The 111,716-nt window shown below is 69.6% G+C and carries 101 protein-coding genes, 1 tRNA gene and 1 other RNA gene (2 of these 103 running past the window's edge); 52 read left to right on the top strand and 51 right to left on the bottom strand.

Annotation, left to right across the window (positions count from 1 at the left end; genetic code table 11):
* Positions 1-843: the 3' portion of a GNAT family N-acetyltransferase gene (locus ACFHNC_RS11180; RefSeq protein ID WP_437169297.1), read on the top strand. Its footprint begins 147 nt before the window's first position; the window shows 843 of its 990 coding nt (coding positions 148-990); its start codon lies off the left edge, out of view; it ends in the stop codon at positions 841-843.
* Complete coding sequence (locus tag ACFHNC_RS11175; protein WP_437169296.1) at positions 843-1,358, top strand: DinB family protein; 516 nt, start codon at positions 843-845, stop codon at positions 1,356-1,358. The genes ACFHNC_RS11180 and ACFHNC_RS11175 overlap by 1 nt, the downstream gene beginning before the upstream one ends.
* Before the next feature lie 3 nt (positions 1,359-1,361).
* On the opposite strand, the gene ACFHNC_RS11170 is transcribed toward ACFHNC_RS11175, so the two are convergent.
* Positions 1,362-2,240, bottom strand: coding sequence for an alpha/beta fold hydrolase (locus tag ACFHNC_RS11170; RefSeq protein WP_437169295.1), 879 nt, complete (start codon positions 2,238-2,240; stop codon positions 1,362-1,364).
* A 73-nt stretch (positions 2,241-2,313) separates the two neighbouring features.
* Here ACFHNC_RS11170 and ACFHNC_RS11165 point away from each other — a divergent pair, with 73 nt between their 5' ends.
* Both ACFHNC_RS11165 and ACFHNC_RS11160 read left to right on the top strand, forming a co-directional pair.
* Positions 2,314-3,219 carry an NAD(P)-dependent oxidoreductase gene (locus tag ACFHNC_RS11165; protein WP_437169294.1) on the top strand — a complete coding sequence of 302 codons (906 nt, stop codon included), beginning with the start codon at positions 2,314-2,316 and terminating at the stop codon, positions 3,217-3,219.
* Positions 3,220-3,223: 4 nt separating this feature from the next.
* Complete coding sequence (locus ACFHNC_RS11160) at positions 3,224-4,012, top strand: N-acyl homoserine lactonase family protein (protein WP_437169293.1); 789 nt, start codon at positions 3,224-3,226, stop codon at positions 4,010-4,012.
* Here ACFHNC_RS11160 and ACFHNC_RS11155 read toward each other — a convergent pair.
* The 22 genes from ACFHNC_RS11155 to rnpB form a co-directional block, all read right to left on the bottom strand.
* Complete coding sequence (locus ACFHNC_RS11155; protein ID WP_437169292.1) at positions 4,003-4,332, bottom strand: hypothetical protein; 330 nt, start codon at positions 4,330-4,332, stop codon at positions 4,003-4,005. The genes ACFHNC_RS11160 and ACFHNC_RS11155 overlap by 10 nt on opposite strands.
* A 40-nt stretch (positions 4,333-4,372) precedes the next feature.
* Positions 4,373-6,529: an NAD-dependent DNA ligase LigA gene (ligA, locus tag ACFHNC_RS11150; protein ID WP_437169291.1), complete on the bottom strand. Its 2,157-nt coding sequence runs from the start codon at positions 6,527-6,529 to the stop codon at positions 4,373-4,375.
* Positions 6,526-8,205, bottom strand: coding sequence for a DNA repair protein RecN (gene recN, locus ACFHNC_RS11145; protein ID WP_437169290.1), 1,680 nt, complete (start codon positions 8,203-8,205; stop codon positions 6,526-6,528). The genes ligA and recN overlap by 4 nt, the downstream gene beginning before the upstream one ends.
* Before the next feature lie 22 nt (positions 8,206-8,227).
* The gene (locus ACFHNC_RS11140; protein WP_437169289.1) at positions 8,228-9,070 is read right to left on the bottom strand and encodes an outer membrane protein assembly factor BamD; all 843 of its coding nucleotides are present in this window, start codon (positions 9,068-9,070) and stop codon (positions 8,228-8,230) included.
* A gap of 151 nt (positions 9,071-9,221) precedes the next feature.
* Positions 9,222-10,169 (bottom strand): UDP-3-O-acyl-N-acetylglucosamine deacetylase, encoded by a 948-nt coding sequence (lpxC, locus tag ACFHNC_RS11135; RefSeq protein ID WP_437169288.1) that lies wholly within the window; start codon positions 10,167-10,169, stop codon positions 9,222-9,224.
* Between the two features lie 258 nt (positions 10,170-10,427).
* Entirely contained in the window at positions 10,428-11,963 is a 1,536-nt protein-coding gene (ftsZ, locus tag ACFHNC_RS11130) for a cell division protein FtsZ (RefSeq protein WP_437169287.1), read from the bottom strand.
* A gap of 74 nt (positions 11,964-12,037) precedes the next feature.
* Positions 12,038-13,327 carry a cell division protein FtsA gene (gene ftsA / locus ACFHNC_RS11125; RefSeq protein ID WP_437169286.1) on the bottom strand — a complete coding sequence of 430 codons (1,290 nt, stop codon included), beginning with the start codon at positions 13,325-13,327 and terminating at the stop codon, positions 12,038-12,040.
* Complete coding sequence (locus ACFHNC_RS11120) at positions 13,324-14,220, bottom strand: cell division protein FtsQ/DivIB (RefSeq protein ID WP_437169285.1); 897 nt, start codon at positions 14,218-14,220, stop codon at positions 13,324-13,326. The genes ftsA and ACFHNC_RS11120 overlap by 4 nt, the downstream gene beginning before the upstream one ends.
* A complete protein-coding gene (locus ACFHNC_RS11115; protein WP_437169284.1) occupies positions 14,210-15,130 on the bottom strand; it encodes a D-alanine--D-alanine ligase in 921 nt (306 codons plus the stop codon). Before ACFHNC_RS11115 ends, ACFHNC_RS11120 begins: the two co-directional genes overlap by 11 nt.
* Positions 15,127-16,026 (bottom strand): UDP-N-acetylmuramate dehydrogenase, encoded by a 900-nt coding sequence (murB, locus tag ACFHNC_RS11110; protein ID WP_437169283.1) that lies wholly within the window; start codon positions 16,024-16,026, stop codon positions 15,127-15,129. The genes ACFHNC_RS11115 and murB overlap by 4 nt, the downstream gene beginning before the upstream one ends.
* Before the next feature lie 14 nt (positions 16,027-16,040).
* Entirely contained in the window at positions 16,041-17,483 is a 1,443-nt protein-coding gene (murC, locus tag ACFHNC_RS11105; RefSeq protein ID WP_437169282.1) for a UDP-N-acetylmuramate--L-alanine ligase, read from the bottom strand.
* Positions 17,484-17,574: 91 nt separating this feature from the next.
* Positions 17,575-18,702 (bottom strand): undecaprenyldiphospho-muramoylpentapeptide beta-N-acetylglucosaminyltransferase, encoded by a 1,128-nt coding sequence (gene murG, locus ACFHNC_RS11100; RefSeq protein ID WP_437169281.1) that lies wholly within the window; start codon positions 18,700-18,702, stop codon positions 17,575-17,577.
* A gap of 8 nt (positions 18,703-18,710) precedes the next feature.
* Complete coding sequence (locus ACFHNC_RS11095; protein ID WP_437169280.1) at positions 18,711-19,841, bottom strand: FtsW/RodA/SpoVE family cell cycle protein; 1,131 nt, start codon at positions 19,839-19,841, stop codon at positions 18,711-18,713.
* Positions 19,838-21,217 (bottom strand): UDP-N-acetylmuramoyl-L-alanine--D-glutamate ligase, encoded by a 1,380-nt coding sequence (gene murD, locus ACFHNC_RS11090; protein WP_437169279.1) that lies wholly within the window; start codon positions 21,215-21,217, stop codon positions 19,838-19,840. Before murD ends, ACFHNC_RS11095 begins: the two co-directional genes overlap by 4 nt.
* Positions 21,214-22,302 (bottom strand): phospho-N-acetylmuramoyl-pentapeptide-transferase, encoded by a 1,089-nt coding sequence (mraY, locus tag ACFHNC_RS11085; RefSeq protein ID WP_437169278.1) that lies wholly within the window; start codon positions 22,300-22,302, stop codon positions 21,214-21,216. The genes murD and mraY overlap by 4 nt, the downstream gene beginning before the upstream one ends.
* Positions 22,299-23,669: a UDP-N-acetylmuramoyl-tripeptide--D-alanyl-D-alanine ligase gene (locus ACFHNC_RS11080; RefSeq protein WP_437169277.1), complete on the bottom strand. Its 1,371-nt coding sequence runs from the start codon at positions 23,667-23,669 to the stop codon at positions 22,299-22,301. The genes mraY and ACFHNC_RS11080 overlap by 4 nt, the downstream gene beginning before the upstream one ends.
* Positions 23,666-25,120, bottom strand: coding sequence for a UDP-N-acetylmuramoyl-L-alanyl-D-glutamate--2,6-diaminopimelate ligase (locus ACFHNC_RS11075; RefSeq protein ID WP_437169339.1), 1,455 nt, complete (start codon positions 25,118-25,120; stop codon positions 23,666-23,668). Before ACFHNC_RS11075 ends, ACFHNC_RS11080 begins: the two co-directional genes overlap by 4 nt.
* Before the next feature lie 28 nt (positions 25,121-25,148).
* Positions 25,149-27,095: a peptidoglycan D,D-transpeptidase FtsI family protein gene (locus ACFHNC_RS11070; RefSeq protein ID WP_437169276.1), complete on the bottom strand. Its 1,947-nt coding sequence runs from the start codon at positions 27,093-27,095 to the stop codon at positions 25,149-25,151.
* Positions 27,096-27,102: 7 nt separating this feature from the next.
* Positions 27,103-27,960 carry a cell division protein FtsL gene (gene ftsL / locus ACFHNC_RS11065; RefSeq protein WP_437169275.1) on the bottom strand — a complete coding sequence of 286 codons (858 nt, stop codon included), beginning with the start codon at positions 27,958-27,960 and terminating at the stop codon, positions 27,103-27,105.
* Positions 27,957-28,907, bottom strand: a complete 951-nt coding sequence (gene rsmH, locus ACFHNC_RS11060; RefSeq protein ID WP_437169274.1) for a 16S rRNA (cytosine(1402)-N(4))-methyltransferase RsmH — start codon at positions 28,905-28,907, stop codon at positions 27,957-27,959. Before rsmH ends, ftsL begins: the two co-directional genes overlap by 4 nt.
* The gene (locus tag ACFHNC_RS11055) at positions 28,904-29,380 is read right to left on the bottom strand and encodes a division/cell wall cluster transcriptional repressor MraZ (protein WP_437169273.1); all 477 of its coding nucleotides are present in this window, start codon (positions 29,378-29,380) and stop codon (positions 28,904-28,906) included. Before ACFHNC_RS11055 ends, rsmH begins: the two co-directional genes overlap by 4 nt.
* A 341-nt stretch (positions 29,381-29,721) precedes the next feature.
* Positions 29,722-30,140: RNase P RNA component class A (rnpB, locus tag ACFHNC_RS11050), an RNA gene on the bottom strand.
* 170 nt (positions 30,141-30,310) lie between these two features.
* On the opposite strand from rnpB, the gene ACFHNC_RS11045 reads away from it, so the two are divergent.
* From ACFHNC_RS11045 to bfr, 3 genes are all read left to right on the top strand, one after another.
* Complete coding sequence (locus ACFHNC_RS11045) at positions 30,311-31,360, top strand: Fe(3+) ABC transporter substrate-binding protein (protein ID WP_437169272.1); 1,050 nt, start codon at positions 30,311-30,313, stop codon at positions 31,358-31,360.
* An 83-nt stretch (positions 31,361-31,443) separates the two neighbouring features.
* Positions 31,444-31,620: a (2Fe-2S)-binding protein gene (locus ACFHNC_RS11040; RefSeq protein WP_437169271.1), complete on the top strand. Its 177-nt coding sequence runs from the start codon at positions 31,444-31,446 to the stop codon at positions 31,618-31,620.
* A gap of 48 nt (positions 31,621-31,668) precedes the next feature.
* A complete protein-coding gene (gene bfr, locus ACFHNC_RS11035; RefSeq protein ID WP_437169270.1) occupies positions 31,669-32,151 on the top strand; it encodes a bacterioferritin in 483 nt (160 codons plus the stop codon).
* Here the strand turns inward: bfr and ACFHNC_RS11030 are convergent.
* Positions 32,142-32,939: an AraC family transcriptional regulator gene (locus ACFHNC_RS11030; RefSeq protein ID WP_437169269.1), complete on the bottom strand. Its 798-nt coding sequence runs from the start codon at positions 32,937-32,939 to the stop codon at positions 32,142-32,144. The two genes, bfr and ACFHNC_RS11030, sit on opposite strands and share 10 nt — an antisense overlap.
* Positions 32,940-33,046: 107 nt before the next feature.
* Here ACFHNC_RS11030 and ACFHNC_RS11025 point away from each other — a divergent pair, with 107 nt between their 5' ends.
* A complete protein-coding gene (locus ACFHNC_RS11025; protein WP_437169268.1) occupies positions 33,047-33,790 on the top strand; it encodes a sulfite exporter TauE/SafE family protein in 744 nt (247 codons plus the stop codon).
* 50 nt (positions 33,791-33,840) lie between these two features.
* Here ACFHNC_RS11025 and ACFHNC_RS11020 read toward each other — a convergent pair whose 3' ends face one another.
* From ACFHNC_RS11020 to ACFHNC_RS11000, 5 genes are all read right to left on the bottom strand, one after another.
* The gene (locus ACFHNC_RS11020; RefSeq protein WP_437169267.1) at positions 33,841-34,080 is read right to left on the bottom strand and encodes a hypothetical protein; all 240 of its coding nucleotides are present in this window, start codon (positions 34,078-34,080) and stop codon (positions 33,841-33,843) included.
* On the bottom strand, positions 34,077-35,624 hold the full coding sequence (locus tag ACFHNC_RS11015; RefSeq protein ID WP_437169266.1) for an ABC transporter permease: 1,548 nt from the start codon (positions 35,622-35,624) through the stop codon (positions 34,077-34,079). The genes ACFHNC_RS11020 and ACFHNC_RS11015 overlap by 4 nt, the downstream gene beginning before the upstream one ends.
* Positions 35,625-35,758: 134 nt before the next feature.
* Positions 35,759-36,391, bottom strand: a complete 633-nt coding sequence (locus ACFHNC_RS11010; RefSeq protein ID WP_437169265.1) for a flavin reductase family protein — start codon at positions 36,389-36,391, stop codon at positions 35,759-35,761.
* A 76-nt stretch (positions 36,392-36,467) separates the two neighbouring features.
* Positions 36,468-36,824 carry a hypothetical protein gene (locus ACFHNC_RS11005; protein WP_437169264.1) on the bottom strand — a complete coding sequence of 119 codons (357 nt, stop codon included), beginning with the start codon at positions 36,822-36,824 and terminating at the stop codon, positions 36,468-36,470.
* 121 nt (positions 36,825-36,945) lie between these two features.
* A complete protein-coding gene (locus tag ACFHNC_RS11000; RefSeq protein ID WP_437169263.1) occupies positions 36,946-37,923 on the bottom strand; it encodes a 2-hydroxyacid dehydrogenase in 978 nt (325 codons plus the stop codon).
* A 114-nt stretch (positions 37,924-38,037) separates the two neighbouring features.
* On the opposite strand from ACFHNC_RS11000, the gene ACFHNC_RS10995 reads away from it, so the two are divergent.
* The 5 genes from ACFHNC_RS10995 to ACFHNC_RS10975 all read left to right on the top strand — a co-directional run bounded on the left by ACFHNC_RS10995 (position 38,038) and on the right by ACFHNC_RS10975 (position 44,992).
* Positions 38,038-38,829: an SDR family oxidoreductase gene (locus tag ACFHNC_RS10995; RefSeq protein WP_437169262.1), complete on the top strand. Its 792-nt coding sequence runs from the start codon at positions 38,038-38,040 to the stop codon at positions 38,827-38,829.
* Positions 38,830-38,864: 35 nt separating this feature from the next.
* Positions 38,865-40,130 (top strand): hydantoinase/carbamoylase family amidase, encoded by a 1,266-nt coding sequence (locus tag ACFHNC_RS10990; RefSeq protein WP_437169261.1) that lies wholly within the window; start codon positions 38,865-38,867, stop codon positions 40,128-40,130.
* Positions 40,127-42,232 (top strand): hydantoinase/oxoprolinase family protein, encoded by a 2,106-nt coding sequence (locus ACFHNC_RS10985; protein ID WP_437169260.1) that lies wholly within the window; start codon positions 40,127-40,129, stop codon positions 42,230-42,232. Before ACFHNC_RS10990 ends, ACFHNC_RS10985 begins: the two co-directional genes overlap by 4 nt.
* Positions 42,232-43,884 carry a hydantoinase B/oxoprolinase family protein gene (locus ACFHNC_RS10980; protein ID WP_437169259.1) on the top strand — a complete coding sequence of 551 codons (1,653 nt, stop codon included), beginning with the start codon at positions 42,232-42,234 and terminating at the stop codon, positions 43,882-43,884. The genes ACFHNC_RS10985 and ACFHNC_RS10980 overlap by 1 nt, the downstream gene beginning before the upstream one ends.
* Positions 43,885-43,972: 88 nt before the next feature.
* Positions 43,973-44,992, top strand: coding sequence for a serine hydrolase domain-containing protein (locus ACFHNC_RS10975; protein WP_437169258.1), 1,020 nt, complete (start codon positions 43,973-43,975; stop codon positions 44,990-44,992).
* On the opposite strand, the gene ACFHNC_RS10970 is transcribed toward ACFHNC_RS10975, so the two are convergent.
* Positions 44,989-45,183, bottom strand: a complete 195-nt coding sequence (locus ACFHNC_RS10970) for a hypothetical protein (protein WP_437169257.1) — start codon at positions 45,181-45,183, stop codon at positions 44,989-44,991. The two genes, ACFHNC_RS10975 and ACFHNC_RS10970, sit on opposite strands and share 4 nt — an antisense overlap.
* 93 nt (positions 45,184-45,276) lie before the next feature.
* Between ACFHNC_RS10970 and ACFHNC_RS10965 the strand changes: the two genes are divergently transcribed.
* The 6 genes from ACFHNC_RS10965 to ACFHNC_RS10940 all read left to right on the top strand — a co-directional run bounded on the left by ACFHNC_RS10965 (position 45,277) and on the right by ACFHNC_RS10940 (position 51,040).
* Positions 45,277-46,743, top strand: coding sequence for an N-acyl-D-amino-acid deacylase family protein (locus tag ACFHNC_RS10965; protein WP_437169256.1), 1,467 nt, complete (start codon positions 45,277-45,279; stop codon positions 46,741-46,743).
* A 73-nt stretch (positions 46,744-46,816) separates the two neighbouring features.
* Entirely contained in the window at positions 46,817-47,215 is a 399-nt protein-coding gene (locus ACFHNC_RS10960; protein ID WP_437169255.1) for a hypothetical protein, read from the top strand.
* Positions 47,216-47,252: 37 nt separating this feature from the next.
* The gene (locus ACFHNC_RS10955; protein ID WP_437169254.1) at positions 47,253-47,834 is read left to right on the top strand and encodes a LysE family translocator; all 582 of its coding nucleotides are present in this window, start codon (positions 47,253-47,255) and stop codon (positions 47,832-47,834) included.
* 53 nt (positions 47,835-47,887) lie between these two features.
* Entirely contained in the window at positions 47,888-49,051 is a 1,164-nt protein-coding gene (locus tag ACFHNC_RS10950; protein WP_437169253.1) for an acyl-CoA dehydrogenase family protein, read from the top strand.
* Positions 49,051-50,175 carry a CaiB/BaiF CoA transferase family protein gene (locus tag ACFHNC_RS10945; protein WP_437169252.1) on the top strand — a complete coding sequence of 375 codons (1,125 nt, stop codon included), beginning with the start codon at positions 49,051-49,053 and terminating at the stop codon, positions 50,173-50,175. The genes ACFHNC_RS10950 and ACFHNC_RS10945 overlap by 1 nt, the downstream gene beginning before the upstream one ends.
* A gap of 73 nt (positions 50,176-50,248) precedes the next feature.
* Complete coding sequence (locus ACFHNC_RS10940; protein WP_437169251.1) at positions 50,249-51,040, top strand: cache domain-containing protein; 792 nt, start codon at positions 50,249-50,251, stop codon at positions 51,038-51,040.
* A gap of 260 nt (positions 51,041-51,300) precedes the next feature.
* On the opposite strand, the gene ACFHNC_RS10935 is transcribed toward ACFHNC_RS10940, so the two are convergent.
* Positions 51,301-52,176 (bottom strand): N-formylglutamate amidohydrolase, encoded by an 876-nt coding sequence (locus ACFHNC_RS10935; RefSeq protein ID WP_437169250.1) that lies wholly within the window; start codon positions 52,174-52,176, stop codon positions 51,301-51,303.
* Between the two features lie 118 nt (positions 52,177-52,294).
* On the opposite strand from ACFHNC_RS10935, the gene ACFHNC_RS10930 reads away from it, so the two are divergent.
* The 4 genes from ACFHNC_RS10930 to ACFHNC_RS10915 all read left to right on the top strand — a co-directional run bounded on the left by ACFHNC_RS10930 (position 52,295) and on the right by ACFHNC_RS10915 (position 55,378).
* Positions 52,295-52,369 (top strand) — tRNA-Val (locus ACFHNC_RS10930).
* 174 nt (positions 52,370-52,543) lie between these two features.
* Positions 52,544-53,545, top strand: a complete 1,002-nt coding sequence (gene dctP / locus ACFHNC_RS10925) for a TRAP transporter substrate-binding protein DctP (protein WP_437169249.1) — start codon at positions 52,544-52,546, stop codon at positions 53,543-53,545.
* Positions 53,545-54,090, top strand: coding sequence for a TRAP transporter small permease (locus tag ACFHNC_RS10920; protein ID WP_437169248.1), 546 nt, complete (start codon positions 53,545-53,547; stop codon positions 54,088-54,090). Before dctP ends, ACFHNC_RS10920 begins: the two co-directional genes overlap by 1 nt.
* Positions 54,091-54,097: 7 nt before the next feature.
* The gene (locus ACFHNC_RS10915) at positions 54,098-55,378 is read left to right on the top strand and encodes a TRAP transporter large permease (protein ID WP_437169247.1); all 1,281 of its coding nucleotides are present in this window, start codon (positions 54,098-54,100) and stop codon (positions 55,376-55,378) included.
* Positions 55,379-55,577: 199 nt separating this feature from the next.
* Here the strand turns inward: ACFHNC_RS10915 and ACFHNC_RS10910 are convergent, their stop codons facing one another.
* The 3 genes from ACFHNC_RS10910 to ACFHNC_RS10900 form a co-directional block, all read right to left on the bottom strand.
* The gene (locus ACFHNC_RS10910; protein ID WP_437169246.1) at positions 55,578-57,110 is read right to left on the bottom strand and encodes an EAL domain-containing protein; all 1,533 of its coding nucleotides are present in this window, start codon (positions 57,108-57,110) and stop codon (positions 55,578-55,580) included.
* A 79-nt stretch (positions 57,111-57,189) separates the two neighbouring features.
* The gene (locus tag ACFHNC_RS10905; protein WP_437169245.1) at positions 57,190-57,738 is read right to left on the bottom strand and encodes a carboxymuconolactone decarboxylase family protein; all 549 of its coding nucleotides are present in this window, start codon (positions 57,736-57,738) and stop codon (positions 57,190-57,192) included.
* Between the two features lie 150 nt (positions 57,739-57,888).
* Positions 57,889-58,464 carry a peroxiredoxin gene (locus tag ACFHNC_RS10900; protein WP_437169244.1) on the bottom strand — a complete coding sequence of 192 codons (576 nt, stop codon included), beginning with the start codon at positions 58,462-58,464 and terminating at the stop codon, positions 57,889-57,891.
* 116 nt (positions 58,465-58,580) lie between these two features.
* Here ACFHNC_RS10900 and ACFHNC_RS10895 point away from each other — a divergent pair, with 116 nt between their 5' ends.
* Positions 58,581-59,525 carry a hydrogen peroxide-inducible genes activator gene (locus ACFHNC_RS10895; RefSeq protein ID WP_437169243.1) on the top strand — a complete coding sequence of 315 codons (945 nt, stop codon included), beginning with the start codon at positions 58,581-58,583 and terminating at the stop codon, positions 59,523-59,525.
* A 10-nt stretch (positions 59,526-59,535) separates the two neighbouring features.
* Here ACFHNC_RS10895 and ACFHNC_RS10890 read toward each other — a convergent pair whose 3' ends face one another.
* The 3 genes from ACFHNC_RS10890 to ACFHNC_RS10880 form a co-directional block, all read right to left on the bottom strand.
* Positions 59,536-60,696: an OmpA family protein gene (locus ACFHNC_RS10890; protein ID WP_437169242.1), complete on the bottom strand. Its 1,161-nt coding sequence runs from the start codon at positions 60,694-60,696 to the stop codon at positions 59,536-59,538.
* Between the two features lie 63 nt (positions 60,697-60,759).
* Positions 60,760-61,332 carry a DUF924 family protein gene (locus ACFHNC_RS10885; protein WP_437169241.1) on the bottom strand — a complete coding sequence of 191 codons (573 nt, stop codon included), beginning with the start codon at positions 61,330-61,332 and terminating at the stop codon, positions 60,760-60,762.
* On the bottom strand, positions 61,329-64,244 hold the full coding sequence (locus ACFHNC_RS10880) for an FAD-binding and (Fe-S)-binding domain-containing protein (protein ID WP_437169240.1): 2,916 nt from the start codon (positions 64,242-64,244) through the stop codon (positions 61,329-61,331). The genes ACFHNC_RS10885 and ACFHNC_RS10880 overlap by 4 nt, the downstream gene beginning before the upstream one ends.
* Before the next feature lie 145 nt (positions 64,245-64,389).
* On the opposite strand from ACFHNC_RS10880, the gene ACFHNC_RS10875 reads away from it, so the two are divergent.
* The 4 genes from ACFHNC_RS10875 (at position 64,390) to ACFHNC_RS10860 (ending at position 68,201) form a co-directional block, all read left to right on the top strand.
* Positions 64,390-65,574, top strand: coding sequence for a pyridoxal-phosphate-dependent aminotransferase family protein (locus ACFHNC_RS10875; protein ID WP_437169239.1), 1,185 nt, complete (start codon positions 64,390-64,392; stop codon positions 65,572-65,574).
* A 103-nt stretch (positions 65,575-65,677) separates the two neighbouring features.
* Positions 65,678-66,757, top strand: coding sequence for an SMP-30/gluconolactonase/LRE family protein (locus tag ACFHNC_RS10870; protein ID WP_437169238.1), 1,080 nt, complete (start codon positions 65,678-65,680; stop codon positions 66,755-66,757).
* A 99-nt stretch (positions 66,758-66,856) separates the two neighbouring features.
* The gene (locus ACFHNC_RS10865) at positions 66,857-67,555 is read left to right on the top strand and encodes a glutathione S-transferase family protein (RefSeq protein WP_437169237.1); all 699 of its coding nucleotides are present in this window, start codon (positions 66,857-66,859) and stop codon (positions 67,553-67,555) included.
* Between the two features lies 1 nt (position 67,556).
* Positions 67,557-68,201 (top strand): VOC family protein, encoded by a 645-nt coding sequence (locus ACFHNC_RS10860; protein WP_437169236.1) that lies wholly within the window; start codon positions 67,557-67,559, stop codon positions 68,199-68,201.
* A 69-nt stretch (positions 68,202-68,270) separates the two neighbouring features.
* On the opposite strand, the gene ACFHNC_RS10855 is transcribed toward ACFHNC_RS10860, so the two are convergent.
* On the bottom strand, positions 68,271-68,885 hold the full coding sequence (locus ACFHNC_RS10855) for a class I SAM-dependent methyltransferase (protein WP_437169235.1): 615 nt from the start codon (positions 68,883-68,885) through the stop codon (positions 68,271-68,273).
* Between the two features lie 122 nt (positions 68,886-69,007).
* On the opposite strand from ACFHNC_RS10855, the gene ACFHNC_RS10850 reads away from it, so the two are divergent.
* Entirely contained in the window at positions 69,008-70,408 is a 1,401-nt protein-coding gene (locus ACFHNC_RS10850; RefSeq protein WP_437169234.1) for a PleD family two-component system response regulator, read from the top strand.
* A 97-nt stretch (positions 70,409-70,505) separates the two neighbouring features.
* Here ACFHNC_RS10850 and rpmG read toward each other — a convergent pair whose 3' ends face one another.
* Entirely contained in the window at positions 70,506-70,679 is a 174-nt protein-coding gene (gene rpmG, locus ACFHNC_RS10845; RefSeq protein ID WP_168033295.1) for a 50S ribosomal protein L33, read from the bottom strand.
* Positions 70,680-70,924: 245 nt separating this feature from the next.
* On the opposite strand from rpmG, the gene ACFHNC_RS10840 reads away from it, so the two are divergent.
* The 6 genes from ACFHNC_RS10840 to ACFHNC_RS10815 all read left to right on the top strand — a co-directional run bounded on the left by ACFHNC_RS10840 (position 70,925) and on the right by ACFHNC_RS10815 (position 80,498).
* On the top strand, positions 70,925-72,193 hold the full coding sequence (locus tag ACFHNC_RS10840) for a dihydroorotase (protein ID WP_437169233.1): 1,269 nt from the start codon (positions 70,925-70,927) through the stop codon (positions 72,191-72,193).
* Complete coding sequence (gene plsY / locus ACFHNC_RS10835) at positions 72,190-72,780, top strand: glycerol-3-phosphate 1-O-acyltransferase PlsY (protein WP_437169232.1); 591 nt, start codon at positions 72,190-72,192, stop codon at positions 72,778-72,780. Before ACFHNC_RS10840 ends, plsY begins: the two co-directional genes overlap by 4 nt.
* A 1-nt stretch (position 72,781) precedes the next feature.
* Entirely contained in the window at positions 72,782-73,891 is a 1,110-nt protein-coding gene (gene dprA / locus ACFHNC_RS10830; protein ID WP_437169231.1) for a DNA-processing protein DprA, read from the top strand.
* A 49-nt stretch (positions 73,892-73,940) separates the two neighbouring features.
* Positions 73,941-76,712, top strand: a complete 2,772-nt coding sequence (topA, locus tag ACFHNC_RS10825; RefSeq protein WP_437169230.1) for a type I DNA topoisomerase — start codon at positions 73,941-73,943, stop codon at positions 76,710-76,712.
* 1 nt (position 76,713) lies between these two features.
* Positions 76,714-79,005 (top strand): ribonuclease R, encoded by a 2,292-nt coding sequence (gene rnr / locus ACFHNC_RS10820; protein ID WP_437169229.1) that lies wholly within the window; start codon positions 76,714-76,716, stop codon positions 79,003-79,005.
* Positions 79,006-79,142: 137 nt separating this feature from the next.
* Positions 79,143-80,498 (top strand): S41 family peptidase, encoded by a 1,356-nt coding sequence (locus ACFHNC_RS10815; protein ID WP_437169228.1) that lies wholly within the window; start codon positions 79,143-79,145, stop codon positions 80,496-80,498.
* 21 nt (positions 80,499-80,519) lie between these two features.
* On the opposite strand, the gene ACFHNC_RS10810 is transcribed toward ACFHNC_RS10815, so the two are convergent.
* Entirely contained in the window at positions 80,520-81,458 is a 939-nt protein-coding gene (locus ACFHNC_RS10810) for an aspartate carbamoyltransferase catalytic subunit (protein ID WP_437169227.1), read from the bottom strand.
* A gap of 9 nt (positions 81,459-81,467) precedes the next feature.
* Positions 81,468-81,935 (bottom strand): Holliday junction resolvase RuvX, encoded by a 468-nt coding sequence (ruvX, locus tag ACFHNC_RS10805; protein WP_437169226.1) that lies wholly within the window; start codon positions 81,933-81,935, stop codon positions 81,468-81,470.
* Between the two features lie 67 nt (positions 81,936-82,002).
* On the opposite strand from ruvX, the gene gatC reads away from it, so the two are divergent.
* From gatC to gatB, 3 genes are read left to right on the top strand one after another with little or no spacing between them, the layout of a single operon-like run.
* On the top strand, positions 82,003-82,299 hold the full coding sequence (gene gatC, locus ACFHNC_RS10800; RefSeq protein WP_437169225.1) for an Asp-tRNA(Asn)/Glu-tRNA(Gln) amidotransferase subunit GatC: 297 nt from the start codon (positions 82,003-82,005) through the stop codon (positions 82,297-82,299).
* A complete protein-coding gene (gene gatA, locus ACFHNC_RS10795) occupies positions 82,299-83,786 on the top strand; it encodes an Asp-tRNA(Asn)/Glu-tRNA(Gln) amidotransferase subunit GatA (RefSeq protein ID WP_437169224.1) in 1,488 nt (495 codons plus the stop codon). Before gatC ends, gatA begins: the two co-directional genes overlap by 1 nt.
* Positions 83,783-85,234, top strand: coding sequence for an Asp-tRNA(Asn)/Glu-tRNA(Gln) amidotransferase subunit GatB (gene gatB / locus ACFHNC_RS10790; RefSeq protein WP_437169223.1), 1,452 nt, complete (start codon positions 83,783-83,785; stop codon positions 85,232-85,234). The genes gatA and gatB overlap by 4 nt, the downstream gene beginning before the upstream one ends.
* A gap of 42 nt (positions 85,235-85,276) precedes the next feature.
* Here gatB and ACFHNC_RS10785 read toward each other — a convergent pair whose 3' ends face one another.
* Positions 85,277-86,866, bottom strand: coding sequence for an ABC transporter substrate-binding protein (locus ACFHNC_RS10785; RefSeq protein ID WP_437169222.1), 1,590 nt, complete (start codon positions 86,864-86,866; stop codon positions 85,277-85,279).
* Positions 86,867-87,051: 185 nt separating this feature from the next.
* On the opposite strand from ACFHNC_RS10785, the gene ACFHNC_RS10780 reads away from it, so the two are divergent.
* Entirely contained in the window at positions 87,052-87,501 is a 450-nt protein-coding gene (locus ACFHNC_RS10780; protein WP_437169221.1) for a host attachment protein, read from the top strand.
* Between the two features lie 31 nt (positions 87,502-87,532).
* Here ACFHNC_RS10780 and ACFHNC_RS10775 read toward each other — a convergent pair whose 3' ends face one another.
* Positions 87,533-88,471, bottom strand: coding sequence for an NAD(P)H-dependent flavin oxidoreductase (locus ACFHNC_RS10775; RefSeq protein WP_437169220.1), 939 nt, complete (start codon positions 88,469-88,471; stop codon positions 87,533-87,535).
* A gap of 101 nt (positions 88,472-88,572) precedes the next feature.
* On the opposite strand from ACFHNC_RS10775, the gene ACFHNC_RS10770 reads away from it, so the two are divergent.
* From ACFHNC_RS10770 to ACFHNC_RS10750, 5 genes are all read left to right on the top strand, one after another.
* Complete coding sequence (locus ACFHNC_RS10770) at positions 88,573-90,633, top strand: 3-hydroxyacyl-CoA dehydrogenase NAD-binding domain-containing protein (protein WP_437169219.1); 2,061 nt, start codon at positions 88,573-88,575, stop codon at positions 90,631-90,633.
* 1 nt (position 90,634) lies between these two features.
* Positions 90,635-92,245 carry an AMP-binding protein gene (locus ACFHNC_RS10765; protein ID WP_437169218.1) on the top strand — a complete coding sequence of 537 codons (1,611 nt, stop codon included), beginning with the start codon at positions 90,635-90,637 and terminating at the stop codon, positions 92,243-92,245.
* A 10-nt stretch (positions 92,246-92,255) separates the two neighbouring features.
* Positions 92,256-93,455, top strand: a complete 1,200-nt coding sequence (locus tag ACFHNC_RS10760; RefSeq protein ID WP_437169217.1) for an acyl-CoA dehydrogenase family protein — start codon at positions 92,256-92,258, stop codon at positions 93,453-93,455.
* A 6-nt stretch (positions 93,456-93,461) separates the two neighbouring features.
* The gene (locus tag ACFHNC_RS10755) at positions 93,462-94,616 is read left to right on the top strand and encodes an acyl-CoA dehydrogenase family protein (RefSeq protein WP_437169216.1); all 1,155 of its coding nucleotides are present in this window, start codon (positions 93,462-93,464) and stop codon (positions 94,614-94,616) included.
* A gap of 247 nt (positions 94,617-94,863) precedes the next feature.
* Positions 94,864-95,931: a serine/threonine-protein kinase gene (locus ACFHNC_RS10750; RefSeq protein WP_437169215.1), complete on the top strand. Its 1,068-nt coding sequence runs from the start codon at positions 94,864-94,866 to the stop codon at positions 95,929-95,931.
* 73 nt (positions 95,932-96,004) lie between these two features.
* Here ACFHNC_RS10750 and ACFHNC_RS10745 read toward each other — a convergent pair whose 3' ends face one another.
* The 3 genes from ACFHNC_RS10745 to ACFHNC_RS10735 are packed head-to-tail and all read right to left on the bottom strand — an operon-like array spanning position 96,005 to position 98,221.
* A complete protein-coding gene (locus ACFHNC_RS10745; protein WP_437169214.1) occupies positions 96,005-96,679 on the bottom strand; it encodes an amino acid ABC transporter permease in 675 nt (224 codons plus the stop codon).
* Positions 96,676-97,356: an amino acid ABC transporter permease gene (locus tag ACFHNC_RS10740; RefSeq protein WP_437169213.1), complete on the bottom strand. Its 681-nt coding sequence runs from the start codon at positions 97,354-97,356 to the stop codon at positions 96,676-96,678. The genes ACFHNC_RS10745 and ACFHNC_RS10740 overlap by 4 nt, the downstream gene beginning before the upstream one ends.
* 10 nt (positions 97,357-97,366) lie before the next feature.
* Positions 97,367-98,221 (bottom strand): transporter substrate-binding domain-containing protein, encoded by an 855-nt coding sequence (locus ACFHNC_RS10735; RefSeq protein WP_437169212.1) that lies wholly within the window; start codon positions 98,219-98,221, stop codon positions 97,367-97,369.
* A 226-nt stretch (positions 98,222-98,447) separates the two neighbouring features.
* Between ACFHNC_RS10735 and ACFHNC_RS10730 the strand changes: the two genes are divergently transcribed.
* A complete protein-coding gene (locus ACFHNC_RS10730; RefSeq protein WP_437169211.1) occupies positions 98,448-98,651 on the top strand; it encodes a hypothetical protein in 204 nt (67 codons plus the stop codon).
* On the opposite strand, the gene mtnA is transcribed toward ACFHNC_RS10730, so the two are convergent.
* The 3 genes from mtnA to ACFHNC_RS10715 are packed head-to-tail and all read right to left on the bottom strand — an operon-like array spanning position 98,633 to position 100,656.
* Positions 98,633-99,721 (bottom strand): S-methyl-5-thioribose-1-phosphate isomerase, encoded by a 1,089-nt coding sequence (gene mtnA / locus ACFHNC_RS10725; protein WP_437169210.1) that lies wholly within the window; start codon positions 99,719-99,721, stop codon positions 98,633-98,635. The two genes, ACFHNC_RS10730 and mtnA, sit on opposite strands and share 19 nt — an antisense overlap.
* 7 nt (positions 99,722-99,728) lie before the next feature.
* Entirely contained in the window at positions 99,729-100,223 is a 495-nt protein-coding gene (locus ACFHNC_RS10720; RefSeq protein ID WP_437169209.1) for a UPF0262 family protein, read from the bottom strand.
* Entirely contained in the window at positions 100,216-100,656 is a 441-nt protein-coding gene (locus tag ACFHNC_RS10715; protein ID WP_437169208.1) for a DUF983 domain-containing protein, read from the bottom strand. The genes ACFHNC_RS10720 and ACFHNC_RS10715 overlap by 8 nt, the downstream gene beginning before the upstream one ends.
* A 205-nt stretch (positions 100,657-100,861) precedes the next feature.
* On the opposite strand from ACFHNC_RS10715, the gene ACFHNC_RS10710 reads away from it, so the two are divergent.
* Positions 100,862-101,551 carry an aspartate/glutamate racemase family protein gene (locus ACFHNC_RS10710; RefSeq protein WP_437169207.1) on the top strand — a complete coding sequence of 230 codons (690 nt, stop codon included), beginning with the start codon at positions 100,862-100,864 and terminating at the stop codon, positions 101,549-101,551.
* A gap of 15 nt (positions 101,552-101,566) precedes the next feature.
* Here the strand turns inward: ACFHNC_RS10710 and ACFHNC_RS10705 are convergent, their stop codons facing one another.
* Complete coding sequence (locus tag ACFHNC_RS10705) at positions 101,567-101,824, bottom strand: hypothetical protein (protein WP_437169206.1); 258 nt, start codon at positions 101,822-101,824, stop codon at positions 101,567-101,569.
* 71 nt (positions 101,825-101,895) lie between these two features.
* Complete coding sequence (locus ACFHNC_RS10700; protein WP_437169205.1) at positions 101,896-103,059, bottom strand: M20/M25/M40 family metallo-hydrolase; 1,164 nt, start codon at positions 103,057-103,059, stop codon at positions 101,896-101,898.
* Positions 103,060-103,229: 170 nt separating this feature from the next.
* Here ACFHNC_RS10700 and ACFHNC_RS10695 point away from each other — a divergent pair, with 170 nt between their 5' ends.
* The 6 genes from ACFHNC_RS10695 to ACFHNC_RS10670 form a co-directional block, all read left to right on the top strand.
* The gene (locus ACFHNC_RS10695; protein ID WP_437169204.1) at positions 103,230-104,231 is read left to right on the top strand and encodes a TauD/TfdA family dioxygenase; all 1,002 of its coding nucleotides are present in this window, start codon (positions 103,230-103,232) and stop codon (positions 104,229-104,231) included.
* A 4-nt stretch (positions 104,232-104,235) separates the two neighbouring features.
* Positions 104,236-104,964, top strand: a complete 729-nt coding sequence (locus ACFHNC_RS10690; protein ID WP_437169203.1) for an aspartate/glutamate racemase family protein — start codon at positions 104,236-104,238, stop codon at positions 104,962-104,964.
* 49 nt (positions 104,965-105,013) lie between these two features.
* Positions 105,014-105,844 carry a KPN_02809 family neutral zinc metallopeptidase gene (gene ypfJ / locus ACFHNC_RS10685; RefSeq protein WP_437169202.1) on the top strand — a complete coding sequence of 277 codons (831 nt, stop codon included), beginning with the start codon at positions 105,014-105,016 and terminating at the stop codon, positions 105,842-105,844.
* A 14-nt stretch (positions 105,845-105,858) separates the two neighbouring features.
* Positions 105,859-107,313, top strand: a complete 1,455-nt coding sequence (locus tag ACFHNC_RS10680; RefSeq protein ID WP_437169201.1) for a M81 family metallopeptidase — start codon at positions 105,859-105,861, stop codon at positions 107,311-107,313.
* Positions 107,314-107,396: 83 nt separating this feature from the next.
* The gene (locus tag ACFHNC_RS10675; protein ID WP_437169200.1) at positions 107,397-109,835 is read left to right on the top strand and encodes a Calx-beta domain-containing protein; all 2,439 of its coding nucleotides are present in this window, start codon (positions 107,397-107,399) and stop codon (positions 109,833-109,835) included.
* A 199-nt stretch (positions 109,836-110,034) separates the two neighbouring features.
* Positions 110,035-111,716: the 5' portion of a glucan ABC transporter ATP-binding protein/ permease gene (locus ACFHNC_RS10670; RefSeq protein WP_437169199.1), read on the top strand. Its footprint extends 82 nt past the window's final position; only the first 1,682 of its 1,764 coding nucleotides appear in the window; its start codon is at positions 110,035-110,037; its stop codon lies beyond the right edge, outside the window.

Below are 111,716 nucleotides of genomic sequence, written 5' to 3'. Positions count from 1 at the left end.
GGCGGCGCGCTCTGGGCGGCGGAACAGGATGGCCGGATCATCGGCATGGCGGCCACCAGGCCGCTCGGCGATGACCAGGCCTGGGAGATCTGCCGCGTCTATGTGGCGAAGGCCGCGCGCGGCACCGGCCTCGCGCAACGCCTGCTGACGACGGCCGAATCGCATGCGCGCGATGCCGGCGCGGAACGCCTGGTGCTGTGGACCGATACGCGGTTCGAGGCGGCGCATCGCTTCTATGAGAAGACCGGCTATGTGCGGCAGGGCTCCATCCGCATCCTGGACGACGTCTCGAACAGCCTTGAATTCCGCTACACCAAGCCGCTGCGTGGCCTGGTGGTGGAGGCGCTGGATGCTGCCGCCGCCGCGAGCGCCGAGACGCAGCTCGCCCGCATCCTGGTGAACTGCGTCGAGACCGGCGCCAGCGTGTCCTTCTTCCCGCCGCTGGCGCCTGCCGTGGCGCGGGACTTCTTCAAACGCGTGTCCTCCGACGTGGCGCTCGGCAAACGCGTGCTGCTGGCGGCCTGGGTGGATGGGGTGCTGGTGGGCTCGGTGCAGCTCATGCTCGACATGCCGCAGAACCAGCCGCACCGGGCGGAGATTGCCAAGCTGCTGGTGGACCCCGCCGCTCGCCGCCGCGGCGTCGCCCGCGCGCTGATGCGCCGCGCCGAGCAGACCGCCCGCGGCATCGGCCGCCGCCTGCTGGTGCTGGACACGGCGAAGGGGGAGGCAGCGGAGGCGCTGTACCGGGAGCTCGGCTGGGTCGAACTCGGCGTGATCCCGGGCTACGCGCTGTGGCCGGACCGCAGCCCCTGCGACACGGTCTTCTTCTGGAAGAATGTGTGATGGTCACGGTGGCGTGGGTGCGCCTGATGGCCGCTTACAACGCCGAGATGAATTTGCGTGTGTTCGTGGCTGCTTCCACGTTGAGCGATGCGCAGCGGCGCGCGGATCGCGGCGCCTTCTTCGGCTCCATCCACGCCACGCTGAGCCACCTGATGTGGGGCGACGCCATCTGGATGTCGCGATTCGCCGGCTGGCCCGCGCCGGGCGGCGGAATCAAGGACAGCCCCGCGCTGCACCCGGACTGGTCCGCGATGCAGGCGGCACGGCAGGATCTGGATGCGCGGATCGAGGTCTGGGCCGGGGCGCTGGAGCCCGCCTGGCTGGAGGGGCCGCTCGGCTGGTTCAGCGGGTCCCTGGGCCGCGAGATCAGCCGGCCGCGCTGGGTGCTGGTCACGCATCTCTTCAACCACCAGACGCATCATCGCGGCCAGGTCCACGCCTTGCTGACCGGCTTCGGTGCCGCGACCGGCGACACCGACCTGCCCTTCATCCTGCCCGAATCCCAGTTCGGCTGAGCGTCAGCGCACCAGAAACCCCTCCAGCGCCGCAAGCACTTCTTCCGGCGCTTCCTCCGCCAGATAATGCCCCGAGTTCACGCTGTGCCCGCTGAGCGGGCCGCTCGCGTAGTCGCGCCAGACTGACAGCGCGTCGTACCAGACCTCGATCTTGCCCTTGGCGCCCCACAGCGCCAGCAGCGGGCATTCCACCTTCTGCCCCGCCGCGCGGCTGGCGCGGTCATGCGCCAAGTCGATGGTGGTGGCGGCGCGATAATCCTCGCAGATGCCCATCACCGTGCCGGGCTGGTGCAGTGCCGCGATGTAGTCGGCGCGTGCCGCGGGGGCGAAGACATCGCCATGCTGACCGCGGCTCGTGTGGCCGGTGAACCAATCCTCCACGTCGCGCAGGATCATGCGCTCCGGCTTCGGATGCGGCTGGGCCAGGAAGAACCAGTGATGGTAACCGAGCGCGAAATCCATATCCGCATTCTCGAAGTGATGCAGCGTGGGGACGATGTCCATCACGCAAAGCCGCTGCACCGCCTGCGGCGCATCCAGCGCCAGCCGATGCGCAACACGCGCCCCCCGGTCATGCGCAACCACCTGGAATTCCGGAAAGCCGAGGCCCTGCATCAGCGCAAGCATATCCGCCGCCATCGCCCGCTTGGCGTAGGGCGCATGGTCCGCGGAAGGCGAGGGCTTGTCCGAAAATCCATAGCCGCGCAGATCCGGGCAAATCACGGTGAAGCGCTGCGCCAGCACCGGTGCCAGTTTGTGCCACATCATGTGGGTCTGCGGGTTGCCATGCAGCAGCAACAGCGGCGGACCCTCGCCACCCCGCCGCAGCCGTAGCGTCACGCCATCACCCGCGCGCCGTTCTTCGGTGAAGCCCTCGAACATGCCTGATCCTCCCCTCCGCTTGACCCCCGAAGCTGACGCCGCCAGCCTTGCCGGGACAAGAGGGGGAAATGGCATGGAAGCCACGATCGGCCGCATCGGCTTCATCGGCATCGGCAGCATGGGCTGGCCGATGGCGCGCCGCCTGATCGAGGCCGGCTTTGCCGTGACGGTGCAGGATGCCGTGCCCGGCCGCGCCGCCGACTTCGCCAGCCGCCACGGCGGCACCGCCGCCGCCACGGCGGCCGAGGCGGCAGAGGGCGCCGACGCCATCATCACCATGCTGCCCACCAGCCGCGACGTCGCCGCCGTGCTGGCCGCCATCGGCCCGGCCCTGAAGCGCGGTGCGGTGGTGGTGGAAATGTCTTCCGGCGAACCCTCCGCCACCCGCGCCATGGCCGCCGACCTCGCGGCGCTCGGCGTGGCCATGGTGGATGCCCCCGTCTCCGGCGGCGTCGCCCGTGCCGAGACCGGCGAGCTCGCCATCATGACCGGCGGCGAGGCGGTGGCGCTGGACCGCGTCGACCCGCTGCTGCGCGTCATGGGCACCACCATCACCCGCTGCGGGGATATCGGCGCCGGCCAGGCGATGAAGGCGCTGAACAATTTGGTCAGCGCCGCGGGATTCCTGGTGAGCGTGGAGGCGCTGCTGATCGGCAGCCGCTTCGGCCTGGACCCGGCCGTGATGGTGGATGTGCTGAACGCCTCCACCGGCATGAACAACAGCACGCAGCGCAAGCTGAAGCAGTTCGTGCTTTCAAGAAAGTTCAACTCCGGCTTCGGGCTGGATCTGATGGTGAAGGACCTGTCCATCGCGCTCCAGGTCGGCCGCGAGACCGCAACGCCGGCCCCGCTCGCCGCGCAGACGCGGGAATTGTGGGCGGCGGCCGCCGCGCTGCTCGGCGCGGGCCAGGACCATACGGCCGCCGCGCGGTTCAGCGAGGCATTGGCCGCTGGCGAACTCCACGACCGAAAGGGCTGACCCCATGTGGCAGGTCTTCGCGCTGCGCTACGCGCAACACGACCGCAACGCCCAGGCCAATTTCATCATGCCCGTCGAGGACGCGCATGACGCCATGCCGATGGACTATTTCGTCTGGCTGCTGCGTGGTCCCGAGGGCCGGGAAATCCTGGTCGATACCGGCTTCGACGCCGCCACCGCCGCCCGCCGTGGCCGCGCCATCCTGCGCCCGGTGGAGGAATGTTTGCGTGCCTTGGGTACCTCGGCGGAGGCGATCCGCGACGTGGTGGTGACGCATCTGCATTACGACCACGCCGGCAATCTCGGCCTGTTCCCGAACGCCACCTTCCACATCCAGGACCGCGAGGTGGCCTTCGCCACCGGCCGCCACATGTGCAGCCACTGCCTGCGCCACCCCTTCGAGGTGGAGGACGTGGTCCGCCTGGTCCGCGCCGTCTACGCCGACCGCGTGCGCTTCCACGATGGGGAAGGGGAGGTGGCGCAAGGCGTCACGCTGCACGGAATCGGCGGCCATTCGGACGGCTTGCAGATGGTCCGCGTGGCGACCGCGCGCGGCCCGCTGGTGATTGCCGGCGACGCCAGCCACTACTACGCCAACATGGCGCGGGAAAACCCGTTCCCCATCGTCTACGACCTTGGCGCCATGGTGCAGGGCTGGCGGCGCGCGCGGGCGCTGGCGGGTGGCGATGAAAGCCTGGTGATCCCGGGCCATGATCCGCTGGTCTGCCAGCGCTTCCCGGTCTCGGAGCTGGATGCCGAGGCCTGGCGCCTCGACCTGCCGCCCTATTCGTAGAGGAAGGACCAGGTCGCCAGCCCCAGCCCGACCAACGCGAACAGCAGGGAGACGATCGGCCAGCCCGGCTTCGGCCCGCGATGCCCGAACCACCAGTTCAACGCGAAGGACCCCAGCAGCGCCGCCGTTGCATCCGACCAATGCCGGGTCATGAAGCCGCGCAGGATCAGCACGACCCAGACGATCATGGCCACGAAGGACACGACGCGCCAGAGCACCTCGGCCGTCGGGTTTGCCAGGCGCATGCCCAGCTTGCCGGAGACGGTGTGGAGATAGGCTGCGACCGAGAGCATCAGCGCAGCGATCATGAAGGCGGACATGAGGCCGGATTACGTGGCGCCCGGGCAGGGCGCAAGCGGCTCAGCCCAGCCCCGCCATCTCCCGCCACTCGGCTTCCGTCAGCACCCGCAGCCCCAGCTCCGCCGCCTTCTTCGCCTTGCTGCCGGCATCGGCGCCGACGACGACGAAATCGGTCTTCTTAGACACGCTTTTCGTCACCTTGGCGCCGAGGCGTTCCGCCTGCGCCTCCGCCTCGTCGCGGGACAGGGTTTCGAGCGATCCGGTGAAGACGATGACGCGCCCGGCGAAGGGGCTGTCGGCGGCGGCGGTCATCACCGCATCCTCCGGCGTCACCTCCCGTGCCAGCTCGTCCAGCGCCGCGCGGTTGCGTTCCTCCACGAAGAACTCGGCGAGTTCGGTGGCGATCGCGGGGCCTATGCCCTGGATGGAACCCAATTCCTCCCGTGCCTCGGAGCCAATGACCGTCGCCGCGATCATCTTCGCGCGCCATTCGGCGAACGAGTGAAAATGGCGCGCCAGCAGCTTGGCATTCGCCTCGCCGATGCGGCGGATGCCCAGCGCGAAGATGAAGCGTTCCAGCGGCACGCGGCGCCGCGCCTCGATCGCGGCCAGCAGATTGGTCAGCCGCTTCGCATCCTTGCCGGCTTTCGCGCCCCAGCCTTCCCGGCCGCGAATCGTCTCGGCATGGTCCTTGATGCGGAAGATGTCGGCTGGCGTCTTCACCAGGCCGGCCGCGTGCAGCGCCTGGATGTTCTCCTCGCCCAGCCCCTCGATATCCATGGCGTTGCGGCGGGCGAAGTGGATCAGGCGTTCCACCGTCTGCGCCGGGCAGATCAGCCCGCCGGTGCAGCGCTTCACCACCTCCCCATTCGGGCGGATGGCGTGGCTTCCGCAGGCCGGGCAGCGATCGGGGAAGGCGAAAGGCTCAGCGCCCGCCGGCCGCTTCTCCAGCACCACGGAAACGATCTGCGGAATCACATCGCCGGCGCGTTGCAGCACCACCGTGTCGCCGATCCGCACATCCTTCCGCGCGATCTCGTCCTCATTGTGCAGGCTGGCATGGGTGACCATGACGCCGCCGACACCCACCGGCTGCATCACCGCGCGCGGCGTCAGCGCCCCGGTGCGGCCGACCTGGATCTCGATATCCAGCAGCACCGTCTCCGCCTGCTCGGCCGGGAATTTCCAGGCGATGGCCCAGCGTGGTGCGCGGCCGACGAAGCCAAGGCGCCGCTGCCAATCCAGCCGGTCCAGCTTGTAGACGACGCCATCGATGTCATAGGGCCGCGCCGCGCGGCCCTCCGCCATGCGCTTCTGGAAGGCCAGCGCGGCCTCCTCGCCCGCCAATGTCTCGGAGGCCGGGTTCACCCGGAAGCCCCAGGCGCGAAGCTGGTCCAGCCAGCCGGCATGTGTCTCCGCCGGCGCCGCGCTGGCCTCGCCCATGGCATAGGCGAACAGTTTCAGCGGACGTTTCGCGGTGACCTCCGGGTCGAGCTGCCGCAGCGAACCGGCCGCCGCGTTGCGCGGATTGACCGGAACCACAATGGCCGGGCCCAGCCTCTCGCCGCGCTCCCGCCGTTCTTCCCGCTCCGCCGCAGCCTGTGCCTGCTGCGCGCGGAAGGCGAGGAAATCGGCCTTCTCCATGAAGACCTCGCCGCGAATCTCGATGCGGTCCGGCGCCTCGCCCTTCAGCCGGCGCGGCAACTCGGCTTCCGGCAGCGTCAGCAGGTTGCGGGTGACGTCCTCGCCTTCCATCCCGTCGCCACGCGTGGCCCCGCGGATGAAGGCGCCGTTTTCATAGAGCAGGTTGATCGAGAGCCCGTCGATCTTCGGCTCCCCCACGAAGGCGAGAGGTTCCTCGGCATCCAGCCGCAGGAAGCGCCGGACGGAGGCGGTGAATTCGAGGAAATCGGCATCGCCAAAAGCATTGTCGAGCGACAGCATCGGCACGCCGTGCCGCAATTTGGCAAAGCCCTCGGCCGTCTCGGCGCCCACCTGGCGGCTCGGGCTGTCCTCGCGGATCAGCCCCGGAAAACGCGCCTCGATGGCGCGGTTGCGACGGACCAGCGCGTCATACGCCGCGTCGCTGATCTCCGGTGCGTCCTTGGCGTGATAGGCCGCATCGTGATGCGCGATCTCGGCGGCCAGCGCGGCGAGTTCGGCGGCGGCTTCCTCCTCCGTCAACGCGTCCAGGGCACGCAGGCTGGGCGCGGTCACAGCAGCCCACCGGCCAGCAGGCTGTCGGCGGCCATTCGCGCCGCCTCCGTCACATGCTCGCCGGCCAGCATGCGGGCGATCTCCTCCCGCCGCTGCGGTGCATCCAGCGGCGTCACGCGCGTCTCCGCGCGCCCGGCCTTCACCGATTTCGCGACGGACAGATGCCGGCTGCCGCGCGCGGCAACCTGCGGCGAATGCGTCACCACCAGCACCTGCAACCGCTCCGCCACCCGCAGCAGGCGTTCGCCCACCGCCGCCGCGGTGGCGCCGCCAACGCCACTATCCACCTCGTCGAAGACCAGCGTCGGCACCGGGGACCCGCGCGCAAGCACCACCTTCAGCGCCAGCATCAGGCGCGAGAGCTCACCACCCGAGGCCACCTTGTCTAGCGCGCCCGGCGCCTGGCCGGGGTTGGTGGAGACCAGGAAGGTCACCCGGTCCACCCCATCCTGCCCCCAGGCCGCTTCCGGCTTCGCGGCCACATCGACCACCAGCCGGGCGCGATCCAGCTTCAGCGGCGGCAATTCGCGGCCGAGCGCCTTCTCCAGCTTCGCCGCCGCCTCCCGCCGCGCTTCCGTCAGCCGGCCGGAGGCGGCGAGGTAGGCGGTGCGGGCGGCGGCCAGCCGCGCTTCCGCCTCGGCCACCTGGCCGGTTCCGGCATCCAGCGCCGCCAGCCGGTCCTTCAGGGAGGCCAGCAGCGCCGGCAATTCGACCACCGGCACCAGATGCTTGCGGGCCGCGGCGCGCAGCGCGAATAGCCGTTCCTCCACCTGTTCCAGCCGGCGCGGATCCGGTGCTGCATCCTGCACCAGGCGTTCCAGCGCCGTCTCGGCCTCGGCCAGCGCATCCAGCGCCCGGCCGATGGCCTCCAGCGCCGGCTCCGCATCCGTATTCGGCGCCGGCAGGCGTTCCAGGGCGCGGGCGGCGCCGCGCAGGGCATTGGCGGGGTTGGCGCTGCGGCGGTCGCGCGGCTGCAGGCTGGACAGGGCTTCGGCAATCGACTCGCCGCGCCGTTCCCCCTGTTGCAGGCGTTGGCGTTCGGCGGCGAGGTCATCCTCCTCGCCCTCCACCGGGGCCAAGCTTTCCAGTTCGGAGACGGCGTGGCGCAGGAAATCCTCGTCGCGCTGCGCGGCGGCAATGCGCTCCCGCGCCTCCGCCAGCGCCCGCTCCGCCTCCCGCCACGCCTTATGGGCGGTGCCGCTGGCGGCGCGCAGCTTCTCCAGCCCGCCGGAGGCATCGAGCAGCCCGGCATGGTTGGTCGAATCGGTCAGCCCGACCTGGTCATGCTGGCCCTGCACCTCGACCAGCAGCGCGCCGAGGCGGCGCAGCAGCGCCAGCCCCACCGGCTGGTCATTGACGAAGGCGCGGGACCGGCCATCGGCGGTGACGATGCGCCGCAGCACAATTTCGTCCTCTGCGTCAATCCCCTGTTCCACCAGCAGGCTGCGCGCCGGGTGCGGGTCTGCCGGCGCGAAGGCCGCGGCGACGCTGGCCTGCGCCTGGCCGCTGCGCACCAGCCCGCTTTCGGCCCGCGCGCCGAGCGCCAGGCCGAGACTGTCCAGCAGGATGGATTTGCCCGCGCCCGTCTCGCCCGTCAGCACCGTCAGGCCCGGGCCGAAGCCCAGATCCAGACGCTCGATCAGCACGACATCGCGAATCGCGAGCGAGGTCAGCATCTCGCCAACCGCGCGCGCGGCGTCAGAAGATGGACCCGACCACGCGGCGGACGAAGCCGGGCCGGTTCGATTCGGTACCCTCCGCGCCATCCACCAGCAGCGCGTAGCTGTCCTGGTACCAGGGGCTGCCGGGGTAGTTGTGGCCGAGCACGGCAGCCGTACGCCGCGCCTCATCCACCAGGCCCATGGTCAGGTACAGCTCGGTCAGGCGGTGCAGCGCCTCCGGTACGTGGTTGGTGGTCTGGTATTCATCCACCACCCGGCGGAAGCGGCCGATGGCGGCGGTGTGCAGGCGGCGCGTCTGGTAGAAGCGGCCGATCGTCATCTCCCGCCCCGCCAGATGGTCCCGCGCCAGGTCCATTTTCAGCCGCGCATCGCGCGCATAGGGCGTGTTGGGGAAGCGGTTCGAGACATCCTGCAGCGCCGCCATGGCCAGTTCCGTGGTCCGCTGGTCGCGCTGGATGTCGTTGATCTGCTCGTAATAGCTCAGCGCCCGCAGGTAATAGGCATAGGCGATGTCACGATGCGCCGGATGCAGCTGGATGAAGCGGTCCAGCGCGCCGAGCGCCTCCGTGTAGCGGTTCCGCATGTACTCGCCATAGGCGGACATCAGCTTCGCGTTGGTGGCGAAGGTCGAATAGGGGTGCTCACGCTCCACCATGTCGAACAGTTCGACCGCGCGCTGATAGCGTTCCGCGGTCAGGGCTTCCATGCCCTGAGCGTAGAGCCCTTCGGCGGAGCTGTCCTGGCCGCTGGCGCCAGGCGTGCTGGCGCGCGGCGAACCGAGCGAGTTCATGCGCCCGTCCCAGGCCGAACAGGCGGCCATGGGCAGGATGAGGATCAGGGGCAGAAGGCGTCGAAGCATCGCGCACCGGTCAGGCATGGGGCTTCCCTATACCATGCCACGGCATGGTCACGGCAAGGCATGGGTCGCCGCCGTGTGTCTGATGCTGATCTATGGCAAAGCGCGCGGCCTGTCACTTCACCCTGCTTTCCGAGGGGCAGGAAGGCCGGCTTCAGGCCACGGCCGGGGCGGCGGCGGCGGGCAGCCGGGTTGCGACTCCGTCCATCGGCAGATCACCATCCACCATCCGCCAGGCGCCATGGTCCGCGAACAGCGCCCGCAGCAGCTGGTTGTTCAGCGCATGGCCGGAGCGGTGGCCGATGAAGCGCGCGGACAGCGCAGCCCCGGCCAGGGCCAGGTCGCCCACCACATCCAGCAGCTTGTGCCGCACGAATTCATCCGGCCGGCGCAGGCCGCCCGGGTTCAGCACCAGCGGGCCGTCCACCACGATGGCATTGTCCAGGCTGCCGCCCTGGGCTAGGCCGGCGGCGCGCAGGCGCGCGATGTCCTCGGCCAGGGTGAAGGTGCGGGCATCCGCCACGCCGGCGCGGAAGGCGGCCGGGGACAGGCGCAGGCTGACCTGCTGGCTGCCGATGGCGGTGGCGGGGAAATCGATCTGCATCGTCGCTTCGAAGCCCGGGATCTGGGCCGGAAGCAATTCGGCGAAGGCCTCACCTTCTTCCACCCGGACGCGACGCAGAACCTCGATCACCGGGGCGGGGGCGTCCAGGCTGGTGGTGCCGGCGCAATCGATCAGGAACAGGAAGGGCGCGGCGGAGCCGTCCATGATCGGCACTTCGGGGCCGTCCAGATCCACCACCGCATCGGTGATGCCGCTGCCGGCCAGCGCCGCCATCACATGCTCCACCGTGCCGATACGGGCCTGCGGCGCACCTTCGGCGACGAGCGCGGTGCAGAGCCGCGTATCCACCACGCGGTCGAAGCGGGCGGGAATATCGATGCCAAGATCGGTGCGACGAAACAGGATGCCGGTGCCGGAAGTGGCGGGCCGCAGCGTCAGCGTCACGCGGCGCCCGCTATGCAGGCCGACGCCGACGCAGCCGATCGCCGTCTTCAGCGTCTTGCGCCGTCTCCGATCGATCGGGAGGAAACCGTCCATGTGCGCCTTGCGTCCCTGACCCGCCCTGTGCCGCGACCGCACCAAGCGGCCTATCACCCGGACGTGATCCCGATGGGTCGCCCGGTGTCCCGGGCCTCGCCGATCAGGATGGGCTGCCAAACGCGGCGGCCCAGGGGCTTAGTGCCATTTTCCCCGGGGACACGCCATTCAAGCCTTGTTTCTCCATATTACGTCGCAAGCCATTGAAATTACTTAAATATTGCGACGCGATATGGCCCTATTTTTGCCCTATTCGCCTCAGTTGCTCTGGCGGCGCAGGAAGGTCGGGATGTCGAGACCCATCTCATCCTGCTGCGCCGGCGCCGCCACCGGCCGTGCTGCCGCCGGCTCCATGCGCGGCTGCTGCTGGGGCTGCACCGGCGCCTCCGGCACGTCGCGACGCATCAGGCCGGTGGCGCGGCGGAACAGGTTGTTCAGCCCGCCGGTCGGCTGCGGCTGCGGCATCGGCGCCACCGGGCGGGTGCCAGCCGGCGCCCGCAGCCCGGGTTCGGCCTGCGGCGCCATGCTCACCGGCGCTTCCGCCATCTGCGCGGCTTCGGCCATCGGGGCGGCGGGCTGCGGCGCCTGGTGCAGCGGCTGCGGTGCCGCATAGGTCTGCGCCGGGCGCATCGCGCCACCCGGATGCTGGGGCTGCTGCGGCTGGGCCGCGACGCGCGGCGTAAAGCCGGCCGGCGCCCGCAGGCCGGGCTGCGGCGCCTGGCCATGCACCGGCCCCTGCGGCACCTGGTGGCTGCCCACTGCCTGCAGCATGCCGCCGCCGCCCACCGCGACCAGCTTCGGCCGCTCGGCTTCCCGCGCCTCACGCGCATCGATGCCGGTGGCGACGACGGAGACGCGGATGCGGCCGTTCATGCTTTCATCGACCGAGGAGCCGAAGATCACATTGGCTTCCTCATCCACCTCCTTGCGGATGCGGTTGGCCGCCTCGTCCACCTCGAACAAAGTCATATCCAGGCCGCCGGTGATGTTGATCAGCACGCCGCGCGCGCCGTGCATGGAGGTATCCTCCAGCAGCGGGTTGCTGATCGCTTCCTCGGAGGCCTTCACCGCGCGGCCTTCGCCCTCGGCCTCGCCCGTGCCCATCATCGCCTTGCCCATCTCCGCCATCACGGTGCGGATATCGGCGAAGTCGAGATTCACCAGGCCCGGATTGACCATCAGGTCCGTCACGCCGCGCACGCCCATGTACAGAACGTTGTCCGCCATGCGGAACGCTTCCGCAAAAGTGGTCCGCTCATTGGCGAGTCGAAAAAGATTCTGGTTCGGGATGACGATCAGCGTGTCGACGAATTGCTGCAGTTCCTCGATGCCCGCATCGGCCGCCTTGCGGCGCTTCGGCCCCTCGAAGTCGAAGGGCTTGGTCACCACGCCGACGGTCAGGATGCCGCGCTCGCGCGCCATGCGGGCGATGACCGGCGCCGCGCCGGTGCCGGTGCCGCCGCCCATGCCGGCGGTGACGAAGACCATGTGGCTGCCTTCCAGGTGGCGCGCCAATTCGGTCTCCGCTTCCTCCGCCGCGCCACGGCCGATTTCCGGCTTGGCACCGGCGCCCAGGCCCTGCGTCAGGTAGGAGCCGAGCTGCACGCGGCGATCCGCCTTGCTGTGCTGGAGAGACTGCGCATCGGTGTTGGCGACCAGGAACTCGACACCCTCGAGACCCATGGTGACCATGTTGTTCACCGCATTGGTGCCGCCGCCGCCGACGCCCACCACGGTGATGCGCGGGCTGAAATCGGTGTGCTGCTGGTTCGGGATCGTCAGGTTGAGGGTCATGAACGGGGCCTTTCCTGGAAAGCTCAGCCTTGCGTCAGGCCGTAGAGGAGGAGTGTGAGGGGAAGCGGGGCGCATCAGACTCGCACCCGTAGCCATTCGATGAAGCGGCGCAGCCGGCCATGCCGGTCCGTGCCGGGGAGGATGTCGATCAGCGGCCGGCCTTCGCCGGCGCCCCAGGCGAGCAGCCCGATGGCGGCCGCGAAGGGCGGGCCGCCGGCGGTTTCCGGCAGGCCACGCACGCTGCGTGGGCGACCGATCCGCACCTGGCGGTCCAGCACGCGGGCCGCCAGTTCACGCGCGCCGATCAACTGGCTGGCGCCGCCGGTCAGCACCACGCGGGTGCCGGCCTCCTTGGCGACGCCTGCGGCTTCCAGCCGCTCGCGCACGAATTCGAAGGTTTCTTCCAGCCGCGGCCGGATGATGTTGACGATCATCGCGCGCGGCACGCGGGCGATGTGGTCTTCATCCTCGCCGACCAGCGGCACGGGCAGCATCTCACGCTCATCATCCGCCGCGCCCATGGCGCCGCCATGCAGCGTCTTGAGGCGTTCGGCGTGGTTGATGGGCGTGGACAACACGCGCGCCAGGTCATTCGTCACCTGCCAGCCGCCGACCGGAATCTGCGCGGTGTGGATCAACTGCCCCTCGCTGAACACGGCGAGGGAGGTAGTACCGCCGCCCATGTCGATGACGGTGCAGCCGATGCGCTTCTCATCCTCCACCAACGTGGCGAGGCCAGCGGCCAGCGGGGAGGAGACCAGCTCCTCCACCTCCAGGTCGCAGCGCGCCAGGCAGGCGCCCAGGTTTCGCAAGGCGGCCTGCGACGCATCCACCAGATGCACCCGCGCGCCGAGCGTGTCGCAGACCATGCCGCGCGGGTCCTCGACACCGGGCGTCGCATCCACGGTGAAGGATACCGGGGAGCCATGCACCGTCTCCCGCCCGTCTTCCGTGCCGCGGCGGCGGCCTTCGGTAAGGATGGCGCGCAGATCCTGCTCCGTCACCGCGCGGCCGCCGATCGGCCACTGCACATGCACCAGCCGCGAATCCGGCTGACCGCAGGACAGGTTGACGATGGCGCCAGAGAGCTGCGTGTCCGCCATCTCCTCCGCCTGGCCGACGGCGGCGCGCACCGCACGTTCCGCTTCCTCCAGGTCGATGATCGAACCGCCCTTCACGCCGCGGCCGCGCTGCCAGCCGAAGCCGAGCACGCGCGGTTCGCCATCGCCTTCGATGCGCGCGATCAGGCAGACCACCTTGGTGGTGCCGATATCGAGCACGCCGAACACGCCGCTGCGCGCACCGCGGCGGCGGCGTTCGCTGGGCGGCTCCACGCCGATGGGCAGGCGGGACAGCGCGTTCATCCGCGCGTGCTCCTTGTCGCATTGCGGCGCGCCGGCGCCACGGGCTGTTCCGCCAACGGCTGCTGCCGCACCACCAGCCGGTCCGGCAGGCGCATATCCACGGCGACCAGCGGCCGGTCGAGCAGTGCGTTGCGCGAGTGCAGTTCCGAAAGCCGGTTCAGCGCCGGCGCTTCATGCCCCTCCGGCAGCAGCACATCCGTGCCGCTGTGCAGGCGCAGGTTCCAGCGCCGTTCGCCGACGCGCACCAGCGCCTGGGTGCGCGCCAGGATGTTGCGATGCGCCAGCAGCAGATCATACAGCGCCGCGGCGTGCTTTTCGGCGCCCGCGCCCACCACCAGCGGCAGCGGGCCGAAGGCGTCCAGCGTCTCCGTCTCCACCACCAGCCCGGCGCGGTCGATCACCGCGAAACGGCCCTGATGCTGCCAGATGGCGAAGGGTTCGCGTTCCGTCAGCCGCACCAGGATGGTGCCCGGCAGGCGGCGTTCCACATGGGCGGCCTTGACCCAGGCAATCGTCTCCAGCCGTTCCCGCGCCTCATTCGGCGAGAAGCCGAGCATGGGGTCGCCCAGCTCCGCGCCGATGGCGCCCCGGATCAGGTCGGGCGGCGTATTCTCCCGGCCTTCCACCACAACCTCCGCCACTTCCAGCCCGGCGGCGAGGCCGAGTTCCGCGGCATTCTCCACCACCGCGCGCACGCGCCCGGCCGGGTCCACGGCATAGACGGCGTAGCCGCTGGCGCCGAGCAACCCGAAGCCGATCAGCCACAGCGCCGCCGGCCGCAACAGCCCGCGGCGCCGCTTCAGCCACAGCCGCAGGCGGCTTGGCCGGTCGGGGTCCTTGCGTGGCGCGGTGCGCACCGGCGCGCGGCGCGCCGCCATCGGTTCACGGGCCATGACGTGCCTCCCGTACCATCCAGGCACACAGCTCCGGAAAACCGATGCCGACATGCGCGGCTTGTTCCGGCACCAGCGAGGTGCGCGTCATGCCCGGCTGGGTATTCACTTCCAGCAGCACCAGGCGCCCGGGTTCACCGGCGCTGTCGTCGTAGCGGAGGTCGGCGCGGGAGACGCCGCGGCAGCCCAGCGCCTGATGCGCCCGCAGCGCGATGTCCATGGCCAGCGCACGGGTTTCGGGATGCACCGGCGCGGGCAGAGTGTGGCGGCTGCCGCCATCGGCGTATTTGGCTTCGTAATCGTAGAAGACGTGGCCGGTGTCGATCTCCGTCACCTCCAGCGCGCGGTCGCCCATCACGGCAACGGTCAGCTCGCGCCCGGGGATGAAGGCCTCCGCCATGATGCGTTTGTCGAACTTCCAGGCTCGCGCCACGTCCGCGCGGCGGTTGTTGCCCTCGCGGAAAATCTCGACGCCGACGGAGGAGCCTTCATTCACCGGCTTGACCACATAGGGCAGCGGCAGCGGGTCCGCCGCCTCCAACTCCTCCGGCGTCACCAGCCGGCTTTCCGCCACCGGCAGCCCGGCCGCGAGGAACACCGCCTTGGCGGCCGACTTGTCCATGGCGACGGCGGAGGCGCGGACACCTGAATGGGTGTAGGGCAGGCCCATCCAGTCCAGCACGCCCTGGATGCAGCCATCCTCGCCGTAGCGGCCATGCAGCGCGTTGAACACCACATCGGGCCTGGCGGATTGCAGCGCACCGATGACGGCGCCGAGATCGCCGCCGACCTCGATCGGCGTCACCTCGAACCCCGCGACGCGAAGCGCCGCCACAACCTGCTGGCCGGTGGCGAGGCTGACCTCGCGTTCCGCGGAGACGCCGCCGAACAGCACGGATACGCTGATCATGCCGCCACCTCGCCGATGCGCTTGATTTCCCATTCCAGGCTGATGCCGGAGTTCGCCAGCACCCGCGCCCGGACCTCCTCGCCCAGCCCCTCGAGATCGGCCGCCGTGGCGCCCCCCGTGTTGAGCAGGAAATTCGTGTGCAGCTCCGAGACCTGCGCGCCGCCGCGCACCAGGCCGCGGCACCCCGCCGCATCGACCAGCGCCCAGGCTTTGTGGCCGGGCGGATTCTTGAAGGTGGAGCCGCCGGTGCGGGCGCGGACAGGCTGCGAAGCCTCCCGCGCTGTGCGGATTTTTGCGATCTCGGCCGTGATTGTCGCGGCATCGCCGGGCTGGGCGCGGAACCGCGCGCGCACCACCACGCCGCGCACGGGCAGCGTGGCGCGGCGATAGGCGAAATGCAGATCGGCCGAGGTCATGCGCAGCAGGCCTTCGGGTGTCGCCACCTCGGCCCAATCCAGCGCATCTACCACTTCGCGCCCATAGGCGCCGGCATTCATCGCGACGGCACCGCCGATGCTGCCCGGAATGCCCGACAGGAACTCCAGCCTGGCGAGGCCTGCGGCCGCCGCATGTTCGGCCACCACCGCATCCAGCGCCGCGGCGCCGGCGATGATGCCGTCCGCCTCGACCACCACTTCGCCAAACCCGCGCCCACCAAGACGCAGCACCACACCGCGCACGCCGCCATCGCGGATGATGAGGTTCGACGCCGCACCCACCACTGTCAGCGGCACCGTCTCCGGCAGGTCGCGCAGCAGCAGCAGCAGGTCGTCCACATCCGCCGGCCGCACCAGCCATTCCGCCGGGCCGCCGACGCGGAACCAGGTGAAGGCCGCCAGCGGCGCATCCGGCGTCACGCGCCCACGCAGCGGCGGCAGGGTGGCGTGCGGGGCCATGTCGCGCGGCGCCGTCACTTCTGGCCCCCGGCCAGCCGCGGCCGGGTGCGGGATTGCAGCGCCAGCAACTGTTCCGGCAGCGCATGCGCCCAGGTGGTGATGGTGCCGGCGCCGAGGCACACGACGTAGTCGCCCGATTTGGCGATGGCGTTCACCATCTCCGCCAGGCTGTCCGGCCCGGGCAGCGGCACCACGCTGCGATGCCCGCGCGCGCGCAGGCCCTCGACCAACGCATCCCGGTCATAGCCCGGCATCGGCTGCTCACCCGCCGCATACACATCCGCCACGATCACCGTGCCCGCATCGTTCATGCAGGTACAAAAATCCTCGAATAGCGAGGCGAGGCGCGAATAGCGGTGCGGCTGTACCACCGCCACCACATCCCGCGCACCGGCCTGCCGCGCTGCCTTCAGCACCGCCGCGATCTCCACTGGATGGTGGCCGTAATCGTCGATCACCGTGATGCCACCGGCATCGCCGGTGCGGGTGAAGCGGCGCTTCACGCCCTTGAAGCCCATCAGCGCGGTGCGGATGGTGGCCTCGTCGATATCCATCTCCAGCCCGATGGCGATGGCGGCCATGGCGTTCTGGACGTTGTGGCTGCCCAGCATCGGCAGGCGCATCGGCTTCAGCGTGCGGCTGCGGCCGGTCGCGCGGTCCCGCACCGCCACCTCGAAGGTCGCGCCCATGCGGTCCGTGATCATCTTCTCCGCGCGCACATCGGCCTGCGGCGAGAAGCCGTAGGTGATGATGCGGCGATCGGACAGGCGCGGGATCATCGCCTGCACCTCGGGGTGATCGGCGCACAGCACCGCGAAACCGTAGAAGGGGATGTTGCCGACGAACTGGGCGTAGCCCTCTTTCATCGCCTCCTCGGTGCCCCAATGGTCCAGATGTTCCGGGTCCATGTTGGTGACCACGGCGCAGACGGCGGGCAGCTTCAGGAAGGACCCGTCGCTCTCATCCGCCTCCACCACCATCCAGTCACCGGAACCGAGGCGCGCATTGGTGCCATAGGCGTTGATGATGCCGCCATTGATAACGGTGGGGTCGAGCTTCGCGGCTTCCAGCACGCAGGCGACCAGGCTGGTGGTGGTGGTCTTGCCATGGGTGCCGCCGATGGCGATCGCCCATTTCAGCCGCATCAGCTCCGCCAGCATTTCCGCCCGCCGCACCACCGGCACCAGCCGCGCGCGTGCGGCCTGCACTTCCGGATTGTCCTTCTTCACCGCCGTGGAAGTGACAACAACCTGCGCCGTGCCGAGATTGGCCGCGTCATGCCCGACCATCACCGGAATGCCGGATGCGCGCAGGCGGGTGACGTTGTAGCCCTCCGCGATATCGCTGCCCTGCACGGAATAGCCGAGATTGTGCAGCACCTCCGCGATGCCGGACATGCCGATGCCGCCGATGCCGACGAAGTGGATGGGCCCAATGTTGAGAGGCAGCGCGCGCATCAGCGGCTCCCCGCCGCAAAGAGCCGCGCAACAGTTCGGCGGGCAAGGCCCACGCAGTGAATCGGCCCGATGGAAAGGGGCAGCGCACGCATCAGCGGGTCTCCAGCATCGCGACACCGCGATAGGTCAGTTTCTGCACAAGATCCGCCAGCCTGCGCGCCGCATCCGGGCGCGCCAGCGTGGCGGCGGCCGCGGCGGCGCGGGCCAGCACGGCGGGGGTGGTGAACATCGCCTGCATCTGCCGGGCCAGCGCTTCCGGCGTGAAGCCGGGCTGCTTCATGATCCAGGCCGCGCCGGCGCCTTCCAGCAACTGCGCATTGGCGTTCTGATGGTCATCGATCGCCTGCGGCAGCGGCACCAGCACCGAAGGCCGCCCGGCGCAGGCCAGTTCCGCCACGGTGGAGGCACCGGCGCGCGCCACCACCAGATGCGCCATCGCCAGCCGCACCGCGATGTCGCCGAAGAAGGGCGACAGATCCGCCGGCACGCCCGCTTCCCGATACGCAGCCTCGACCCGCGGCAGATCTTCCGCCCGCGTCTGCTGCGTCACCACCAGGCGCTGGCGCAACCCTTCCGGCAGCAGCGCCACGGCGCCCGGCACCACATCGGCGAAGATGCGCGCGCCCAGGCTGCCCCCGAGCACCAGCAGCCGGATCACACCATCCTCGCCCGGCGCCACGAATTCCTGGCCCGCCAGCGCTGCCAGCGCCGGCCGCACCGGGTTGCCAACCACCTCGACATGCGCGGAGGACGGCACCCGCGCCGTATCCGCCGCCGACAGCGCCAGCAGATCCGCCCCCGGTGCGAGCAGCCGGTTGGCGCGGCCGAGCACGCCATTCTGTTCATGCAACGCCATGGCCGGCCGGGTCGCCCGCGGCAGGGTGCGGGCCGCGAGCAGCGGCGGGACCGAGGGATAACCGCCGAAGCCCACCACCGCGGCCGCATCCAGCCGCGTCAGGATGCGCCGTGCCTCGATGGTGCCGGCGGCCAGCGCCAAGGCCCCCAGCACCGCGCCGCGCAACCCGCGACCGGCCAGGCCCGAGCCCTTCAGCACGAAGCGTTCCGCATTGCCGAAGGCCGGGCTTTCGAAGGCGGCGCTGCGCGCATCCGTCATCAGCGCGATGCGTTCGCCGCGCGCAACCAGCTCCGCCGCCAACGCTTCCGCCGGAAACAGATGCCCCCCGGTGCCGCCGGCGGCGATGACGATCGGGCGTGCCATCGGGCCCCTCATCGATCTTCCTCGGTCCGGGACAGGCGGCGGCGCGTCAGCGCCAGCAGCATTCCCATCCCGAGGGCGATGGCGACCACGGAAGACCCGCCATAGGACACGAAGGGCAGCGTCATGCCCTTGGTCGGAATCAGGTGCAGGGTGGAGGCCATGTTGATGAAGCTCTGCAGCCCGAACTGGGTCAGCAGCCCGGCACAGGCCAGCACCACGAACAGATCGGTCTCGCCCAGCAGCCGCACCAGCCCGCGCACCACGACGAAGGCGAACAGCGCCAGGATGACCAAGCACACCACCAGCCCGAACTCCTCGCCCGCCACGGCGAAGACGAAGTCGGCATGCGCGTCCGGCAGCACATTCTTGATGCGCCCCTCGCCGGGGCCGCGGCCGAGCAGCCCGCCATTGCCGAAGGCCTCCAGCGCCACTTCCGCCTGGTAGTTATCCGCCTCCGGGTCCAGGAAGCGCTGCACGCGAGACTGCACATGCGGGAAGGCGAAATAGGCGCCGACCGCCGCCGCCACGCCACCGGCCGCGGCGACGATCACGACCATCATGTTCAGCCCGGCGACGAAGAACTGCGCGAAGAACACCGCGGCCACCACCAGCAGCATGCCGATATCCGGCTGGCGCTGCAGCAGCACTGCGCTGGCGATGAATAGCAGCACCGCCAGCACCGTCGCGCCATGCCGGCGGTTCAGCTTGCCCTCCGTGATCAGCCAGGCCGCCACCACCGCGAAGCTGGGCTTGAGGAATTCCGAGGGCTGCAAGGATCCGATGCCGGGCAGCGAAATCCAGCGCCGCGCGCCCTTGATCTCGGCGCCCACCACCAGGGTTGCCGCCACCATCACCAGGGCGCCACCCAGCCCAAGCCAGGCCAGCAGCCGAACCTGCTTCACCGTGAGCATGGAGACCAGCACCATCACGCTGGCGGCCAGCGCCAGATAGGCGATCTGCCGGATGAAGAACATGTTGCGCGATGCCGCGCCGATGCGCTCCGCCACCGCGGGGCTGGCCGCCAGCATCATGACATAGCCGAAGCCGATCAGCGTCAGCAGCGCCGCCAGCGTCCAGCGATCGACCGTCCACCACCAGCGGCCGACCGTGGAGGTATCGGCGCGAGAGACCTGCATCATGCCGCCCGCCCCTGATCCGTGGACGCCATCGCCTGCACCAGCGCGCGAAACTGGTCGCCGCGCGCGTCGAAGCCGGTGAACTGGTCCCAGGACGCCGCGGCGGGGGACAGCAGCACCACCTGCGTGCCGCTGGCGCGGGCGGCGGCGGTGGCGGCCGGCACCGCGGCCTCCAGCGTCTCCGCCACCTCATGCGCCACGCCATGGGCGGCCAGCGTCGCGGCGAAGGCGGGGCCGTCGCGGCCGATCAGGATGGCGCGTGCGATGCGCGAGAAATGCGGCACCAGGCTCTCGATGCCGCCCTCCTTGCCGGTACCACCGGCGATCCAGACGACACGGTCATAGGAGGCGAGGGCGCGGGCCGCGCTTTCCGCGTTGGTTGCCTTGCTGTCATTGATGAAGCGCAGCGCGCCGATCTGCCCAACCTGCTCCTGCCGATGCGGCAGGCCGCCGAAGCTGCGCAACCTGCGCGCCACATCATCCCGCGTCAGGCCGAGTGCCAGCGCGACCGCGGCCGCCGCGGCGGCGTTCTGCGCGTTGTGTGCGCCGGGCAGGGCAGGGGCCTCGCGCAGATCGGCGATCTCGCCCTGCGCATCGCGCAGACTGTGCGCCTCCGCCCAGATGCCCCCCCGAACCGCGTGGGATCCGGAGATCGGGATCATTTTCGCGACCAGTCCAGCGGCCATTGCTGTGGACAATTCATCGTCCTGACCGAGCACGGCGAAGTCCTCACGGCCTTGCCGCGCGAAGATATTCATCTTCGCAGCAGCATAGCCGGCCATGCTTCCATGACGGTCGAGGTGGTCGGGGCTCAGGTTCAACATCACACCAACCTTGAAGCCGACGGACGCGATTCGCTCCAAGCTATAGCTCGACATTTCGAGGGTGTAGGCACCCTCCGACCCCAACATGTTGAGTCCGAGTGCCGCCGGGCCGAGATTCCCCCCCACCTCCGAAACCCGTCCCGCACCCAGCAGGATGTGGTGCAGCAGGGCGGTGGTGGTGGACTTGCCATTGGTGCCGGTGATGCCGAGAAACGCCGCCTGGCTGCCGCTGGCGCGCACCGCGCGGAACAGGAATTCCACATCGCACAGGATCGGCACGCCGGCTGCCTGCGCTGCCGCAGCGGCCGGGTGCGGCTGCGGCAGGCTGTGCGGGATGCCGGGTGAAAGCAGCAGCGCATCCGCCGTGAAGCTCCCCTGGGACGGATCGCGCAGCGCGAAGCCCGCCGCTTCCGCCGCCAGGCGCGCCGCGGCGCCATCATCCCAGCAGGTGACTTCCGCCCCCCATTCGCGCAGCCGCGCGGCCGCCGGCAGCCCGGCACGGCCGAGCCCGACCACGGCGATGCGTTGACCGGCGAAGGGGGCGAACCCGCTCATCGCAGCTTCAGCGTCGAAAGGCCGATGAGTCCGAGGATCATGGCGATGATCCAGAAGCGGATCACGATGGTGGGCTCGGCCCAGCCCTTCTTCTCGAAATGGTGGTGCAGCGGCGCCATCAGGAAGACTCGCTGGCCGGTGCGCTTGAACCAGACCACCTGGATGATGACGGACAGCGTCTCCACCACGAACAATCCGCCGACGATCGCCAGCACGATCTCATGCTTGGTGGCGACCGCCACCGCGCCGAGCGCGCCGCCCAGCGCCAGCGACCCGGTATCGCCCATGAACACCGCCGCCGGCGGCGCGTTGAACCACAGGAAGCCGAGGCTGGCGCCGATCAGCGCGGAGCAGAACACCGCCAGCTCGCCGGACCCCGCCACGGCGTGAAGCTGCAGATGATCCGCAAAAATGCGGTTGCCGACGAGGTAGGCGATCAGCGCGAAGACGCCGGCCGCGATCATCACCGGCACGATCGCGAGCCCGTCCAGCCCGTCCGTCAGGTTCACCGCGTTGGACGCGCCCATCATCACCAGCATGGCCAGGATCGGGAAGGCGAAGCCGAGCGGGATCAGCAATTCCTTGAACACCGGCAGCGCCAGCTTGTCGGCCAGCGCCTCCGGCATCAGGGAGCTCAGCCACACCGCGGCGACCAGGCCGATCACCGCCTGGGCGATCAGCTTGGTCCGGCCGGAAACGCCCTTGGTGTTGCGCTTGGTCACCTTCAGCCAGTCATCGGCGAAGCCCAGCGCGCCATAGCCCAGCGTCACCATCAGCACGCACCAGACGAAGCCGTTGCGGAGATCGGCCCACAGCAGGGTGGAGCCAGTCAGGGCCAGCAATATCAGCATGCCGCCCATGGTGGGCGTGCCCTTCTTGGTCAGCAGATGGCTGGCCGGCCCATCCTCGCGGATCGGCTGGCCGCCATTCTGCTTGGCGCGCAGCCAGCGAATCAGCATCGGGCCGAAGAACAGCGCGATGACCAGCGCCGTGATGCAGGCCGCGCCGGCGCGGAAGGTGACGTAGCGCACCACGTTGAACAGCGCGAAATTCTCGGCCATCGGTGCGAAGATATGGAAGATCATGCGGTCGGGCTTTCGCGCAGCGCCTGCACCACGGTCTTCATGCCCGTCGCGAGACTGCCTTTGACAAGAACGGCATCGCCATCGCGCAGCGCGGCGGCAACAAGGGGGGCCAGTTCGGCGGAGGTCTCGGCCCAGGCGCCGATGCGTGCGGATGGCAGCGCCGCCAACGCATGGCGCATCATCGGCCCGCAGGCGAAGACCAGATCCGCCGAGTCTTCGATATGCGGCGCGAGGCCGGCATGTTCGTCCCGGGCGAAATCGCCCAGCTCGCCCATCTGCCCGAGCACCGCCACGCGACGCCGCGCCGGCAACAGCTTCAGCAGCGCCAGCGCCGCGCGCATCGAGGGCGGCTGGCCGTTATAGGCCTCGTCCAGCAGCGTTGCCTGGCCACCATCCGGCGTGGCGATGGCGCGGCGGTCGCCACGGCCCTGCAAGGCGCGAAAGCCTTCCAGCGCGCTCGCCACCCGCGCCACATCCACGCCCAGCGCCGCCACCACGGCCAGCGCGGCTACCGCATTGCCGGCCATGTGCAGGCCCGGCGTGCCGAGGCGGAATTCCAGCCGTGTGCCCAGAATCTCGGCTTCCACGTGGCTGCCTTCCGCATCGGCCTGCACCGCGATGGCGCGCGCATCGCCGCCCTCGCCGAAGGTCACCACCCGCGCCGCACCCGCAGCCTGCCGCAGCAGCGGCAGGAAGGCGCTGTCGGCCGGCAGCACGGCGACGCCGCCCGGCAGCAGGCCGGACAGGATGGCCGCCTTCTCCAGCGCAATGGCCTCCAGACTGCCCATGTGCCCGAGATGCGCGGCGGCGATGCTGGTGATCACCGCGACATGCGGCTGAGCCAGTGCCGCCAGCGGCGCGATCTCGCCCGGATGGTTCATGCCCATCTCGATGATGGCAAAGTCGCTGTCGCGCGGCATGCGGGCGAGCGTCAGTGGCACGCCCCAATGGTTGTTGTAGCTGGCCACCGCCGCATGTGTGGCGCCCGCCACGGAGAGCAGCACGCGCAGCATTTCCTTGGTCGTGGTCTTGCCGACGCTGCCGGTCACGCCGACCACCCGCGCATCGCTGCGCGCCCGCGCCGCTTCGCCCAGAGCGGGTAGGCCTGCCAGCGTCTCCGTCACCAGCAGCAGCGGTGCATCGGGCGCGACGCCATGCGGCACATGGTCCACCAGCGCCGCCGCGGCGCCACGCGCCAGCGCATCCGCCACGAAGCCATGCCCATCCCGCACATCGCGCAGCGCCACGAACAGGTCGCCCGGCGCCACGCTGCGGCTGTCGATGGACACGCCGGTGACGGCCACCTCAGCCGCCAGCGTCCCGCCCGTCGCGGCGCGCAGCGCGGCGCTGGTCCACAGCACGCTCATGCCAGGCCCGCCGCTGCGCGCACGGCGGCCACATCATCGAAGGGCAGGGTGACGCCGCCGATGGTCTGGCCACTCTCATGCCCCTTGCCGGCCACCGCCAGCACATCGCCCGGGCCGAGCGCCGCCACGGCCCGGGCGATGGCGCCGGCACGCTCGCCCGCATCGATGCCGCCGGGGCAGGCGGCCAGCACCGCGGCGCGGATCAGCGCTGGGTCCTCGCTGCGCGGATTGTCATCGGTCACCCAGCAGCAATCGGCCTCCGCCGCGCAGGCCGCGCCCATCAGGGGGCGCTTGCCTGGGTCGCGGTCGCCGCCGGCACCGAACAGCACATGCAGCCGCCCGCCCGGCGCCACATGCGCGCGCAGCGCCCGCAGCAGGCGCGTGAGCGCATCCGGCGTATGCGCGTAGTCGACATAGACGGCGGCGCCATTCGGCAGCCGTGCGGCCAGCTCCATCCGCCCGCGCACGCCCTGCAGTTGCGGCAGCAATGCGAAGACGCGTTCCGGCGACATGCCCGTGCCAATGGCCAGCGCCGCCGCCATCAGCACATTATCCGCCTGGAAACGGCCGGGCAGGGCCAGGCGCAGGCGCTCGCGCAGCCCGAAACCCTCGATGGTCAGGTCCTGCCCCTCCGGCAGCGCCGCCTGCGCCACCAGGCGCAGCGCCTCCCCATTCTCGCCCACCGTCATCAGCCGCAGGCCGCGCGCGGCGGCGATGGAATGCAGCGCGTTGCGCGTTGTGCCCTCCATTTCCGCATTGGCCACGACGCAGGCGCCGGGCGGCAGCAGCGTGTCGAACAGCCGCAGCTTGGCGGCGCGGTAGGTCGCCATGTCGCCGTGGTAGTCCAGGTGATCGCGCGTCAGGTTGGTGAAGCCCGCGGCTGCCAGCCGCACGCCATCCAGCCGCCGCTGCTCCAGCCCGTGCGAGGATGCCTCCAGCGCCGCCGCGCCAAAGCCGGCGCGGGCGAGGGCCGCCAGCGTCGCATGCAGCGCCACCGGGTCCGGCGTGGTCAGCGAAGGCCCTTCCGGAAAGCCCGCGGCGCGCAGCCCGAGCGTGCCGAGCGAGGCGGCGCGCTGCCCATCCAGGCTCCAGAGTTGGCGCAGGAAATCGACGCTGCTGGTCTTGCCGTTGGTGCCGGTGACGGCAACCACGACATCCGGCTGCGCCGCGTGGAAGGCGGCGGCGAGCAGCGCCAGCGCGCGGCGCGGATCTGCGGCATGCAGCAGCGGTCGCACCGCCACGCCCTCCGGCCAGGCGGTGCCCTTCGGCGCCAGTACGGCGGCGGCGCCGCGGGATACGGCCTCGGCGATGAAGCGGCGGCCATCCGACAGGCTGCCGGGCAGGGCGGCGAACAGGTCCCCCGGCGAGACCGCGCGGCTATCCGCCGTTACCCCGCCGATCGCGGGCGAGGTGCCGGTGGGACAGGAAATTTCGGGGATCGCGCGCAGCAGGTCATCAAGGCGGCGCGCGAGCCATGTGTCATTGCGGTGCAATGCTCGCCTCCCGCAACAAGGCGGGGCGCTGCGCAGCCTGGCCCGGGGGCACGGCGGCACGGGTGGGCGAGGCGGCGGCGGGCGCCGGGCGGGGCGCGGAACCGGCACGGGCCGGGGCGTTGCCGCGCGGACGGCCCGGCTGCATCGCGATGGCGAGGCCGGCCTGGATCTCCGGCGCCCGATCCGTCTCCGGCGCCATGCCCAGGATGGGCGCGACGCGACGCACGATCTCGCCGGCCGCGGGGGCGGCGACCCAGCCGGCGGTGGCGAAGCCGTGGCTGCGCGCATTCGGCTTCGGTTCGTCCACCATCACATACAGCGCATAGCGCGGTGCCTGCATCGGGAAGGCGCCGACGAAGGCGGTGATGCGCCGGTTCTGCAGGTAGCGGCCATTCGGCCCGATTTTCTGCGCCGTGCCGGTCTTGCCGCCGACGAAATAGCCGGGGACCTCGGCGCTGCGGCCGGAGCCTTCGGTCACCACCAGCCGCATCAGCCGGCGCATGGTGGCCGACGTACCCTCACTGATCACCCGCGTGCCCTCGGCCGCCGTGCCCGGCGCCTGCGCCATCAGGGTCGGCTGACGCAGGATGCCGCCATTGACCACGGCGGCAACGCCGGTGATGACATGTAGCGGCGAGACGGAAATACCGTGGCCGAAGCCGATGGTCAGCGTGTTGATGTCGCGCCACGCATTCGCGCGCGGAATCAGCGGCACCGCCACTTCCGGCAGTTCCACCGCGAGGCGGGAGCCCATGCCCATCCGCACCATGAATTCGCGGTGCCGCTGCGGCCCCACCGCCGCCGCCATGTGGGCGGAAGCGAGATTCGACGAATAGGCCAGGATCTCCGGCAGGGCGAGCCAGCGATTCTTGCCGCGATAATCGTTGATGGTGAAGCGCCCGTAGCGAATCGGGCGGGAGGCGTCGTAGCCGTTCCACACATTCATCGTGCCGAGGTCCAGCGCCATCGCAGCCGTCAGCAGCTTGAAGGTCGAGCCCGGCTCATACACGCCGACGGTGGCGCGGTTGAAGCGCGGGTTCATGCCCTGCTCATCCGCCCCCGGCGCCACGGCGTCGACCCGCGCCGGCTCGGCCAGGTCGAAATCGGGCAGGGAGATCATGCCGACCACTTCGCCGCTCTGCACATCCATCAGGATGCCGGCGCCACCGATGCCGTTGTAATCCGTGATCGCATACTGCACGGCATCGCGCAGCGCGAGCTGCACGCGCACATCCAGCGACAGGCGCAGATCCTCGCCGCGCCGCAGCCGCAGGCGTTCGTCGAAATAGCGCTCGACGCCGGCGGTGCCGTTGCCATCCACATCGACGCCACCGAGAATATGCGCGGCGGCGCGGCCCTGCGGGTAGATGCGGCGCTCCGCCTGCTCGAAATACAGACCCGGAATGCCGAGGGAATTCACCGCCTGCTGCTCGCGCGGCGTCAGCGCGCGGGCGAGGTAGGCGAACTGCCGTTCCCCGGTCAGCCTTGCGGCGACGCGCGTCGCATCCAGCTGCGGCAGCACGCGCACCAGCCGGCGCGCCACGTCCTCGGGTTCACGGATCTCGCTCGGGTTGGCGTAGAGCGCCGTGATCGGCAGCGTCACCGCCAGCAATTCGCCGTTGCGATCGGTGATGGCGCCGCGGCCGGGCAGGTGCTCGGCGGGCGGTGCGTTCTGCCGCACCATTGCCGCCAGGCGCTTCGGCTCGGCCGGGGAGATCAGCGTCGCATCGGCCAGCCGCGCCGCCACCACGCCGAACAGCAGCGCAAAGCCGCCGGCGGCGATCAGCAGGCGCGACCGCGTGCGCTCCATCACCGCGCGGCGGACCAGCTCCGGCTGGCCGATCCGCACCAGCTCGGTGCGGGAGGACACGGCGGAATGGCCGATGGTGCGGCCGGCGGGCAGGGCATCGGGGTTGGGCGGGTTCGGGGACATGCGCGGCTCAGCGGGCGCTGGGCGGTGCAAGCCCGCCCTGGTTCAGCGTTGCGGCGGCGGCGGAAGAGGAGAAGGGCACCGGCGGTGCCAGCATCGGCCGGCCGATGCCGAGCGAGGTGGCGCCACCCAGGGCGGAGACATAGGTGGGCGCGGCCGGCGCGGCCTGCGTGGTGCGAATCGGCGGTGCGCTTGGCACAGGGGCGACATGGATCGCCGGCCGCACGGTCCGCGCCGGGGCGGCCGCCCGCACCACAGGGGCAGACGGCGTGGCATCACGCAGCGGCGCGGCGCGGGCCGGTACGGGCGGGGTTGCGCGCTGCGGCACGGCGCGCTGCGCGGCCATGGTGGCGGCCAGCGCCTGCGGCGCAGGCGCTTCCTCCTCGGCGCGCACGGCCTCCGCCGTCTGGACCGGCGGGCGCGGGGCGACGGCGCGCGGGGAGGGGGCGGGGGTCGCGGCTGCCACCGCCGGCGCCGGGGCCGGTGCGCGAGTCTGGGCAGCCGCCAGCATCACGCTGGCCTCCGGCGCATCCTGCGCCGGGCGTTCCGGCACGAACAGGTTGGGCGGCCCGGCGAAGGCGACCGCCTGCGGCAGGCGGCGGAACATGTCCGGCAGCCGGGTGAATTGCTGCGGCTGCATCTGCTCCAGCGGCAGATGGCGCTGCGCCACCTCGCGCAGCCGCCCCGGCTCGTTCAGCAAGGCCCATTCCGCGCGCAGGATGGAGGTGCGGTCCCGCGCCTGCTCGATCTGCCGCCAGACCTCGCGCAGCTCACGGTCCTGCGTCGCGACCTGGTGCTTCACCTGGTACAGCCAGGCGCCGGCACCGGCGAAGGCGCAGAAGCAGAGGATCGTGAAGGGCCGGATCATGGCGTGATTCCCTGGCTCATCGGCAGGCGGCGTTGCAGGCCCCGCAGGCGGGCGGATCGGGCGCGCGGATTGGCGCGCGTCTCCGCATCCCCGGGCCGCAGCGCACGGAAGGTCAGCAATTCGAAATCCGGCGCCGGCGGCGGCAGCAGCGCGGCGGGGTCGTGGCGGGATGCCGTGCCGGCACGCCCCGCGGCACCGACCATGGCGCGCTTGACGATGCGGTCCTCCAGCGAATGGAAGGACACCACGACAAGCCTGCCGCCCGGCGCCAGCAGCGCCTGCGCCGCGGCCAGGCCGCGCTCGATCTCGCCGAGCTCGTCATTCACCGCGATGCGCAGCGCCTGAAAGGACCGCGTCGCGCCATCGATGCCGGAGGGGTCGCGCGGCACCGCGCCGCGCACGATCTCCGCCAGCCGCGCGGTGGTGGTGATCGGCGCCACGTCCCGCTCGCGCAGGATGGCGCGCGCGACGCGGCGGGCATGCCGTTCCTCGCCGAGGTCGGACAGGATGGTGACCAGTTCGCGCTCGGCCAGGCTGTTCACGAGATCCGCCGCGGTCGCGCCATCGCGGCCCATCCGCATGTCGAGCGGCCCGTCATGGCGGAAGGAAAATCCGCGCTCGGCCTGGTCGATCTGGAAGGAGGACACGCCGAGGTCCATCACCACGCCATCCAGCGCATGGACGCCCTGCGCCGCCAGACTGTCCAGCATGTCGCCGAAGCAGGTCTGCACCAGATGCAACCGCCCTGGATACTGCGCCGCCAGCGCGGCACCGCGTGCGATGGCATCCGGGTCCCGGTCCAGCGCCCATAATGTACAATCCGCCGCCGCCAGGATCGCGGCCGCGTAGCCGCCACCGCCGAAGGTGGCGTCAAGATAGATGGCGCCATCGCGCGGCTGCAGTACGGCCAGAACTTCCTCCAGCATGACGGGGAGATGTGTGCTCATGGCACGGCTTTCGGAGTCGTGTTGAGGCCTGTTGCAGCAACGGTAAGGCGCAATTCGCGCGCCCGCTGCTTCGACTCGAGCACATGGGCGCGGCCGGCCGCCTCGTCCCAGATTTCGAAACGATTTCCCTTGCCGAGGAACACCACCTGGTCGCCCAGCGCCAGCTCCGCGATCATCTCCTGCGGCAGCACTAGTCGGCCCTCGCCGTCCAGCTTCAGCATCTCGCTGCCGGCGATGAGGGTGGTTTCCAGCAATTCGCGCTCCTCGGAGAAATGCGGCAGGGTCTCGATGCTGTCGACGATCTGCTGGAAAACCGGGCGCGAACGCGCTTCGATGCAGGGATGCGTGTGCGCGATACGAAAGACGAGTTGGTTGGTGGCGGCAGCCTCCAGCTCTGCGCGGAAGGGCGCGGGCACGGAAATGCGGCCCTTGCGGTCCAGCTTTCCTGTATGCGTGCCCACGAATTGGGTCATCGCGCGATGCTGCTGCCCCCTGCCGATGAAATCCCCGCTCAGCGGCCGGCGAGGCCCCCCGACCTCGCCGGCTCGCCCGACCATCCCTTGGAAGCCCGAGATGCCCCCCGAGCAGGGCCCCGCATGGGATAACCAGGGAATATCCGGGATTTTGCGGGCAAGCAAGCTAATTCCCGGCGCCAGGACAGCCTGTCCACAGCTAAAGTTATGTCTTAACAGGTGATTAGCGTCAGGTTTTGTCAGCAGCACAGAGAAAACTGCGCGTGATGAGCGTGAAGCTCATGTATTCGCTTTTTGTTCTTGTTCCAGCGCGCATCGCGCGGGGGCGTGGCAGGAAAAGTGGCGTCGGGTGGCCTGTAAGCCGGGTTCTGTCCATGCCTCGCGGCACTGGACGACCATTCCTCTGGAGCCTGCGTCGCCGCAGGCTTCTCGCGGCCAACCCGGGTGACGGGGCGAGAATGCCCCCGCGTCCATCCGCCCCGAAGGTCGGATCACGCCGGCCGCCCCTATTCGGCCTTGCTCCCGGTGGGGTTTGCCCTGCCTCCCACGTTGCCGTGGGAGCGGTGCGCTCTTACCGCACCCTTTCACCCTTACCGCGGGACGAACCCTTGCGGGCGCGTGCCGAGGCGGTTTGCTTTCTGTGGCACTTTCCCTGGGGTTTGACCCCCGCCGGTCGTTGACCGGCACCGTATTCCCGTGGAGCCCGGACTTTCCTCCAGCAGGGATCTGCACCCCCGCCAGCGGTCGCCCAGCCACCCGACGCCGCGCATGACATCGCGCGTGCGCGCCGCGCGGTCAATCGGCGATCCACCGCATTCGCACCGGGCGAGGCGGGGGCGGATGCCTTGGAAAGCTGTGCCAGTTGCGCTTGCGAACGCCTCGCAATTGCGGTAACCCTCCACTCAGCAACGTCCCAGAGGCATCCTAGCCATGCGCCGCCGCCATCTTCTCTCGCTGCTCCCCATCTTCGGCCTTGCCGTCATGGCCCCCGCCGCGCTGACCTCCGCAGCCCTGGCCCAGGGGCAGGAGCTGAACCTGTACTCCTCCCGCCACTACGACACGGACCGGGAGCTGTACGACACCTTCACCCGCGAGACCGGCATCCGGGTGCGGCTGATCGAGGGCGATGCGGACCAGCTGATCCAGCGTATCCGGACGGAGGGTGCCAACAGCCCCGCCGACGTGCTGATTACCGTGGACGCCGCCCGCCTGGCCCGCGCGAAGGAGGCGGGGATCCTCCAGCCGATCCAGAGCCAGGTGCTGAACAGCCGCATCCCGGCCAATTTGCGCGATGCGGAAGGCTACTGGTTCGGTGTCTCCAAGCGCGCCCGGGTCATCATGTATGACCGCCAGGCCGGTCGGCCCGAGGGTCTCGCCCGCTTCGAGGATCTGGCCGATCCGCGCTTCCGTGGGCAGGTCTGCGTCCGTTCCTCCTCCCACCCCTACAACACCTCCCTCACTGGGTCGGTGCTGGCCGCCAATGGGCCGGAGGCGACGGAGGCCTGGGCGCGTGGCCTGGCCGCCAACATGGCGCGCCCGCCGCAGGGTGGTGACCGCGACCAGTTCCGGGCGATCCCATCCGGTCAGTGCAAACTGGCGATTTCCAACACCTACTACCTCGGCAACATGATGATCTCGCAGCGCGCCGAGGACCGTGCGATGGCGGAGCGGATCGGGGTGATCTTCCCGAACCAGGGGCAGGGCGATCGCGGCGCGCATGTGAACATCTCCGGCGCCGGGGTGGTCCGCACCGCGCCGAATGCCGCCGCGGCGCAGCGCTTCCTGGAATACCTGACCAGCCCGCGGGCGCAGGAGATCTTCGCGGTGGGCAACATGGAATATCCGGTGGTGGCCGACGCCCCGGTGCACCCGGTTCTGGCCGCCTTCGGGGAATTCCGTGAGGACCAGCTGAACGCCGGCACCTACGGCGCCAATGCGGCCGAGGCGCTGCGGATCATGCAGCGCGCCGGCTGGCGCTAACGCGGGCCAATCCGGGCGGGAGAACCTCCCGCCCTACGGCATCTTCCCGTTGCAAGACACAGGCTGCGAAAAGGGCGGGCTGCATGTATATCTGCATCTGCAATGCGTTGACGGACAAGCAGATCGCTGCCGCCCTGGCATCGGGTGCCGACCGTCCGCATGATGTCTATGCGGCTTGCGGCTGCCGCGCCCAATGCGGCGGCTGCACGGGGACCATCCTGTCGATGGTCCGCGCGGGGGGTGGCGGCGGCGGGAAGTAACCGCCGGTTCCGCGTCCCGGCCGGGACACGGGTCAGAAGGATGCGGATGTGCGCGACGCCAAGGTCATTGAATACCTCAACCTCCAGCTCACCAACGAGCTGACCGCGATCAACCAGTATTTCCTGCATTCCCGCACCCTTCGGCACTGGGGCGTGACCAAGCTGGCGCGCAAGGAATACGAGGAATCGATCGAGGAGATGAAGCACGCCGATTGGCTGATCGAGCGCATCCTGTTCCTCGGCGGCCTGCCCAATGTGCAGCGGCTGAACCAGGTGCTGGTCGGCCAGAACGTGCAGGAAATCCTCGAATGCGACCTGAAGCTCGAGGAAAAGGCGCTCGTCGATCTGCGCGACGGCATCGCGCACGCCGAATCCGTGCGCGACTACGTCTCCCGCGACCTCATGCTCAAGATCCTGGCGAATGAGGAGGAGCACGAGGATTTCCTCGACCGCCAGTTCGACCTGATCCGCCAGATCGGCATCGAGCGCTACATCCTGCTGAACAGCGACGCAGCGCCCGATCAGGACTGATCCGGCCCGCCCCCCTCGGCATTGGCGCGCCAAGTCTGCGGCGAAACGCCCACCACCTGCCGGAACATGGCGGTGAAGGCCGCAGGGGCGCCATAGCCGAGCTCGAGGGCCACGGTCGTTACACGCTCCCCCGCCGCCAGCCGGGGCAGCGCTGCCTGCAGGCAGGCGCGGCGCTGCCATGCGCGGAAGCTCAGCCCGGTCTCCGCGCGGAACATCCGGGTGAAGCCGCGCCGGCTGAGGCCGAGCGCGCGGCACCAGGCCGCGATATCCTCGCCAATGTCGGGTGCGGCGCAGAAGCGACGGCAGGCCAGCGCAAGCCGCGGCTCGGCCGGCGCCGGCACGCAGAAGGGCAGGGTGGGGGCACGCGCCAACTCCTCCACCAGCAGGGCCACCAAATGGCCGGCGCGGCCCTCTGCCTCATACTCCAGGGGCAGGTCGACCGCGGCGATCAGCAGATGCCGCAGCAGCGGCGCCACGCCGAGCACCTGGCAGGTGGCGGGCAGGCGCGCCGCCAGGGGGGCCGTCAGGTACACGCTGCGCGTCGCGACCGGGCCGATCATTCGGATGGAATGCGCGATGCCGGCCGGAATCCACACGCCCGCCTGGGTCGGCACCATCCAGCCGCCGGCTTCCGTCACCACCATCATGGTGCCGCGCTCGGCATGCAGGAACTGGCCGCGCTGATGGCTGTGGGTCGGGTGCAGGTGGCCGGCGGGATAGTCGTTGCCGACGGCGATCAGCGGCCGCGGCGTCGCCTCATGATCCTGTGCCCGCGCCAGCCGCACCATGCCCGCCTCCGATCATCTCTGGCCTTTGCGCGAAAGCGGGCCGTGTAGGGGCGGGTAGGATGCCGGCGATGCGGGGGCAAGCCTCGCCTTGGACCGGATACGCCCGCATGAGCCCCACTGACATCGCCTTCCTCGCCAGCGCCGCCTTCTTCACCTCCGCGCTGACGGCGGTGGTGGGCGCGGGCGGCGGGACGGCGCTGATTGCCATCATGCTGCTGGTGCTGCCGCCGGTTGCCGCCATCCCGGTGCATGGCGCGGTGCAGCTTGCCTCCAACATCTGGCGTGTGATCCTGCTACGGGACAAGCTGGTTTGGCCGATCATCTGGCGCTTTGCCCTGCTGATGCCGGCGGGCGTCGCGCTTGGGCTGCTCCTGTTCCAGGGGCTGCCGACGGCGGCGGTGCAGATGCTGATCGGCTTCTTCGTGCTGCTGTCGCTGTTCACACGGCAGATGAAGCGCTTCCACGACCGAGATCTGCCGCTCTGGGCTTTTGTGCCGGTCGGCTTTGTGACGGGGGCGCTCAACATGGTGGTCGGCGTCATCGCGCCGATCCTGGGCGTGCTGGTGATCCGGCGCGACCTGACCAAGGAACAGGTGGTGGGCACGCTCGGCGTGTTCGGCGTGGTCGGCAATCTGTTGAAGGTGGCCGGCTTCACGCTGGTGGGCTTCAGCTTCGCGACCTATGCCAGCACCATCATGTGGATGATCCCCGCCGCGCTGATCGGCACCACGGTGGGGCAGATGGCCCTGAGCCGGATGGAGGAACGCCACTTCCTGCCGATCTTCCGGCTGGTGCTGGTGGCGCTGGCGCTGAAGTTGATTGTCTGGGACGGGTTGGCGCGGCTGTTCTGAGCATTTTCAAGGCAGGCGGAATCGCCTGCCGACGCGGAAAATGCGCCCAATCAACCCAGCGCCTGGGCAATCGCGGCGCCTTCCTCCGCGGTGCTGCCCTGACCTGGGCTGCGGCCGGCGCGGCGGTACCAGTAGCCGGCATTGGCGTCGTCGCCCTCGATCCGGTGCAGCCAGCCATGTACCCAGGCGGCGTCGGCGCCCGAATCGGCCTGCGCGATCTCATGCGCCGCCTGCCAATCGCCCGCGAGCGCCAGGCGAATCGCGTGCAGCAAGGGCTCGTTCCTCGTCATCCGCGCCGCATCCCCCGCACCAGCGCCGCCACCGGCAGCAGACCCACCAGCACGATCAGCAGCGCGGCGGTCGAGGCCTCCGCCAGCCGCTCATCGGAGGCGAGATTGTGCACGCGCACGGCCAGCGTGTCGAAATCGAAGGGCCGCACGATCAGTGTCGCCGGCAGTTCCTTCATCGTATCGACGAACACCAGCACGGCGGCCGTCAGCAGCGCCCCGCGCGCCAGCGGCAATTCCACCGCCCGCACCGCTTGGCCCGGCGTGCGGCCGAGCACGCGCGCGGCGCCGAACAGGCTCGGCCGAATCCGCGCCAGCCCCGACTCCACCGCGGACAGCGCCACGCCCAGGAACCGCACGAGGTACGCAAAAACCAGCGCGGCGATGCTGCCCGACAGCAGCAGCCCGGTGGAAATTCCGAAGCGCGCCCGCATCCAGGCATCCAACGCATTGTCGAAGATCGCGAACGGCACCAGCGCGCCGACCGCGATCACGGACCCCGGCAGCGCGTAGCCCAGCGCCGCCACACGGTTGGCGGATGCCCGCAGGCGGGAGGGATGCAGCCGCTGCCCCCAGGCCAGCAGCGCGGCCAACGCCACCGCCAGCACCGCGGTGATGCCGGCCAGCGTCACGCTGTTCAGCGCGTAGGGCACGGTGCGGCGCGGGTCCAGCGGGTCCCCGGCCTCCAGCATCAGGCTGAACAGCACCGCGCCAGGAATCAGGAAGCCAAGGCAGACGGGTAGTGCGCAGGCCAGGATCGCCGCCAATTCCTTCCAGCCGCGCAGCACCACCGGCCGCAGCGGCGGGCTGCGCGTGGTTGTCGGGTGGAAGCGCCGGCCGCCGCGGGAGGCGCGTTCCAGTAGCAGCAGCATGGCGACCAGCCCCATCAGCGCGGCGGCCAGCTGCGCCGCGGCCGGCCTGTCGCCCAGGCCGAACCAGGTGTCGTAGATGCCGGTGGTGAAGGTGCGGACGGCGAAATGCTGCACCGTGCCGAAATCCGCCAGCGTCTCCATCAGCACCAGCGCGACGCCACCCGCCAGCGCCGGGCGTGCCATGGGCAGCGCCACGTGCAGGAAGGTGCGCGGCAGGCCGTGGCCGAGCGTGCGGCTGGCCTCCAGCAGGCAGACGCTCTGCTGCAGGAAGGCGTTGCGGCACAGCAGATACACGTAAGGGTAGAGCACCGCGGCAAGCATCAGCGCGGCGCCGGGCAGGCTGCGGATCTCGGGAAACCAGTATTCGCCCCAGCGCAGCCCGGTCACCTCCCGCAACGTGGTCTGCACGGGGCCGGCCACATCCAGCAGCCAGACATAGGCATAGCCGCAGACATAGGCGGGCATCGCCAGCGGCAGCAGCAGGGCGATCTCGATCACGCCCCGGCCGCGAAAGGCGCAGCTTGCCACCAGCCAGGCGGTCACCGCGCCCATGCTCGCGGCCAGGGCGCCGACCAGCGCCGCCAGCACCACGGAATTGACCAGCAGATCCGGCAGCAGCGTCTGCACGATATGCGTCTGATCGTCACCGAGCGGCGCGATCGCGGTGACCAGCACGGAGCCCAGCGGCGCCGCGATCAGCCCGGCGGCCAGCAGCGACGCCCAGGCCCAGGCGGGCGCAAGGCGGCGGCTGCGTGGCGGACCGGGGCGCTGGCGCTCTGCCGGGAAGCCGCCGAAGGAAAGCTTCTCGCTCAGCCCTTCGGCTCCGCCAACTGGGCGGCGGTGACGCGCTTCACCTCCAGCCGGTCATCGCGACGCGTGTACCAGCCGGCGCCATGCATGCGGCCCACCAGGCCAAGTGCGGGGCTGTCGATGTAGCATTTCGCCGGGTCCATCACCGCGGCGTCGCGGATATGCATGGCCCGCACCTGGCCGAGCACCAGGCTGTGCGCGCCGATCGGGATGGTCTGAAACAGCGTGCATTCCAGCGCCACCGGGCTGTCCGCCAGCCGCGGGGGCTTGACCTTGGTGGAGGGCAAGGTGGCCAGGCCCGCCTGCGCCACCTCATCCACCCCGGCTTCGAAATCCGCCGCGGTGATGTTCATGGCGGCGAGCGTGGCTTCGGTGACGAGGCAGATGGTGAATTCGCCGGTCGCGGCGATGTTCGCCATGGTGTCCTTCACGGCACCACTCGGGCGGTTGCCGACGCCGAGTGCGATGATGGGCGGGTCGGAGCCGAAGACGTTGAAGAAGGAATAGGGCGCCGCGTTCAGCCGGCCTTCCGCGTCCTGCGTCACCACCCAGGCGATCGGCCGCGGGACCACGGTGGAGGTAAGCAGCTTGTAGCGACTGGCCGCCGGCAGCGCATCGAGATCAAACAGCATCAACGAGGCTCCGACGTTGTGCCCCGTCTAGTGCCGCCCGCCGCTGCCGCTGTCGAGTGGCCGCGTCCTCAGCTGCTCAGCATTGCCGGTGTTTTGGCGCCTGCATCGCACGCATCTCCTCCTGCGCCACCGCCTCCGCCGATTCGGCCAGCGCCGCGGTCAGCGGCAGGCCGAGGGCGCGGGCCGTGCGGGCCAGGGCGGCGCCGCACAGCCGAAGGCTCTCCAGCGTTCTGACGCGGGCGCTCGGCTTCGATCCGGCGAGCCGATGCTCGGGTTCCACCATGTCGAAGACAAAGGTCCGGCTGCCATCCTCATGGCGTGTGACGAGTGGTGTTTCCTGCAACAGCGCGTGCAGAAGATCATGGTCGGGCAGGGTTTCGAGATGACCTGCGCGGTCATGGACGAACAGGGTGATCCGGGCGACCTGGCTCATGGTTCTCCGCGATCGTTCCTCTCGGACACGGGCGGCGTGCCGTGAATTGCCGCCCGTTGCAACTTTCTCCTAACGAAACCACTTCCGGTTGAAAGTCAAGGTGGATTTGCTGTAATTTCGTCTACTGTGCGCCGTCCGGTGCTGCCTTACCGTGCAAAAGCACCGCGTCCACGTTGCCGAGCGCGCGTTCGCCCATGGCGTCTCGCGTCTCGATTGTGGCGCTGCCGAGATGCGGCAGCAGCGCGACGTTTTCCAGGCCGAGGTAGCCCGGGAAGATCTTTGGTTCGCCATCATAGACGTCAAGCCCCGCCGCACGGATGTGGCCAGTGCTCAGCGCCTCCACCAGCGCCGCATCATCCACCGATCCGCCGCGACCCGTGTTGATCACCACGGCGCCCTTGCGCATCCAGGACAGGCGCTCCGCATTCAGCCATTTCCGCGTGGCCTCGCCGCCCGGCATGTGCATGGACAGGATATCGATGGCGGAGAGGAAGCCGCGATCGTCGTCGTGGAAGGTCGCACCCTGCTCCAGTTCGGGGGGCACGCGGCGCAGGTCGCGGTAGTAGATCTCCATCTTGAAGCCGCGCGCCATGGCGGCAAGCTCCCGTCCGATGCGGCCGAAGCCCGCAATGCCGAGGCGCTTGCCCTCCAGCGTCACGCCCATCAGCTGCGTCGGCGCCCAGCCATCCCACTTGCCGGCGCGGACCATGCGTTCCCCTTCGCCGGCACGGCGGGCGGCCATCAGCATCAGGGTGAACGCACATTCGGCGGTGGCGAAGGACAGCACCTCCGGCGTATTCGCCACGGTGATGCCACGGGCTTTGGCGCCGGCGATGTCGATATGGTCGGTGCCGACGGAGAAGGTGGCGATGATCTTCACGCTGTCCGGCAGCGCCTTGATGGTGGCAGGCCCCATCGGGTCCCCGGCCGCACACAGGATGCCGGCGGCCCCAACCTCCGCCGCGCGGCGGGCGATCTCGGCGCCGTCGCGGTACCAGGTCTCATCGGCGCTGTTCAGGCGGGCATCGTAGTCCCGCGCGGCACGGGCCTCGATGGCGTCGGGCAGGCGGCGGGTGAGCAGCAGGATGGGTTTTGGCATGTTGGAACGTCTCCCGGACAGGTTACCCACCTTGGTAGCAGAGGTGGCCCGGCTTGCCAGCGGGGGCGGCAGGTAGCAGTTTCCCGGCCAACGGACGGATAAGGAACATCGACCATGGATCTCGGATTGAAGGGCAAGCGCGCCCTGGTGATGGGTGCCTCCAAGGGCCTCGGCCGCGCGATCGCGGACAGCCTGGCCGCCGAGGGTGCGGCCGTGGTGGTCAGCGGCCGCGACCAGGCGAAGCTGGATGTGGTGGCGGGCGAGCTGAAGGCCGCCGGCGCGGCGGACGCCTTCGGCGTGCCGGCCGATGTCGCCCATGGCGCCGACATGGACAAGCTGGCCGATGAGGCGGTGCGCCTGATGGGTGGCGTGGATATCCTGGTGCTGAACCATGGCGGCCCGCCGCCCTGCATCGCATCCGAGATCACGGATGCCTCGCTGCACACCTGGTTCGAGCAGATCGTGGCCTCCCCCATCCGCATCGCGAACCGGCTGATGCCGGCGATGCGGGAGCGCGGCTGGGGCCGCGTCCTGGTGGTGGGCAGCACCGGCATGCAGCACCCGATTCCAAACCTGGCGCTGTCCAACGTGTTGCGCGCGGCAATCTGGGGCTGGCTGAAGACCTACTCCGGCGAGGTGGCCAAGGATGGCGTGACGATGAACGTCATCGCGCCGGGCAGCATCATGACGGACCGCATCACGCAGAACGCCTCCTCCCGCGCCAGCAAGGGCGGCACGACGGTGGAGGCGGAGCTGGCGCAGATGGCGGCCGAGATTCCCGCGCGGCGCATCGGTATGCCGAGCGAATTCGGCCCGATGGGGGCTTTCCTGGCCAGCGAGCAGGGCGCCTACATCACCGGCAGCATGATCCGCATCGATGGCGGCCGCGTCCGCAGCATGCTGTGATCCAACTCCGCAGCACGCTGTAAGGACTGCAAGCCGTGATCCCGAACCTTTCCCCCGATGTTGAACTTGCCACGCGGCTGTTCGATGAATTGCGCGAAGCCAGCTTCGATGGCGTCGGCATCACGCGCGATGCCTATGGCGCCGGCGAACGGCGCGCGCATGAACAGGTGCGCGCGGCGGCGGAGGGGATCGGGCTGGAATGCCACGCGGACCCGGTGGGGAACCTGCTGATGACCCTGCCGGGCAGCGACCGCAAGGCCAAGCGCGTGGTGATCGGCAGCCATCTGGACAGCGTGGCGGAGGGCGGCAATTTCGATGGCGCCGCCGGCGTGCTGGTCGGGCTGGCAGCGGTATCCGGCATGAAGCGCGCCGGCTTCGTGCCGGGGCGCGACGTGACCGTGGTGGCGGTGCGGGCGGAGGAGGCGGGAAGCTGGTTCCCGATTTCCTACCCCGGCTCGCGCGGCGCGCTCGGCCTGCTGAAGCCGGAAGAATTGCAGGTGAAGCGGCAGGATACCGGCCGCAGCCTCGCGGACCACATGCGCGAGGAAGGCTTCGATCCGGGCTTCGTCGAGGCTGGCGGCAAGACTTTTTCGAGTGACGACACGGCGGCGTTCCTCGAATTGCACATCGAGCAGGGGCCGGTGCTGGAGGGGCAGGGGGTGCCGGTCGGCATCGTCACCGGCATCCCGGGCACGCGCCGGCTGCGCGCCTCCCGCGTGTTGGGCGAGTACAACCATTCCGGCGCGACGCCGCGCCGCTACCGCCGTGATGCGGCAATCGCGCTGGCCGAACTCGCGCATCGCGTCGATGACCGCTGGGTGGAGCTGGAGGCGCGCGGCCATGCGATGGTCGTCACCTTCTGCGTCATGGGCACGACCGAGGACGCCGGCTTCACCAAGATCGCCGGCGAGGCGCGCTTCCAGCTCGATGTCCGCAGTGTGAATCCGCGCAGCTGCGACCTGCTGATGGAAACACTGTACGAGGCGGTGCCGGAGATCGAGGCGCGGCGTGGCGTGCGCTTTGAACTGGGCGCGGAGACCACCAGCCGCGCCGCGCCGATGGATGCGGAAATCCAGTCCGGCTTGGCGCGCGCGGCCGATGCGCTCGGCATCCGGCATCTGTCCATGGCGAGCGGCGCCGGCCATGATGCGGCGGCGTTTGCCATGGCCGGCATCCCGAGCGGGATGGTCTTTGTCCGCAACCAGAATGGCAGCCACAATCCGAAGGAAGCGATGCGGATGGAAGATTTTGCGGATGCGTGCGCCGTCGTGACGCGTTGGGCGAGCGAGGCCGCGCAGTGAGCGTTGCGGCTGGCCTCGCCGTCGCGCCGCAGGCGCGCCTTGCGGTGGATATCGGCGGCACCTTCACCGATGTGGCGGTCGAGCGTGACGGCGAACGCTGGACCGGCAAGGTCCTGACCACGCCGCATGCCCCGGAACTCGGCGTGCTGGAAGGCGTGCGCGTGGTGATGGAGCGCGCTGGCCTGATGCCTGCCGATATCGCGCTGGTCATCCACGGCACCACGCTCGCCACCAATGCGATCATCGAGCGCAAGGGTGCCAGGACCGCGCTGCTGACCACGGACGGCTTTCGTGACGTGCTCGCGCTGGGCAACGAGTCCCGTTACGACCAGTACGACCTCAACATCGACCTGCCGCAGCCACTGATCCCGCGCCGCTGGCGCCTGACGGTGCCGGAGCGGCTGGACAATGAGGGCCACATCCTGCTGGCGCTGGATGAGGCCGCAGTGCGCGCGCAGGTCGAAGTGATGCGCGCCGAGGGCATCGAGAGCCTGGCCATCGGCTTCCTGCATGCCTTCGTGAACCCGGCGCATGAAAAGCGCGCCGCCGCCATCGTGCATGATATGTGGCCGGAACTGCCCGTCTCGCTCTCCTCCGAAGTGTCGCCGGAGATGCGGGAGTGGGAGCGTTTTTCCACCACCGCCGCCAATGCCTATGTGCAGCCACTGATGGCGAGCTACCTGCGGCGGCTGGAGACCGGGCTGAAGCAGGGCGGCTTCACCTGCCCGTTGTTCATGATGCTGTCGGGCGGCGGGCTCACCACGCTGGAGACCGCCGCGCGCTTCCCCATCCGCCTGGTGGAGTCCGGGCCGGCGGGTGGCGCGATCTTCTCCGCCCATGTGGCGAAGCAGCGCGGCTGGCCGAAGGTGCTGTCCTTCGACATGGGCGGCACCACCGCCAAGGTGTGCCTGATCGACAATTTCGCGCCGCAGGCGTCGCGCACTTTCGAAGTGGCGCGCGTCGGGCGCTTCAAGAAGGGCTCCGGCCTGCCGCTGCGGATTCCGGTGATCGAGATGGTGGAGATCGGCGCCGGCGGCGGCTCCATCGCGCATCTGGATGCGCTGGGCCGCATTCAGGTGGGGCCGGAAAGCGCGGGCGCCGATCCGGGGCCGGCCTGCTATGGCCGCGGTGGCGACAAGCCGGCGGTGACGGATGCCAACCTCGCCCTTGGCCGGTATGAGCCGGACCTGTTCGCGGGCGGCGCGCTGAAGCTGCACGTGCAGCCGGCGCTGGATGCGCTGGATGCGCATGTGGGCGCGAAGCTGGGACTGGCGCCGGAAATGGCGGGGCTCGGCGTGGTCGAGATGGTGGATGAGAACATGGCCAATGCGGCGCGTGTCCACGCCATCGAAAGCGGCAAGGGCTATGACGGCCGCGGCATCATCGCCTTTGGCGGCGGCGGGCCGGTGCATGGCTACCGCGTGGCGGAGAAGATCGGCGTGGATCGCGTGCTGGTGCCCAGCGGCGCCGGCGTCGGCTCCGCCATCGGCTTCCTACGCGCGCCGGTGGGGTATGAGGTTGTGAAGTCGCTGTATCAGCGCTTCCGCACCTTTGACGTGAACGCGGTGAATGCGCTGCTCGCCGAAATGTCGGCCGAGGCGTCCCGGGTCGTGGCGGAGGGGTCCTTCGGCGCGCCGACCGAGGAACACCGCATCGCCTTCATGCGCTATGTCGGCCAGGGCCATGAGATCAACGTGGCGCTGCCCTCGCGCCCGCTGACGGTGCAGGACGTGGCCGAAATTCGCGCCGCCTATGATGCCGAGTACACGCGCTTCTACGACCGGCCGGTACCGGGCAGCGATGTCGAAATCCTGTCCTTCGCCGTGACCGTCGCGACGGTGGCGGATGCGGTGGAACCGGTGGCGCCCGTCACCGACGCGCCGGCCCCCGCGCCCATCCGCGTACAGCAGGTGCGCGACACCGCCACGGGCAAGGTGGCCGCGTGGAAGGTCTATGACCGCGCCGAGATGCCGGTGGGCGCCACCGTGCCGGGGCCGTGCATCGTCTCGGAGGACGAGACCAGCACGCTGGTCGGGCCAGGCTGGCGCTGCCGCGTCGATGGGCTCGGCTATCTCGAACTCACCCGCGGGGAGGCTGCGTGATGTCGGACGCACTCACAAAGATCCAGCAGCAGATCCAGTGGAACCGCCTGATCGCGGTGGTGGAGGAGCAGGCGCAGATCATGATCCGCACCGCCTTTTCCACCACGGTGCGGGAAGCCGGTGACCTTTCGGCCGGCGTGTTCGATCTGCAGGGCCGCATGCTGGCGCAGGCCGTCACCGGCACGCCCGGCCATGTGAATTCCATGATGGAATCGGTCGGCCACTTCCTGGCGAAATTCCCCGCCGAGACGATGAAGCCCGGCGATCACTACATTACCAACGACCCCTGGCTCGGCACCGGCCATCTGCACGACCTCACGGTGGTCACGCCCGCCTTCCAGCGCGGCAGGATCGTTGGCCTGTTCGCCAACACCGCGCATGTCATCGATGTCGGCGGCCTCGGCATGGGCCCGGAAGGGCGCAGCGTGTTCGAGGAGGGGCTGTATATCCCCATCGTCAAATGCTTCGACCAGGGAAAGCCGAACGAGACGCTGTTCGACTTCGTCCGCGTCGGCACCCGCACCCCGGTGGAGCTGGAGGGCGATATCTATTCCCTCTGCGCCTGCAACGATGCCGGCGCCAAGCGGCTGGTCGAGATGCTGGACGAATTCGGCATGGACAGCCTGGACCCGCTGGCCGCCTACATCTTCGACAGTTCGCTCAAGGCGACGCTGGAGGAAATCGCCAAGCTGCCGCAGGGCACCTACAGCGGCCAGATCACCTCCGATGGCTACGAGGCGCCCGTCACGCTGAAGGCGGCGATGACGGTCAAGGCGGATGAGATCGTGGTGGACTACGCCGGCACATCCGGCCTTTCGGGCCGCGGCATCAACGTGCCGGCCTCCTATTGCCGCGCCTATTCCTGCTTCGGCATCAAGGTCGTGGTCGCACCGGAGATCCCCAACAACTGGGCGTCCCTTGCACCCTTCCGCATGGAGATTCCGGAAGGCTGCATCCTGAATGCGCCGCGGCCCTACCCCGTCTCCGTCCGCCATGTGGTCGGCCAGTTGCTGCCGGACCTCATGATGGGCTGCCTGCACCAGGCGGTGCCGGATCGCGTCACGGCGGAGGGCTCCTCCGCGCTCTGGAACCCGCCACTGCGTGGCGGCGCGCAGGTTTCGGGCGCGGCGGCGGAACTGCCGGATTTCGAGATCATCACCTTCAATTCCGGCGGCACCGGCGCGCGCCGCACCAAGGATGGCATGGACGGCACCGCCTTCCCCTCCGGCGTGCGGACCATGCCGGTGGAGGCGACGGAGAATGTCGCGCCGGTGATCTTCTGGCAGAACCAGATTCGCGAGGGCTCCGCCGGCGCCGGCCGAACCCGTGGTGGCTTCGGCAAGGTCATGGAAATCGGCACCAAGGGCGAGGCCGAATTCGCCGTGAACGCCATTTTCGATCGCGTGGCGAATGCGCCGAAGGGTCGCGATGGCGGCGGCGACGGCGAGGCCGGCTGGGTCGGCCATACGGATGGCACCACCATACGCACCAAGGGCTTCCAGATCGTCCCGAAGGGCAAGCGCCTGCTGCTGAAGCTGCCGGGCGGCGGCGGCATGGGAGACCCGACGCAGCGCGACCGCGCCCTGGTCGAACGCGACGTGGCGGATGGGCTGATCAGCGTGGATCAGGCGAAGGCGCTCTACGGCGCCTGAAGCCGTTGCGCGCTCGTCGTTTTTTCAGCGTGTAACCGCAGCCTCCGCCGCCCTTGGTCCGGCGGAGGCCGCCCCCACTTCCTGAACCATGACCCAGACGACCCGACGCGCCGCGCTCGCGGGCGGCCTGCTCCTGCTCGCTACCCCGGCGCCGCGGGCGCAGCCTGGCCCCGTAGCCGGCCGCCTCGCACCCGCCCTCGGCCTGGCTGCCGAAACGCCCGGCCTTCGCAGCCTGATCATCGCCCAGCACGGCATGCCGGTGCTGGAGCGGGTGTTCCGCGGCGCTGCGCTGGACCGGCCGACGAACATCAAATCCGCCTCCAAGACCATTCTCGCCATGCTCGCCGGCATCGCCATCGAGCGTGGGGTGCTGGAGGGGCTGAACCAGCCGGTGGCGCCGATCCTCGGCAACCGCATCCCGCGCGATGCGGACCCCGCGGTGCGCCGCATCACGCTGGGGAATCTCCTGTCGATGCAGGCGGGGCTGGAGCCGACTTCGGGCGCGAATTACGGCCGCTGGGTCAGCAGCCGGGACTGGGTGGCCTTCGCGCTGGGCCGGCCGATGGTGGATGAGCCGGACGGGCGGATGCTCTATTCCACCGGCACATCCCACATCCTGGCCGCCGTGCTGGCCCGCGCCAGCCGCCACAGCGTGCGCGACCTGGCGCAGGACTGGCTGTTCCGCCCGCTCGGCCACGGCGTGCCGGATTGGACACGGGACCCGCAGGGCCTGCATTTCGGCGGCAATGAGATGGCGCTCTCGCCCCAGGCGCTGCTCGATTTCGGCGAGTGCTGCCGCAATGGCGGGCGGCATGAGGGCCGGCAGGTGATCCCGGAGGCCTTCCTGCGCCAGGCCTGGGTGTCGCGGGCGCGTTCCGCCTGGTCCGGCCAGATGTATGGCCTCGGCTGGTGGATCGCGGAGGCGCGCGGCCAGCGTGTGCTGTTCGCCTGGGGCTATGGCGGGCAGATGCTGTACCTGCTGCCGGCGCTGGGGCTGACGGTGGTGATGACCTCGGACGCCGATGTGCCCAGGGTGCGCGGCCAGGTGCAGACCCGACACGCCTTGCTGGTAGAGGGCATCCTGCCGGCGTTTACCGAGGGCGCTTAATCATCCGGCGCACCCTTCGTCTGGTCCGTCACCCCTGGCGGGTTCGGATACAGGTCGGACGGCACCTTCGCGTCCGGGTTCTGCGTCGTTCCGCCCTGCTGGACCTTGGCGGCGGTGTCCTTGCTGGCGGGGTCGGCGCTGTTCATGCGCTCGGCGGCGCCGGTGGGAAGCTTCGGTTTGTCCTGGGTCATGCAGCCTGAACGCGCGGCGCGGGGCCTGGCTCCCTTTCGCGAAGTCCCGCGGCTTGGCATGATCGGCCAGGCCCAACCGAAGGAACCCGACGCATGGCGCTCCGCTGCGACCTGATCATCCGCGACGCCACGCTCATCGACGGCACCGGCGGCCCGCGCCGCACCGGGGATATCGGCGTGAAGGGCGACCGCATCGCCGGCATCGGCGACCTCGGCGGCGCCACGGCGGATCGTGAAGTCAGGGCCAGTGGCCGTGCCGTCGCACCCGGATTCATCGACGCCCACACCCATGACGATCGCGCCGTGCTCTGCGGCCCGCAATGCACCACCTGCAAGACCAGCCAGGGCGTCACCACCGTGGTGGTCGGCTGCTGCGGCGTTTCGCTCTCGCCGGCCCGTTTCAAGCGCATGCCGCCGCCGCCGCTGGATCTGATCGGCGCGGAAGGCTGGTGGCGCTTCGGCGATTTCGGCGACTATGCCGAGGCGCTCCGCAAGCAGGGCAGCGAGGTCAACACCTACGCCCTGGTCGGCCACCAGACCATGCGGGTGGAGGCCATGGATGGCGACGTCGCCCGCCCGGCCAATGATCGCGAAATCCACCACATGCACCAGCGCCTGAAGCAGGCGCTGGCCGAGGGTGCCTCCGGCTTCTCCACCGGCCTCTACTACGACCCGAACAAGCATGCGACGACGGAAGAGGTGATTGCGGTGGCGGAGGCGCTGCGCACCACCGGCGGCCTGTATTCCACCCACATGCGCGACGAGGCGGACAAGGTCCTGGCCTCGATCGAGGAGACGATGAAGATCGGCAAGCGGGCCGGCGTCGGCGTGCAGATCAGCCACCACAAATGCTCGCTGCCGGAGAATTTCGGCCGCTCCACCCAGACCCTGCCGCTGATCGCCGAATACGCCCGGACGCAGGAAGTGGCCTACGACGTCTATCCCTATCCGGCCGGCTCCACCGTGCTGATGCCGGACCGGCTGCGTGACGATGTGAAGGTGATGATCACCTGGTCCGTGCCGCACCCGGAGATGGCCGGCAAGTATCTGCACGACATTGCCCGCGGCTGGAACAGCGACATCAGGGCCGCCGCCGAGCGCCTGACCCCTGCGGGCCAGATCAGCTTCCAGATGGATGAGGAGGATGTGCGGCGGATCATGGCGCATCCGCTGTCCATGATCGGCTCTGATGGCATCCCGCACGATGCCCACCCGCATCCCCGCCTGTGGGGCACCTTCCCGCGCGTGCTGGGACATTACGTGCGCGATGTCGGCCTGTTCTCGCTGGAGACGGCCGTCCACAAGATGACTGGCCGCTGCGCGGAGGCCTATGGCATCGTCGATCGCGGCGTGCTGGCGGAAGGCGCCTATGCCGATCTCGTGCTGTTCGACCCCGCCACGGTGATCGACGCCGCAACCTTCGATACGCCGACCCTGCCCTCCATCGGCATTGAGGAAGTCTGGGCCAATGGTGTGCCCACCTTCCGCGCCGGGTTCGGCAACCAGGGCGGGGCCACCGGCGAAAAGCCGGGCCGGCTGGTGACGCGCCATCGCGCCTGACCCGGCCACGCCGCGGCCGCGCACCTGGTACCAGCCGGCGCCGGCGATTGTTGCGGCGGCGCCGCCTCCGGCCATGCCTGGACCGCGGCCGCGCACGGCGCGCAATGCGCTGATCGTGGCGGCGCTGATGCTGGGCGCGCTGGCGCTCGGCGCGCAGATGTTTAGCGGTGGTTTCACCGCCCGTCCGGGGATGGAGCCCTATGTGAAGGCCGGCCCGCGGACCGGCGCGGAGCGGCTGGAGCGGGACCTGCAGGCGGCCCACCCGCCCGGCAGCAATCTGGGGCCGCTGGCGGAACAGTTGCGGCAATACGGCTTCCAATGCGAGGCGGTGCGGCAGGACTCGGTGGCCGAATCCTGCCGCTTCCGCGCCCGCCGCAGCGATGACCAGGTGCTGACCGCGACCGCCGATTTGCGGCATGACGGGCTGGTGGTGCAGGCCATCGCCATCCGCATGGCGCTTTCCGCCAACTGAGCTTTCATCGGGTCAGCCATGCTGTCACGATCCGGACATGGATTGGTTGCCGCTCCTTGGTTTTGCCATCGCCTCCTCGGTCACGCCGGGGCCGAATGTGCTGATGGTCGCCGCCGCCGCCGGCCACGGGCTGCGGCGAGTGCTGCCGCATATGCTGGGCATCACCGTGGGCTTCGGCGGCATGATCCTGCTGGTCGGCCTGGGCCTCGCCGGGCCGCTGCTGGCCAGCCGCACGCTGCATGAGGTGCTGCGCTGGGCCGGCGCGGCCTGGCTGCTGTGGCTGGCGTGGAAGATCGCCAGCGCGCCGCCACCCGAAGCCGGCCCGGCCCGGCCGCCTTTGGGCTTCGTCGGCGGTGCGCTGTTCCAATGGGTGAACCCGAAGGCCTGGATGATCGCCGCCGCCGTGGTGCCGGCCTTCACCCGGCCCGGGGAGCCGATGCTGCCGCAGGTTCTGGCGATCTCCCTGGTCTTCCTGGCCATCACCATGCCGTGCCTGCTGGTCTGGGCCGGCATCGGCGTCTCGGCAGGCCGCCTGCTGCGCAGCCCGGGCCGGCTGCGCGCCTTCAACGTCACCATGGCGGTGCTGCTGGTGGCGAGCCTGGTTCCCATGCTCCGGTAGACGGGGCGGCCTTCACGCCCTAATTCCGGCGGCAGCACCGGGAGAACCAGCGAATGGACATGCACCAGTCCGCCACCGATCCGCATGCCGAGATCCGGGAGGAAGTCCGGAAGCTCTGCGCGCGCTTTCCCGGCGAATACTGGCGGGAGCTGGACAGCCGGCGCGGTTACCCCACCGAATTCGTCAATGCGCTGACCGAAAGCGGCTATCTGGCCGCGCTGATCCCCGAGGAGTTCGGCGGCGCCGGCCTGCCCCTTTCGGGCGCCGCGGCGATCCTGGAGGAGATCCAGGCGAGCGGCTGCAACGGCGCCGCCTGCCACGCCCAGATGTACATCATGGGCACCATCCTGCGGCATGGCAGCCAGGCCCAGAAGGCGCAGTACCTGCCCGCCATTGCGGAGGGCAAGCTGCGCCTGCAGGCCTTCGGCGTCACGGAACCCACCAGCGGCACGGACACCACCGCGCTGCGCACCACCGCCCGACGCGAGGGCGACAAATACATCATCAACGGCCAGAAGATCTGGACCAGCCGCGCCGAGCATTCCGACCTGATGCTGCTGCTGGCCCGCACCACGCCGCGCGACCAGGTGGCGAAGAAGACCGAGGGGCTGTCCACCTTCATCGTGGACATGCGGACCGCGAAAGGCCTCACCATCCGCCCGATCCGCACCATGATGAACCACAATTCCTGCGAGGTGTTCTTCGACAATATGGAAGTGCCGGCGGAAAACCTGCTCGGCACTGAGGGCAAGGGCTTCCGCTACATCCTGGACGGCATGAACGCCGAACGCCTGCTGATCGCCGCGGAGTGCATCGGCGACGCCAAGTGGTTCACCGCGCGGTCGGCCGCCTATGCCAAGGAACGCGTGCTGTTCGGCCGCCCGATCGGCCAGAACCAGGGCGTGCAATTTCCCATCGCCAAGGCCTACGCCCAGATGCGCGCCGCTGAGGCCATCGTGCAGAAGGGCCTGGCGAAGTTCGAGCGCGGCGAGAACTGCGGCGAAGAAGCGAATATGGGCAAGATGCTCGCCGCCGAGGCGAGCTGGGCCGCCGGCGAGGCCTGCGTGAATACCCATGGCGGCTTCGGCTTCGCCGAGGAATACGACATCGAGCGAAAATTCCGCGAGACGCGGCTGTATCAGGTGGCGCCGATCAGCACGAACCTGATCCTGAGCTACATCGGCGAACACGTGCTCGGCATGCCGCGGAGCTACTGATGCGCCCGCTCGAAGGCCTTCTCGTCGTCTCCATGGAACAGGCCGTCGCGGCGCCGACCTGCTCCGTGAAGCTTGCCGATGCCGGTGCCCGCGTCATCAAGATCGAACGTGCGGAGGGCGACTTCGCGCGCGGCTACGACACCGCGGCGGCCGGGCAATCCAGCTATTTCGTCTGGCTCAACCGGGGCAAGGAATCCCTGGTGCTGGACATCAAGCAGCCGGATGACAAGGCGCTGCTCGCCCGCATCCTGGCGAAGGCGGATGTCTTCATCCAGAACCTCGCCCCCGGCGCCATGGCGCGTGCCGGCTTCGGCAGCGCGGACCTTCGCCAAAAGCATCCGCGGCTGATCACCGTCGATATCTCCGGCTATGGCGAGGAGGGCGACTACGCCGCGATGAAGGCCTACGACCTTCTGGTGCAGGCGGAATCGGGGCTGGCCTCCATCACCGGGCACCCGGCCGGGCCGGGGCGCGTCGGCGTTTCCGTGGTGGATATCGCCTGCGGCATGAACGCCCATGCGGCGGTGCTGGAGGCGCTGATCGCGCGGTCCATCACCGGCCAAGGCACCGGCATCGCCGTGTCGCTGTTCGACGGCATGGCGGACTGGATGAATGTGCCGCTGCTGTACTTCGAGGGCACCGGAAAGGCACCCGCCCGTGTCGGCCTGGCGCATCCCTCCATCTGCCCCTACGGCGCCTTCGAGACCTCGGACGGCGCGCTGGTGCTGATCTCGATCCAGAACGAACGCGAATGGGCCGCCTTCTGCGGCGGCTTCCTGGCCCAGCCCGGCCTGCCCGCGGAGCCCGGCTGGCGCAGCAACAATGAACGCGTGGCCAATCGCCCGGCGGTCGATGCGCATCTCGGCAAGACCTTCGCAACGCTGCCACGCGATGCGGCGGCGGCGCGGCTGAACGCGGCGGGCATCGCCTATGGCTTCGTCAATGGCGTGGCGGAACTGGCAAACCACCCGGCCTTGCGGCGCCTGGTGGTGGAAACGCCGGGCGGCCCGGTGCCGGTGGCGGCGCCGGCGGCGCGTCTGGCCGGGGCGCCGCGGCAATACGGCCCGGTGCCGGCGCTCGGCGCGCATTCCGCGGCGATTCGCGCGGAGTTCACGCCCGGCTGAGACGGCGGCATCGTTCACGAGAAGTCAGTCATTGGCCGTTATGTTCCGGGCGACCTTCCCGGAGAGCCGATCGATGCAACGCCTCGCCAGCATTCGCCTGCAACTTGGCGCCGCCTTCGCCGCGGCGGCGCTGCTGGCCTGCCTCACATTGTCCGGCTGGTCCTGGTGGACCATGCGGGACCGGCAAGCCGCCTCGGTGACGCTGGCGCTGGCGGCGGGCGAGGCGGCGCTGGACCGGGCGCTGGCTGATGAACAGCAGCGCCAGCTCATCCTGGCGCGCGCCCTGGCGGCGCTGCCCCAGGTGCAGGCGGCAGCAGCCGCCCGGGACCGCACGGCGATGCTGGCCGCCTTCGCCCCCGCCTTCGAGGCGCTGCGCCGCAACGGCGATGTCACCAACACCTCCGTCATCGTGCCGCCTGGCATTGCGCTGGCGCGTGCCCATGCGCCCACCAGCTTCAACGACGACGTCTCCGCCCGCCGCCGCGATATCATGGCCTCGCTGCAGGACAACCGGGAGGGTGGCGGTATCGAGCAGCTTGCGACCGGCACCGGCGTGGCTGCCATCGTGCCGGTGATGCAGGCGGGGCAGGTTGTCGGCGTCCTGAATGCCGCCACGGTATTCAACGCCACCCAGCTCAACCGCATCCGCGAGGCCACCGGCCTGGGCATCGCCGTGCATGCGGTGCGGCCGGGTGCCATCGCCACCCTGGGCGCGACCGATGGATTCCGGCGCATGGCGGGCGATGACGCGGTTCGCGCCGCGCTGACCGAAGCGCCCGCACCGCAGGCGGCCCGGATGGAGGGGCGGCCGGTGATGGTCCTGTTGAAGCCGCTACGGAATTCCCTGGTGCTGCGTACGGCCTGAGACCTGCCGTTGACGTGCGTCTGGCATGCCAAACCATGCGCAACCAGCATGGGTGCAATGCAACATTCCGATCATGCTGCACTGCAAAAAACCCCTTGTGGGGCTCGGTGCGGCGCTCTAGATTGTGCATCGCAGCAACACGGCGTCGCCGGGTTGTCTGTCTTTCTTGGACGTTTCCTCCCTAAACTCGGCGGTCCCGCAAGGGACCGCCTTTTTTTTCGTCCGCAGGCTGCGGCGGGGATGGAAGGATCAGGGTCTGGCTAGCGCAGCGCGCTCCAGTCGGCGCGGGCCAGCGCCCCGATCAGCCGGCTGAGATCGCGTGTCAGCGCCTGCATCCCCGGCGCCCGCTCCACCCGCGCCTCGTTCATGTACAGGCCGCGCGCGATCTCGATCTGCAGCGCGTGCACCCCCTCCCGCGGCCGGCCGTAATGGCGGGTGATGTAGCCGCCGGCATAGGGGTCGTTGCGGCGGGTGCTGTAGCCCATGCCGCCCAAGGTTTCCTCCACCAGCCGTGTCGCGCGCGGGGCGCAGGCGGTGCCATGCGCGTCGCCCAGCACGAAATCCGCCGGATTGGCGCCATGCGCCGGATGCGCCGGCATGGAATGGCAATCGATCAGCAGGCAGCAGCCGAAGGTCGCGCGCGTTTCCGCGATCAGCGCGGCCAGCGCCGCGTGATAGGGCTGCCAGTAGCGCCGCACCCGCGCCTCCGCCTCGGCAAAGGCCAGCTTGTGGCGATACACCGGCTCGCCGCTCGCCACCACGCGGGCGATGGTGCCGAGGCCTGCGCCAACGCGCGGGCTGGCGCTGTTCACCCAGGCGGGCAGGGGGCCGTCGAACATGCCGGGGTCCAACTCCCACGGCTCCCGATTCGCGTCGCAGAACACGCGTGGGAAGGTGGCCGTCAGCAGCGGCGCGCCATGGGCGGGGGCGGCGGCGAACAACTCATCGACGAAGCTGTCCTCGCTGCGGCGCAGCGCGGTGGCATCCAGCCGTGCCTCCGCCAGGAAGGCCGCACTGTAATGCGCGCCACTATGGGGGGAGGCGAAGACCAGGGGCACGGTCTGCCGCTCCGGCCGCACCACCTCGAAAGGCGGCAGCTCCGGCATCAGGGTGGTGGCGGGAAGAGGCAGGTCCATCGTTGGCGCGATCAAGCCACAGGGGGGGGCGCATTGTCATCCCACATCATCTGCACCGCGGCGAGGAAGACGGGGTTGCGTCCGGGACCGCGCTTGGCTATCTCACCGATCCCTGGATGGGCGCGTAGCTCAGCGGTAGAGCATCGCCTTGACACGGCGGGGGTCACAGGTTCAATCCCTGTCGCGCCCACCATCCAGTCTCCCTTTGTCTGTGTGGCCATTGCACGCTCGACGGCGCCCGATCATGGCAGGCCGCCTTGCGGCGCCGTTATTTTAGTTCGCCAGATGGTTGACCGGCGTAACGCTCTGCGGTCATGGTCCGCCCCCGCTCTGCCATCCGGCCAAATCACCTGGGGGATCCTTCGCCATGCGCCGCCGCCATCTGCTCGCCGCCGCTCTCGCCACGCCGGCCCTGCCGCGCCTTGCCTCGGCGCAGGCCGCGGTGACGATGCGCCTGTCGCACCAGTTCCCGCCCTCGCACCACAATGCCACCGTCATCGCGGCCTTCGCCGAGGATGTGAAGGCGCGCAGCAATGGCGAAGTGGCGGTGCAGGTCTTCCCGGCGCAGCAGCTTGCCCGGGCCGGCGAGAACTTCCCCGGCGTGGCCCGCGGCGCCTTCGAGGCGGCGGCGGCGGTGAATTTCCAGTGGGGCACCACCATCCCGGAGATGAACGCGCCGACCATCCCCTACCTGTTCACCGATTTCGCCCGCATCCGCCGCTTCCCCGGCAGTGACGCCGCGAAGTTCCTGGAAGCGCAGCTTGCCCGCCGCGCCGTGGTGAACCTGATGTGGCTCTACACCACGCGGCAGAGCATCTTCACCTCCAACAGCAAGCCGATCATCAACCTGGCCGATTTCCAGGGCCTGAAGATTCGCGGCCTGAACGCGCTGACCGACCACGCGCTGTCCGCCGTCGGCGCCGCGCCGTCCGCCATGCCGGGGCCGGAAGTGTCCCAGGCGCTGCAATCGGGTGTGCTGGATGCGGGGCTGACCGACATCTCCGCCGCCGTGTCCCGCCGCTACTACGAAATCCAGAAGTTCGGCACCGTCGCGCCGTATTTTTCCGTCATCAGCCATGTCTATGTGAACCCGCGCTGGTTCAACGGCCTGGCGCCCGCGCACCGCACCGCGATCGAGGCCGCCGCCCGCAAGGCGGAGCAGGACCAGATGCAGATCACGGAGGATACCGCGACCGCCGCGCTGGTCACGCTGCGCGAACGCGGCATGACCATCCATGAGCAGACCGCGGCGGAAGCCGCCACCTGGCAGGCGGCGATGCAGCCGCCGGTGCTCACCGCCTTCAATCGCCTGGCACCGGAAGGCGGCCCGCGCGTGGTCGAGCTTCTGCGCAACATCCCGACCGCTTGATGCGCGCGGTGGAGCGCGCCGTCGCCCTTCTGGCGCGCTCCGCCGGCGCGTTGGGTGGCGTGCTGACCCTGTGCTGCGTCGCGCTGGTCGGCTACGCCGTCGGCATGCGCTACCTGCTCGGCCAGCCGGAACCCTGGACGGACAAGGTGGCCGGCTGGCTGGTGGTGGGCGTGGTGATGCTCGCAGCACCCGAGGTGCAGCGACGCTTCGAACATATCGGCGTCGATGTCGCCCGCAACCGGCTCGGCCCGCGCATGGTGCGGGTGGTGCATCTGGTCGGCACGCTTTCCGTCGCACTGGTCGCGGCGCTGCTGCTGGATGCGGGGATCGAGATGGTATCCTTCAGCCGGATGGTTGGCATCATGACGGAGGTTGAAGGCGTGCCCGTCTGGTGGATCCAGGCGCTGATGCCAGTCGGCGCTGCACTGCTGCTGCTGGTCGCCGCCTGCCAGTCCCTGCTGCTTCTGCTGGGCGCGGAGCCGGCCCACCTGCCGGCCCAGGACGATAACGAAATGCCGCGCGACCCCCTGGCGCGGGCGGAGTAGATCTGGCGTGACATTCTTCCTGCTGCTGGGCGCGCTGATCACCCTGCTGTGGCTCGGCATGCCGATGTTCGCGGCGCTGTTCCTGCTGCCGCTGGCGGTGCTGTATGCCGTGGAGGGCGGGATACCCGCGGTCGGCGAGATGGTGATCGGCAAGCTGGATGGCTACCTGCTGGTCGCCATTCCGCTGTTCATGCTGATGGCGCACATCATGGTGCGCGGGAAGGTCGTGATCGACCTCTACAACGCCGCCTTCGCCCTGCTGCGGCGGGTGCGCGGCGGGGTCGGCATCGCCACGGTCGCGGCCTGCACCATCTTCGCCGCCATCAGCGGCAGCTCCGTCGCCACCGCGCTCACCATCGGTAAGATCGCGATCCCGCAGATGCTGCGCTACGGCATGTCCCGCCGCGGCGCCTTCGGCGTGGTGGCGGGCGGCGGCACGCTGGGCATCCTGATCCCGCCCTCGGCCCCCATGGTGCTGTATGCCTATGTGACGGAGACCTCCGTCGCCGCGCTGTTCCTGGCGGGGCTGATCCCCGGCCTGCTGATGGCGCTGATGTTCGCCACCTACTGCTTCATCACCGAAGGCAAGGCCCGCGTGCCGGCGGATGAGCCGCCGCCGGAGGCGGTGCACCTGGCACTCGCCCGCGCCGGCTGGTCGCTGTCGCTGCCGATCTTCGTGCTGGGTGGCATCTATCTCGGCGTCTTCACCGCGACGGAGGCGGCCGGCACCGGCACCATCTACGCCCTGCTGATCGCAGCCCTGATCTACCGCACGCTGACCTGGCGCGACCTGGTGCATGGGGTGCAGGAGGCGACGCGGACTTCCGCCATGCTGCTGCTGATCATCGCCGGCGCGGCCATCTATGGCTACATGCTGACCAAGCTGCGCGTGCCGCAGGAGCTGACCCAGCTGGTCGCGGATTTCGGCCTTTCGCGTATCGGGTTCCTGATCGCGATGATGCTGCTGCTATTTCTACTCGGCCTGGTGCTGGAGAGCTTCTCCATCATCCTGCTGACCATGCCGGCCATCCTGCCGCTGCTCGATGTGCTGGACATCGACAAGGTCTGGTACGGTATCCTGCTGACGCTGAGCCTGGAGATGGCGCTGATCACGCCGCCTGTGGCGCTGAACCTGGTGGTCATCAAGGCCATCACCGGCGCACCGCTGGGCGAGATCAACCGCTCCATCCTGCCCTACATGCTGATGCTGGCCTTCGGCACGGCCATGCTGATCGCCTTCCCGGACATCGCGTTGTGGCTGCCGCGCGTGGCGGGCTACGGCGGGTAGAGCGTGATGACTTGAGGTGGAATCACCGAAAAGTCTGAATCATACCAAATCCCGCAGATCGTAACCGATCTGCCTTCAGGCGCCAGCGCTTCGCTTGGCTCGCCGCATGTGCGGCGGCGGCCATTCGGCCGCTCGGCCGGCGCCGCCGGCCGCAGGTTCCGCTCAATGGGATTTGGTATCAGGTGACCAGCGCCGTGCGCTACAATGGCCCGGGCTTGCCGAACAGCCAGCCCTGGCCGAAATGCACGCCGAGGTCCTGCATCACCCGGGCCGCTTCCTCCGTCTCGATCCGCTCCGCCACCACCTGGGCGCCGACGGCCAGCGACAGGTCCACCATGGCGGCGACGAAGCTGCGGTCGCGTTCGCTGGTCAGCGCCGCCTGCACATAGCTGCCATCGACCTTCACGAAATCCGCCGGGAAGGATTTTAGGTAGCGGAAGGCCGCGGCGCCGGCGCCGAAATCATCGATGCAGATCGGCACGCCCCGGTCGCGCAGGCCGCGCAGCGTGACGGATGCGGCGGCTTCATCCTCGATCTCCACACTCTCGGTCAGTTCCACCATCACGCGCCTTGCGCCGTGCGGGTCGCGGTTCAGCAGCACATTCAGGCGGTGGCGGAAGCTGGCGGACTGGGCGGAAAGGCCCGAGATGTTGAAGGCGATGTGCCGCCCATCCGGGATCGCCGACGCGGCCGCCATCGCCATGGCGGCCACCGCAAGATCCAGATCCTCCGTCAGCCCGATCGTCTCGGCCAGGGAGACGAATTCCTGCGGCCCTTCGCCGGGCGCCAGCACCCCGGGCTCCAGCCGGAGCAATGCCTCGTGGTGATGCAGGCGGCGCGTGGCGAGGTGGACGATGGGCTGGTAGTCCAGGCGGAATCTGTGCCCGGCGATGATCCGCCGCAGCACGCCAGCCCTTTCCGTCACCTTGGCCACCACGCCGGACAGGCCATCCTCGAAGCCGGCGCTGCGGATTCCATTGGCGCCCAGGCGGACGAAGGTGGCCAGCCCGTGGCGCAGGGCACGGGCCGCCTGGGCCGGTGTCAGCCCGTCACCCGCCAGCGGGATGGTGGTGATGGCAACGCTGCCGGCCTCCGTGCCCAGAAGCTCCTCCAGTCGCCGGGCGAGCGCGCCAAGCTCGGGCAGCTTCTGGCCCTCGCCCGGCAGCAGGCCGTAGCGACCGGGCGCGAGTTCGGCGGTCAGCACCGCTGCCCCCGCCTCCTCGCGCAGGGCGCGTTCGAGGGTTTCGGTGGCGGCGGAACAGGCCGTGCCGAGGTCGACCAGGGCCAGCCGGTCCGCCTCGCCGGCGCGCTGGCGCTGCTCGGCCTCCCGCAGCAGGGCGGGACCATCGGCGGGGCGCAGGTCGGGCGGTGCGGGCAGGGGGGAGAAGCACAGGCACAGCCGGGCCTGGGTATCCGCGGACATGATGTGCAGGCCGGAGATGGCGAAGGGCGTGCGCTCGGCATCCGCCAGGCGGAAGGCGGTGGGCGCCAGGCGGCCGCGGCCGGGCAGCAGCGCCAGCGCGGTGGCGAAGGCGGCGCGGTCCTCGGGCGCGATGAGGCGAACCGGGTCGCTGCCGATGAGGCTTTCCGGGGTTTGTCCGAAGCGGGCGCGAAACGCGCCGGCGGCGAAGCCGATCCGCCCATCGCCGCCGACTTCAACCAGCAGATCCGCTGCGGCAAAGGCGAAGGCGACGAATCGCTCGCGGTCGATGAAGGAGCGGGGCTGAGGCATCGCCGCAGTCTAGCGGCGCGGGTGTTGCGAAACCGTTTGCGCGGAGGCCGCGCCGCCTCTGCGGCGCGGCCTTCTGGTCTCAGGCGGCGGCGCGAACCTCGTTCGCCACGGCATCCTCGGCATCCAGCGTCGCAGCGGTGGCGTGCACCACGGCGGCGATGCGGACCGCGGCCTGCACCTGTTCCTTGCTCAGGCCGCCATGCAGCACGATCTTCTCATGGCTTTCCATGCACATGCCGCAGCCATTGATGGCGGAGACGGCGAGCGACCACAGCTCGAAATCCGCCTTCTCGACACCCGGCTTGGCCATGACATTCATGCGCAGCTTGGCCGGCATGTTGGCGTAGTCACCGCCCACCAGGTGGGTGAAGCGGTAGTAGACGTTGTTCATGCCCATGATGGCGGCCGCGGCCTTGGCGGCGGTCAGCGCCTCCGGCGAGAGCTGCGCGCCGAATTCGGCGACCAGCGCGGCGGTCAGCTCCGCATTGCGGCTGGCGATGGCGGAGGCGACGAAAGTGCCGGCGCGCTGCTGCTGGTTCAGGACGGGCTCGGTGGCCAGCGATCCGAGATTCAGCTTCAGGTCCTTGGCGTAGTCGGGCAGGCGGGCGCGGATGGCTTCGAGGGACATGGGGGAGGTGCCTTGCATCTGGCGCATCAAACACCCCCGTGCCGCCGGCACGGGAGATCGGAGGGGCTACTGCGGCCTGGGGGGCTGATTGCCCCCCGTTCGTTCATGCAGCCAGGTTTGGTGTCGCGGCTGGCTGCGTGAACGATGAAATCAGGCCGCCTTTTCGAACAGCTCCTGCGGCTTCAGGACGTCCTTGCCCTTCTCCCAGTTGCAGGGGCACAGCTCATCCGTCTGCAACGCGTCGAGCACGCGCAGCACTTCCTGCGGGTTGCGGCCGACATTCAGGCCGTTCACGGCGGCCCACTGGATCGTGCCCTCCGGATCGACGATGAAGGTCGCGCGCAGCGGCACGCCCTCGGCCTTGTCCAGGATGCCGAGTGCGGCGGACAGCTCGCGCTTGGTGTCGGCCAGCATCGGGATTTCGAGGTTGCGGATGTCCTCGTTGTAGACGCGCCAGTTCAGGTGCACGAACTCGCTATCGGTCGAGGCACCGTACAGCACGGTGTCACGGTCGGAGAACTCACCGTTCAGCTTGCCGAAGGCGGCGATTTCGGTCGGGCAGATGAAGGTGAAGTCCTTCGGCCAGAAGAACACGACCTTCCACTTGCCGGCATCCGTCGTCTCCGTGATCTCGGTGAAGGACTTGCCCGGGCCGAGCAGGCCTTCCTTGCCGCCCTTGACGGCGGTGAGCTTGAAGGCCGGGAACTTGTCGCCAACGGTCAGCATGGGGTGGTCTCCTGGGGAGGATTTTCGCGACTTGCGCCGCCACGACGCTTCTATGGCGCAGTGCAGCAAAACGTGCCAATGAATAGTTTTCCAGGTTTCAATCGGTTTTATCGATCATGCTTCCCCCCAGTCCGCACCTGCCAAGCCCGCAGCAGCTTCGCTACCTGGTCGCGCTGGCCGACCACGGCCATTTCGGCAGGGCGGCGGCGGCCTGCGCCGTCACGCAATCCACCCTCTCGGCCGGGCTGATCGCGCTGGAGCGGCAATTGGCGGCGGGGCTGCTGGAGCGTGGCACGGCGGTGAAACGCCCGGTCTTCACGCCGCTCGGCCTGGAACTGGTGGCCCGCGCCCGCACGGCGCTCGCGGCGCTGGAGGCGGTGGCGGAGACCGCGGCAATGGCGCGGGACCCGCATTCCGGCCCGCTGCGGCTGGGCGTGATCCCGACCATCAGCCCCTTCCTGCTGCCGCGGCTGATGCCCGCCTTGCGCGCCGCCTACCCCCGCCTGCGGCTGTGGCTGCGGGAGGATCTGACGGACCGGCTGGTGGCGGGGCTGGAGGCCGGGCGGCTCGACCTGCTGCTGCTGGCCCTGCCGGCCGCCGGCACGATGGAGACGCTGCCCTTGGCGGAGGACCCGTTTCGGGTCGCCCTGCCGCGTGGCCACCATCTGGCCGAGCGCGATTCGGTGCCCATCGGCGCCCTGGCTGGCGAACGCCTGCTGCTCCTGGAGGATGGCCATTGCCTGCGCGCCCATGCGGAGGCCGCCTGCGGGCTGCCGCGCGGGCTGGCCGGTTCCGGCGAGGAGGGCTTCGCCGCCACCAGCCTGCACACGCTGGTGCAGATGGTTGCCGGCAATCTCGGCGTCACGCTGCTGCCGCAACTGGCCATCGATGGCGGCGTGCTGGGCAACAGCCCGGTGGAGGTGCGCCGGCTGGATGGCGCCGCGGCGCCGGGGCGGATGCTTGCGCTCGCCTGGCGGCCACGCAGCCCGCGCGCTGCCGAGTTCGCCGGGCTGGCGCCGACCGTGGCGGCGGCCTTGGCGCAAGCGCCTGCCGGGCGCTGATTTCCGTGCCCTATCGGACGACGATCTCCACCCGCCGGTTGCGCGGCTCCCGCACCCCGTCGCGGGTGGCGACCGCAAGCTGGGTTTGGCCATAGGCGGTGATGGCGATGCTGTCGCGGGCGATTCCCTGGCGCCGCAATTCGCTGGCCACGGCCTCCGCCCGGCGGCGGGACAGGCGCTGGTTAGCGGCGGTGCTGCCCACCGTATCCGTATGGCCACCCACCTCGATCACCGCGCTGCCGGTTCGCGCCGCCTGGGCGGCCTCGGCCACGATCTGCCGGGCGCGGGCGGTCAGGCTAGTGCTGTTCAGGCCGAAATAGACGATGAAGCTGCGGGTGACGGGCGCGGGCGCCGCGGCGATGGGCGGGGGCGCGAAGATGGGCGGCGGGGCGAATGCCACCGGCGCGGCCGGCGGCGGCTCCGCGGCGCCGCCAAGCGAATAGCGCAGGCCGAACAGCACCGCGTGGTGATAGGGGCTGATCTCCACGCGCCCGGCGGTGGGCGCGCTGCGGCGGCGGCCGGTGGTGAACAGATTGGCCGCGAAATCCTGCTCCATGGTGCCCATGAAGCGGTATTCCGCCGTGGCCGCCAGGCCCGGCACGGCGCTGATCGGGAAGGCGGCGCCGGCGATGGCCTGGTAGGCCAAATTCCCCTCCGTACCATCCACCGCCAGGCGCTGGCCGACGCTGGCCACCCGGAAATCCTTCACCTCCGACCAGACATAACCGAGGCCGACGCCGAAATAGGGCTGGATCCACTCGGCGCCGAGATCGACATCGACCAGCGCATTCGCCATCACCCCCCAGTTCCAGAGCTGCCCCTGGCTGCCGGTGACCGGGGCGATGCCTGGCCCGGCGCTGGCGCGGTCCACCCCATTGGCGCGCAGGCTGCCCTCCAGCTCCACCCGGATGCCGTTGCCGAAGCCGTAGCCGAGCGCGACGACCCCCATCGCCATCGGCTCGAACCGCACGGTGCCGCGGCCGGGCAGGGCGCCCCGCATGGCGCCGCTGGCCTCGACATCGGCGGATTGGGGTTGGTTCACGCCAATTCCGGCTGCGGCGTAGAAGCCGGGCGGGGTCTGGGCGAGGGCGGGCCGTGGCTGCGCGCTGGCCATGCCCGGCACGGCCAGTGCCGCGAGCCCAACCAGCGTCACCCGACCAATTTGCGTCATTGCCATCCCCGCCTGCTCACCGGCCGCAACATGGCCGATTGGTGAGACAAGCGAAACAGATTTTCAGAAACCACCCCCCGCCGCGAGCCAGGCTTGCTCCACCGCCGTATTCTCCCGCCCCAGGGCTGTGTTGCGATGCGGGAAGCGGCCGAAGCGCTGGATCACCACGCGGTGGCGCCAGGCATAGTCGATCACGCCCTCGGGCGCCGCCATGCCCGGGAGATCGCGCAGCCCCTCGAACAGCGCCACGGACAGGTCCTGGTCGGCCATCGTTTCCCCATGCTCGAAGGGCAGATACAGGAAGCTGCGCTGCACCGGGTGCAGGGCCAGATCCTGCTTGCGAAGCAGCACCGCCTGCCGCGCGATGGTCCGCCCATGCGGGTCCGAGGCGAAGGCCTCGGCGCGGCCGCGATGCAGGTTGCGTGGGAACTGGTCCAGCAGGATCAGCAGCGCCAGCGCACCTTCGGGGGTTGCAGCCCAATCATCGAGCGCGGCTTCGCGCGCCGGGACCAGAAGCTCGCCGAAGCGGGCGCGGATGCTGGCGTCGAAGGCATCATCCTTGGTGAACCAGGCCTTGCGGAAAGTGCCCGGGCCTTCGCTGAACCAGAAGTCGAGGATCTCGGCGGCTTGTGTCATGTCAGGGCCATATCCAGCAGTCGGATGGAGTGCAACGCGGGGCGCTTCGCCAGGTCGCCGATCTGGTGGCGGCAGGATGTGCCATCGGCGACGATCAGCGCGGTCGGTGCGGTGCGCCGGATATGCGGCAGCAGCGAAAGCTCGGCCATGGCGATGGAAGTGGGCAGCTTCTCTGCATCATAGCCGAAGGCGCCTGCCATGCCGCAGCAGGAGGAGGTGATGGGCGTGACCTTCAGGCCTGGGATGCGGGTGAGGGTGGCGACCGCGGCAGGAAAGTCGCCTACCGCCTTCTGGTGGCAATGCCCATGAATGTGCGCCTCCGCCCCGATCGCCTTCAGCTTCAGCGGCGCCTTGGTCTTCGCCAGCCATTCGGAAACCAGCAGGGCGCGAGCAGCCAGTTTCTCGGCCGCCTCGCCGGGGAGAAGCGCCAAAAATTCGTCGCGCAATGTCAGCAGGCAGGAGGGTTCCAGGCCGAGCACCGGGCTGTCCCATTCCGACAGCGCCGTGAGGGTGCGGCGTGCCTCCGCGCGGGCCTGCTCGACCATGCCGGCCGCCAGATAGGTGCGGCCATCATCCAGCGGCCGCGCGCCACGCGGCGGACGGGCCACGGCCGGATCGGCGCCGGCGGCGCGCAGCACGCGGATGGCGGCGCGCAGATTCTCGGGCTCGAAGTAGCGGTTGAACAGGTCGGGCAGCAGGATGACTTCGTTGGCGCGGCCATCCGGCGCGCGCAGCTCCGCATCGTGGAAGGCGTCGCCGCGGAAGCGGGGCAGGGTGCGGCCGGCGGCAAGCCCCGTGAGGCGCTCCGTCAACTTTGCCATGCCGGGGATCAGGTCGCGCGCGTTGAAGACGATAGGCGCGATGGCGGCAAACGGCGCCCAGCGCGGCATTTCGGCAATCAGCCGGTCGCGCAGCGCCACGCCGCGCGCACGACCGCGGGCATGCGCGGCCTCGATCTTCATCTTGGCCATGTCAACGCCCGTCGGGCATTCGCGCTTGCAGGCCTTGCAGCCGACACACAGCGCCATCGCCTCCGCGACCTCGTCGGAAGCCAGGCCTTCGCGGCCGAACTGCCCGGTCAGCGCGAGGCGCAGCGTATTGGCGCGACCGCGCGTCAGGTGCTGTTCCTGCCGCGTGGCGCGGTAGGAGGGGCACATGGAGCCCGCGTCGAATTTCCGGCAGGTGCCGTTGTTGTTGCACATCTCGACCGCCGACAGCAGCCCGCCTTGCGGACCCGGCCAGGCAGACCATTCGAGCGCCGGTGTTACGCTGGGGTCGGCCGCGTAGTCCGGTCCGTAGCGGAACAGCGTACGGTCATCCATGCGCGGCGGATGCACCACGCGGTTCGGGTTCAGCAGGCCATACGGCAGCGCCGTCGTGCCCGGGTCGAAGGCGTCCTTCACCGCCTCGAACGCCTTCACGATCCGGGCGCCGAACATCGGTTCGTGGAATTCGGAACGCACAATGCCGTCGCCATGCTCGCCGGAATGGCTGCCCTTGTATTCGCGCACCAGGGCGAAGCATTCCTCCGCGATCGCGCGCATCTTCGTCACGTCCTCGCCGGATTTCATGTTGAGCACGGGGCGAACATGCAGGCAGCCGACGCTGGCATGGGCGTACCAGGTGCCCTTGGTGCCGTGGCGGGCAAAGACGTCGTTCAGGCGCTCAGTATAGTCGGCGAGGTCGGCCAGCGGGACGGCGCAGTCCTCGATGAAGGACACGGGTTTGCCGTCGCCCTTCATGCTCATCATGATGTTCAGCCCGGCCTCGCGCACTTCCGCGACGCGCGCCTGGAATCCGGCATCGGTGATGCGGACCACCTGGCCGGGCAGGCCGAGGTCGCCCATCATTTCCTCCAGCCGGTCCAGCCCTTGCAGCAGGGTGGCATCGTCATGGCCGTGGAATTCCACGATCAGCAGGCTGTCCGGCTCACCGATGACAATCTGGTCGATGGTGTCGCGATAAATGGGAATCGACCGGCCGAGGTCGATCATGGTGCGATCGACCAGCTCCACCGCTTCCGGGTTCAGCGTGACAAGGTGCTGGGAGGCCGCCATCGCCTGCCGGAAGGACGGGAACTGGCAGATCCCCAGCACCTTGCGCGGCTTGATCGGCCACAGCTTAAGGTCGAGCGCCGCCGAGAATGCCAGCGTCCCCTCGCTGCCCACCAGCAGCCGCGCCAGGCTGCCGCGGCCGGCGGCGCGGCCGGCGGGGGTCAGCGCATCCAGATTATAGCCGCCGACGCGGCGAAGCTGGTCGGGGAAACGGGCGGCCACCTCCTCCGCCTCCCGCGCCCCGATGGCCCGCAGTTTCGCGACAAGGTCGGCGACGGAGCCGGGCACATCCGGGCCGAGATTCTCGGGGATGTCGCCGAAGCGGAAGCGCGTGCCATCGGCCAGGATCGCGTCGATGGCGTGGACGTTATCGGCCATCAGACCGTAGCGGATGGATTTGGACCCGCAGGAATTATTCCCCGCCATGCCGCCGATGGTACAGCGCTGCCAAGTGGAGGGATCCACCGGATAAAATTTTCCCGAACTCTTCAGCGCCTCGTTCAGCGCGCCGAGGGTGATGCCGGGTTCAACCGTGGCGGTATCGCCCTCGATGGCCAGCACCCGGCGCAGATGCGGCGTGCAGTCCAGCACCAGGGCGCGGTTCACCGTCTGGCCGCATTGGCTGGTGCCGCCGCCGCGCGGCAGCACGGGCACGCCTTCCTCCCGGCAGATCGCCATGGCCGCCGCCACATCCGCCATGCTGCGCGGCACCAGCACGCCCACCGGCATCTGCTGATAGATCGAAGCATCCGTCGCATAGCGGCCGCGATCGCCGGCGGAGAACAGCACCTCGCCCGAAGTCTCCCGCTTCAGGCGCTGGGCGAGGCGGCTATCGGCGATCTTCGTGCTGGCATTCATGCTTGGGGCTCTCCTCCGGCCGTTCTCTACCGCGGCGCCCGCGTCGACGGTCATCTATAAATCTCATCAATCCGACAAGGCTTACTCATTGGCAGTCAGCATGGTCTGCGGCTAGCTATCGGGGCAGCGAGGGAGCCAAGACACGATGGCCTATTTCCAGTCCAAGCCCAATTCCGGCCGCCATTTCCTGCAGATCCCCGGCCCCTCCAACGTCCCGGACCGCATCCTGCGCGCCATGGATCACCCGACGATGGACCATCGCGGCCCGGATTTCGGCAAGCTCGGCGCCCAGGTGCTGGAGAAGACGAAGGCCATCTTCAAGACGAAATCGCATGTGGTGATCTACCCCGCTTCCGGAACCGGGGCGTGGGAGGCGGCGCTGGTCAACACCCTCTCGCCCGGTGACCGCGTGGTGATGTGCGAGACCGGCTGGTTCGCGCATCTGTGGAACGAGATGGCGGAGCGCCTCGGCATCGTCGCCGATTTCGTCAAGACCGATTGGCGCCGCGGTGCCGACGTGGAGGCGATCGAGCGCAAGCTGCGCGACGACAAGTCCCACGCCATCAAGGCCGTCTGCGTCGTGCACAACGAGACCAGCACCGGCGCCACCTCCCGCATCGCCGAGGTGCGTGCCGCCATCGATGCGGCCGGCCACCCGGCGCTGCTGCTGGTGGACACCATTTCGGGCCTCGGCTCGATGGACTACCGGCACGACGAATGGGGCGTGGACGTCACCGTCTCCGGCAGCCAGAAGGGGCTGATGCTGCCGCCCGGCCTGTCCTTCAACGCCATCAGCGCCAAGGCCATCAAGGCCAGCGAATCGGCCAAGCTGACGCGCAGCTTCTGGGACTGGAAACCGATGCTGGCGTCGAACGCCACCGGCTACTTCCCCTACACGCCAGCGACCAACATGCTTTATGCGCTGGACACCGCCTGCGACATGCTGCTGGAGGAGGGGCTGGACAACGTCTTCGCCCGCCACGACCGCATGGCGGAAGCCACCCGCCGCGCCGTCCGCCATTGGGGGCTGGAGGTGCAGTGCGAGGATCCGCGGCACTATTCCTCGGTCCTGACGGCCGTGCGCCTGCCCGAGGGCCACAGTGCCAATGCGCTGCGCGCGACCATCCTGGAAAAGTTCAACATGTCGCTGGGCAATGGGCTCGGCCAGTTGAACGACCGCGTCTTCCGCATCGGCCATCTCGGCGACATTTCGCCCTTGCAGATGGTGGGCGCACTGGGCGGGGTGGAGATGGGGTTGCGCGCCGCCGGCGTGCCGCATCAAGCCGGCGGCGTGCAGGTGGCGATGGAGTGTCTTGGCGGCAACGCCTGAAGCGTTCATCACGCCTGCGATAGGGTGCACGCCAAGGTTGCACCTCCGACTTGGCCCCATGCCATCCTCCGGCCGCCCTTAAAGGGCCAATGGAGGAAACAGCATGAACCGGCTCCCCGATCCGTCGCGCCGCGCCTTGCTCGGCGCGGCCGCCGCGCTCGCCGCGACGCCCGCCGTGGCGCAGCGCAGCTATGGCCCTAACGCCCAGCCGCAGCGCTACCCGGACCCCGACATCATCGCCATCGATCCGAAGCGCTTCAGCGCGCGGCTCGGCAATTCCGCCATCACCCGGCTGCACACCGGCATGGGCTGGGCGGAAGGCCCCGCCTGGCACGCGAACGGCAAATTCCTGATCTGGTCGGACATTCCGAACGACGAATGCCTACGCCTGGTGGAGGAGGACCTGACCACGCATCGCCGCTTCCACAGCCCCTCCGGCTACTCCAACGGCAACACCTTCGACCGCGAAGGCCGCCAGATCGCCTTTCGCCACTTCCACCGCGACGTGGTGCGCTACGAGCCGGATGGGCGCGTGACCGTGCTGGCCGATCGCGGCCCCGATGGCGCCTTCAACGCGCCCAATGACGGCGTGGTCCACCCCGAGGATGGCGCGCTGTGGTTCACCGACCCCGGCTATGGCGGGCTGATGGATTACGAGGGCAACCGCGTGCCCGAATCGGCCCGATCCCCGCGCCCCTTTATCAAGGAGGCGATCTACCGGATCGACGCGCAATCCGGCCAGGTGGCGAAGGTGGCGGATGACGTGTTCAAGCCGAACGGCCTCTGCTTCTCCCCCGACTACCGCACGCTGTATGTCGCCGACACCGGCCGCAGCCACTATCCGGACGCCCGCAGCATCATCTGGGCCTATGACGTGGACGGCCCACGCCTGACCAACCCCCGCACCTTCGCGGAAATGACACTGGATGGCCGAACCGGCATGGTCGATGGCCTCCGCTGCGACGAGGCCGGCAATGTCTGGGGCGCCATGGGCTGGGTGGGGGAAGGCTATGACGGGGTGCACATCTTCGCCCCCGATGGCGCCCGCATCGGCCAGATACGCCTGCCCGAGATCTGCGCCAATATCTGCTTCGGCGGCACGCGCCGGAACCGGCTGTTCATGTGCGCCAGCCAGTCGCTCTACATGGTGCCGGTGGAGACGCGCGGCGCGCATTTCTGCTGACATCCCCGCGGGTCCAGCCCGGGGCGGCGCCGGTCGTGGCGGCTTGTCAGCCCGCCGCGGCCGGCCCACCTTGGGCAGCTCATCGTGGGGAACGGCCGCATGCCGATCGAGGTCTGGACCTGGCCGACGCCGAATGGCCACAAGGTGCATATCGCGCTGGAGGAGTTCGGCCTGCCCTACACCGTGGTGCCGGTGAACATCGGCGCCGGCGAACAGTTCAAGCCGGAATTCCTGGCGATCACGCCGAACCACCGCATCCCCGCCATCGTCGATCCGGACGGGCCGGGCGGGAAGCCGTTTACGCTGTTCGAATCGGGTGCGATCCTGATCTACCTGGCGGAGAAGACGGGCAAGCTGCTGCCGGCCGACCCGGCAGGGCGCTACCGGGCGCTGGAATGGCTGATGTTCCAGATGGGCGGCATCGGGCCGATGTTCGGCCAGTACGGCCATTTCCACGCCTATGCCCCGGAACAGATCCCCTACGCCCAGGCACGCTACGCCAAGGAGGTCGGCCGGCTGCATCGGGTGCTGGACAAACGGCTCGGGGAGGCAGAATGGCTGGCGGGGGAGGCGTACTCCATCGCCGACATCGCCACCTTCCCCTGGATCCGCAATCCGTCCCGCCGGAACATTGATCTGGCGCAATTCCCGAACGTCCAGCGCTGGCATGATGCCATCGCGGCGCGCCCCGCCGTGCAACGCGGCGTGCAGGTGCTGGCCGAGAACCAACGTGTCGGCGCCATGTCCGACAAGGAGCGCGAAGTGCTGTTCGGCAACACCCAGTTCCAGGCCCGCTGAGATGGCCGAGATCGACCACATCGTCATCGGTGCCCGCACCCTTGAGGAAGGCGCCGACTATATCGAGGCGCAGCTTGGCGTCCGCCCCACCAAGGGCGGCGCGCATCCCGGCATCGGCACGCACAACATGCTGCTGAGCCTGGGGCCGCAGCACTACCTGGAGGTGATCGCCGCTGATCCCGACCAGCCGCAACCTACCCAGGCCCGGCCCTTCGACCTGGATGACCCGGCCGTGGCGATGATGCTGGAGGCCGGGCCGCATCTGATCGCCTGGGTCGCCCGCACACCGGTGCTGGATGCGGTGGTCACGCGCCTCGGCGCCAGCCAGGCCGGCGAGGTGAAGGCCTGGTCGCGCGGCGACCTGTCCTGGCGCATGGCATTCCCGCCCCAGCGTCAGGACATGCGCAACCTGATTCCGCCGCTGATCCAGTGGGATGACGGCAAGGGCGCGGCGCCGCGGCTGAAGAAGTCCGGCTGCAAGCTGGTCGCGCTGGAAGCCGAATTCCCCGATGACGAACAATTGCGGGAGGCGCTGCGCCAGCGTGGGCTGGAGGAGGCGCTGAAAGTGCGCCGCAGCCCGCATCCGCGCCTGGTGGCGCGGATCACACGGCCGGACGGCACGGAAGTGGCCCTCAGCAGCGGCTGAGGACGCCCGGGCGGGCCAGCTCCTACCCCCGCCCGGTGCCGCTTTTCAGACCAGACATTGCGGTGTGGTTCATGACCGGGCAGGCTGGTAATGCCACACGCTGGCCGGCGGGAAGTTCATCGGGGTCCACACCTCGCGCTTCGCGGTCAGTCCGAGGGCGCGGTAGGGCAGTGGCGAGGTGATGCAGTAGGTGTACAGCAGGAAACCTTTGCCAGGGGCCACCGCCTCCACCGCATCGACGAAGCGCTGCTGGTCCGCCCGCGGCAGCAGCACCAGGGGAATACCGCAGATCGCCGTGCCGACCTTTCCATGCATCGCTTCGGGGAGCGCCTTGGCCAACTCGAAGGCATCGCCGCAAATGACGTTCACCCCGGGCAGCGCCGCCCGGAGGTGGTCGGCCATGTCGCGCACGATCTCGACCACCACCAGCTTCTCCGGCGGCACGCCGGCGGCGAGCAGGGCGCGGGAGATCACGCCCGTGCCGGCGCCGAGCTCCACCACCACCTCGTCCTCCGCCCGCCGCACCAGCGCCGCGATTCGCCGGCACAATGTGTCCGAGGACGGGATGATGGAGCCCATCTGCAATGGGTTCGCCAGCCAGCGCTTGAAGAACAGGCTGGCATTGGCGACCTGGCGGTGGCCAGCGCCGGTCGCGGCGGCTTCGTCTCGCGTGATGTCCGACACCGATTTCTCCTTGACAGATTTGTGACCATGTGCATCAGGTCGACATCTCGCCTTGTAGCTGGATTGTTCCCGCGTCGCCAGACATGCGCGGGCGCGCCGGTCCGGCGCGGGCAGGTGGTCCGATGACGGCTCGTATCCTCGTCGTCGATGACATCGCCGCTAACCTCCGGCTGCTCGAGATCAAGCTGCTGAACGAGTATTACGAGGTGGCGATCGCCGCCTCGGGGCCCGAGGCACTGACCACCGTCCAACGGTGGATGCCGGACGTCGTTCTTCTCGATGTCATGATGCCGGGCATGGACGGCTATGAGGTCTGTCGCCGGATGAAGGCGCAGCCCGGAACGGCCCATATTCCCGTCGTCATGATCACCGCGCTGACGGACCCAGCGGAGCGGGTGCGGGGGCTGGAGGCGGGGGCGGATGACTTCCTTTCCAAGCCCGTGGACGATGCCACCCTGTTCGCCCGGCTGCGCGCCCTGCTGCGGATGAAGCAGGTATTGGACGCCTGGCGGCTGCGCGCCGAGACCGCCCGCGACCTGGGCTTCGAGCCACCGCCCGGCCCCTCGCCCAGCGTCGCCGGCGCCCGCGCCCTGATCGTGAACGAGGATACGGCGGAGGCGGAGGCGCTGGGCCTGGTCCTCGGCGCTGATGGGATCGAGGTGGCGCATTGCGCCGACCCGGCGGAATCCTGGGACATCCTGCAGGATGGGCTGCATGATGTGGTGCTGCTGAGCCTGTCGCTGGATGGCGGCGATGCCTTGCGCCTGGCGTCCCGCCTGCGCGCGCACGCCAATACGCGGGATGTGCCGGTGCTGCTGGTGGCAGACCCGGGCCAGAAGACCCTGGTGCTGCGTGGCTTCGACCTGGGCGCCAACGACCATGTGATTCGCCCGGTGGATCCCAACGAGTTGCGCGCCCGGGTGCGCAACCAGATCCGCCGCAAGCGCTACCAGGAAAGGCTGCGCGCCGATCTCGACCGCAGCCTGGAGATGGCGGTGACGGACCCGCTGACCGGGCTTCGCAACCGCCGCTATGTCCGCCGGCACCTGGAAGGCGTGTTGCGGAATTCCGGTGCGGCCGTGCTGCTGATGGATGTGGACCGCTTCAAGCTGGTGAACGACACCCACGGCCACGCCGCCGGCGACGTGGTGCTGCGGGAGGTGGCAGAGCGGGTCCGCGGCCATCTGCGCGCCGCCGATGTGGTCGCCCGCTATGGCGGGGAGGAATTCATGGTGGTGATGTCCGGCGCCGCGACCGAGGATGGGATGCTGGTCGCGGAGCGCCTGCGGGCGGCGATCGCCAATGTGCCCATCGTGGCGGAGGGCATCACGCTCAACATCAGCATGAGCATCGGCGTCGCCGCCGGCGGCATCGGCGCGCAGGCGGATGACGTGGTCAGTGCGGCCGATGCGGCGCTGTATCGCGGCAAGAACAACGGCCGGAACCGTGTGGAAGCGGCCGTGCCGGCGGATTGGCCCCCCAGCGCAGACCAGGGCAAGGCCGCCGGCCGCGGCGCGCGGTAGCGGCCCGGCCCGCATGCAACGCAAAAAACCGCGCCAGACCCGGGGTCCGGCGCGGCCTCAGCCGATCAACAGTGCCAGGGGGCGCTCCCCCAGCGGATTACTTGATCTTGGACTCGCGGAACAGCACGTGCTTCCGGGCGACCGGGTCGTACTTCTTCATCTCAAGCTTGCCGGTGGCGTTCCGGGTGTTCTTCTTGGTCACGTAGAAGTAGCCCGTGGACGGCTCGGCCGTGCTCACCAGCTTGATCAGGATGGTATTGGCCTTGGCCATCGTACAGGTTCCAGAACGGGAAGCGGTTCAAACGGTTGCGGGCGCGCCTTGCGGCCCACCCTGCGAAGGCTGGTGTTCTAGCCCCCCGGCCGGGCAGGTCAAGCCTTCAGTTCGCCATGGCGCCGCTCTGGCGCACCATCGGCGCCCCTTCGGCCTCATGCGGGGAGGAGCACGCCAGCAGGGCTGCACCAGATCCTGCACGACCATGCATGGCGGGACTCGTGGCGCCGGCTATAACGATAGCGATGCGCGACCTTGTCCTCCTCCATGCCCGCCTGCTCGACCCCGCCACGGGGCTTGATGCGCCCGGATCGCTGCTGGTGCGCGATGGCCGGATTGCCGATTTCGGCAGCAATCTCGGCGTGCCGGATGGCGCGGCGACGCTGGACCTGCAGGGCGCCTGCCTCGCCCCCGGGCTGGTCGATCTGCGCGCCGCCCTCGGCGAGCCGGGCGGCGAGCATCGGGAGACGATTGCCTCCGCCGCCCAGGCCGCAGCGGCGGGCGGCATCACCACGCTCTGCGCCCTGCCTGATACGCAGCCAGCCATCGATGACCCGGCGCTGGTCTCCTTCCTGGCCCGCCAGGCGAGCGGCAGCCTGACCATTCTGCCCTATGGCGCCGCCACCCGCGGCTGCGCCGGCAAGGACCTGTCCGAATTCGGCCTGCTGCGGGAAGCAGGCGCGGTGGCCTTCACCGATGGCCGGCGCGCCGTCGGCCCGGCGCGGCTGATGCGCCTGGCGCTGTCCTATGCGCGCGCCTTCGGCAGCTTCATCGTGCAGCATCCGGAGGAGCCTTCGCTGGCCAGTGGCGGCGCTGCCACGGAAGGTGAGCGCGCCACGCGCATGGGCCTGCCCGGCATCCCGCCCGCCGCCGAGGCCATGATGGTGGAGCGCGACATCGCACTCGCCCGCCTGACCGGTGGCCATGTCCATTTCGCCCATGTCAGCACTGCCGCGGCGCTGGAGGCGATCCGGCGTGCCAAGGCGCAAGGCCTGCGCGTCACCTGCGACACTGCGCCGCCCTATTTCGACCTGAACGAGACGGCGATCGGCGAATACCGCACCTACGCCAAGCTCTCCCCACCGCTGCGGGATGAGGCGGACCGGCTGGCGGTAGTGGCCGCGCTCGCGGATGGCACCATCGATGCCATCGCCTCCGACCACCAGCCGCATGATGCCGATGACAAGCGCCTGCCCTTCGCCCAGGCGGAGCCCGGCGGGACGGGGCTGGCCACGCTACTGGCGGTGACGCTGGCGCAGGTGCATGGCGGCAAGCTGCCGTTGCTGGACGCGCTGGGCCTGATGACGGACCGCCCCGCAAAACTGCTGGGCATCGAGGCCGGGCGGCTCCGCAAGGGCGCGCCGGCCGACCTGGTGCTGTTCAGCCTGGAACGCGGCTGGCAGGTGAACTCGGGGAAACTGCCCGGCAAGGCGCAGAACACGCCCTTCGACGGGCGGGCGCTGGAGGGCCGGGTGCTCGGCACCTGGAAGGCCGGCCAGAGGGTGTTCGGGTGAATACCGGGCTGATCCTCGCCGGGTTGCTCGGCTATCTGCTGGGCTCCGTGCCCTATGGGTTGCTGCTGACCCAGGCGGCGGGACTGGGCGATGTACGTGCCATCGGCTCGGGCAGCATCGGCGCCACCAACGTGCTGCGGACCGGCAACAAGAAACTGGCCGTCGCCACGCTGCTGCTGGATGCGGCCAAGGGTGCGGTGGCGCTGCTGCTGGCCCGCTGGATCTGGGGCGAGGATGCGGCGCTGCTGGCCGGATTCTGCGCGCTGCTGGGACACACCTTTCCCATCTGGCTCGGCTTCAAAGGCGGCAAGGGCGTGGCGACCGGGGCGGGGGTGATCCTGGCGGCGCAACCGGCGCTCGGGCTGCTGCTGCTGGCCGTCTGGCTGGCCATGGCGGCGCTGACGCGGATTTCCTCGCTGAGCGCGCTGACGGTCTGCGCCCTGGCGCCGATTGTCGCCGCGCTGTCCGGCGATTGGCGGCTGGCCGGCTTTTGTGCGGGCGTGGCCCTGCTGATCGCCATCCGCCACCACGCCAATATCCGCCGCCTGCTGGCCGGCACCGAGCCGCGCATCGGCAAGAAGGCCTGACGTGACGCCGGCCGAGGCCCTGGCGCGGCTGCGCCTGTCGCGCACCGATGGCATCGGCCCCGCCACCTTTCGCCGCCTGATTGCCCGCCATGGCGGCGCCGCCGACGCGCTGGCCGCCCTGCCGGCCCATGCCGCCCGCAGCGGCCGCGCCTTCACCGCCCCGCCGGTGGCTGAGATCGAGCGCGAGATGATCGCGGTGGCGCGGCTGGGCGGGTCCTTCCTGTTCCTAGACGATCCCGCCTACCCGCCGCTGCTGGCACTGCTGGAGGACCCGCCACCCGTGCTGGCGGTGCTCGGCGATGCCTCCGTGCTGAAGCGCCGCCAGGTCGGCGTGGTCGGCGCGCGGTCGGCCTCCGCCGCCGGGCGCCGGATTGCGGAGGAACTGGCGGCCGGGCTGTGCATGGGCGGCATCGCCGTCACCTCCGGCCTCGCGCGCGGCATCGATGCGGCGGCGCATCTGGGCGCGCTTGGGGCGCATGGGCGGACCGTGGCGGTGGTCGCCGGCGGGCTGGACCAGCCCTACCCACCTGAGAACGCCACGCTGCAGGCGCGCATCGCGGCGGAAGGCGGGGTGGTGGTCAGCGAGGCGCCGCTCGGCACCGCCCCCATGGCGCGCCACTTCCCGCGCCGCAACCGCATCGTCGCCGGGCTGGTGCTCGGCCTGGTGGTGGTGGAGGCCGCACCGCGTTCCGGCAGCCTGATCACCGCCCGGCTGGCGCTGGAGGCGGGGCGGGAGCTGTTCGCGGTGCCCGGCAACCCGCTGGACCCGCGCGCCCGGGGTGGCAACGACCTGCTGCGCCAGGGCGCCCATCTGACCGAGACGGCGGAGGATGTGCTGGCAAATCTGCCGTCCCAGCCGTTGGAACTGCCGCTGTTTTCGCTCGCGCCCAGCCCGGTCAACCCGTCTCCGCCCCCGGTTTCCGCCCCAGAACCGCCCGAATCGCAGGCGCAAATTCTTGAATTTATTGGCACGGTGCCCGTCGCCGTTGACGATCTGGTCCGCCGCTGCCAGCTATCTGCGCCATCCGTCCAGGCGATCCTGCTCGACCTGGAGTTGTCCGGGCTGGTGGAATGCCTGCCTGGCAACCGGGTCGTGCGGTCAGTGACCTGACCGTTAGGGCGATTGGGCGGGCGAAGCGCGCGAAGGCGAATAGACGGAAATGACTGACGTCGTCGTGGTCGAAAGCCCCGCAAAGGCCAAGACCATCAACAAATACCTCGGCGACGACTTCACCGTCCTCGCTTCCTTCGGCCATGTCCGCGACCTGCCGGCCAAGGATGGCAGCGTCCGGCCGGACGAGGATTTCGCCATGGATTGGGAGGCGGATGAGCGGGGCGACCGGCAGATCACCGCCATCGCCAAGTCGCTGAAGGGCGCCCGCCGCCTGTTCCTCGCCACCGACCCGGATCGGGAAGGGGAGGCGATTTCCTGGCATGTGAAGGACATGCTGGCCCGCCGCGGCGTCCTGAAGGGCGTCGAGGTGCACCGCATCACCTTCAACGAGATCACCAAGCGCGCCGTGCAATACGCGGTGGCGCATCCGCGCGACCTGGATGTGCCGCTGATCGACGCCTACCTGGCACGCCGCGCGCTGGACTATCTGGTGGGCTTCAACCTGTCCCCGGTGCTGTGGCGCAAGCTGCCCGGCAGCCGCTCCGCCGGCCGGGTGCAGTCGGTCGCGCTGCGCCTGATCTGTGAGCGCGAGGCCGAGATCGAGGCGTTCCGGGCGCGCGAGTACTGGACGGTTGAGGCGCGCTTCGCGACCCCATCCGGCGCGCCCTTCGGCGCCCGGCTGACGCATCATGAGGGCCGCAAGCTCGACCAGTTCGACCTGCCGAACGAGGCCATGGCGATGGCCGCGAAGGCCGCGGTCGAAGCCGGCAAATTCAGTGTCGCCAGCGTCGAGAAGCGCCGGACCAAGCGGAACCCGCCGCCGCCCTTCACCACCTCGACCCTCCAGATGGAAGCTTCGAGAAAACTCGGCATGGGCGCGCAGGCGGCGATGCGGGTGGCGCAGCAGCTTTATGAAGGCACCGATATCGGTGGCGAGAGCGTCGGCCTGATTACCTATATGCGGACGGATGGCGTGCAGATGGCCCGGGAGGCGATGTTCGCCATCCGCGACCATGTGAAGGAGGTTTTTGGCGCGGACTACGTGCCGGGGGCGCCGCGCGAATATTCCTCCAAGGCGAAGAACGCGCAGGAAGCGCATGAGGCGATCCGGCCCACCGACGTCTCCCGCACCCCGGACCAGGTGGCCCGCTTCCTCGATGAGCGGCAGCGCAAGCTGTATGAGCTGATCTGGAAGCGCGCCGTCGCCAGCCAGATGCAATCCGCGGAGCTGGACCAGACTGCGGTGGAGCTGGTGGAACCCTCCGGCCGCACGAAGCTGCGCGCCACCGGCTCCGTCATCGCCTTCGACGGCTTTCTGCGGCTGTACCGCGAAGATGAGGACGACCGCGCGGCGGATGCCCGTGCCGGCATCGCCACCGCCGGGCCGGAGCCGGATGACGACAGCAAGACGCTGCCGCCGATGCGGGAGGGGGATGCCGCGAAGTCCGGCCCCGTCACCGCCAGCCAGCATTTCACCCAGCCGCCGCCGCGCTTCTCCGAAGCCACGCTGGTGAAGCGGCTGGAGGAGTTGGGCATCGGCCGGCCCTCCACCTACGCCTCGATCCTGCAGGTCCTGCAGGACCGGGATTATGTGAAGCTGGATAAGCGGCGCTTCGTGCCGGAGGACCGCGGGCGGCTGGTGACGGCCTTCCTGATGGCCTTCTTCGAACGCTATGTGGATACCGGCTTCACCGCGGGGCTTGAAGAAAAGCTCGACGATATCTCCGGCGGCCGGGCCGATTGGCGCGCGGTGATGCGGGCCTTCTGGGAGGAATTTTCCAAGGCGATCTCCGCGACCAGCGAGCTGACCATCAGCGATGTGATCGATGCGCTGGACGAGGATCTTGGCCCGCACTTTTTTCCGACACGCGCAGATGGCGTGGACCCGCGCGGCTGCCCGGCCTGCTCCGGCGGCCGGCTCGGCCTGCGGCTCGGGCGGACCGGTGCCTTCATCGGCTGCTCGAACTATCCTGAATGCCGTTACACACGGCCGCTGGTGGCGCCGGGGTCGGAAGCCGAGGGTGCGGCCGGCTTCAATGAGGGCCAGCGCGAGCTGGGCGTCGATCCGGCAACCGGCAAGAACATCAGCCTGCGTCGCGGGCCTTACGGGCTGTATGTCCAGCTCGGTGAGGAAACGCTCGACGAGAAGGGCAAGAAGGTGAAGCCGCGCCGGGCCAGCCTCGCGAAGGGCATGGACCCGGACGGCCTGAACCTGGAACGCGCCCTCGCGCTGCTGTCGCTGCCGCGCATCGTCGGCGTGCATCCGGAGACCACCGAGGAAATCACCGCGGCCATCGGTCGCTTCGGGCCGTATTTGAAGATGGGCCAGTTGTTCAAGTCGCTGGACCCGGATGACGACGTGCTGGTGGTTGGCCTGAACCGCGCGGTGGCGCTGCTGGCCGATGTGAAGCCGCGCGGAAGGGCGCTGGGGGATCACCCCTCCAGCGGCCCGGTCGAAGTGCGGCGCGGGCGCTTCGGGCCCTTCGTGATGCATGGCAGCCGCGTCGCCTCCATGCCGAAGACCATGGATTTCGACACGGTGACGCTGGATGAGGCGGTGAAGCTGCTGGCCGAGAAGGGCAAGGAGCTGCCGCCGCTCAACAAGGGCAAGAAGGGCGCCAAGAAGGCGCCGGCGAAGAAGGCCGCGGCCAAGGCGGACGGGGAAGCCGAAGCCCCGAAGAAGGCGGCGCCGAAGAAAGCCGCCGCAGCGAAGCCTGCCGTGAAGAAGGCGCCGGCCAAGAAGGCAGCGGCCAAGCCGAAGGCCGCGACCTCCGCGAAGCCGGCGGCGAAGAAGCCGACCGCGCGGAAGGCGGGCTGAGATGGTCCGGCGCGGTCCCCCGGTGAAGGGCCACGCCGCCCGCAAGGTGAAGGGCGGCGGCGGCACCAAGGCGCCACGCCACCGCACCGGCATCCCGGAGGCCGCGCCCACCGCCCTGCCTACGCTGGTGCAGATCCGGGATTTCCTGCGCAGCGCCCCCGGCCGCGTCGGCAAGACGGAGATCGCGCGGCATTTCGGGCTGTCCACCGACCAGCGCCCGGCGCTGCGCGAATTGCTGCGCGGCTTGAAGGAGAACGGCCAGGCCACGCCCGTTGGCCGCAAAGGCCTCGCCGCGCCGGAACGCCTGCCGGAGATGCTGCCGGTGGAGGTGGTCGGCACCGACCCGGATGGCGACCCGATCGCGCGCCCCGTCAACTGGCACCGCGACCGCGGCCCGCCGCCGGTCATCTTCATGCGGCGCGAGGCCAAGGGCCAGGCGGCGTTGGCACCCGGGGAGCGGGTGCTGGCGCGGCTGAAATTCATCGGCGGCAACAAGTATGAAGGCCGCACCTTCAAGCGCATTGCCCGCGAGACGCCGGCCCGCATCCTCGGCGTGTTCGAGGAAGGCCGCATCATCCCGACCGATCGCCGCCAGCGCGCCGATTGGCATGTGGTGGAGCTGAATGGCGCCAGGCCCGGCGACATCGTGCTGGCCGAGCCGATGCCGAGCCACCACAGCCTCGGCCCCCGCCCGGCGCGGATCATCGAGGTGCTGGGACGGATGGGGGAGGCGCGCTCCGTCTCCCTGATCTGCATCCACGCCCACGGCATCCCCGATGTCTTCCCCGCCGAGGCGGTGCAGGAGGCGGAGGCGGCGAAGGGCGTCACCAAGCGCGGGCGGGAGGATCTGCGCGACATCCCGCTGGTCACCATCGATGGTGACGATGCGCGCGACTTCGACGATGCCGTCTGGGCGGAACCCGATGCGGAGGGTTGGCGCTGCCTGGTGGCGATCGCCGATGTCGCGCATTACGTGACGTCGGATAGCCACCTGGACCGGGAGGCCTGGGCGCGCGGCAATTCCGTGTATTTCCCCGACCGCGTCGTGCCGATGCTGCCGGAGGCGCTGTCCAATGGCTGGTGCAGCCTGCGCCCCAACGAGCCGCGCGGCTGCCTGTTCGTCGAGATGCGCTTCGACCGCGCCGGCCGGAAGACCGCGCATCGCTTCGGCCGCGGCATCATGCGCTCCACCGCCCGCCTCACCTATGAACAGGTTCAGGCGGCGAAGGATGACGGCACGGTGCCGGAGGGCGTGCCGGCCGATCTGCTCGGCCACCTCTACGGCGCCTTCGAATCCCTGCTGGCGGATCGCGCCCGGCGCGGCACGCTGGAGCTCGACGTGCCGGAACGCCGCGTGCTGCTGGATGCCCATGGCAAGGTGCAGGCGGTGGTGCCGCGCGCCCGTCTCGATTCGCACCGGCTGATCGAGGAATTCATGGTCGCCGCCAATGTCTGCGCGGCGGAGGAGCTGGAACGGCTGAGCCAGCCCTGCATGTACCGCATCCACGACCGGCCCTCCGACGCCAAGCTGGAGGGGCTGCGGCAATTCCTGGAATCGCTCGGCTTGAAGCTGCCGGCGCGGGACCGCATCCATCCGCGCGATTTCGGTGGAATCCTGGCCGCCGTGAAGGACAAGCCGGAGGACCGGCTGGTGAATGAGGCGGTGCTGCGCGGACAGTCCCAGGCCGAATACTCGCCCGACAATATCGGCCATTTCGGCCTGGCGCTGGCGCGCTACGCGCATTTCACCAGCCCGATTCGCCGCTACGCCGATCTGCTGGTGCACCGCGCGCTGATCGCCGGCCTCAACCTCGGCAAGAATGGCCTGGCCGTTACCGAGGTCGCACGCTTTGCGGACACCGCGGAACACATCACGCAGACCGAAAGACGCGCCGCGATGGCGGAACGTGACGCTATCGACCGCTATCTTGCTGCTTTCATGGCAACACGTGTCGGAGAAGTTTTCGAAGCGCGGATTTCCGGGGTGACACGCTTCGGCCTGTTCGTCACCGTGCAGGAGAACGGCGCCAGCGGGATTGTTCCGCTCGCGACCTTGCCGGACGACAGATGGCAGTTGGACGAGGCCGGGCATACGATGTCCGGCCGCAATACGGGGCTGACCTTCTCCCTCGGCCAGGCGGTCGAAGTGAGGCTGTCGGAGGCTGTGCCGCGAACCGGTGGCATGGTGTTTTCCCTGATGCAGGGCGATCCGCGGGGCACCTCCCGCGGCAAGCGGGACGTTGGCGCCGCCTCGCGCGCCAAATCCTCCGGCAAGGCGTCGCGCAGGCGCTGATCCTGCTGCTGCCTGCGCTGGGGGCGGCGGCGCAGGACCAGACCGGCCGGCGCAGCGGGGCCTTCGAGAGCGTTCTGGCCCGCAGCCACAGCCTGATTCTGGAACGCCACCTGGAGGCAGCCAGCCCCGCCGACCTGGTGCTGTGGTCGCTGCGTGGGCTGACGGTGCTGGATACGCGCTTCAATGCCGAATTGCGGGAGGATGGGATCCTGCTGCTTGGCGAGGATCGCGTGCTGGCCAGCGTGCCGCTGGCGCTGCTGACACGGCCTGGAACCGCCGCCGAACGGGGCACGGCCGTCGCCATGACGCTGGAAGGATTCTACGACGCCGCTTGGCGCGCCTCCCCGCAATTGCGGCAGGCGGGGGCGGAACGGATGCTGGCTTCCGGCTTCGAGGAGTTGTTCAACCACCTCGATCCCTACAGCCGCTACATGACAGCGGAGGATGCCCGCGCCGCGCGCGAACGGCGCGTCGGGCAATCCGGCCTTGGGCTGCGGGTTGCGGTGCAGGGCGGCGCCCTGGTGATCGACGCGCTGACGCGGGACGGGCCGGCGGCGCTCGCCGGTATCCGCGCCGGGGACCGGCTGCTGGCGGTGGATGGGAGGCCGCTCGGCCCGCGGGAGCCGGGGCTGGCGGCGCGGCTGCTGGAAGGGCCGGAGGGTAGCGAGGTCAGGCTGACCGTGCTGCGTGCCGGCCGCCGCCGCAGCTTCACGCTGATCCGCGAGGTGGTGGTGCCGGAGACGGTGACGGCCGAGCGCAGCAACGACATCCTGTTCGTGCGCCTCAGCGGCTTCTCCGCCGTCACGGATCGTCGCCTGACGCAGGTCCTGCGCGACGCCTTCGCGGAGGGCGTGCCGCGCGGCGTGGTGCTGGATCTGCGCGGCAATCGCGGCGGGCTGCTGAGCCAGGCCGTTTCGGTGGCCGATGCCTTCCTGACGGATGGCGAGGTGATGCGGACCGAGGGGCGGCACCCCGACGCCAATCGCCGCTATCTGGCGGGTGGGCAGGATCTGGCGGAGCGGCTGCCGGTGGTGGTGCTGGTGGATGGCCGAACCGCATCCTCGGCTGAGATCGTCGCCGCGGCGCTGGCCGAACGCGGGCGGGCCGCGGTGGTGGGCAGCGCCACCATGGGCAAGGGGCTGATCCAGCTTGTCGCGCCGCTGCCGAACGGGGCGGAGCTGCTGGTGACCTGGTCGCGCATCCTGGCGATTTCGGGCTGGCCGATCCAGGGCCTCGGCGTGCTGCCGGCGCTGTGCACCAGCCTGGGGCCGGAGGTGATGGCGCAGGGCCTGGCGGCGCTGCGGCAGGGGGAAGCGCCGATGGGCCGCATGCTGGCCCGCCAGCGCGCCGCACGCGTGCCGGTGCTGGCCAGCGAGATCGCCGCACTGCGGAACGCCTGCCCGCCGGCGGAGGGGCGCGACGATGACCGGGTGGCGGCGCGCGCGCTGATCGAGACGCCGGCGGCCTATGCGCGGGCGGTCAGGGGGCCATAAAGGGTGGGGGGGCCGTAGGGCTCAGGTATTCCGGCGCTGGTTGCGGGCCAGGATGTCCAGCACCGCCATCCGGCAGGCGACGCCCATTTCCACCTGTTCGCCGATGACGCTGCGGATGGGGTCATCCGCGATGGCGCTGTCGATCTCGACGCCGCGGTTCATCGGGCCGGGATGCATGACGATGGCATCCGGCTTGGCATAGGCCAGCTTCTCCGCGTCCAGCCCGTAGAAGCGGAAGAACTCGCGGGAGGAGGGGACCAGGCCGGAGGTCATGCGTTCCTTCTGCAGCCGCAGCATCATCACCACATCAGCATCCGCGAGGCCGGTCTTCATGCTGTGATGCACCTCGACGCCGAGGCGTGCGGCTTCCGACGGGATCAGCGTTGGCGGGCCGACGATGCGGACGCGGGAATTCATTGCCAGCAGCAGGTGGATGTTCGATCGCGCGACGCGGGAATGCAGCACGTCGCCGCAGATGGCGACCGTCAGCCCTTCGAGGCTGCCCTTGCGGCGGCGGATGGTCAGCGCATCCAGCAGCGCCTGGGTCGGGTGTTCATGCGTGCCGTCCCCGGCATTGATCACCGCCGCATCCACCTTCTGCGCCAGCAGCGCCGGCGCGCCGGACTGGCCATGGCGCACCACCAGCAGATCCGTGTGCATGGCGTTGAGCGTGGAGGCGGTATCGAGCAGCGTCTCGCCCTTGTTCACCGAGCTGGTGGAGACGGACATGTTGACGATGTCCGCGCCTAGCCGCTTGCCGGCTAGTTCGAAGCTGGTGCGGGTGCGGGTGCTGTCCTCGAAGAACAGGTTGATGAGGGTGCGGCCCTTCAGCAGGTCCCGCTGGGTTTTCCCCTGCCGATTCAGCAGCGCATAGTTTTCCGCCAGATCGAGCAGATCGGCGATGTAGGGGGGCTCGAGGCCCTCGATGGCGAGCAGATGGCGATGCGGGTAGGGGAGCATGGCCGCAACCTACGCCGGGCCGGTGCTGGCATCCAGGGCCGCCTGGAGCATATAGGCGGCCGCTGCGGCATCCACCGCCTTCGCCCGCTTGGCGCGGCTGAGGTCGGCTGCGATCATCATGCGGTTCACGGCCGCGGAGGACAGGCGTTCATCCCATAGCGCCAGCGGCAGGCCGGTGGCCTGGGAGACGGCCAGCGCCCAATCCTTCGCCGCCTGCGCCGCCGGGCCGAAGGATCCGTCCATGGACAAGGGCAGCCCGGCCACCAGCCCGCCGGCGCCTTCCTTCCGCGCAATGGCGCCGATCTCCGCCGCATTCGCCGCCAGCTTGCCGCGGGCGATGGCGCCGTAGGGGGAGGCCAGCATCAGCGAAACATCGGACAGCGCGACCCCGATGATCCGCGCCCCCGGATCCAGGCCAATCAGGCGTGCATGGCGTGGCAGGGCGGCGCGCAGGTCGCGAATGTTGATGGCGGGCATGGGCGCCGTTATGTTCCCACGCCGCTTTCCTGGCAAATCCAGGCAGATCAAGGATTTCCCGAGAGTCATGTCCCTCGATACCGCCACAATACGGCGCATCGCCTCGCTCGCCCGCATCAGGCTGGACGATAGCGAGGTGCAGCAGGCGCAGGCCGAGATCAACGGCATCCTGGGCTGGATCGAACAATTGCAGGAAGTGGACACGGACGGCGTCGAGCCGATGGCCGGCGGCAGCCCCGTGGCGCAGGCCAAGGCGCGGCTGCGGCCGGATGTGGTGACAGATGGCGGCCAGGCCGACGCGGTGCTGGCCAATGCGCCGGATCGCAACGGTGAATATTTCGGCGTTCCGAAGGTGGTTGAGTGATGCATCCGACCGATTTCACCCTGCGCGGCGCGCTTGATGCGCTGTCCGAAGGCACCATCAGCAGCGTCGAACTGACCCAGGCGCATCTGGACGGCATCGCCAAGCTGAACCCGCGCCTGAACGCCTACATCACCGTGACGGCGGAAAAGGCGCTGGCGCAGGCGCGCGCCAGTGACGAGCGTCGCGCGGCGGGGCAGGTGGGGGCGCTGGGGGGCATTCCCCTCGCCATCAAGGATTTGTTCTGCACCGCGGGCACGCGCACCACGGCCGCCAGCCGCATCCTCGACAGCTTCGTTCCGCCCTATGAGAGCACGGTGAGCCAGAAGCTGCTGGATGACGGGGCGGTGTTCCTGGGCAAGGCGAATCTGGACGAATTCGCCATGGGGTCGTCGAACACCACCAGCGCTTCCGGGCCGGTGGAAAATCCGTGGTCGCGGGCGAATGACCCGGATACGCGGCTGGTGCCGGGCGGGTCCTCCGGCGGGTCGGCCGCCGCGGTGGCAGCGCGCCTGGCGCTGGGGGCGACGGCCACCGATACGGGTGGCTCCATCCGCCAGCCGGCGGCCTTCTGCGGCATTGCGGGCATCAAGCCGACCTACGGGCGGTGCTCCCGCTTCGGGATCGTGGCCTTCGCCTCCAGCCTGGACCAGGCGGGGCCGGTGGCGCGCACGGTGGAGGATTGCGCCATCCTGCTGAAGTCGATGGCCGGCTTCGACCCAAAGGATTCGACCAGCGCCGATCTGCCCGTGCCGGACTTCGCGAAGGCCTGCGAGCGCGGCGTGAAGGGCCTGCGGATCGGCGTGCCGAAGGAATACCGCCTGGACGGCATGGCGCCCGAGATCGTGGCGCTGTGGGAACAGGGCCTGCAATGGCTGCGGGATGCGGGCGCCGAGATCGTCGAAATCAGCCTGCCGCACACGAAATACGCGTTGCCCACCTACTACATCGTGGCGCCGGCCGAGGCTTCCTCCAACCTCGCGCGCTATGACGGCGTGCGCTTCGGCATGCGGGTGACGGAGCCAGGTTCCGACCTGCGCGACCTGTATGAGCGCACGCGGGCCGCCGGCTTCGGTGCGGAGGTGCGGCGGCGCATCATGATCGGCACTTACGTCCTGAGCGCCGGTTACTACGACGCCTACTATTTGAAGGCCCAGAAGGTGCGCGCCCTGATCCGCCGCGATTTCGAACAGGCCTATGCCGATGTGGACGCCATCGTGACTCCGGCCACGCCGTCCGCCGCCTTCGGGATGGATCAGAAGCAGGACGACCCGGTGGCGATGTATCTGAACGACATCTTCACCGTGACGGCGAACCTGGCCGGGCTGCCGGGGCTGGCGGTGCCGGCGGGGCTGGACGGGCAGGGCCTGCCGCTCGGGCTTCAGGTGATCGGGCGGGCGTTCGATGAGGAGACGGTGTTCGCCGTGGGGCGGACGCTGGAACGGGCGGCCGGTTTTTCGGCGCTGCCGCGGTTGAGGGCGGGGGCATGACCTACACAGTTGATGGCAAGACCGGTCCCTGGGAACTGGTGATCGGCTTAGAAATCCACGCCCAGGTGATCAGTGAGGCGAAACTGTTTTCTGGTGCCGCCACGGCCTTTGGGGCGGAGCCGAACAGCCAGGTGTCGTTCATCGATGCCGGCTTCCCCGGCATGCTGCCCGTGATCAACGCGGAATGCGTGGCGCAGGCCGTGCGCACGGGCCTCGGGCTGAATGCGCAGGTCAATCTCTGGTCGCGCTTCGATCGGAAGAACTACTTCTACGCCGACCTGCCGCAGGGCTATCAGATCAGCCAGTTCGCGCACCCGATCATCGGCGAGGGCGCGGTGGAGATCACGCTGGCCGATGGCGTGACGAAGACCATCGGCATCACCCGGCTGCATCTGGAACAGGATGCCGGCAAGTCGCTGCATGACCAGCACGCGACCAAATCCTTCATCGATTTGAACCGCTCCGGCGTCGCGCTGATGGAGATCGTCAGTGAGCCCGACATGCGGTCGCCCGAGGAAGCCGGCGCGTATCTGACGAAAATCCGGCAGATCCTGCGCTACCTCGGCACCTGCGACGGCAATATGGACGAAGGCTCGATGCGGGCCGATGTCAACGTCTCCGTCCGCAAGGCGGGCGAGGGGTTCCGCACGCGCTGCGAGGTGAAGAACGTCAACTCCATCCGCTACGTCATGCAGGCGGTGGAGGCGGAGGCGCAGCGGCAGATCGAGGTGTGGGAAGCCGGCGAGGAGGTGTTCCAGGAAACCCGCCTGTTCGACACCGCCCGCGGCATCACGCGGTCCATGCGCTCCAAGGAGGACGCGCATGACTACCGCTACTTCCCCGAGCCGGACCTGCCCCCGCTGGTGCTGGAACAGGATTGGGTGGAGGCGCTGAAGGCGGCGCTGCCGGAGCTGCCGGATGTGCGCCGCGCGCGCTACGTCGCCATGGGGCTTTCCCCCTATGACGCGCATGTGCTGACGCTGGAGAAGGAAACCGCCGTCTTCTTCGAGACGGTGGCTAAAGGCCGCGACGCCAAGCTCGCCGCGAATTGGGTGACGGGCGATTTCTTCGCCGCCCTCAACCGCCTGAAGCGCGACGTGGCGGACCCGCCGGTGACGGCGGCGAATCTCGGCGCGCTGCTGGACCTGATCAGTGACAGGACCCTGTCCGGCAGCCTGGCCAAGCAGGTGTTCGAGGCGATGCTGGAGACCGGCAAGGCACCCGGCGAGATCGTTGAGGAACGCGGCCTAAAGCAGGTGACCGATACCGGCGCGATCGAGGCGGTGGTGGCGCAGGTGATGGCGGCCAATGCCGACAAGGTCGCGGAATACCGCAGCGGCAAGGACAAGCTGTTCGGCTTCTTCGTTGGCCAGACGATGAAGGCGATGCAGGGCAAGGGGAATCCGGCCCTGGTGAATGAGGTGGTGAAGAAGCTGCTGGCGGGGTGAGGGCGCTCCCTCCCCCGCGAACAGCGGGGGAGGGCAATCACGTCACGCCGGTCGCACGCCCCAGGGATACGGCATGCTGCCTTTCACATGCCCGGTGATGCTCTTCCGCCAGGCGCTGCGGATGTTGAACTGGCCGAGCGGGATGGTCGCCACCTCGTCCTGCGCCAACTTGTTCAGCTCATTCGCCAGCGCCTGCTGCCGCTCCGCATCCGGCGCGTCCAGCCAGTTCTGCACCAGCTCCTGCGCCTTCGGGCTGTCGTACCAGCCGAACCAACCCTGCGGCCCCGGCCCCTTCACCAGCGATGACACCGCCGGGTTGAGGTAGGCGAGGGACGAGCCATAGGTGTGGAAGATGCTCCAGCCGCCACGCTCCACCGGTTCCTGCCGCACGCGGCGCTGCACCACGGTACCCCAGTCGGTCTCCACCAGCTCCACATTGAAGCCGATGCGGCGCAGTGCATCCGCCGTCACATGCCCATGCGGGCCGATCAGCGGGAAGTCGGTGGGGCTGATGATCACCACCTTCTCGCCATTGTAGCCGCTGGCCTGTAGCGCGGCGCGCGCGCGGTCCAGGTTGCGCGGCGGCGCGTTGAGCTCGGACAGATCCTCGACGCCATACGGCGTGCCGCAGGGGAACAGGCTGCGGCAGGTGCGCCAGACGCTGCGGTCGTCGCCGAGCGTCGAGCGCATGTAATCCTCCTGATTCACCGCCAGCGCCACCGCCTGGCGCACCTTCACATTGTTGAACGGCGCCTGGAGGTGGTTGAGCCGCATGATGGAGAGGATGCCGGCCTCGTTCAGCACATCCACCTGGATGTCGCGGTTCCGCACCAGGGTCGGGATGAGGTCGGATAGCGGCTGGTCCAGCCAATCCACCTCGCCGGCCTGCAGGGCGGCCGCGGCGGTGGCGGGGTCCGGCAGGATATGCCACTCGATGCGCGGGAAGTGGGCGATCTTGCCACCCGCCGCGCCGCTGGCGGCTTCCTGGCGCGGCACATAGGCCTCGTTCTTCGCATAGACGACGCGGCTGCCGGAGACGAATTCGTTGGCCACGAAGCGGTAGGGGCCGCTGCCCATCACCTCCGCGACCTGGGTGCTGGCATCGGTCCTGGCCAGGCGCTCCGGCATGATGAAGGGCACGTTGGCGTCCGGCTTGGCGATCGCTTCCAGCAGCAGCGGGAAGGGACGCTTCAGGCGGATTTCCAGCGTCCGGTCATCCGCCGCGCGCCATTCATCGACGGAGGCCGCCAGGATCTGGCCGAAGGGGTCGCGCTTCGACCAGCGGGCGAGGGAGGCGGCGCAATCGGCGGCGCGTACCGGCGACCCATCGTGGAATTTCAGACCCTCGCGCAGCTTGATGCGCCAGACCCGGCGATCGGCCGAAACCTCGTGCCCCTCCGCCATCTGCGGCTGCGGGCGCAACCGGGCATCCATGGCGTAGAGCGTGTCGAACACGTGGTAGCCATGCATCTGGGTGACGATGGCGCTGGTCCAGATCGGGTCCAGCGCCGTCAGATTGGCCTGCGGCACGAAGCGCAGGGTGGCGGCGCGGGCGGGTTGCGCGATGGCGGGGCCGGCGAGGCCGGCCGCGGCGAGACCCGCGCCCGCCCGGAACAGCGAACGGCGATGCATGTCCGTTATCCTCCAGTTTCTTGCTTATCCTTCCCGAGGCTAGGCGTCCAAGCGCGAACCGGTCAATCGCACGGCGTCAAGCTGGGCCGAGGCGACGCCGTCCCGCGCCCGTGCCGATTGTTTGATCCCGCCCCAGGGCCGCAATGGCTGATGATGCCGCAGAACAAGCGCCCGGGAGGTGTGCCATGCAGACAGGTTTGGATTGGGCACTGATAGCCGATGGCCAGCATGCACGGATCTTCCAGCGCGCCGCGCCGGGTGGCCGGTGGTCGGAACGTGCACAGGACGCCACCGACATCGAAAATCCGATGTCACACGAGCAGGGGCGGGAGCGTCCGGGCCGCGTGCATGAAAGCGCCAGCACCACGCGCCACGCCATCGAACCTCGCCAGGACCCGCATAGGGCGGCCAAGCACGCCTTTGCGCGGCAACTTGCCGAGCGGCTGGAGGCCGCGGCGGATGGCTTCGGGCGGGTCATCCTGGTGGCGCCGCCCGCCTTCCTTGGCGCCCTGAGGGATGAGCTCGGCGACGCGACGCGGCGGAAGCCTCGCGCCACCCTCGACAAGGATCTCACGCACCTGCCGCTGGACGAGCTGGTGCCCCATCTCGACGACGTCACATTCAGCGAGGCGTAGGAGGGCGAGGCGTAGAGCGGCGGCGCGGCAACTACGCGTCGCGGGAGGCCAGCGCCGCCTTGGCCGCCGCATATTCCGCCCGCAGACGCGCCACGATTTCGGCGACGGGCGGGGCGTCCGTGATACTGCCGACGCCCTGGCCGGCGCCCCACACATCTTTCCAGGGCTTCACCCGCGTCGTGCCGAAATTGGCACTGGTCTTGTCCACCGCCGGCAGCTCCTCCGGGTCCAGCCCGGCCGCGGTGATGCTGGGCTTCAGGTAGTTGCCGGGGATGCCGGTGAAGAAGGGGGTGTAGAGGATGTCCGCCGCCTGGCCCTCCACGATCATCCGCTTGTAGCTCTCCGCCGCATTGGCCTCGGCCGAGGCGATGAAACGCGTGCCGATATAGGCCAGGTCCGCGCCCATCGCCTGCGCTGCCAGGATCTGTCCGCCCGTGGTGATCGACCCCGACAGGATCAGCGTGCCGCCGAAGATGCGGCGCACCTCGGCGACGAGCGCAAAGGGGGACAGCGTGCCGGCATGGCCGCCGGCGCCGGCGGCGACCAGGATCAGCCCATCCACCCCGGCCTCGATCGCCTTCTGCGCGTGGCGCAGATTGGTCACGTCATGGAACACCAGCCCGCCCCAGCCATGCACCCGATCCACCACCGCCTGCGGCGGGCGGAGCGAGGTGATGATGATGGGCACGCGATGCCGCTCGCACACCGCCAGGTCGGGCTCCACACGGTCGTTGGAGCTGTGCACGATCAGGTTCACCGCGAAGGGCGCGTCCTGCGCCGTCAGCCCGGCGCGGATGCGCGCCAGCATCGGGTCCAGCTCGCTGGCCGGGCGGGCATTGAGGGAGGGGATGCTGCCCACGATCCTGGCGCGGCACTGCGCGATCACCAACTCCGGCGTCGAGACGATGAACAGCGGCGCGCCGATGACGGGCAGGCGCAGGCGGCCCTGCAGCAGCGGGGGAAGTGGCATTCCGGGTCTCCCTTTGGCCGCGCATCCTGCCGGGCGCCGCGCGCCTTGACCATGGCGCGGGGATGACGGACAGGATGGGCCGATGGGGCGGGAGCAGGCGCATGGTGGAACCGGTGCGGTTTGAGGTTGTGGACGGCATCGCGGTGGCGACGCTGTCGAACCCTCCGGTCAATGCGCTCTCCGCCGCCTTGCGCGCCGGGCTGTTCGAGGCGGTGCGGCGGGCGGAGACCGATCCGGCCATCACCGGCCTGGTGATCGCCGCCGAGGGCCGCACCTTCATCGCCGGTGCCGACATCTCCGAATTCGGCAAGCCGCCGGCCTCGCCCACACTGGCCGAGCTGGTGGCGGCGCTGGATGGCGCGAGCAAGCCGGTGGTGGCCGCGATCCATGCCTCGGCGCTGGGTGGCGGGCTGGAAGTGGCCATGGCGTGCTCCTGGCGGGTGCTGGGACTGAAGGCGAAGCTGGGGCTGCCGGAGGTGAAGCTCGGGCTGCTGCCGGGCTCCGGCGGCACGCAGCGGGCGCCGCGGCTGATGGGCGCCGCGGCAGCCTTGAAACTGATGGTGGCGGGTGATCCGCTGGAGGCCGATGCGGCGGTGGCCGCCGGGCTGGCGGATACGGTGGTGATGGGCGACCTGGTGCAGGCGGCGCGCGGCTTTGCGGCGCGGCCCAAGCCGAAGCCCGTCTCGGCGCGCGATGAGGGCGTTGGGTCCCGCGACGCCTTCGAGAAGGAAGCGGCAGCCCTGGCCAAGCGCGCCGCGCAGGAACCGCAGATCGCCGATTGCATCGCTTGTGTCCGCGCCGCCTTCGACATGCCCTTTGCGGAGGCCGTGGCCTTCGAGCGTGCCGCCTTCCTGCGCCTGCTGGACGACCCGCGCAGCAAGGCGCTGCGCCATGTGTTCTTCGCGGAGCGTGAGGCGGCGCGCATCGCCGGCCTGCCCAAGGGCACGCAGCCGCGACCGGTGGCGCGTGCCGCCGTGCTCGGCAGCGGCACCATGGGCGCGGGCATCGCCATGTGCTTCGCCAATGCCGGCATCCCGGTGCGGGTGATCGAGACCGATGATGCGGCGCTGGCCCGCGGCATGGAGCGCATCCGCGGCACCTACGACAGCAGCGTGAAGCGCGGCAGCCTGGCGCCGGATGTGCGCGATGCACGGCTGGCACTGATCGAGGGCGCGGTGGGCCTCGATGCCGCCGCCGATGCCGACATGGTCGTGGAAGCGGTGTTCGAGGAGATGGGCCTGAAGAAGCAGGTCTTCGCGCATCTCGACCGGGTGACGAAGCCGGGGACGATCCTGGCCAGCAATACCTCCTACCTCGACATCGACGAGATGGCCGCCGCCACGTCGCGGCCGCAGGACGTGCTGGGAATGCACTTCTTCTCCCCGGCCAACGTCATGAAGCTGCTGGAAGTGGTGCGCGCGAAGGAAACCTCGCCCGAAGCCTTGGCAACGGCGACCGAGATTGGCCGCAAGCTGTCCAAGGTGCCGGTGGTTGTCGGCGTCTGCCACGGCTTCGTCGGCAACCGCATGCTGGCGCGCCGCACGCAGCAGGCGGAGCGGCTGCTGCTGGAAGGCGCAGCGCCGGAGCAGGTGGACAAGGCGCTGACCGATTTCGGCTTTCGGATGGGCCCGTTCGCCATGGCCGATCTGGCCGGCCTCGACATCGGCTGGCGCATCCGCCGCGCCACGGGCAAGCGCGCGCCGGTGGCGGATGCGCTGGTGGAGGCGGAGCGCCTCGGCCAGAAAACCCGCAAGGGCTACTACCTATATCCCGAGGGCAGCCGCACCGGCGTGGTGGACCCCGAGGTCACCGCCCTGATCCGCCGCGTCGCCGCGGAGGAAGGCGTGGAGCAGCGCGAGATCGGCCAGGAGGAAATCCTGGACCGCCTGGTGCTGCCGATGGTGAACGAGGGTGCGCGCATCCTGGAGGAAGGCATCGCCGCCCGGCCTGGCGATATCGATGTGGTCTGGCTGCATGGCTACAACTGGCCCGCCTGGCGCGGCGGCCCGATGCACTACGCGGATTCCGTCGGCTTGCTGCATGTGGTGGCGCGGCTGGCGGCCTTTGCCGAGGCGACGGGCGACGACACGCTGCTACCCGCCGATCTGCTTGGCCGGCTCGCCGCCGAGGGCAAGGGCTTTGCGAGCCTCAAGGCCGGCTGAGATGCATCCGTGGGAGGCGTCCTACCCGCCGGAATGCCGCTGGGACACGCCGATCCCACGCGGCACGCTGCCGGCCTTGCTGGACGACGTGGCCTCGCGGTTTGGCGACAAGCCCGCGCTGGAATATCGCGGCCATGTGCTGAGCTACACGCAGATGCGGGCGCTGTCGGATCGCATCGCGGCTGGGCTTATGGCGCGCGGTATCGGCAAAGGTGATTGCATCGCGCTGTACCTGCCGAACACACCCTGGCATCCGTTGTGTTTCTTCGCGGCGCTGCGGACGGGCGCGCGGGTGGTGCATTTCTCGGCGCTGGATGCGAAGCGGGAGCTTGCGCATAAGGCGCATGATGCCGGTGCGACGCTGCTGATCACCACGGGCTTCGCCGCCATGCTCAGCAATGCGGAATGGCTGCGCGCGGAAGGCGCGGTGCGGGACGTGCTGCTGGCGCCGGAGGCGCGCTGGGGCGGCGAGGATGCGACCTGCGAATTCGCAACCCTGCCAGAAGCGGAGCCGCCTGCTGACTGGCCCGCGCTGTCGCCGGACGACCTGGCGCTGCTGCAATACACCGGCGGCACCACCGGCACGCCCAAGGGCGCGATGCTGACGCATGGCAACATGACCTCGGCCGTCGCCATCTACCGGACCTGGCGCGACCACACGGACCTGCCGGAAGGCACGGCGCGCGTGCTGGTGCTGCTGCCGCTGTTCCACATCTTCGCCCTCACCGCCGTGCTGCTGCGGCAATTGGCGCAGGGCGCACTGTGCCATCTGCGGGTGCGCTTCGATGCGGCCCGGTGGGTGGAGGATGTGGAGCGGCTCCGCATTACCACCTTCTCCGGCGTGCCGACCATGTGGATTGGCATTTCGGGCGTGCCCGGCATCGAACAGCGCGACCTGTCCAGCCTGCGCCAATGCAGCTCCGGCGGCGCGCCGATGCCGCATGAGGTGCAGCAACGTGTCGAGCGCATCCTGAAGCTGCGCGTCGGCGGTGGCTGGGGCATGACGGAGACCTGCCCGGCCGGCACGCGCATTCCGCCGCATGGCCCGACCCGCGCCGGCATCATCGGCCTGCCGCTGCCGGGCATTGAAATGCGGATTGTCGCCTTCGATGCGCCGGCGCAGGCCATGCCGGTGGGCGAGATCGGGGAGATCGCGATCCGCGGCCCCAACGTCTTCTCCGGCTACTGGAACCGCCCCAATGACAACGGTACGGCCTTCGCCGATGGCTGGTTCCTGACTGGCGACACCGGCTGGATGGACGCGCAGGGCTATTTCACCCTGGTCGATCGTCGCAAGAACATGATCCTGTCCGGCGGCTTCAACGTCTATCCGGCGGCCATCGAGCAGGCCATCTACGAACATCCGGCGGTCGCCGAATGCGTGGTGATCGGTGTGCCGGATGAATATCGCGGCCAGGCGGCCAAGGCGTTTTGCGCGTTGAAGCCGGGTGCGAACCCCTTCACGCTGGAGGAACTGCGCGCATTTTTGGCGGACCGCGTAGGCAAGCACGAAATGCCCGCCGCGCTGGAATTCCGGGACGGCCTGCCACGCAGTGCGGCGGGCAAGTTGCTGGCAAGTGCCCTGCGCGACGAAGAAGCGGCCAAGGCCTAGGAGACGACAGATGGACCTCCGCTACACCCCCGACGAAATCGCCTTCCGCGACGAGTTGCGCAAATTCTTCCGGAGCGAGATCCCCCTCTCGATCCGCCGCAAGGTCAGCGAGGGCCGGGCCCTGGCGCGCGAAGACTACGTGACCAGCCAGCGCATCCTGCATGCCCGCAACCTCGCCACGCCGAATTGGCCGGTGGCATGGGGCGGGCAGGATTGGACACCGGTGCAGCGCTACATCTATGTCGAGGAATTGCAGGCCGCCGCCGTGCCCCAGCCGCTTGGCTTCAACGTCAACATGGTCGGCCCCGTCATCGCCACCTTCGGGTCGGAGGCGCATAAGCAGCGCTTCCTGCCCTCCACCGCCAACCTGGATATCTGGTGGGCGCAGGGCTTCTCCGAACCCGGCGCCGGGTCCGACCTCGCCTCGCTGAAGACCACGGCGCGGCGCGAGGGTGACGAGTTCATCGTCAATGGCCAGAAGACCTGGACCACGCTCGGCCAGTACGCCGACTGGATCTTCTGCCTGGTCCGCACGGACTCCACCGTGAAGAAGCAGGCCGGCATTTCCTTCATCCTGATCGACATGAAGACCCCCGGCATCACGCTCCGCCCCATCATCACCATCGATGGCGGGCATGAGGTGAATGAGGTGTTCTTCGACGAGGTGCGCGTCCCCGCCGAGAACCTGGTTGGCGAGCTCAACAAGGGCTGGGACTACGCGAAATTCCTGCTGTCGAATGAGCGTATCGGCATCGCCCGCATCGGCATGACCAAGGAACGCCTGGCCCGCGTGAAGCGCCTGGCGCAGGAGACGCCGGCGGGGGAGGGGATGGTCTGGGACGACCCGGATTTCCGCCGCCGCCTCGCCTGGTCCGAGATCGAGCTGAAGGCGCTGGAGATCACGCAGATGCGTGTGGTGGCCGCGCAGCGCGGCCGGGCCAGCGACAAGCCGGACCCGTCCTCCTCCATCCTCAAGATCAAGGGCAGCGAGATCCAGCAGGCCTCGACGCAATTGCTGGTGGATGTCGCCGGCCCCTACGCCATGCCGCGCCCGGATCGCGACGAGGAAGGGCTGAACCTGCCGAGCATCGGTCCGGATTGGGCGGACGCGGCGGCGCCGCTGTTCTTCAACTACCGCAAGGTCTCGATCTACGGCGGCTCCAACGAGATCCAGCGCAACATCATCGCCAAAGCGTTTCTGGGGCTCTGACGGCACATGAACTTTGACCTCACCGACGAGCAGCGCATGCTCTCCGACAGCATCCGCCGTCTTGTCTCGGATGCCTACGACGACTTCGAGAAGCGCAAGACCTACCGCGCCGAGCCTCGCGGCTATGCCGAAGCCAATTGGCAGAAATTCGCTGAGATGGGCCTGCTCGGCCTACCCTTCTCGGAAGAAGACGGCGGCTTCGGCGGCGGGCCGGTCGAGACCATGCTGGTCTGCGAGCAGTTCGGTCGCGGCCTGGTGGTGGAACCCTACCTCGCCACCGTCGTGCTCGGCGGCGGCCTGCTGAAGCGCGCCGGCAGCGCCGCGCAACGCGCCGAACTGATTCCCGCAATCGCGGAGGGCACGCTGACGCTCGCCTTCGCGCATCAGGAACGCCAGGCGCGGCACGACCTGCATGATGTCGCCACCACGGCGACGCGCAGCGCGGATGGCTATGTGCTGAACGGTGCCAAGGGCGTGGTGCTGCATGGCGACAGCGCGGACCGCCTGATCGTCTCCGCCCGCACCGGCGGCGCGCGCCGCGACCGGGACGGCATCAGCCTGTTCCGGTTGGACCCCGCCACCACCGGCGTCACGCGCCGCGGCTACGCCACGCAGGACGGGCTGCGCGCGGCGGAGGTGGTGCTGGAGAATGTGTCGGTCCCCGCCAACGCCCTGCTCGGCCCGGAAGGCGCTGCCCTGCCGCTGATCGAACAGGTGGTGGACGAGGCCCAGGCCGCGATCTGCGCCGAGGCGCTGGGTGCCATGGACGTGCTGCGCGACCTGACGGTGGACTACCTCAAGCAGCGCACCCAGTTCGGCCAGGCCATCGGCAATTTCCAGGCGCTGCAGCACCGCGCGGCGGATATGCTGGTCGCCACCGAACAGGCGCGCAGCATGGCGATGTATGCCGCGATGATGGTGCAGGAAGCCGATCCCACCGCCCGCCGCACGGCGCTGTCCGCCGCCAAGGCGCTTGTCGCGAAGAATGCCGATCTGCTCGGCAAGGATGCTATCCAGCTGCATGGCGGCATCGCGGTGACGGAGGAATACAAGGCCGGCCACTACTTCAAGCGCCTGACCATGCTGGCCGGGCTGTTCGGCGATGTGGACCACCATCTGCGCGTCGTCGTCGCCGCCGGCGGGTTGCCGGAAGCCGCCTGAACCCAACCGATGCATGAGCGGGCCGTTCCGCTCGTAACCATGCCCTTGGCGCAAGCCGATTGGCGGCGCATGAAGTGGGAATGAACCAACGCGCAAACGCTGCCGCTCGTTGCGCGCGCCGCCGTGGTGCGCGAGGGCATTTCGTGATCCTTAACCCGCTCGGCCCCAGCCTGCGCGGCGGCGTGGTCGGACGCGCCCGCCCGCGAATGCTGCGCAGCCCGGAGGGTCCCGCGAAGATGCGTGGCGCGTGAGCGCGATTGGGAACGAGCCGCCGCTGCCCGACAATTTCGGACGCTACCAGCCGATCGAGGAGCTCGGCGCTGGCGCCATGGGCAAGGTCTATCTGGCGGTGGACCCGCTGATTGACCGCATGGTGGCTGTGAAGGTCATCAACATGGAACAGGCGGGGCCGGACGGGCGCGCCGAGTTCCTGGAGCGTTTCCGCACCGAGGTCCGCGCCGCCGCCCAATGCGCGCACCCGTCCATCGTCAGCGTCTATGATTTTGCCGATGACGGGCCGGCACCCTACATCGTCATGGAATTCGTCCCGGGCGACACGCTGTCCACGCTGATGCGCCGGCCGCAACAGGAACGTGCGGCGGCGGTGCCCGACCTGATCGGCGTCCTGCTGCAGGTGCTGGATGCACTGGCGGCCGCGCATGCCGTGGGCGTCATCCACCGGGACATCAAGCCAGGCAACATCATGGTGACGCCGCGCGGTGCGGTGAAGATCGCCGATTTCGGTATCGCCCGCCTGGGCGACTCGACCATGACCATGGTGGGCGGCATGGTGGGATCACCCAGCTACATGTCTCCCGAACAGGCGCTTGGCTTGGAGGTGGATCATCGCGCCGACCTCTTTTCGGTCGCCGCGGTGCTGTATCAGATCCTGCTCGGCCGCCCGCCCTTCGCCGGATCCGGCGTGACGGATACCCTGGTGCGGCTGGCCGGGCCGGAACCCGCTGGCCTGGGCCCGCTCGAGGGCACGGCCATGGGCCAGGTGCTGCGGCGCGGCCTGGCGAAGGATGCGGCCCAGCGCTTCGCCTCCGCGACCGAATTCGCCGATGCGCTCCGCCTCGCCCTCCCGGCGCACGCTGCGCGCATCCTGCCGATGCCCGGCTTCCGGCTTCCCGCGCCGCTTGCTGCGCGGCTGACGGAGGAGCTTGCTGCCCTTGTCGGCCCGCGCGCGGAGGACATCCTGCGCAACGCGGCGGAGAAAGCGCAGGATTTGCCTGATGTGGTCGGCCGGATGTGTGCGCAACTCGCGCCCGAGGATGTCGCGCGGCTGCGGGCCAGGCTGGCCGCGCCGAACTGATCCGCGCCTTGCGGATCTCCGCCGTGGCGCATCTTGCGATGTGCCGGGTGACACAGCCTGGCTCGAGTGGGCTCTACCGCCTCCCCGCCAATTGCCGGTTCTCCAGCCGCGACAGAAACCGCACGCAGGGCCACAACAGCAGGAAGTAGATCACCGCCGCCACCAGGATGGGCGTGGCGTTGTAGGTGATGCTCTGCGCCTGCCGCGCCTGGTACAGCAGCTCCGGCACCGCGACGACGCTCGCGATGGAGGTCAGCTTCACCACTTCCAGCGTGTTGCTGATGAGGTCCGGCAGCACGTTCCGGACCGCCTGCGGCAGCACCACGAAGATCCACACCTGCCAGCGCTTCAGGCCCAGCGCGCGCGCCGCTTCCGGCTGCCCGCGCGGCACGCTCTCGATGCCCGCGCGCAGGATCTCAGCGTAGTAGGCGCCGGTATTCAGCAGGAAGGCGAGTGCCACGGAGCCCCAGGCGCCGAGGTCGATGCCGCCAAACGGCAGCGCGGCGTAGAGAAAGATCAGCAGCACCAGCGGCGGGATGGCGCGGAAGAAATCGGTGAAGGCGATCAGCGGCCAGCGCACCCAGCGCGATTTTCGCGTGGCCAGCACCGCCAGCAGCATCCCCATCATCATGCCGAGCGGCACCGTCATCAGCGCCAGCAGCATGGTCTGCACCAGCCCGATCCACAGCAGGTGGGAGGAGGCGAGGGCGATCTCGGCGTTGAGGAAGGCCTGGACGAAGTCGTTCATCGGCGCCACGCGAATTTGGTCTCGATCCAGCGCCCGGCGATCACCACGGGGATGAAGAGGACAATGTAGGCCAGCGCGCCAAGCGTCAGCGGCGTCGGGTTGCCCGAGAACGCCATGCCCGACTGCGCCGCGCCCAAAATTTCAGAGACCGCGACAACGCTGCCCAGCGCCGTGCCCTTGGTGATGGCGATGGTGCGGTTGACCAGCGGCGGGATGGCGATGCGCACGGCCTGCGGCAGCACGATCAGCCGCAGCGTGGGCAGGAAATGCAGCCCCATGGCGCGCCCTGCTTCCCACTGCCCCTTCGGCACGGCGGAGATGCCGGCCCAGAAGATCTCCTCGGCGAAGGCCATCAGCACCAGGGTCAGCGACAGCCAAGTGGCCCAGAAGCCGGACATGGCGAGGCCCGCGGCCGGCAGGCCGAAATAGATCAGCACGATGATGACCAGCGGCGGCAGCGCGCGGAACACATCGACGATGAAGATGATGCCCCAGTTCAGCGGTCGCACGCCGAAGGCGCGCAGCACCGCCAGCGCCAGGCCGAGCACCAGCCCGCTGACGATGACGAGCATCGCCAGCAGGATGGTCACCCCCAACCCCGCCAGGATCTGCGGCGCATATTCCGCCGCGACCTCGGGGTTGAGGAAGTTGAAGGCGAATGCCTCCCAGCCCGTCATGGAACCAGGCTCAGCAACGCGGCTCGCGCGGCGTGGCGTCGTAGCCGGCCAGGCCCGGCACGCCGGTGCCCGGGAACACGGTGTTCTCCGCATCATCCGCCGTCGGCGCCGTGCCGAACCACTGCTGCGACAGGCGCGCGATGGTGCCGTCCCGCTTCATGCATTCCAGCGCATTCTCAAGCTGTACGCGCATCTCCGTCGCGTTGATCGGCAGCGGCGCGGACCAATGCGCGCGGGTGTCCGTCATCACGAAGTCGGCGACGAACTGCGGCGTGCGCGTCGCGGCGTAGCGCACCACGGTGTTGCCGCCGAGATTGGCGTAGGCGCGGCCGGAGATCACCGCCTGCACAGCGTCGGTCTGCGTGTCGTAGGTCTGCACGGTGAAGCCGTAGCGCTGCGCGTTGGCCGCGGCCCAGGCGTCATAGGCGCTGCCCTTGTTCACGCTGATCGCCTTGCCGCGCAGATCGTCCATGCTGGTGATGGGCGCGTTGCCGCGGCGGATGCCGAACTGGAAGGCGGTGTAGAGGTAGCCCTCGGTGAACAGCATGTTCGCCGCGCGCGCCGCCGTCGCGGTGGTCGGCGCGCAGAGGAAATCATAGCGCCCGGCATTCATCGCCGGGATCAGGCCGGAGAAGCTGGCGCTGTCGATGGTCAGCTCGCGCCCCATGCGCTTTGCCGCTTCACGGAACAGGTCGATGTTGAAGCCCTGCACGCCGCCCTGAAGGGTGGGGAAGGCGTGCGGCGCGAAGGTGCCGTCCACGGCGCAGCGCAGCGGCGGCTGGCCCTGGGCCTGCGCGGCGGGGGCGATTGCAGCGGATGTGGTGAAGGCCATGCCGAAAAGGCATGCGGCAAACAGGCGGCGCATGGTGAAGCTCCCAGGTTGTTCGGTGTCTCCCGGTCGCACGATCCCATCGCAGGGGATTCGGCGCAACCGCCGCGACGGTGCTGGTGCTGCAAAGAATGGCAATCATGGATGGAACGTCATGTTTGCAGCTGCGCTTGCCTCAATATTGCCGCGCCCGCGTCGCGTGGCCGCCAAGCGGGCCACGTAGATACCGGCAGGTCAGCACTGATAGTCGGAACCCCCTCCCATGCCCCGTTTCGCGCTTCTGCTGGTCGGTCTCGGCCTGATCGCCATCCTGGCGACCGTTGTCCTCGTGCTGGGCGATGCGACCCTGCCGGGGCGCGTGCCGCTGATGGCGGCGGCCTGGCTGGCCGGCCTGGGCGGCCTTTCGCTCGTCGTCGGGCTGTGGCTGCTGGAGCCGACGGCCCGCGGTCAGCCCTTCTCGGGGTAGAGCGCGCGCAGCCCGGCCTCGGAGGCCGCGCAGCGGCCGCGTTCCGTGATCAGCCCGGTCACCAGCCGGGCCGGGGTCACGTCGAAGGCCGGGTTCGCGGCGGCGCTGCCCTCGGCGGCCACGCGGATCGTCTCGATCCGGCCATCGGCGGTGCGTCCGGTCATGTCGGTGACCTCGGCGCCACTGCGCTCCTCGATCGGGATCTCGGCGATGCCGTCACCCACGGTCATGTCCAGCGTGGAATGCGGCAGGGCGACCCAGAAGGGCACGCCATTGTCCCGCGCCGCCAGCGCCTTCAGATAGGTGCCGATCTTGTTGGCGACGTCGCCATGGCGCGTCACGCGGTCCGTGCCGACGATCACCAAATCCACCTGGCCATGCTGCATCAGATGGCCGCCGGCATTGTCGGCGATGATGGTGTGCGGGACGCCGTGCTTGCCGAGTTCCCAGGCTGTGAGTGCGGCGCCCTGATTGCGCGGGCGGGTCTCATCCACCCAGACATGCACCGGCAGTCCGGCATCATGCGCCATGTAGATCGGCGCCAGCGCGGTGCCCCAATCCACCGTCGCGATCCAGCCGGCGTTGCAATGGGTCAGCACATTCACCCGGTCCCGTCCCTGGGCCGCGGCCTCGATCAGCGGCAGGCCGTGTTCGCCGATGCGGCGGCAGGTCTCGGCATCATCGTCGCAGATCGCCGCGGCCTCGGCATAGGCGGCCGCCACACGGTCCCCGGCGGGCAAATTATGCAGGGCGGCGCGCATCCGGGCCAGCGCCCAGCGCAGGTTGATGGCGGTGGGGCGCGTCTCGCCCAGTTCGGCCACCACCCGCTCCAGATTTTCGGTCGAGGCGTCCTGCCGCAGTGCCAGTGCCACGCCATAGGCGGCGACGGCACCGATCAGCGGCGCGCCGCGCACCTGCATGGACCGGATGGCCTGCGCCACCTGGCCCGGCTCCGTCAGCCGCAGGATGTCGAGCGACCAGGGCAGTTTCGTCTGGTCGAAGATGCGGATGGACCAGCCATCGGAAGGCTCGACCCAGACGCTGCGATAGGGAATGCCGTCAATCTTCATCGGGTTCTCAGATGCGCTGGTGCAACGCGCAGACCAGGGTGAACAGCCGCCGCGCGGTTTCGAAATTGATCTCGACCTTGCCGGCCAGGCGCTCCGTCAGCAGCTCCGCGCCTTCGTTGTGCAGGCCGCGCCGGCCCATGTCGATCGCCTGGATGCGGGCCTCGGACCCGCCTTCGGCCACAGCCTTCTCATGGCTCTCGACCACCATGTGGTAGTCCTTGATCAGCCGGCGGAACGGGCCGAGTGCCAGCACCAGGGCGTGCAGCGGCGCATCCGTGGCGTCGCGGATTTCCAGCATCAGCCGGCCGTCCCGCACCGCGATGCCCAGGCCGAAGGGGCCGGCGCCGAGGCCTGCCGGGCGGAAGCGGTTGCCGGCCAGCAGATCCTCCACCGCCTGGCGGCGATCCGCCTCGGCATAGGGGCTGGGCAGCAGCGCATGGCCGTCCGGCAGGTCGATGCGGACCAGGTCACGCTCCGGCGCGGTGACGATCCTGTCAGGCATGATCGGTGCGCGGCGGTCCGGGCGGCGCCTCGGCCTGCGGCTCGAAGCCGAGCCGCGCCATCCAGCCCACCGTGCCGCCCTTGATCGGCCGCAGCAGCAGGATGCAGGCGATGGTGAAGGCCGGCAGCCAGACCGCCATGTGCAGCCACATCGGCGGCATCCAGGCCCGCTCGACCCAGAAGACGGGCGGAAGCAGGATGTGGCCTGCGATGAAGATGGTGATGTAGGGCGGCAGATCGTCGGCCCGCAGCGAGCCGAGCGGCGCGTGGCAGACTTCGCATTCATCGACCACCCGCAGGTAGCCGCGAAAGACCTTGCCCTCGCCGCAGACCGGGCAGCGGTTACGCATGCCGCGGCGGATGACGGTCCAGGCCGAGACCGGAGAGGCGTTGCTGTCAGAATCTGCCGAGCGGGTAGGCTCCCAGCGTGTCATGTGGCGTTCCTTCCGGCCTTGTCGCGACCCGGGGAGGAAAGTCCCCGGCTCGCGCGGCCGTTGTGCGGTGCAATATGTCGTGTCGGCGGCGCCCGATCAAGCTTTCGCTTGCCAAGCCTGCCCTTGCGCGCGCCTCGGCCGACGCCGATCCTGCCCAACGCGCACCGTGCCGCGGGGGTTCGGGCGGGACGGAGGAGGATGTGCGATGGCCGACCGGATCCTGGTGATCAACCCGAACAGCAGCCGAAGCTGCACCCAGGGCATCGACGTGGCGCTGGCCCGCTTCCGCGCCCCAGGCCTGCCGCGGATCGAGGTGACGCAGCTCGACTCCGGCCCGCCCGCCATCGTCACCTGGCGTGACTGGTTCGGCGTGGCGGAGCCGCTGTGCCAGCTGGTGGAGCGTGAGGCGGCCTCGGCCTATGTCATCGCCTGCGTCTCCGACCCCGGGGTGGATGCGATCCGCACCGTCACCCGCGCGCCGGTCTTCGGCCCGTTGCGTAGCGCCGTGGCCGCGGCGCTGGCGCGTGCGGACCGCTTCGGCATCATCGCCTTCGGCGACCCATCCCTGCCGCGCCAGCGCCGGGCCTTGCAGGCGATGGGCGTAGAAAGCCGGCTGCTTGGCCATATTCCACTGAATCTGCCGATGGAGGTGCTGACCGACCCGGCAGCGCCCCGCGCCGCCCTGGTCGCCGCCGGCCGCCGCATCGCGGAAATGGGGGCGGAGGCGGTGATCCTGGGCTGCGCCGGCATGGCATTCCACCGCGCCGCGGTGGAGGAGGCCTGCGGCATCCCGGTGATCGAGCCCTGCCAGGCAGCGGTGGCGCTGGCCCTGCAGGCGGTGGTCGCGGCCCGCCCGGCCCAGTCGGAAGCCCAGGCAGCCCAGGCGGCCGAATAGCCTACCGCGTCGTGTTCACCGGGTCTGGCGCGGCTGCGGCCGCAATTGGCCGGCTTGCCGGGCCCGCTCGGCCTCGGCCCGCGCCGCCTCCCGACGCAGGCGCTGCGTGCGGGTCAGCGGAGTGCCGTCCGGGTTGGTGGCGGAGGACAGATCCTGCCGCATGTCCCAGGTCTGCCCATGCACGGCACCCGAATTCGGCCCGCCGATCGGCGCGCTCTGCGCCATCGCCAGGCCTGGCGCCACTGCCAGGGCCAGCACCATCGGAAAAACCATCGACCGCATCTTCGCACCCCTTCTGCTCATGGGATGGGAAGTTAGCGCAGTTTAGCGACGTCGCACGAATCTCAAGAAAGCGTCGTGAGTAGCCCAGCGAACAAACGCGCCCGCGGTACCAGGCTGCCGACCGCGATATGCTCGTTCAGCGTATGCGCCATCGCACCCGCCACGCCGAGGCCATCCAGGGTCGGGATGCCCATCGCGCCGGTGAAATTGCCATCCGAGCCGCCGCCGGAGGATTGCGGCGGAATGGCAAAGCCGAGCTTGCCGGCCAAGCCGTTCGCCACCTCATAAAGCGCCTTGGTGCCGGCATCCGCCTCCCACACCGGGCGGGTCACGCCGCGGGTCACGGTCAGGGTCACATCCGGCGCGCTGGATTGCAGGGCCAGCATGCGGGCCACGCCGGCATCCAGATCCTCCTGCCGCTTGGCCATGGACAGGACCTCGGCATCGCAATGCGTCGCCACGCAATTCACCCACTGCCCGCCATGAATGACGCCGGCGGAGAAGGTGCAGTCCTCCGTCGTCATCGCCTCGATCGCCAGCACCTGGCGGCACATCTCGCGGATGGCGGAGCGGCCTTCGCTCAGGCGCACGCCGGCATGGCTCGGCCGGCCGGTGGTGCGCAGGTTGAAGCGGGCGATGGCGTAGCGGCCGGTCACCACGCCGCCATCCGGCCGCGCCGGTTCGGGCACCAACACATAGCGTGCACGTCGCGCCTCGGCCTCGATCAGGTCGCGGGTGGAAGGGCTGCCAACCTCCTCATCCGAGGTCAGCAGGAAGGTGACGGGCAGCGGGGTCGCCAGGCCGGCGCGCAACACCTGGCGCATTGCCTCCAGCGCCAGGAAGGTGCCGCCCTTCATGTCCTGGATGCCGGGGCCGTAGCAGTTGCCACCATCCCGCCTCCAGGGCAGGCTCGCCAGCGTGCCCACGGGATGCACCGTATCCAGATGCGCCAGCACCAGGATGCCGGGCGCCGTGTCGCCCGCCGGATGCGGGAAGCGGGCACGGATGCAGTCGCCGAAGCCCATGCGGCCGGCGATGCGCTCCACCCGCGCGCCGGCCAGGGCCAGGTCGCGTCCGGCCAGGTCCATCATCCGGCCGACCGCGGCGGCGTCGAAGGTCGGGCTTTCGCACTCCACCCAGGGCCGCAGCCCCTCCAGCATCGCCTCCGCGTCGAAGGGCAGGTCGAGCTGCGGCTCGCGGTGCGTCGCGGGGGCGGAATCGGCCATGTTTGGTCTCCCTGAAAGGCCGGAGCCTGCGGGCAGGGCGGGCCGAAAGGCAAGACGTGGCGGCGCGGCGCAGGGCTGGTAGTGTGGGGGGGATGAGTGACACGCCCCAGGCTCCCCAAAGCGCAAATCCCCCACCCGGATCCCCGCTGGCCCCCCCGCGCCCGCGCATCGTGCCGCAGGCCGGCCAGGCGGCCTGGCGGGCCGCGGATCTTCGCACCTCCGACTGGATGATTCCGGTTGGTGCCGAGGATCTGGCGGAGCTGGAACAGGCGCTGACCGCGCTTGGCGGCCGCGCGCCGCAATCGGCGGCGGAAGCACCGCTGCCGCATCTCGGCGCGGTGCTGCGCGGCGCGGCGACCCGCCTCGACACCGGCCGCGGCTTCGTGCTGCTGCGCGGCCTGACGCTCGAACGGCTGGGGGAGGCGCTGGCGGAGCCGCTGCTGGCGGCACTCGGCGCGCATCTCGGCCGCCCGCTGCCCGGGCCGGCCGGCGCGGTGCAGCGCCAGGCGAGCGCGGCCGGCGGGGCGCTGCGCTGGCGCTTCCACGCGGATGCGGCGGATGTCGTGGCGCTGCTGATCATGCGCCAGCCGCCGGATGTGGACCCGGCCATGCTGGTCGCCGCCGCCAGCGTGCACAATGAGATGATGAAGCGCGACCGCGCGGCGCTGGAATTGCTGTATCGGCCCATGCCGCATGCGACACCGACGGGCAGCGTGATCGACCTGCCGGTGTTCAGCACTGCCTCGGGCGCCTTTGTCGGCCGCTATGCGCGCGATTCGATCGATGCCGCGCAGCGCGTGCCGCAGACGCCGCGCCTGACCGGGCCGCAGATGCAGGCGCTGGACCTGCTCGACAGCCTGTGCGCGGAGCCGGGCCTGGCGCTGCGGATGGATGTGCGACCGGGCGACGTGCTGCTGTTCAACCCGCTGCAGGTCTGGAAGCGCCGCGCGGAGAGCCTGGCCGAATCCCTCGCCGAGCCCGCGCCGCCGGAGGCCGCTTCCGGCTCCGAGGTCGCCATCGAGGCGGAGGCGCCACCCGCCATGCCCGCCCCCGGCAAGCGGGAGGCGCTGCGCCTGCTGCTGCTGACCGAATCCTCCCGTGCCTTGCCGGAAGGGCTGCTGGCGCTGGTCGGCGCGCCGGAGGGGCCGGACGCCACCATGGTGGGGGGCTGAGGCCATGCGGATCCTGGTGGCGAATGCCAATACGACCGAGGCGATCACCCAGGCCTGCGTCGCAGCCGCTCGCGCGGCCGCCGCGCCCGGCACCGAGATCATCGGCGCGACGCCGGCCTTCGGCCCGGCGGTGATCTCGACCCGGGCGGAAAACGCCATCGCCGCCCACGCCCTGCTGGCCACGCTGGCGGAACATGCCGGCGCGGTGGAGGCGGTGGTGCTCGCGGTCAGCCACGACACGGCGCTGGATGCAGCGCGGCAGATGATGCCCTGCCCGGTGCTCGGCATGACGGAGGCCGCCTGCCTGACCGCCTGCCTGCTGGGCGGCAGTTTTGGCGTGCTGACGCTCGGCCAGGCGCGGCCCTATGAGGAGCTGGTGGCGCGGCACGGGCTGACGGCGCGCTGCGCCGAGGTGGTGGGCCTGCCGCTGACCCCGCAGCAGGCGATCGCGGAGCCGGAGGCCGCAGCGGCGCAGGTGCTGGCGGCAGCGGAGGCGATGGCGGCGCGCTGTGATTCGGTGGTGCTGGGCGGCGCCGCGCTGGCCGGGATGGCGGCGGGTCTACAGGCGCGGTCGCCGGTGCCCCTGCTGGATGGCATCGCCTGCGCCGTGACCCTTGCGGAGGCGATGGTTCGGATGCGCCTGCCGAAGCCGCGCACCGGCAGCTACGCCGCGCCGCAGGGGCGGGAGGCGATCGGGCTGAGCCGGGCCCTGGCCGCGCTGCTGCGCGGCTGAAACTCCCGCCGGGTCGGGACGTTGCCGCTCCGACACGGAGGGTGCAGCGATGCGATTGGGCGGTGGGCGCGAAAGCGGCAATGTCGAGGATCGCCGCGGCAGGCGGGTCGGGCGCGGCGGGATCGCCATCGGCGGCGGTTTCGGCGGCGTGGTGCTCGTGGTGCTGGCGCTGCTGTTCGGTGTCGATCCCAGTGTGATCCTCTCCGGCATGGACCCGGCGCCGCAATCCCAGACCCAGACGCGCCAGGGTGCGCCGGCGCAGGATGAGGGTGCGCGCTTCGTGCGCCGCGTGCTCGCCGAAACCGAGGATGTCTGGACGCCGCTTTTTGCCGAGAATGGCCGCCGCTACCAGGCGCCGACGCTGGTGCTGTTCAGCGGCGCCGTGCAATCCGCCTGCGGCGTGGCGCAGGCGACCGTCGGGCCATTCTACTGCCCGGGTGACAGTCAGGTGTATATCGACCTCGACTTCCTGGCCGATCTGCAGCGCCGGCTGGGCGCGCCGGGCGACTTCGCCGCGGCCTATGTGATTGCGCATGAGGTCGGCCACCACGTGCAGAACCAGCTCGGCCTGCTCGGCCGGGCGCGGCCTGGCGACAATGCGATGCTGGTACGGGTGGAATTGCAGGCGGACTGCCTGGCCGGCTTGTGGGCGCGCCGCGCGCATGATGCGCGGCAGATCCTGGAGGACGGCGACATCGAGGAAGGTCTCGCCGCCGCCGCCGCCGTGGGCGACGACCGGCTGCAGCGCCGCGGCGGCGGCCAGGTGGTGCCGGAGAGCTTCACCCATGGCACCTCCGCCCAGCGCGTGCGCTGGTTCCGCACCGGGCTGCAGGCCGGTACGCTGCAGGCCTGCGACACCTTTGGCGCGCGACAGCTTTAATCTAGACTGCGGCCATGCCGAACATCGCCGTCGCCCGCCTCTGGTTCGAGGGTAACTCCTTCTCTCCCACCCCGACCGAGGCGGACGCCCTGCGGTCCCGCGAATGGGTCAGCGGTGCGGAGGCGCTGGTGCGCTATGCCGGCACCGGCACGGAACTTGGCGGGCTGGCGCGGTTCGTGGAAGCGCGGCCCGACTGGCGGGCGACGATATTGCGCTGCACCTCCGCCCAACCCGGCGGCCCGCTGACCCGCGCCGCCTTCGAGGGCTGGCTGGACGAAGTGCTGCATGGGCTGCGGGAAGGCGCGCCGTGGGATGGCGTGTACCTGTCCCTGCACGGCGCCTGCGTGGCCGAAAATGTGCCGGCGGCGGATCTGCACATCATCCAGCAGGTGCGCGGCGTGATCGGCACGACGCCGCTGACCGCCAGCTTCGATTTCCACGGCAACATGGCGCCGGAACTCGCAACCCTCCTGGACGGCGCCAGCGTCTATCGCACCTATCCGCATCTCGACATGGATGCGACGGCGCTGCGGGCACTGACGATGCTGGAGCGGCGCATGGATGGCACGCGCCTGTATGGCGCCATCGAAAAACTGCCGCGCGTGCTGCATTCCTTCCACATGCGCTCCGAGGCCGGGCCGATGGCGGAAGTGTGGGCGGAGGCAGCGGCGCTGGAGGATGACGTGGTGCTGGAGGCCGCGCCCTTCGGCGGCTTCTCCTGGGGCGACACGCCCTTCGCCGGCCCCTCCGGCATGGCCTGGGCCACTACGGCGGAAGCTGCAACGCGCGCCGCGAAGGCCGTGATCGGCGCCATCGAAACCCGCCTGCCGCGCTTCGACGTAACCCTGCCGGGGCCGCGGGCGGCGTTGGCCACGGCGCTCTCCGCGCCGCCCGGCCTGGTGGCGCTGCTGGACCCGGCCGATAACCCGCTTTCGGGCGGTGTCGCCGACAGCCCTGGCCTGCTGCGTGCGCTGGTGGAGGCCGCGCCCGGCGTGCCGACCGTCTTCGCCTTCCTGCACGACCCGGACAGCGTCGCCGCGGCCCGGGCGGCGGGGCAGGGGGCGGAGGCGCGCTTCACGCTCGGCGGCCGCACCACGGCGGATTTCGGCCCGCCCGTTGCCGTCACCGCGACGGTGGAACGACTGACCGAGGGGCGCTTCACCAATGAGGGTCCGATGGAGCGCGGCGCGCCGGTGGATCTCGGCCCGACCGCCGTGCTGGTTGTGGGCGACTGGCTCCGCATCATCATCACCAGCCGAAAGGAGGCGGCGGTGGACCCGGCCTTCTTCGCGCTGCACGGCATCGACCTGACGGAGACGCGCCTGCTGGCGAACAAGGCGAAGAACCATTTCCGCGCCGCCTTCGCCGGACGCTGCGCCGCGATCGTGGAATGCGACTGCCCCGGCCCGGCCGCGCTGGATCTGGCGGCACTGCCCTTCCGCCACGTCCCGGCCGCCTGGCGAAGCTGAGGCAGAATTCTCGTTAACTGAGCGACTTGACCGCCCGAATCGCAACGTGAGATGAACATTCACGCAGTTGCGAGGATGGCAGGATGCTGAAGGTCGCGTTTTCCCGCAGCAGCGACTGGGGCCACGGCTTTGTCGGCCAGGTCTTGCTGGACACCGACCGCGCCCTGGCCGGCTGGCAGCTCGGCTTCGACGCCGGTTTCGTCATCGACAACATCTGGGGCGCCGAGATCGTCAGCCAGGCGGATGGGCGGGTGCTGCTGCGGAACGCCCCCTGGAATGCCAATGTGCCCGCTGGCGGCCGCGCCGAGATCGGCTTCACCGCCACACCCGGCGGCAGCGTGCCCGACCCCTCCGCCTGGCTGCTGCACGCGCCGGGCCTGGGGGAGCCTCCGGTCCCTGTGGAGCCTCCGGTTCCTGTGGAGCCTCCGGTTCCGGTGGCGCCACCGGGCATCGACATCGCCGGCGTCACGGTCCTGGAATCCGATGGCGTCGCGCGGTTCCGCATCAGCCTGACCCATGCCGCCACCGCCCCCGTCACGGTGAGCTATGCGACCGAAGCCGGCACGGCGCGGGCCGGCACCGATTTCCTGGCGGCGACCGGCAGCGTCACCTTCGCCCCCGGGGAGACCACCCGGCTGGTCGCAATCGGCCTGGTCGATGATGTCGTCCCGGAAGGCACCGAAACCTTCGCCCTGCGCCTGACCGGCGCCACCGGCGGCACGCTGGGCACGGAGGTGGCGGTGGCCACGGTGCTGAACGATGACGGGCCGCGCATCCACATCGCCGATGCCAGTGTTGTGGAGCGCAATGGTGGCCAGGCCAACCTGACCTTCACCGTGACCCTGTCCGAGGCCTCCACCAGGGCCGTGCTGGTACGTTTCGCCACCGCCGATGGCACCGCGGTGGCAGGCGAGGACTACCTCGCCCGCAGCGGCACGCTGCGTTTCAACCCCGGCGAGACCAGCCGCGACATCGTGGTGAAGGTGCTGGGCGACCGGGTGATCGAGTCGGATGAGACGGTGCTGCTGCGCCTGTCCCACGCCGTGCGCGGCACGCTGGCGGATGATGAGGCCCTGGGCATCATCGTCAACGATGATCTACCGCGGCTGATGACCGCAGATGCCATGACGATCACGGAAGGCGACCCCGGCCCCGGGCCGATGCAGGGCGCCCTGTCCACCTCGGGACGGGAGATCGTGGACGCGACCGGTGCCGCGGTCCGCATCGCCGCGGTCAACTGGTTCGGGCTGGAGACCACGACCTTTGCCCCGCACGGGCTGCATGTGCGGAACTGGCGCGAGATGATGGAGCAGATGGCAGAACTGGGCTTCAACGCCATCCGCCTGCCCTTCTCCGCCGAGGCGATCCAGAAGGGCGGCACGCCGAACGGCATCGATTTCCACCTGAACCCGGACCTCGCCGGGCTGTCGCCGATCCAGATCATGGACCGGATCGTGGAACATGCCGGGCAGATCGGCCTGCGGATCATCCTGGATCACCATCGCAGCAGCGCCGGCAACGGCCCGAACGGCAATGGCCTTTGGTATGAGGGCGAATTCACCACCGTGCGCTGGGTGAAGATGTGGGAGGATCTGGCGACGCGCTACGCCGGCAACCCCACCGTGATCGGCGCCGATCTGCACAACGAACCGCATGGCGCCAACTGGAAATCCTGGGCCATGGCGGCCGAGATCGCCGGCAATGCGGTGCTGGCCCGGAACCCGGATTGGCTGATCCTGGTGGAAGGCGTCGGCCAGCATTATGGCGAATACTACTGGTGGGGCGGAAATCTCGCCGGGGCGCGGGACCGGCCGATCCTGCTGAACCAGCCGGACAAGCTGGTCTATTCGCCGCATGACTACCCGAATTCGGTCTACCCGCAGCCGTTCTTCTATACCGCCGATTTTCCGAACAACCTGCCGGCCCTGTTCGACCGCATGTGGGGCTATCTGTGGCGGGAGGGGACGGCACCCGTGCTGGTCGGCGAGATGGGCTCCCGCCTCACGGACCCGCGCGACCGTGCCTGGATGGAAAAGATCACCGCCTACCTTGCCGGCGATACCAATGCCGATGGCGTGCAGGATGTGCCCGGCGCCGGCGTGTCCTACGCCTGGTGGTCATGGAACCCCAATTCGGGCGATACCGGCGGCATCCTGGCGGATGACTGGCGCAGCGTGAACCTCGACAAGCTCGCGGCGCTGGCGCCGATCCTGCCCGAGGCCGCGCAGGCGCCGCACCAGGCGGTGTTCACCGTGAGCCTGACGGCGCCCGGGGTGGCGCCGGTTTCGGTGGATTGGCAGACCATGCCCGGCACGGCGGATGAGACGGATTATGTCGCCGCCTCCGGCACGCTGGTCTTCGCGCCGGGCGAGACCAGCAAGACCGTCGCCATCACGTTGCGACCGGACCATGTGCCAGAGGGCACGGAGTGGTTCCGCCTGATGCTGTCGGCGCCGGATGGGGCAACCATCGCCGATGGCAACGGCATCGCCCGTATCCTCGATGACGATTGGGTGGTCTGAACCGCGATCCGGGAAAAACCCATTTCCGCGATTCAGCGGCGGAAACTACTTCGCCGCCCTGCCGCTACCATAGCTATTCCCGGCATGCGCGCACCACGACTTGCAAGACGGCCGTTTTTTCGCGACTTCTACATCGCCTCCCCTGAGGCGGCCGGCCCAGAGTCGCGCGCGGAAATGGGGGAGGGAGGGGTCCCGGCGTATGCGCTTCCTGCGTCTCTATCTACGGGTGCTCCAGCTTCTTGGGCCGGATCGCTGGATTGCCTACGGCCTGGGCTTTGCCGCCCTGGCGCTGGCCGGGCTGAGTTTCCTGGAGCCGGTGCTGTTCGGCCGGGTGATCGACCTGCTGTCGCGCTCCGACCGCATGAGCAGCGCCAGCCTTTGGACGGAGGCGCTGGCCCTGCTGGTGCTGTGGGCGGCGGTCGGGCTTTCGGCGATCGGCGCCAATGTGGCCGTCGCGCTGCTCTCGGACCGCATGGCGCATCGCAACCGGCTGACCATCATGGCGCGGTATTTCGAGCATGTGCTGTCGCTGCCCCTATCCTTCCACGGCGATACGCAGTCCGGCCGGCTGATGAAGGTGATGCTGGTGGGGTCGGACAATCTGTTCGGTCTGTGGCTGTCCTTCTTCCGCGAACACCTGACCACCTTCATCGCCGCCCTGGTGCTGCTGCCGCTGACGCTGGTGATGAACTGGCGGCTCGGCCTGCTGCTGATCGCGCTGGTCGTGCTGTTCGCGCTGGTCTCCGCCTGGGTGATCCAGAAGACGGAGGAAGCGCAGGGCCACGTGGAGAACCTGCAGAGCAGCCTAGCCGGCAATGCACAGGATGCTCTGTCCAATGTGATGGTGGTGCAGTCCTTCTCCCGCCTGGCGTCGGAGGCGCGGCTGTTCGGCGACATCGTGCGCCAGGTGCTGGACCACCAGTTCCCGGTCCTGAACTGGTGGGCGGTGGTGTCCGTGCTGACGCGCGCGGCGTCGACCATCACCGTCATCGCCATCTTCGTCCTTGGCACTGTGCTGCATGTGCAGGGCGAGGCCACCGTGGGGGAGATCGTGTCCTTCATGGGCTTCGCCACGCTGCTGATCGGGCGGCTGGAGGGTGCGGTGGGCTTCGTCTCCCGCATGGTGTTCCAGATGCCGTCGCTGGAGGAATTCTTCGCGGTGCTGGATGCAAGGTCCTCGGTGCCGGAGAAGCCCGATGCGCTGAACGTGCCGCGCGCTGACGGCGCGGTGCGGTTCGAGAATGTCGGCTTCGCCTATCCCGGCGGCCCGCCCATCCTGCGGGATGTGGAGCTGGATGCACCGGCTGGCCGCACCATCGCGCTGGTCGGCCAGACGGGGGCCGGCAAATCCACCGCCATGGCGCTGCTGCAGCGCATGTGGGACCCATCGGAGGGACGCATCCTTCTGGACGGACACGACCTGCGCGACCTGTCCCTGGATAGCTTGCGCCGCAACATTGGCGTGGTGTTCCAGGAGAGCATGCTGTTCAACCGCACCATCCGCGCCAACCTGCTGATCGGCCGCCCCGACGCGACACAGGAGGATCTGGAGCGCTGCTGCCGGATGGCGGAGGCGCACGACTTCATCATAGCCAAGGCGCAGGGCTACGACACGATGATCGGCGAGCGCGGCACCTCGCTCTCCGGCGGCCAGCGCCAGCGTCTCGCGATCGCCCGCGCGCTGCTGAAGGACCCGCCGGTGCTGATCCTGGACGAGGCGACCAGCGCGCTGGATACGGCAACGGAAGCCCGGGTGCAGCGCGCGCTGCGGGCGCTGATGGCCAACCGCACCACCTTCGTCATCGCCCACCGCCTGTCCACCGTGCGGGATGCGGAGGAGATCCTGGTCTTCGAACAAGGTCGCGTGATGGAACGCGGCAG

This window comes from Falsiroseomonas sp. E2-1-a4 (assembly GCF_051433165.1).
In the GTDB taxonomy this organism is placed as follows: domain Bacteria; phylum Pseudomonadota; class Alphaproteobacteria; order Acetobacterales; family Acetobacteraceae; genus Falsiroseomonas.
The sequence above is the reverse complement of the archived record's forward strand: the minus strand, read 5'-3'. Positions and strand labels throughout refer to the sequence as shown.

What these genes read in the sequence shown, in the direction of transcription:
- ACFHNC_RS11175 (WP_437169296.1), top strand. Translation starts at nt 843, where the DNA reads ATGGTCACGGTGGCGTGGGTGCGCCTGATGGCCGCTTACAACGCCGAG.
- ACFHNC_RS11170 (WP_437169295.1), bottom strand. Translation starts at nt 2,240, where the DNA reads ATGTTCGAGGGCTTCACCGAAGAACGGCGCGCGGGTGATGGCGTGACG.
- ACFHNC_RS11165 (WP_437169294.1), top strand. Translation starts at nt 2,314, where the DNA reads ATGGAAGCCACGATCGGCCGCATCGGCTTCATCGGCATCGGCAGCATG.
- ACFHNC_RS11160 (WP_437169293.1), top strand. Translation starts at nt 3,224, where the DNA reads ATGTGGCAGGTCTTCGCGCTGCGCTACGCGCAACACGACCGCAACGCC.
- ACFHNC_RS11155 (WP_437169292.1), bottom strand. Translation starts at nt 4,332, where the DNA reads ATGTCCGCCTTCATGATCGCTGCGCTGATGCTCTCGGTCGCAGCCTAT.
- recN (WP_437169290.1), bottom strand. Translation starts at nt 8,205, where the DNA reads ATGCTGACCTCGCTCGCGATTCGCGATGTCGTGCTGATCGAGCGTCTG.
- ACFHNC_RS11140 (WP_437169289.1), bottom strand. Translation starts at nt 9,070, where the DNA reads ATGCTTCGACGCCTTCTGCCCCTGATCCTCATCCTGCCCATGGCCGCC.
- lpxC (WP_437169288.1), bottom strand. Translation starts at nt 10,169, where the DNA reads ATGGACGGTTTCCTCCCGATCGATCGGAGACGGCGCAAGACGCTGAAG.
- ftsZ (WP_437169287.1), bottom strand. Translation starts at nt 11,963, where the DNA reads ATGACCCTCAACCTGACGATCCCGAACCAGCAGCACACCGATTTCAGC.
- ftsA (WP_437169286.1), bottom strand. Translation starts at nt 13,327, where the DNA reads ATGAACGCGCTGTCCCGCCTGCCCATCGGCGTGGAGCCGCCCAGCGAA.
- ACFHNC_RS11120 (WP_437169285.1), bottom strand. Translation starts at nt 14,220, where the DNA reads ATGGCCCGTGAACCGATGGCGGCGCGCCGCGCGCCGGTGCGCACCGCG.
- ACFHNC_RS11115 (WP_437169284.1), bottom strand. Translation starts at nt 15,130, where the DNA reads ATGATCAGCGTATCCGTGCTGTTCGGCGGCGTCTCCGCGGAACGCGAG.
- murB (WP_437169283.1), bottom strand. Translation starts at nt 16,026, where the DNA reads ATGGCCCCGCACGCCACCCTGCCGCCGCTGCGTGGGCGCGTGACGCCG.
- murC (WP_437169282.1), bottom strand. Translation starts at nt 17,483, where the DNA reads ATGCGCGCGCTGCCTCTCAACATTGGGCCCATCCACTTCGTCGGCATC.
- murG (WP_437169281.1), bottom strand. Translation starts at nt 18,702, where the DNA reads ATGGCACGCCCGATCGTCATCGCCGCCGGCGGCACCGGGGGGCATCTG.
- ACFHNC_RS11095 (WP_437169280.1), bottom strand. Translation starts at nt 19,841, where the DNA reads ATGATGCAGGTCTCTCGCGCCGATACCTCCACGGTCGGCCGCTGGTGG.
- murD (WP_437169279.1), bottom strand. Translation starts at nt 21,217, where the DNA reads ATGAGCGGGTTCGCCCCCTTCGCCGGTCAACGCATCGCCGTGGTCGGG.
- mraY (WP_437169278.1), bottom strand. Translation starts at nt 22,302, where the DNA reads ATGATCTTCCATATCTTCGCACCGATGGCCGAGAATTTCGCGCTGTTC.
- ACFHNC_RS11080 (WP_437169277.1), bottom strand. Translation starts at nt 23,669, where the DNA reads ATGAGCGTGCTGTGGACCAGCGCCGCGCTGCGCGCCGCGACGGGCGGG.
- ACFHNC_RS11070 (WP_437169276.1), bottom strand. Translation starts at nt 27,095, where the DNA reads ATGTCCCCGAACCCGCCCAACCCCGATGCCCTGCCCGCCGGCCGCACC.
- ftsL (WP_437169275.1), bottom strand. Translation starts at nt 27,960, where the DNA reads ATGATCCGGCCCTTCACGATCCTCTGCTTCTGCGCCTTCGCCGGTGCC.
- rsmH (WP_437169274.1), bottom strand. Translation starts at nt 28,907, where the DNA reads ATGAGCACACATCTCCCCGTCATGCTGGAGGAAGTTCTGGCCGTACTG.
- ACFHNC_RS11055 (WP_437169273.1), bottom strand. Translation starts at nt 29,380, where the DNA reads ATGACCCAATTCGTGGGCACGCATACAGGAAAGCTGGACCGCAAGGGC.
- ACFHNC_RS11045 (WP_437169272.1), top strand. Translation starts at nt 30,311, where the DNA reads ATGCGCCGCCGCCATCTTCTCTCGCTGCTCCCCATCTTCGGCCTTGCC.
- ACFHNC_RS11040 (WP_437169271.1), top strand. Translation starts at nt 31,444, where the DNA reads ATGTATATCTGCATCTGCAATGCGTTGACGGACAAGCAGATCGCTGCC.
- ACFHNC_RS11030 (WP_437169269.1), bottom strand. Translation starts at nt 32,939, where the DNA reads ATGGTGCGGCTGGCGCGGGCACAGGATCATGAGGCGACGCCGCGGCCG.
- ACFHNC_RS11025 (WP_437169268.1), top strand. Translation starts at nt 33,047, where the DNA reads ATGAGCCCCACTGACATCGCCTTCCTCGCCAGCGCCGCCTTCTTCACC.
- ACFHNC_RS11020 (WP_437169267.1), bottom strand. Translation starts at nt 34,080, where the DNA reads ATGACGAGGAACGAGCCCTTGCTGCACGCGATTCGCCTGGCGCTCGCG.
- ACFHNC_RS11010 (WP_437169265.1), bottom strand. Translation starts at nt 36,391, where the DNA reads ATGCTGTTTGATCTCGATGCGCTGCCGGCGGCCAGTCGCTACAAGCTG.
- ACFHNC_RS11005 (WP_437169264.1), bottom strand. Translation starts at nt 36,824, where the DNA reads ATGAGCCAGGTCGCCCGGATCACCCTGTTCGTCCATGACCGCGCAGGT.
- ACFHNC_RS11000 (WP_437169263.1), bottom strand. Translation starts at nt 37,923, where the DNA reads ATGCCAAAACCCATCCTGCTGCTCACCCGCCGCCTGCCCGACGCCATC.
- ACFHNC_RS10995 (WP_437169262.1), top strand. Translation starts at nt 38,038, where the DNA reads ATGGATCTCGGATTGAAGGGCAAGCGCGCCCTGGTGATGGGTGCCTCC.
- ACFHNC_RS10980 (WP_437169259.1), top strand. Translation starts at nt 42,232, where the DNA reads ATGTCGGACGCACTCACAAAGATCCAGCAGCAGATCCAGTGGAACCGC.
- ACFHNC_RS10975 (WP_437169258.1), top strand. Translation starts at nt 43,973, where the DNA reads ATGACCCAGACGACCCGACGCGCCGCGCTCGCGGGCGGCCTGCTCCTG.
- ACFHNC_RS10970 (WP_437169257.1), bottom strand. Translation starts at nt 45,183, where the DNA reads ATGACCCAGGACAAACCGAAGCTTCCCACCGGCGCCGCCGAGCGCATG.
- ACFHNC_RS10965 (WP_437169256.1), top strand. Translation starts at nt 45,277, where the DNA reads ATGGCGCTCCGCTGCGACCTGATCATCCGCGACGCCACGCTCATCGAC.
- ACFHNC_RS10960 (WP_437169255.1), top strand. Translation starts at nt 46,817, where the DNA reads ATGCCTGGACCGCGGCCGCGCACGGCGCGCAATGCGCTGATCGTGGCG.
- ACFHNC_RS10955 (WP_437169254.1), top strand. Translation starts at nt 47,253, where the DNA reads ATGGATTGGTTGCCGCTCCTTGGTTTTGCCATCGCCTCCTCGGTCACG.
- ACFHNC_RS10950 (WP_437169253.1), top strand. Translation starts at nt 47,888, where the DNA reads ATGGACATGCACCAGTCCGCCACCGATCCGCATGCCGAGATCCGGGAG.
- ACFHNC_RS10945 (WP_437169252.1), top strand. Translation starts at nt 49,051, where the DNA reads ATGCGCCCGCTCGAAGGCCTTCTCGTCGTCTCCATGGAACAGGCCGTC.
- ACFHNC_RS10940 (WP_437169251.1), top strand. Translation starts at nt 50,249, where the DNA reads ATGCAACGCCTCGCCAGCATTCGCCTGCAACTTGGCGCCGCCTTCGCC.
- ACFHNC_RS10935 (WP_437169250.1), bottom strand. Translation starts at nt 52,176, where the DNA reads ATGGACCTGCCTCTTCCCGCCACCACCCTGATGCCGGAGCTGCCGCCT.
- dctP (WP_437169249.1), top strand. Translation starts at nt 52,544, where the DNA reads ATGCGCCGCCGCCATCTGCTCGCCGCCGCTCTCGCCACGCCGGCCCTG.
- ACFHNC_RS10920 (WP_437169248.1), top strand. Translation starts at nt 53,545, where the DNA reads ATGCGCGCGGTGGAGCGCGCCGTCGCCCTTCTGGCGCGCTCCGCCGGC.
- ACFHNC_RS10910 (WP_437169246.1), bottom strand. Translation starts at nt 57,110, where the DNA reads ATGCCTCAGCCCCGCTCCTTCATCGACCGCGAGCGATTCGTCGCCTTC.
- ACFHNC_RS10905 (WP_437169245.1), bottom strand. Translation starts at nt 57,738, where the DNA reads ATGTCCCTCGAAGCCATCCGCGCCCGCCTGCCCGACTACGCCAAGGAC.
- ACFHNC_RS10900 (WP_437169244.1), bottom strand. Translation starts at nt 58,464, where the DNA reads ATGCTGACCGTTGGCGACAAGTTCCCGGCCTTCAAGCTCACCGCCGTC.
- ACFHNC_RS10895 (WP_437169243.1), top strand. Translation starts at nt 58,581, where the DNA reads ATGCTTCCCCCCAGTCCGCACCTGCCAAGCCCGCAGCAGCTTCGCTAC.
- ACFHNC_RS10890 (WP_437169242.1), bottom strand. Translation starts at nt 60,696, where the DNA reads ATGACGCAAATTGGTCGGGTGACGCTGGTTGGGCTCGCGGCACTGGCC.
- ACFHNC_RS10885 (WP_437169241.1), bottom strand. Translation starts at nt 61,332, where the DNA reads ATGACACAAGCCGCCGAGATCCTCGACTTCTGGTTCAGCGAAGGCCCG.
- ACFHNC_RS10880 (WP_437169240.1), bottom strand. Translation starts at nt 64,244, where the DNA reads ATGAATGCCAGCACGAAGATCGCCGATAGCCGCCTCGCCCAGCGCCTG.
- ACFHNC_RS10875 (WP_437169239.1), top strand. Translation starts at nt 64,390, where the DNA reads ATGGCCTATTTCCAGTCCAAGCCCAATTCCGGCCGCCATTTCCTGCAG.
- ACFHNC_RS10870 (WP_437169238.1), top strand. Translation starts at nt 65,678, where the DNA reads ATGAACCGGCTCCCCGATCCGTCGCGCCGCGCCTTGCTCGGCGCGGCC.
- ACFHNC_RS10865 (WP_437169237.1), top strand. Translation starts at nt 66,857, where the DNA reads ATGCCGATCGAGGTCTGGACCTGGCCGACGCCGAATGGCCACAAGGTG.
- ACFHNC_RS10860 (WP_437169236.1), top strand. Translation starts at nt 67,557, where the DNA reads ATGGCCGAGATCGACCACATCGTCATCGGTGCCCGCACCCTTGAGGAA.
- ACFHNC_RS10850 (WP_437169234.1), top strand. Translation starts at nt 69,008, where the DNA reads ATGACGGCTCGTATCCTCGTCGTCGATGACATCGCCGCTAACCTCCGG.
- rpmG (WP_168033295.1), bottom strand. Translation starts at nt 70,679, where the DNA reads ATGGCCAAGGCCAATACCATCCTGATCAAGCTGGTGAGCACGGCCGAG.
- ACFHNC_RS10840 (WP_437169233.1), top strand. Translation starts at nt 70,925, where the DNA reads ATGCGCGACCTTGTCCTCCTCCATGCCCGCCTGCTCGACCCCGCCACG.
- topA (WP_437169230.1), top strand. Translation starts at nt 73,941, where the DNA reads ATGACTGACGTCGTCGTGGTCGAAAGCCCCGCAAAGGCCAAGACCATC.
- rnr (WP_437169229.1), top strand. Translation starts at nt 76,714, where the DNA reads ATGGTCCGGCGCGGTCCCCCGGTGAAGGGCCACGCCGCCCGCAAGGTG.
- ACFHNC_RS10810 (WP_437169227.1), bottom strand. Translation starts at nt 81,458, where the DNA reads ATGCTCCCCTACCCGCATCGCCATCTGCTCGCCATCGAGGGCCTCGAG.
- ruvX (WP_437169226.1), bottom strand. Translation starts at nt 81,935, where the DNA reads ATGCCCGCCATCAACATTCGCGACCTGCGCGCCGCCCTGCCACGCCAT.
- gatC (WP_437169225.1), top strand. Translation starts at nt 82,003, where the DNA reads ATGTCCCTCGATACCGCCACAATACGGCGCATCGCCTCGCTCGCCCGC.
- gatA (WP_437169224.1), top strand. Translation starts at nt 82,299, where the DNA reads ATGCATCCGACCGATTTCACCCTGCGCGGCGCGCTTGATGCGCTGTCC.
- gatB (WP_437169223.1), top strand. Translation starts at nt 83,783, where the DNA reads ATGACCTACACAGTTGATGGCAAGACCGGTCCCTGGGAACTGGTGATC.
- ACFHNC_RS10785 (WP_437169222.1), bottom strand. Translation starts at nt 86,866, where the DNA reads ATGCATCGCCGTTCGCTGTTCCGGGCGGGCGCGGGTCTCGCCGCGGCC.
- ACFHNC_RS10780 (WP_437169221.1), top strand. Translation starts at nt 87,052, where the DNA reads ATGCAGACAGGTTTGGATTGGGCACTGATAGCCGATGGCCAGCATGCA.
- ACFHNC_RS10775 (WP_437169220.1), bottom strand. Translation starts at nt 88,471, where the DNA reads ATGCCACTTCCCCCGCTGCTGCAGGGCCGCCTGCGCCTGCCCGTCATC.
- ACFHNC_RS10770 (WP_437169219.1), top strand. Translation starts at nt 88,573, where the DNA reads ATGGTGGAACCGGTGCGGTTTGAGGTTGTGGACGGCATCGCGGTGGCG.
- ACFHNC_RS10765 (WP_437169218.1), top strand. Translation starts at nt 90,635, where the DNA reads ATGCATCCGTGGGAGGCGTCCTACCCGCCGGAATGCCGCTGGGACACG.
- ACFHNC_RS10760 (WP_437169217.1), top strand. Translation starts at nt 92,256, where the DNA reads ATGGACCTCCGCTACACCCCCGACGAAATCGCCTTCCGCGACGAGTTG.
- ACFHNC_RS10755 (WP_437169216.1), top strand. Translation starts at nt 93,462, where the DNA reads ATGAACTTTGACCTCACCGACGAGCAGCGCATGCTCTCCGACAGCATC.
- ACFHNC_RS10745 (WP_437169214.1), bottom strand. Translation starts at nt 96,679, where the DNA reads ATGAACGACTTCGTCCAGGCCTTCCTCAACGCCGAGATCGCCCTCGCC.
- ACFHNC_RS10740 (WP_437169213.1), bottom strand. Translation starts at nt 97,356, where the DNA reads ATGACGGGCTGGGAGGCATTCGCCTTCAACTTCCTCAACCCCGAGGTC.
- ACFHNC_RS10735 (WP_437169212.1), bottom strand. Translation starts at nt 98,221, where the DNA reads ATGCGCCGCCTGTTTGCCGCATGCCTTTTCGGCATGGCCTTCACCACA.
- ACFHNC_RS10730 (WP_437169211.1), top strand. Translation starts at nt 98,448, where the DNA reads ATGCCCCGTTTCGCGCTTCTGCTGGTCGGTCTCGGCCTGATCGCCATC.
- mtnA (WP_437169210.1), bottom strand. Translation starts at nt 99,721, where the DNA reads ATGAAGATTGACGGCATTCCCTATCGCAGCGTCTGGGTCGAGCCTTCC.
- ACFHNC_RS10720 (WP_437169209.1), bottom strand. Translation starts at nt 100,223, where the DNA reads ATGCCTGACAGGATCGTCACCGCGCCGGAGCGTGACCTGGTCCGCATC.
- ACFHNC_RS10715 (WP_437169208.1), bottom strand. Translation starts at nt 100,656, where the DNA reads ATGACACGCTGGGAGCCTACCCGCTCGGCAGATTCTGACAGCAACGCC.
- ACFHNC_RS10710 (WP_437169207.1), top strand. Translation starts at nt 100,862, where the DNA reads ATGGCCGACCGGATCCTGGTGATCAACCCGAACAGCAGCCGAAGCTGC.
- ACFHNC_RS10705 (WP_437169206.1), bottom strand. Translation starts at nt 101,824, where the DNA reads ATGGTTTTTCCGATGGTGCTGGCCCTGGCAGTGGCGCCAGGCCTGGCG.
- ACFHNC_RS10700 (WP_437169205.1), bottom strand. Translation starts at nt 103,059, where the DNA reads ATGGCCGATTCCGCCCCCGCGACGCACCGCGAGCCGCAGCTCGACCTG.
- ACFHNC_RS10690 (WP_437169203.1), top strand. Translation starts at nt 104,236, where the DNA reads ATGCGGATCCTGGTGGCGAATGCCAATACGACCGAGGCGATCACCCAG.
- ypfJ (WP_437169202.1), top strand. Translation starts at nt 105,014, where the DNA reads ATGCGATTGGGCGGTGGGCGCGAAAGCGGCAATGTCGAGGATCGCCGC.
- ACFHNC_RS10680 (WP_437169201.1), top strand. Translation starts at nt 105,859, where the DNA reads ATGCCGAACATCGCCGTCGCCCGCCTCTGGTTCGAGGGTAACTCCTTC.
- ACFHNC_RS10675 (WP_437169200.1), top strand. Translation starts at nt 107,397, where the DNA reads ATGCTGAAGGTCGCGTTTTCCCGCAGCAGCGACTGGGGCCACGGCTTT.